Here is a 115,343-nt window from a genome sequence, read left to right on the forward strand (position 1 = left end):
CTGCCGGATGAACATATCCGTATCGAAGCGGAGAAGTGTCTCTTCTGCGGGAAGTGCGAGCATAACTGCCCGGTGGGTGCCATTACGCTGGACCGGAAGAATCGGACCTGGACCATAGACCGGGAGAAGTGCATCACCTGCGGTGTCTGCGCCGATGGCTGCCCGGCCCACTGCCTTACCCTGGCGGATGTCTGGGAAGCGGGAGAAAAGAAAGAATCTCCTTCCACGTACCAGGGGAAAGTCCTGCGTCGTTCTCCGCATAGACCGGCTGGGGTAAAGGTGGCTGAGGTGGCTCAGATGGCTCCGGTGACTGAGGGGAAGGCAGCGGTGCAGAAGTCAGACAGCGCCGCGGTAAAGAAAGAGATTCCCGGTTCAAAGGGGGCAGAAGGTTCTTTGAACAGCACTGCGGCTCAGACTGCAAAAGCGTCTCCTGCGGTGGACCTGCCGGACAGCCATATTCGGATCGAAGCAGAGAAGTGCCTGTTCTGCGGGAAGTGCGAGCACAACTGTCCGGTGGGCGCTATTACGCTGGACCGGAAGAACCGGACCTGGACCATAGATCGGGAGAAGTGCATCACCTGCGGCGTCTGCGCCGATGGCTGCCCAGCCCACTGCCTCACCCTGGCAGATGCCTGGGAAGCGGGAGAAAAGAAAGAAACTCCTGCCACGTACCATGGAAGAGTCCTGCGCCGTCCGCCGCATAGACCGGCTGGGGTAAAGGTGGCTGAGGTGGCTAAGGGGACTGAGGGGAAGGCAGCGGCGCAGAAGTCAGATAGCGCCGCAGTAAAGAAAGAGGTTCCCGGTTCAAAGGGTGCAGAAGGTTCTTTGGATAGCACTGCGGCTCAGGCTGCACAATCGTCTCCTGCGGTGGACCTGCCGGATGAACATATCCGGATCGAGGCGGAGAAGTGTCTCTTCTGCGGGAAGTGCGAGCACAACTGCCCGGTGGGCGCCATTACGCTGGACCGGAAGAACCGGACCTGGACTATCGACCGGGAGAAGTGCATCACCTGCGGCGTCTGCGCCGACGGCTGCCCGGCCCACTGCCTTACCCTGGCAGATGCCTGGGAAGCGGGAGAAAAGAAAGAATCTCTTGCCACATACCAGGGGAAAGTCCTGCGCCGTCCTCCGAGAAGGCCAGCGGCTCCAAAGGTGACGGAAAGTTCTGAAGTGGCCAAGGCGGCTAAAGGAAAGGCAGTGGCGCACAGGTCAGATGGCACTGAAGAAGTTCCGGGGAAGGATGGTTCCCATGCATGAGTACCCGGTGACGTTGGAGATTGTACGGATTGCCGAGAATACGGCCCGGGAAAAGGGGGGCCTTGTCAAGGCCATCCACCTGGTGGTGGGGGAGGATTCCGGATTCATCGGGGAGTCCATACAGATGTATTTTGACGTGATTTCCGAGGGCACCCTCTGTGAGGGGGCCCTCCTCACCATTAAAGATATAAAGCCGAAAATGAAGTGCGACCGCTGCGGCCGCCTTTTTGAAAGGAAACGGTTTTCCTTTACCTGTCCCTACTGCGGCGGTGACGGATCGCCTACGGAAGTGGGAAAGGAATTTTATATAGAATCAATTGATCTGGAGGTTTCATAAATGCACATGGTCAAAGCGGGGGTCATGGAAGATATCTATGCCCATAACAATCACATTGCGGAACACGTAAGAGATTACCTGATGAAACGGGATGTATACACCATCAACGTCATGGGGGCACCGGGCACGGGGAAGACCACATCCCTGGAACATCTCATGAAACACATGAAGTCCAAGGTCTACGTCATCGAAGGGGACATTGAGTCCGACATCGATACGGAGCGGCTTCGCAAAGAGCATGTGACGGCGGCCCAGATCAATACCTTCGGCGCCTGCCACCTGGATGCGCCGCTGGTACATAATGCGGTGCATACCATGGATTTCCAGGAAGGGGGTATCCTCTTCATTGAAAATGTGGGGAACCTGGTATGCCCGGCGGAGCTGAATATCGGGGAAAATATCAAAATGCTCATCGTCAGCGTGGCCGATGGCAGCGACAAGCCCTACAAGTATCCCCTGGCCTTTGAAAAGGCGGATATCATTCTCCTCAATAAAATCGACCTCATGCCTTACCTTGATTTCGACGAGGATTTCTTCATGAAAGGCCTCCGGCACCTGAACAAGCACGCCCCGGTGTTCAAGGTGAGCGGCAAGACGGGAGAAGGATACAAAGAAGCAGCTGAGTGGATTGAAAGCGCCGCAGGAAAAGCCTGAAAATCAGGGCCTGCAACCCCTGGCAATGGCCTTTGGCCAGGGCTCTGCCCTGCGGACAAGGTGGTGACTTCGTCAGGGCAAAGGCTGCCGCCTGGGCTTAAGGAAAAAATTATATAATCCGCGGCGCTATATAATTTTATGCGCCGTACCTTGAGCCCTGGGAAGGCCATAGCCTTGCCGCAAGGCAGCGCCATGCCACGCATAGCCCCGGCCGCAGGCCGCTGCCTTGGCTGAGGCCTATTCACATGTCTGGCCTCTCAGCTGACCATCATTATCATCAGGAGGTGCCTTATGTCAGACCTTGTCACATTTCGTCTTACCGTCACCGGACGGGTGCAGGGGGTGGGATTCCGTCCCTTTGTCTGCCGGATGGCGAAGGCCCTCTCCCTTACGGGATGGGTGAAAAACTGGGGCGGCATCGTGGAAATCAGGGCTTCCGGAAGAAGGGAAGCCCTTTTTGCACTGGAAAAGGGTCTCAAAGAAGCGCCGTATCCCATTTTTGTGGAGTCCATCCGGGAAGATGAGGTGCCCTATACCGCCTTTGACGGCTTTTCCGCCATCGAAAGCGGGGGCCATGCGGTGGAGCCCCTGTTTCCGGCGGACATCGGTATCTGCCCCACCTGCAGGAAAGAGCTCTATGACCGCAGGGACCGGCACTACCGGTATCCTTTCATTTCCTGCCCCGCCTGCGGGCCCAGGTACACCATCATCCACCGCCTTCCCTATGACCGGGAAAATACCACTATGGATGGCTTCCCCCTGTGTCCGGACTGCGAGAGGGAATACCATGACGAGAATGACCGCCGCTGCCACGGGGAGACCATCAGCTGCCCCGCCTGCGGGCCCCTCCTCACGGCGGACCTGAAGGACGGCCATCCCCTTTCCGGGGAGGAGGCCATGGAAAGGGCGGTATCCCTGGTGAAAGAGGGAAATATCATTATGGTGAAATCCATGGGCGGCTTTCACCTGGTGTGCCGGGGGGATCTGGCCAATGCGGTTATCCGGCTGCGGCAGCTGAAGCATCGGGAAGGAAAGCCCTTTGCCCTCATGGTCCATTCCCTGGAGGAGGCAGAAAAACTCTGCAGTCTCACGGAGGAAGACCGGCGCCTCCTGACATCCCCGGCCTGTCCCATCGTGCTTTGCCGGCCGAAGGAGGCACCCCTTCCTTCTGTGGCAGAAGGGGTGCCCCGGCTGGGGCTCTTTCTCCCTTCCAACGGGTTCTACGATATCCTTACGGAGGAGGTGGCGGCACCCCTCATCGTGACCAGCGCCAATATTTCCAAAGAGCCGGTCCTCTATAAAGACGAGGAAGCCCATGCATGGTTCCAGAGCCACCGGGTGTCCGGCTTTTTTACGAATAACCGGGACATCCTCCGCCCCGCCGATGACAGCGTCATGAAGGCGGAAGGAAACCATGTGGACCTGGTGCGCAGGACCCGGGGATTCCTGCCGGAGCCGGTGATCCGAAACGGCCCGGAGGGACAGGTGCTGGCCATGGGGGCGGACATGGAGCCTTCTTTCTGCCTTACCGGCGGCGGCCGCCTGTATCCCGGGGAACTGCCCTGCGACTTTCTCTACGGCTCCTCCAAAGAAACCTTCCTCCATATGGAGGAAGACTGGGAGCATATGCTCGGCATCCATCCGGAGAAGATTCTCTGCGACCTCCATCCCATGTATGAATCGGCTTTCATGGCGGAAGAAATGGCGGGGGACCGGGGCATTCCCTGTATTTCCGTGCAGCACCACCATGCCCATGCGCTCTCGGTGATGGCGGAACATGGGCTTTCCGGGAAAGCGGCGGCCTTTGTCTTTGACGGCACCGGCTGCGGCACGGACTATTCCATCTGGGGCGGGGAGATTCTTCTTCTCGAAGGGACGGACATGAAACGGGCAGGGCACCTGGATGGAATCCCCATGATTGGCGGGGACCTGTCCATGGCCCAGGCCTGGAAGAGCGCCTTCTGCAGCCTCGTGGCCAGCGGGGAAACGTCCGACGATCCCCGGTTTCCGGTGGTGGAAAATGCGGTGCACCAGGGCATGAACTGCGTCAATAATTCCTCCATGGGCCGTCTCTTTGACAGCGCCTCCGCCATTCTCCACCTGAAGGAAGAGAACCGGTACAAGGGAGAATGTGCCATGGCCCTGGAAAGGGCGGCGGAAGAAGCCCTGATGGAAGGACGGAAGCCGCTTCCCCTTCATCTCACCCTGGATGATCATGACGGACAGCTCATCTGGGACAGGGCGGACCTCATCCATGGCCTGGTGGCGACGGATGGTAAAATAAAAGAAGGAGCCCTGGGCTTTCACCGGGCCATAGTGGAAATGGTGGTGAAAAGCGCAGAGCTTTTAGGAGTGGAGCAGGTCATCCTGACGGGAGGCTGCTTCCACAACAGTATTTTATGGAATGAAACGCAAAATGCTTTGGAAAAGAAGCATTTCAAAGTCTATGGCAATGAAAAGGTCCCCTGCGGTGACGGGGGGATTTCCCTGGGGCAGGCCTGGTATGGCCTTCTCAAGGGGTGAGGAGGAACTATGTGTGTAGCCTATCCGGGCCGGGTGGTCAGCATTTCCGGCACCCATGGCATGGTGGATTTTTCAGGCACCCAGGTGCCGGTGAACCTGGCCATGGTGCCCGTGAAAATCGGGGACTACGTCCTTGTCCATGCGGGCATGGCCATCCAGATCGTGGAAAAGAAGGAAGCCAGGGACTGGATTTCCCTGTTTAAAGAAATCGAGGAGACCGAAAAGGAATGATAGAAAAAGAACTGGCCCGGTACCTCTCGTCCTACGACGGGCCGCCGCTCCGGCTCATGGAGGTCTGCGGCACCCATACGTCTTCCCTGTATCGAACCGGCATCCGGCAGATGCTGTCACCGAAGATTACCTTGCTCTCCGGCCCCGGCTGTCCGGTGTGCGTGACGCCGACGGCTTACATCGATAAACTGGTATCCTATGCCATGACGGATGGATACAAAGTCCTGGCCTTCGGGGACCTCCTGTCGGTGCCGGGAAGCCGGATGTCCCTTGCCGGTGCCCGGGACCGGGGAGGGCACGTGGATTTCCTGTACAATCCGGAAGATGCCTTCGCCCTGGCCGAAAAGGACAGGAACACCACCTTCATCCTGGGAGCTGTGGGATTTGAAACCACCGCCCCCATATGGGCCGATATGATCCATCGGTGCTTCGAAGAAAAAATCCCCAATATCCGCTTCCTCACGGCCCTGAAGACCATGCCGGAGGCCATGAAGATTCTCTCCGGCACCGGCCGCATCGACGGCTTCCTCTGCCCCGGCCATGTGGCGGTCATTACGGGGGCCCGGCCATTCCGGCGGCTGGCGGAAGAATGCGGGGAAACCATGGTGATCGGCGGCTTCACGGCGTCCCTGCTCCTGGGAGCCCTGTCCCGGCTGGTACTGGAGGCTTCCCAAAAGAAAAGGGGCCTCTGGAACGAATACCCCCAGGTGGTAACGGAAGAGGGCAATGAAAGGGCAAAAGCCCTGCTGTCGGAGGTCTTCACACCGGGAGATGCGGTGTGGCGGGGCATCGGAACCATTCCCGGTTCGGGCCTCTATATTTCTGAAAAATATAAATCCCTGGATGCCGGCAGCCAGGGCCTCACGGAAGACAAGATGCCTCCCGGCTGCCGCTGCGGTGAGGTGCTTACGGGCACCGTGACACCGGAAGAATGTCCCTGCTTTGGGAAAGCCTGCACCCCGGACCATCCGGTGGGGGCCTGCATGGTATCTTCCGAAGGGACCTGTTCCATTACCTATCGGGGAGGCTGACATGAAAATTGAACTGCGCCATGGATCCGGCGGCGAAGAAACGGGCCGCCTCATCCATGGAATTTTTGAAAAATACTTTTCCAATCCCATCCTGGACCGCATGGAGGATGGGGCGGTGCTGCCGGTGATGGAAGGACATCCGGTCTTCACCTCCGACTCCTTTGTGGTGGAGCCCCTGTTTTTTCCGGGCGGCGATATCGGCCGCCTTTCCATCTGCGGCACCGTAAATGATCTCGCCTCCATGGGGGCAAGGCCCCTGTATCTCACGGCCTCCTTCATCCTGGAAACGGGGCTCGATACGGAAATACTGGAAAAGGTGGTTTCCTCCATGGCCGCCACTGCCAAAGAAGCGGGGGTCTCTATCGTAGCGGGAGATACAAAGGTCATCGAAGGAAAGGGAGGTCTCTATATCAATACCGCCGGTATCGGAGAGAGAAGGAAGGACCTTTCCATTTCCGCCTCCGCCATGGAAGCGGGAGATGCGGTGCTTCTCACCGGTACCATGGGCGACCACCACGCCACCATCCTGACAGAACGGCTTCACATGAAGACGGACCTTCAAAGCGACTGCGCCCCCCTGAACGGGCTGGTACAGCGCCTCCTTTCCGCAGGCCTTACCATCCATACCATCCGGGATATCACCCGGGGCGGCCTGGCCACGGTGGCGGGAGAGCTGGCCGCTTCCTCCGGAAAGGCCATGGACCTCTGGGAAGAAAAAATCCCGGTGTCCCCGGAAGTGAAAGGACTGGCGGGCATCCTGGGACTGGATCCGCTCACCATGGGAAATGAAGGGAAAATGATCATCGTCCTTCCGGAAAAAGAAGCGGACCGAGCCCTTTCCCTCCTCCATGAAGATTCCCATGGAAAGAACGCCGCCATGGCAGGGACCATCAGAGAAGGAACCGGCGTCACCCTCATCACCTCCTTCGGCGGAAGGAGAAGGCTCCTGCCGCTCAGGGGAGAAGGACTGCCGAGAATTTGCTGAGGGGTGATGGGAAGAACCCGGTAGAGTCATCAGCATGGGGCTTCTGGCTCCTGGCTGCTGGCTTTCAGGAAAGCTGGCCTGCCTACGGCACGATTAACCGAGGTAAATATAGGGTAGGGAGCGCCGCAGGCGAATCGGTTTTTCTAGCAGCTAGAAGCTAAAAGCTGGCAGCTCCATGCTGATGACTCTACCCATCAGCATGCACACCATGCCCTTGGCAGTAGAGCGTTACCCCTTAGCTGCTTAAAAAATCCCGGGAAAATGATTCCTCATTTTCCCGGGATTTTTTTATCTCATTACCAGCCGTGGCGGTAATCGAAGACACCGTCCGGAATCTCTCCCTTTTCCAGCTCCGTCAGCGATTCATCGAGGATGGTGAAGGCTTTGTGGAGATTTTCGGAAGAAATATTGAGAGGCGGCTGTACCCGGAGCAGGTTCTCGCCCAGGGTGATGATGATGAGCCCCTTCTCGTAGGAACGGAAGCAGACTTTGAAGGTACCGTCACCGTCGGGGACCGCATTTCCCTTCCCATCTTTCTTCACGATGCCGATGGCCCAGGACATGCCCCGGCCCCGGTAGAAAGCCACCCGGTCCGGGTGCTTTTTCTTCAGGGTCTCCATTTCTTCTTTGATCTGGGTGCAGTTCCGCTGGTAGATGGACTGGAACTCCTCGGTCTGATAGTAGTCGAAGGCCGCATTGCCCGCCGCACAGGCGATGGCATTGCCGCCCAGGGTGAAGAGGTGGGCCGGTGCGGGGAGGCAGTCCATGATTTCCGCCCGGGCCATGAAGGCGCCAAGGGTGAGGCCGGCGCCGATGGACTTGCCCATGATGATGCCGTCGGGGATAATGCCGGGATAATTTTCGATGGCAAAGAAATGGCCGGCCCGCCAGAAGCCCTGCTGCACTTCTTCATCGATGAAGAGGATGCCGTGCTTCTTGCAGAGGTCATAGAGCTTTTTGAGGAAAATCGGATGGGCCGGAAGGATGCCTGCATCCCCCTGGATGGCTTCAATCACCACCGCCGCCACTTCTTCCGCCGGCATGTAGGTGCGGAAAGCGGTCTCGATATCTTTGGTGGCTTCTTTTTCTACGATTTCATCGGGCACATCTTCTCCGTAAAAGGGGAAATGGTAGATTTCCGGAAGGAAGGGTCCCATCTTCGCATGCATCCGGGTGGTGCAGGTGGTCATGGAGCAGGAACCGTAGGTATTTCCATGGTACCCGTTGATGAAGGTGATGATCTTCGTGCGGCCTGTGTAGGCCCGGGCAAATTTTACGGCCGCATCGTTGCCGTCGGAGCCGCAGTTGCCGAAGGCAATCTTCGCCTTCACGCCGCCGGGATATACAGAAGTCAGCTTTTCCGCATAGGAAATCATGGGTTCATTGTAGGAATAGGCAGCGGTGTACTGGGTGCACTTTTTGAGCTGCGCCTCAATGGCCTTTGTGAGGATGGGGTTCGAACTCCCCAGGTTCAGGGAAGAAGCACTGGTAAGAAAATCAATATATTCATTGCCGTCCACATCCTTCAGGATCTCCCCCTTACCGCTTTCCACGGCAAAGGGATAATAGGACAGGTGCTGGCAGGGAGCTACCACTTTTTCATCCCTGGCTACAAGGGCTAAACTTTTGTCTACTTTTTTCTGGATTTTGTACATAGTCTCCTCCGTACCAAATAAAAAACGAACAGAAAGAATCTCTCTGCCCACCGGAAAATGCCGCTTCAACAGAAAACAGCCGCAACCGGCAGCGCTCTGCAAAAGGGTTCTCCGCAAACCACTGTTATTGACAGTGTATAAAGAGCCGAGGTTATTGTCAAGTTGGCATAGGAAATCCGGTTGCTTTTATAGAAAAAGAAAAGAGTTGGGGAAGGGAAAACCTGCTGCAGGCAGACAGGTTTCCATAAACCTCAACTCTATTTTCTTACATACCCACAGTTTCGTCTAAAGGTTCCTGACAGAAGAGCTTCATGGCCCCTTCTGCCATTTTACCGCCCTCGTGGGCCGCACCATCGACCACTTTCAGCTGCCAGCGGAAAGGAACGCCCAATTCGGCAGCCCGGGCTTCGCAGAAGTGGAAGTAATTGTTACACCGCTCCATGCGGTTCTGCCCCTGGGCATCGGCTTCCGGCGTATCCCGGAATGGCTTTTCCCGGGAAATATCATTTCCGCCCATAAGCATAATGACCGGCCGGGAGAAAGCGCGTGCCAGGTCCCGGTCAGAGAGTGGAACCCCTTTGATACCGTAGGGATAGCATACCGTATCGTCGGGCATGGTGAACCAGCCGGAGTTGGCGCAGATAATGGCATCTACCGCAGGATGGCTGGCGAAGAGGGAATACCGGTGCATGAGCTGTCCTCCGGCGGAGTGGCCGAAAAGGAGGACCTTCCCCTTTGCCCTTGTGCGGCGTCGTACAGCAGCCACCACATGGTCGATGGCATCGAATGTCCAATCCTTCCGGGGCTGGATGTGCCCCTCTTCCCCTTCGGCGTCGGAAATGTTTCCTTCCTGGTACCACCGGGCGCCGGGGTATTTCTTCGTAGAAAATTCAGGGCAGGCGATGAGCATGTTGTATTTGACTGCCAGCTCTTCCAGATGCTTTTCAAACCGATCCGCCTTCCGGGTGTATCCGGGAAAAGCAATAAATACGGGCTGGTCCTCTGTCCAGGTGGCAGGACGGTAGTAGTAAACAGGAATGGCGTCTTTGCATGTCCCGCTCCGCTCTTCCAGAAAATAGGAACTTTCTCCTACGGGAAGGGACAGGTCCTCCTTTTTCCGGGGGAAAAGATAGGCAGTTACAGCGCCGATTGCCAAAGCGGCCAGGGCTTTTGAAAGTTTACCCAAATTAAAAATCTCCTTCGTGCAATGTGGAGGCACCGCCCCACGGGATGGGGAAGAAAGTCTGTTTCTTCCCTCCAATTGAAACATTATACCATGGTCCGGTAAAAAAGAAAGATGGAGATAATCGGTTGCACACAGGAACAGCGGAGAAAGCAGGACTTTTCTTCTCTTGCATCCCTTTTTCATCAGCCGTATAATAACGCCATCGGTACTTATGATTTCGAACAAAAGGAGCCATATATGAAGAGTACTTTTTTTCCACACTTTACCATAGGCGTCGATGCCTATGACGCCATTCCCTCCATCTGCGGCGACTATGGACATACGGCAGTCATTATTGGCGGCAATAAGTCCCGGGCTGCTGCGGAGCCCCTCATCCGTAAAGCCTGCGAAGGGCATATAGATATTTTGGGATCCTTCCTCTACGGTGATGATGCCACATTTGAAAATGCGGAAGCCTTGACGAAGATTCCGGAAATCCGGAAGGCGGACATGATTTTTGCTGTCGGCGGCGGACGGGCTACGGATACGTCCAAATGGGCCAGCCATCTCCTGAAAAAGCCGATTTTCACATTCCCCACCCTGGCATCGAACTGTGCTTCCGTGACGGCAGTATGCATCATGTACAACCCGGACCACAGCTTCAAGGGCTCCATTTACCGGGACCGCAATGCATACCACACGTTCATCAATACCGATGTCATTGCCCATTCTCCCAGGGAATATTTCTGGGCCGGCCTGGGTGATGCCCTGGCGAAGCAGTATGAAGTGCCTTTTTCTGCCCGGGGCATGGACCTTACCTGGGTCCAGCAGACGGGAGTCCGGAATGCCCAGAACGTAGCAGCGGGCATCCTGAAATACGGCAAGAAGGCCCTGGAAGCGGTGGACCGGCAGGAAGTGAATGAAGCCCTGGAACCGGCTATTCTTTCCATTATCGTAGCCCCCGGCATGGCCTCTGTGTGCATTGAAGACGACCTGGACTCCAGCCTGGCCCATGCCATCTACAACAGCCATACGAGAACGCCCCATAAGGGAACCCATCTTCACGGCGCCGTAGTGAACTACGGTCTCCAGGTCATGCTTACCATGGATGGCCAGCTGGAAGAGCGGGATAAGATTTATAACTTTGCGAAATCTATCGACCTGCCCCATTGTCTGGCGGATATCGGTATCGACCCGGCTCACCCGGATGAACTGGTGCAGAACTGCCTGCACACGAAGGATATGCGGGTAAAGCCCTATGACATTACCTTCGACATGGTATACAAGGCCATGATGGACCTGGAAAAACTGAATAAAGCCTGAGAGTCCAGGCACGTTAAAACCCCTTCACCGGATGGCAGCCGGTGAAGGGGTTCCTATTTTTGGAGTTTCGGAATAGTCTAGTCACAGGTACATCATGTATGTATCTGTGAGGAGGTGCACGGGAAAACCCGGCAGAGTCCGGAAAGGAGGAAACATTCCTCGCCCTGCGGCTGCTGCACCGGCAGCCCGGTATACAGGAAGGCATGGACCTGCTGAATTTGTCCGATTCACAGAAACACTGACCTCATGCGGGATAAGGAAACCGATGCCACACTCTGCAAAAGCTGGTCCTTCCACTTTCTTTATCCCTGGGCCCGCTACGTTCGGACCGTCCGGAATCGGAAACCGGAAAAAGGCTTTTTCCTTACCTTCTGTTAAAGGGACTCCGCCATCAAAACCCTGTAACAGTGAAACGGTTTTTTAAGCGGCAGGTTTCATGGATGCTTTTTCGAACGACCTCCCCTCCAGCCTGCGCTTGGCAGGGCGTCCGAAAATTGTCCGGGAAACCTCACAATCGAAATACTCGGAGGAAATACCTCATTAGCTTCTTTTTCCAATGCAGACTCTGGGGACCGGCTCCTTCAGATACCGGACAACGACACCGGCAGACAAACAGTCAGGCCCATCGCCACAGAAGGGAAAAGAAACTGCGTCACAGCATGGGAACACATACTCATTCACCATAACCTGTCTTTATTATACATCATTTGGACAGAAATTAAAGCCAATTGTTATCTATTTTGAAAAGGAAGGGTAAAAAATGCGGCTCCTGCGGGAGGAATGGGGCTATTGAAAAATTCTTTATCAGGTCATAAAAGAATGAAAATGTACTCAAATGGGCTGTTCAACCATAGGGCTATGGTTGGTAGGGAAGAGGGGAGTAAGGAGTGAACGTGGGGCGTAAAGGTTATATAGCGCCGCGGATAATACATTTAGCGCGAAACCGCTGGTCAAATCTGAATCGGACAGATTGTCGGATGGCAGGGGAGGAAACGGTGGGAGTAACTTTAACGAGAGCCCTCTCCGCCCTTCGGGCACCTCCCCCATAGATGGGGGAGGTCAATAATTGTGCGGCGGAGCCGTAAGGCGATGGAGGTTAGCTGATGGAAACGCCGCAGGCTGATCCTGTCTGACTTCTGACTGTCTGACCATCTGACTTCTAAAAGCAGGATAGAGAAAAACCCGGCATTCCCGAAAGCAAGAAAGATTTCTCCACTCGTCGAAGCTGTAGCGGTTGTTAACGGCAGAGTCATCTATCATGATCACACCGGTCGAAATGACAGGGACTGGTAAGGATATATTCTCAATATCGTTTTCTGAAAAGTGATGTCTATCCTCTCTCGTCATCTCGAGCGGTGGCAGGCGCCGGAATGGCGTAAAATATAAAAATCGAAAGTGAGAGAGAGTCGAGAGATCTCTCGGATAAAGGTCTCTAACGGTCTTACAACACCGACAATGGCTGCAAGCCCGGCATTCCCGAAAGCAAGAAAGATTTCTCCACTCGTCGAAGCTGTAGCGGTTGTTAACGGCAGAGTCATCTATCATGATCACACCGGTCGAAATGACAGGGACTGGTAAGGATATATTCTCAATATCGTTTTCTGAAAAGTGATGTCTATCCTCTCTCGTCATCTCGAGCGGTGGCAGGCGCCGGAATGGCGTAAAATATAAAAATCGAAAGTGAGAGAGAGTCGAGAGATCTCTCGGATAAAGGTCTCTAACGGTCTTACAACACCGACAATGGCTGCAAGCCCGGCATTCCAAAAAGCAAGAAAGATTTCTCGACTCCTCGAAGCTGTAGCGGTTCTTAATGGCAGAGTCATCTATCATGATCACACCGGTCGAAATGACGGGGACTGGTAAGGATATATTCTCAATATCGTTTTCTGAAAAGTGATGTCTATCCTCTCTCGTCATCTCGAGCGGTGGCAGGCGCCGGAATGGCGTAAAATATAAAAATCGAAAGTGAGAGAGAGTCGAGAGATCTCTCGGATAAAGGTCTCTAACGGTCTTACAACACCGACAATGGCTGCAAGCCCGGCATTCCAAAAAGCAAGAAAGATTTCTCGACTCCTCGAAGCTGTAGCGATTTTTGCATGTGGTGTCATCACGACGTTTGCCATCGCTCGAAATGACGGTCGGGTTTGGGAGTCAATTGATTTGGTGGCGCCGTAAGGCTACGGAGGTTAGCTGATGGAAACCCCACAGGCTGATTCAGCCTGACGTCTGACCATCTGACTGTCTGATGTCTCGCTTGCAGCAAAGCCGGTATTGGCCTGGGCCTGGCCCCTGAATCTCTTTCACCGGAACTGCCTCCGGAAGGCCTCCAGGTTTTCCGGGCTGCCGTAGATGGCGAAGGTGATGGTGTCGAAGAAACGGCGGTAGTTCTTTTCCACCAGGGCTTCGTAGAATTCATGGGCCACATCCTGGGGGTCATGGCGGAAGACGCCGCAGCCCCAGGCGCCCAGGGTGATGGTGTGGCAGCCGCTGGCGGCGAAAAGGGCGAGGAGCCGGAGAATCCGTCTCTCCATGATGCCATGAATGAGGGCAGGGGGCTCTTGCGCAGCGGGGCCTCGAAGGTCCACGGCGGACGCGGTGATGACAGAGGTTACCTTCGGCGGGCCAAAGAGGGCGTAGTCTTTTTCAGCGCTTTGGCGGAAGATTTCAACCCGGGGAGAGAAGACCATGGATTCGGAGCCGTAGATGCTTCTCTCCCTGTTGTTTTTTTCATAGAAGGGGGCGGCCATGGGACCGGTGAGGGAGGCGTAGAGGGTACTTTCCCGGCACAGGGCTTCTTCCTGGGATGAGGCGCCGTAGAGGTAGCCGCCGCCGGGAGTGAAGGCGTTCGCAAAGTTCAGGACTCCCTCCCCGGCGTGGTCCATGGTGTCCCCTTCCACCAGGACAATGCGGCCCGGCCGACGGGACCGGGTCTGTTCTATTTTCCCGGCCAGCCGGTCCAGCTCTTCGGGAGAAAAGCACCGGGCTTCCTGAAGCCGGGGAAGGGGAGAGAGGGAGAAGGTCCTGCCCCCTGCTTCATAGGTTCCTTTTTCCATGAGTTTTCTGTTTTCTTCGGCTGCCTGCCTGTTTCGTTCTATCCGGTCCATAGGAAAAGCCTCCTTTTCTGCTTTCATCATACGGCAGAAAAGGAGGCTTCTCAATGGTTTTTATTCGATCCAGCCCTTCAGTTTTTCCAGCAGCTTCCGGCAGGCCACGTCAGAAGCATGGTAGGCTTCTTCAAAGGTGGCACCGCCATAGGGATTCGCAATGCCCCCTTCGTAGCCGGCCTGGGCGGAGAGAAGGGAAATCTTATTGTCCACGTCGCCGCCCATGGTATTGAAGAGCCGGGGGTCCTGGGGATTGTCCATGAGGAAAATGTAGTTATACTGGTCGTAGGTTCCCCACTCCAGGGGCAGTGCTTCCTTCGGAGTGGAAGGGATGCCGTGGGCCGCCAGCACCTTCTGCCCTTCTTCACAGAGGGGTCCGCCCTTTTTTTCCAGTCTTGCGGAGGAAACGTAGATCCGGTCCTCCAGTCCCGCTTCTTTGATGAGCTGTTTCATAATGAATTCTGCCATCGGCGGTTCACCGCTTCCGGTGTGGGCTAAGAAAAGAAGTTTAATCATCAGGGTCCCTCCTCGGTTTAAATTTGGATTTGTCCTTATTATACCCTATTTCAGTAAAAGATAGGTAAAAGGGATAGCCCAATGAATTCGTCAGTTCCGATAAAGGGTACCGGCTTGCCTCCGGAAGTGGAGCGGCCCGGTGAAGCGGTTCTGCAGGAATCTGTAATCCGGACAGGGACAGAAGATTTTCGATTTTTATTAAAATAAAGAATCTTAGTGTAAAATGTTTCTCGGTAGAGGATTTCTCCCCTGCTGGATAGAAAAGGGAAGAGTCCCCTTTGATGGAAATGTTATAATTTCCTTGCAACAAATCAAAAGAAAGGACTCTTCCCAATGAGCATTTTATCAGAGAATATCGAACTTTTCAAACCTTTTATTCAGGAGGAAATTCTCAAGAGTATCAAGGACTCCAAGGATTCACTGGCCATGGAGCAGGTTCTCTGGCACCTCTTCACGGAACTCTTTGGCCTTCTTGTGGCGACGGCCTTCGAAATGATCGATGGCGAGCTGTATGAGAGGGTCTACAAGCCTCAGGGGTGGCGGATTTCCCGGCGGGATTCCAGAACCATATACTGCCTGTTTGGTCCTGTCACCTACAAGCGGAGGCGGCTGGAGATGGCCGGAAAGCAGGGATTTTACCCATTAGATAAGAAATTTGGATTTCTGCCTTCCCGTCACTATAGCATGGGAGTGATTCTGCGCATTGCCCAGGCTGCCCAGGTTACCCAGTTCCGTAATGTGAGCCATATCGTGAAAACTCTGACCCAGACGGATATTTCACATCAGACAGTTTCAAATCTCAGCCGCACTGCCGCCCAAATGGTTAGAAAATACGAAGCAGCAGATGCAGCCATGGAGCAGGCCGAGAAGAGAGTACCGGAGGACGGGCTGCTGGCTATTGAGGGCGATGGGATTGTAATGAAGCAGCAGGCGGACCCCGTCACCGATACCAAAGGCGGCCAGAACATAGAACTTCACCGAATCCAGGTCTATGAGGGCGTCGAGAAGAATGGAAAACGTTCGAGACTGACAGGGTACCACTGCTTCTCTGGAACGGATAGGAAAAGGCTGTTTGAACTCGTCAAGGTGTGGGTGCATGGCCGGTACAATCTGAGCGAGATTACAGTACTTTCCAACGGGGATGGCGGAGCAGGATATAATTTCGATGACTTCGACAATATTGTCGAGGGATGCAAGACACATTACCATTTCCGGGACAGATACCATGTGAATGAGAAAGTGCGGACCCGCCTCAGCTTCTGCCCACGTGGATTCATCGATAAATTCGTGCTTGAACTGAATAAGAGCAGAAATGTCATCACAGATATGAAGCCATATCTGGATACGGCTGCCAGCTACGCAGAAACAGAAGAACAGGCCGAGCAGGTACGGAGACTGGCAGACTATCTGAGCCGCAACGCCGACTATATCCCGGGCATCCGGGAGCGCGGAATCCGAACCGATATCCACCTGGGGGCAGCTGAAAGCGACCACCGACGCTATAGCTACCGTCTGAAAAAGCAGGGGCGCAGCTGGTGCAGGATAGGTATGGATTCAATAGGCACGCTGATTACTGCTACCCAGAATGACACTTTGGAAAAAGCCCTGATTTACTGTGCTGCAGGCAAAGCCTACAAGAAGATGGACCGGCAGATGCATAAGGCGGTCGTAGCAGCCGTAAAAACGAACCGCAAAGCCGCCAGGGACGCTAAATGGCACAGGAACGCACGGAATTACCGTCCCGGGTGCCTGGAAGGCCGTATAGGCGTATACGGAGCGACTTCAACTCCGATGGGCCAGCTTGCTAAAGCGATACAGATTTATTGAGAAAGCAGAGGCTGGGAAACCTGATAACATCGACTGTCAAATAAAGTACCGAGAAAACCTTGACACATACATAAAGAATTTCCCCTGTTGACAGGAGATTTCCGGCAGGCGTATAATCACATCAACTTCCAAAGAGAAAAGCCCTGGAAGGGAAATAGTAGTTTTTGCGGTCGGAGCAAAGAGAGCCGTGGATGGTGTGATGCGGTGTCCGGCGGAAGATGAAGTCGTCCCTGAGGTTCAGTGCCTAATTTATTTCGTGCTGAATATATCCAAAGCCCTGGAAGGGAAAGAGTAATTTTCTTCTGACAGATCATAGAGAGCCGGCGCATGGTGAAAGTCGGTATCTTCGGGAAAATGAAAATCATCCCTGAGGTTCAGTACTGAAATAATGGTAAGTGCTGACGTTTGTCCTGCGTTAACGGGAACGCGTATGTTGGTACGTTGACGAGTGTCTGTGGCAGTAATGGCACAGGAACAAGGGTGGTAACGCGGAATTTCTATCCGTCCCTCATTTTAAATAATGGGGGACGGATTTTTTTATTCCATTCCGGGTGACAGGAGCTTGAGAGGTAAGGAAGAAGAAAGGGGAAAAACAGATGAGAAGTGACATTGTAAAAAAGGGAGCGACCCGCTCCGCACATCGTACCCTGTTCCATGCTATGGGGTATTCCAACGAGGATCTGGCAAAGCCGATGATCGGCATTGTCAATTCGTTCAATGAAATCGTACCGGGCCACATGCACCTTCGGGAAATCGCGGAAGCCGTGAAACTGGGCGTCGCCGCTGCCGGTGGCACACCGGTGGAATTCCCGGCCATCGCCATCTGCGATGGCATCGCCATGGGCCACATGGGTATGAAGTATCCCCTGGCCAGCCGGGAACTGATCTGTGACTCCATCGAAGCCATGGCCAATGCCCACGCCTTTGACGGGCTCGTACTCATTCCGAACTGCGACAAAATTGTGCCGGGCATGCTCATGGCGGCAGGCCGCCTGAATATCCCGGCGGTGGTTGTCAGCGGCGGCCCCATGCTGGCGGGCCGGTGGAAGGGAAAGAACATTTCCGTAAGCACCATGTTCGAAGCGGCAGGAAAATTCGAGGCCGGTGAACTGTCGGCGGAGGAAATGGAACAGATGGAATTCCATGCCTGCCCGGGCTGCGGCTCCTGTGCCGGTCTCTTCACCGCCAATACCATGAATTCCCTCACCGAAGTGCTGGGCATGGGACTACCCGGAAACGGCACCATTCCGGCGGCCTACTTCGGACGGCGCCGGATGCTGGCGAAGAAAGCGGGCGAGGTGATCCTGGACCTGGTACGGCGGGATATCAAACCGAGGGACATTATGACCCTCGATGCCTTCAAGAACGCCATTGCCGTGGACATGGCCATCGGCGGCTCCACAAACACCGTGCTCCACCTGCCGGCCATCGCCCATGAAGCGGGGCTGGATCTGCCGCTGGACCTGTTCGATGAAATCAGCCGCAGGGCCCGGTACATCACGAAGATGAGCCCCGGCGGCACCTACCACATGCAGGACCTGGACGAAGCCGGCGGCATTTCTGCCATCATGAAGGAGCTCACGAAGCTGGGCCTCATCCATACGGACTGCCTCACCGTCACCGGCACCATCGGAGAGCGCATTGAACATGCGGAAATCGAAAACCATGAGGTTATCCATTCCGTGGACAATGCCTACATGAATAAAGGGGGCATTGCCATCCTGAAAGGAAACCTGGCACCCCATGGAGCGGTCATCAAGGAAAGCGCCGTGGACCCGGACCTTCTGGTCTACGAAGGCACGGCAAAATGCTTTGACTCCGAAGAAAGCGCCATCAAAGCCATTACAGGCGGAAAGATCCACGAAGGAGACGTGGTGGTCATCCGCTACGAAGGACCGAAAGGGGGCCCGGGGATGCGGGAAATGCTGAACCCCACCGCTGTCATTACCGGTATGGGCCTGAAGGTGGCGCTCCTCACGGACGGCCGGTTCTCCGGAGCCAGCCGGGGTGCCTGCATCGGCCACATTTCCCCGGAAGCCATGGAAGGCGGCCCCATCGGTCTCATCCATGACGGAGACCGGATTTCCATCGACATCCCCCAGCGGAAACTGGAACTTCTCGTGAGCGATGAGGAACTGGAAAAACGGAGAAAAGAATGGAAACAGCCGGAGCCAAAGGTAAAGACCGGCTACCTGTCCCGCTATGCCCGTCTCGTAACCAGCGCCAACACCGGGGCTGTATTGAAATAAAGGAGGAAATCCCATGAAAAAGTTATGTGCCATGATCGGCAAGTATTTCGGCATCATCGCCATCGTTTTCCTGATTCTCGGCTTCACCATGCCGGAAAATTTCAAATGGGTATTGAGTAAAGTAGGCGGCATTTCCGTCCTCACCTTCCTCCTGGGCGTTGTCATGTTCGGCATGGGCACCACCCTGTCGGTGAAGGATTTCGTCCTTGTCTTCAAACGGCCCCGGGACGTATTCCTTGGCGCTGTGGCCCAGTTCTTCATCATGCCGTTCCTGGCATTTTCCCTGGCCACTATTTTCCAGCTGGACCCGGCCCTCACCGCTGGCGTTATCCTCGTAGGTACCTGCCCTGGCGGCACGTCCTCCAACGTCATCACCTTCATGAGTAAGGGCGATGTGGCACTTTCCGTCACCATGACCAGTGTGTCCACGGTGCTTTCCCCGATCCTGACACCTGCCATTACGTACCTCCTCATCGGCACGAAGATTGCCTTTGACCCGGTGGGCATGTTCCTCTCCATCGTCCAGATCGTGATCGTTCCGATCTGCCTGGGCGTGGCAGTGAAGACATTCCTGCCGAAACTGGCCGCAGCGGCTACGGACTATACCCCCGCCATTTCCTCCATCGCCATTTCCCTCATCATCGCCGGCGTTATCGGTGCCAGCAAGAATGCCATCGTTGCAAACTTCGGCATCATCCTTCTCGTTGTCATCCTCCACAACTGCCTGGGCTATGCCCTGGGATTTGCCGTAGCCCGTCTTACCGGACTTTCCTGGAAGAAGGCCGTGGCCCTCTCCATCGAAGTGGGCATGCAGAACTCCGGCCTCGCCGTAGGCCTGGCAAAAGCCCATTTCGCAGCGATGCCGGCAGCCACCGTTCCGGGAGCTATCTTCTCCGCATGGCATAATATTTCCGGCGCCATGCTGGCATGGCTCTACGTAAACGTGCTGAACCCCCGTTTCGATCCGGAACTTCGGAAAGAAATGGAAGCTCTCCACGCACCGGCTAAAGAACTGGCCTGAGAAAGCTAAGCGGTTCGCCCCATCTGCCAACAAAAAGCACTGCCCCTTTGGACAGTGCTTTTCTCTTACCCTTTTTCTCCGGCAGGACTACAATAGAAGGAGAAAGAAGGGATACCATGTTTGGATTATCGCCGGTGAAAGAAGTGGTGGTGGGGCAGTTCCTTTTGAGTCTGGGCGCCCTGTTTTATACAGGCTGGTGGCTCACGGCCTTCCGGCCCGATGCCAGAAGCGGAGGGGCTCTCTCGGCCCTGCTTTTCCTGCTGCTGGCAATATTTGGGCTCTCGGGCGTGGGATTTTCTGCCCACGGGGTCCATGAGCTGCCGCTTCCCTCTTCCTGGATAGGGACAGGCATGATTTTTATCGCTGCGGCGGCAGCCTATTTTCTGCTGCTGGCGGGATCTTTGAAACTTTTCGGACGGAAACCGACCACCGAGCTCCTTCTCATCGTCTGCTGGGCAGTGCTGGAAATCCTGGTGCTGGGAGTGCTCCACGAAGGGGGACTGCTCCTCCACGGAAGTTACGGAGCTGCCTGGGTTTTCGTGGCCGCTGCATCGGTCCTCGCCTTTGCAGCCTACATGGTGTACTACCGCATGGATGACCACACGGCCTATGTAACAGGAGCCATTCCCCTCCTGGTGGACGGGGCAGTGACACTGTACATAGGGTGCGTGGCTGTGATGGCTGGGAAGTAAGTGTGCGTGCGAATCGGGGGGGGGAAAAAAGACGGAAGAGCAGGTAGTGGGAAGTTAGGAGTGAGGAGTGAGGAGTGAATGTGGCGGCGCACAAATTGGGAAGCGCCGCCAATTTTTATATATCAGGCACTTGCTTACCGGTATACTCAATAGGTGAGATTACCCATCCAGCAAGCAGCCTTGGAGATGGAGGTCCTGCATAGGACCTCCAAGTTTGGCCTGAAATACAAAAGGCGCTTAGCCTGCCCATAAAAGCGCCTTCCTCTTAGGCCAAACGGCCCGCGCCAAAGGCGAGGTGCATGCGGCAGAGCCGCTGATGGCAGGGAGAGGGCGGTGGGGGCCACTTCGGCGGGAGCCCCCTCCGGCACCTGCGGTGCCACCTCCCCCATAGATGGGGGAGGCCAATAATTTGCGGTGGAACCGCTGTAACTCAACTCTCAACTTCCAAATCTAACCCAAAACATGCAGGCCCTTAGAGAAGGGCCGCGCCAAAGGCGCAGGATGGATGCGGCGGAGCCGCTGGATACCATACCTGTGCCGCCATATCATTTTGACGCGGCACACCCCCCTCGGGCGAAGCCCGTTACCCTTGAGCTGCTTTGCCGAAGGCATTACCCCTCAGCCACCTTTTATACGCATGGGGCGCCAGGCATCCCGGTCAGTTTATCCAATATCCCCCGGCACCCTTTCACCACGTCATCGTAAGTTTTCTCGTAGTCATTGGTAAACCAGGGGTCTGCCACGTCCCTCTTTTCTCCGGCCCAGGAGAGGAGAAGGGATATTTTTTTATCCGGATCCTGGTGGGTGAGGTAAGCCAGGTCGTGGAGGTTTTCCTGGTCCATGGCGATGATGTAGTCCGCCCTTTCATAGTCTTCCCCGGTGATGAGGGAAGCCTTTCTTTTCGGGTGGGGAATATGGTGGGCGTCCAGGGTCCTCTTCGCGGGAGGGTACATGTCCTCCCCAATTTCCTCGGTGGTGGCGGCCCGGGAGGAAATGGAGAACCGGGAAGAAAGCCCCTTTTGGCGGACCATTTCTTTCAGCACCATCTCCGCCATGGGAGAACGGCAGATATTGCCGTGGCAGACAAAAACTATGGTAATCGGCATCGCTTGTCCTCCTTTACCAGAAAACGGCATAACTCGGCGGTCTTCCGTAGTAAAAATCGCAGTAAAAACGGGGTAGTATACTACTCTTGCTTTTGTAAATCAATCTGCGCATTAATCTTATCTATCATCTTAACAATCCGTTTTTGCTCATTAACTGGAGGAATTGGGATAAGTACATTGTTTATATTTGACACTGCCAATCCTGGTTGTGCAGTTGCCGTAGCATATTGGTTCAGGTTAAGGGCCCTTAAGAAGTACCCACTCCACGTTACATTCGTATTCGCAAAATGCTCCACCACTACGGCATGTTCTGTTGCGTAGAATTTTCCTTCAGCGAAGTTGATATTCCCGCACAATGCACCTTGACGACCTATCAATGCATATTCTCCACATCTGTTATAGTCATCTACATATCCTCGAATTCCATTTCCGCCGAAGCAAGGGTATTTATGGATATCTGTCTTTTTACTAAAAATCTGTGAGGCTTTTTTATTTTTCCCTGCTTGCAAATTAAATACAACTCCGATTCGTGCCCATTCCCAGCTCTCAGGAATCTTGAACGGAATCTCATCCTCTGTGATGGCAGGCAGCTTTTTCTGCTTCTTGATCTTCCCTTCCTGGATGAGCTTCTGCTTCTCTGCCGCAATTTTCTCCAGCAGTACGCTGGCCGGTTCATCGGAAGGATCCTGGGGCACCAGCTTGCCCTGGACCGCTAAATCGAGAATCTTCTTGTCGAGGGCAGAAAGATTGTTAGCGTATCGAGACTGAAGATCGTCAATCTTATCAAGCAGTATAAATGCATTAGAAATCTCATTAACTATTCGGTTTTGCTCTTCACGCGGAGGGAATGGAAATGCAATATTAATCAAGTTTAGCTTGCTTATTCTGAAACGCGTAACGCCTCTTCCCAAATTTTGTACCCTTCTTTGAAAACCAGATGAGTTCAACGCATACAACACGTAATCCAAATTGTAAAATTCTTCATTGGGAGCGACCCAGCAGACATCAACTGCTGTGATTAATTTCCCATCAATATTTGGGATTATGCAGGATTTCATTTTATCAATGACTAGCCTATTAATAAGAAGGTATCCGGGATAGATTTGTTTTCCGCCAAGCTCATCAAATTTCTTGTCAGTCAGATACTTATATTTTTTTGTAATAAATTTGCAGTCGCCAATGCATCCCAACTGTAAAAGCTTCACTGGACCATCATCAACCATGTCTTTCTTTAATACCCAGTTTCCATCATTTAAGGTATCAGTAGTGGTTATACTTTCTAGTGTTGTCCAAGCCCAATTATTCGGGATGCTATTCCATTTTTCACCCAATTCAATGCGCCGTTGTTGTGGTTTGCCAAGGCTAGCGATTATTTTTTGCAATTCATCTTTTGCATTTTCCGTGTTATTTTGCGTTGTTAGATGCCCTGTTATGGCAGAATCAATCACTTTTTGTCTTAAGGCCTGCGTATCAATCATTCCTCGATACCCCCAAGCATTGTCTTGAGCTTTGCCACCGCGTCCTGAATGCCATTGGCTTCTTCCTGCATTTCATCGAGGATTTCTCCTACAGTCCGGGTGTCTTTCTCTTCCAGGTTGATCCACTTGAAGTCCAGGGTATCCGCCTTGGCTACTTCTTCCTCGCTGAAGCAGCGCCAGCGGCCATTGGGATTTTCTTTGGAATAGGTCTGCCTCCGGTCCTGCCGGTGCCCCGAACAGTAGCAGGTAACGAAGTCCTCCAGGTCAGACCGCTTCAGGGGATTCTGCACCTGGGTGTGGTGGATGCCGGTCCGATAGTCGTAGACCCAGATTTCCTTTGTGGGTTCCCCTTTATCAAAGAAGAGGACATTGGTCTTTACGCCATTTGCATAAAAGATGCCGGTGGGCAGCCGGAGAATCGTATGGAGGTTGAAGTCCTTCAGCAGCTTTTCCCTGACCTTCCGTGTGGCTCCATCGCCGGTAAGGACACTGTCCGGAAGGACCACGCCCACCCGTCCGCCTGTTTTTACAATGGACATGATGTGCTGCAGGAAGTTCACCTGGTTATCGCTTGTCTCTATAAATTCCGGCCGGTTGGCAGATACGTCCACGCTTCCCTGGGGGCGGGTGCCAAAGGGGGGATTGGTGAGAATCACATCATACATGGTATCTGAGGTATCGATCAGGGAATCCTTGTACTCGATGGGGCTGGACTTGATGCCGATGTCGTGGAGGTACAGGTTCATGGAGGCCAGCGTCACCACAAGGGCCGTGTTGTCTGCCCCGTGAAGGGCATGCTCCTTCAGGAATTTCTGCTTCTCCATATCCCTGCTCTGGGTTCGCATGTGCTCATAGGCGGCCAGCAGGAATCCGGCGGTTCCGCAGCAGGGGTCTGCCACGGTCTCCGTAATTTTGGGGTCCACCACATCCACGATGGCGGAAATCAGGGCTCTTGGGGTGAAGTACTGGCCGGCGCCGCTCTTTTTATCTTGCCCATTTTTCTCCAGGATCTTCTCGTAGATGGCGCCCTTCACGTCGCCTTCCATCATGTACCAGTTCTCTTCATTCACCATGTCCATGACCTTTTTGAGCATCACCGGCCGGTCGATCTTATTGGTGGCGCCGGTAAAGATGGTGCCCATGATGCCATCCTGCTCGGATAGTTCCTGCAGGATTTCTTCATATTTATCTACCAGGTCCTTACCACTGAGGCTCACAAGGTCTTTCCACCGGCAGCCATCGGGGACCGTACTTGTCAGTCCCAGCTCTTCCTTTTCTTCGTCCATTTTCAGGAAAAGGATATAGGTCAGCTGGGTGACGTAATCGGTGAAGCCTACGCCTGCTGCGGAAAGGACATTTGCAATGTCCCATACTTTTTTTAATAGAGTGGATTCGCTCTTCTGTTCTGCCATTTCTTTATGCCGCCTTCAATATAAATTTCGCCAATGTATTCATTTCTTCTTTCAGCACCGATGGGCCAAACTGTTTGACCCCTTCCCGCCAAAGGTCCGTATTCACTTCGTTCAGTTCTCCCATGGAGATGGCTCCGTCGCGGATGACATAATCCGCAATCTGCCTCATTACCTTCATCTGGTCAGCTGTCAGGGTTCTCTGGTGCTGCCCGTAATACAGGTTCAGCCGCTGGCTGTAGCCTTTCATCATGCCCGTCAGCTTCGGAGTCTTTTTATAGGCGTATCTTACGATCTGGATCAGATCCGTAAGAACGCCGGCATTCTCTTTATCATCGGGGTCATCCACGTTTCCGGCGGTATCCAGCAGCCGGTAGTTCTTCCAGATCTGCTTTATCCTGAACTGTGGATTCTCCATGAGAAGCCGGTCACGGAGCTCGATGAGCATGGAATGGGTGATTTGGGTATCTTCCGCATTGTAAATGATGCGAAGTGCTTCCAGGCTGTCCTTATGATCGTCCAGGTACTTTTCAAAATTCCGGATATAGGTTCTTGCGGACTCTTTCGAGAATCCGGAATAAAGGACCCTGTCAGAATCATCGGTGGTTACCACATAGCCCTTCTGCAGTTCCAGCAGTTTTCTTCGGGCCTCCAGGTCCATGATAAATGGAGTAATCAGATTCATCCGCGCTGTGTTTGCGTTCGATGGTCCCAGGTAGGGAGGAAGGCTCTGTGTGGACAGGGCGGTATTGATCTTTTCTGCCAGGCTTCGGGGGTCATATCCGAATTGGTGGATAAATTCTTCCAGATGTCTCCTGAAGAGGGGATGATTCTCATACCGGTTGCTGATGGTGGCGCAGTAATCCCGGAGGAGGACCAGGTTCTCATCGCTCACTTCATTATGGGCCAGGTGCTCCAGCACCTGTTCCAGGTTCAGGAATTTTTTCTTCCCGCCTGGGGCGGGCTTTGGAATATACTTCTCATGTTCTGTCACGCCAACGGCGTCAACAATATAAAAGCAGTCTTTCCCATCTGCATTGGGGGTTACTTCTTTCAGCTTGTCATCACTGATGGTCCGGCAGCCTCTCCCCTTCATCTGTGTATAAAGGGTATCTGACCGGACGTCCTTCATAAACATGACCACTTCCAGCGGTTTCACATCGGTCCCTGTTGCCACAAGGGTCACCGTGACGGCAATCCGGAATTCTTTGTCTGTCCGCAGTGCACGGATCAGGGCATTGGAGTCCCCGGAAGAATAGGTGATCTTCTGTACAAATCTCTCCGGCACTCCCTTTGGAAATTTCTCAGCGAAAACTTCCTTTGCCATGGCTACGATCTGCCCGGCATGGTAGTCATTCTTTGCGAAAATCAAAGTCTTGGGGATGTACTCCCACCGGGGCTCTCTCGAGGGGTAGAGATCATTATAAATGGCATCTCTATAGGCAGCCAGGACCGTCCTGATCTGGTCCACATTTACGATGGACCGGTCCAGGTTTTCAGAGCCATATTCTACGGTATGGTCCGCGATATAGGAATCCTGTTTCCCTTTGGCTCTTGCGGTTTCCCGGATTTCCTTTCCCTTTTGGATCTGACCGCCGTGTTCCGTCACCTGGGTGCTGATCCGGTAAATCCTGGCAGGCACGTTGACGCCATCGACAACGGAGTCATCGTAGGTGTACTGTTCAATGATATTATTATTGAAAAAGCTGTAGGCCTCCGGCGTTGGTGTGGCAGTAAGCCCCAAAATAACTGCATCTTTGAAATAATCGAGGACCGCCTTCCATTTGCCGTAAATGGATCGGTGGCACTCATCTACGATGATGAATTGGAAATGATCCGGCTTCAGTTTCAGGTCATTTCCCAGGTCGATTTTCTCTTCAGCTGTCTTTTCCTCATCCGCTGTATACTGCTCGTCTTCCTGGTCTTCATTTCCATCGGTCAGTGTCTGGCCGGTCAATAGGGCAAACAGCTTCTGGATCGTCGATATGCAGATGTCCCCATTGGCATCTGCCTCATGACGCAGCCGCCGGATCTCATACAGATTGCTCATGGGCTGGTTCTTTTCCGTCCGGTCAAAGAGGCTGAATTCAGATTCCGTCTGCCTTGCCAGATTATTGCGGTCTACGAGGAACAGGATTCTCCGGGTATCGGTGTAGTTTAATAAACGGTAAGAAGCAAGGCAGGCAAGATAGGTCTTTCCGGAACCGGTGGCGAGGACGGCCAGATTCTTTTTCCGGCCTGCACGAAGGGAATCCTCTAAGGCTTCCTCTGCCTTGAACTGGCAGTCCCGGAGTCCCTTCCTCTCAATCCGGGGAAGTGCTCCGTACGGTGACTTCTGTCCGGTCAGCCGGAGCATCTTCTTGGGGGAGTGCATCTCGGAAAGTTCTACGTAGTCACTATCCGGATCCAGTAAATTTTTGAAGAGTATCTTCTTCCCGTTGGCAAGATACACAAGGGGAATCAGATCCCGGGTCCATAGTCCATACCAGCTTTGGGGATGGGTGCAATACCCTTCCGCCTGGGCTGCCACATCCTCTCCCAGCTCATTTTCTTCTCGCTTCGCTTCAATGACCGCAATGGCCTTGTTGTCTATAAAAAGGAGGTAGTCGCTTTCCGTATTTCCCTGCATCAGCCCTTCACGGACAGCAAGAGCATGGCCGGGAATATACTCATCTCTGGACACAACATCCCAACCTGCACGATTCAGCTGTTTATCAATTTTCAGTCTTGCCTTCTGTTCCGGCAATAAGTTATTATCTGTCTCCATATGCACTGTGCCTCCTGTTTAAGGACACAATTATCCAATATATATCCAGTGTAGCAGAAATGGCGCTTCTTTTCATGGAAAAGTCAATGAATTACAGAAAACAGCTGCATGGGATGGCGGCGGCAATGGCTGCGTCATGGTATTACAATAGGCCCGGTCACCGGATTTCCTGATCCGGTGACCGGGCCTATTGGGCAGTACGGAGGAAGAAAAATTGGCGCAGGGGGGAAATCAGCTGCATCTTCTACAAGCGCCCTGCATCACCTGTCATGGCCCCCGGTCCGCCGGTTATAGAAAGCTACGATGAGGCGGGCCAGGTAGGGGAAGACGCCCATGATGAAGAGGACCCGGGTGAGCTGGTAGGCGGTCATGGTGCCGGCATCGGCGCCGACGACGAGGGCGGCAATCCCCATTTCTGACAGGCCGCCGGGGGCGGTGGAGAGGAAGGCCGTGGCGAGGTCGATGCCTGTGAACCGGGAGATGAAAAAGCCCAGGGCCATGGAAACAGCGAGGACGAGCAGTACGCCGAAGAGAAGGATAGGACCCATGCCGTGGTAGCTTTTGATCTTCTGGAGGTCAATGCAGCTGCCGATGTAGGCACCTACGAAGAGCTGGGCAGTATCCAGCCAGAAGGGCGGCACCACGGGAGCCGTGCCGCCGGACCAGACCAGGTAGGCTCCGGTGCCGATGACTGGCCCCAGGAGGGTCGGCGTGGGCAGGTGGAGTTTCTTCCCTAGAAATGCACTGGCAATCGCAATGGCTGCAAATTTCAGGACCGTTTCCGTCGGTACATCCTGCGCAGCCGCGGCGGCTGCTGCAGCGGCCGATCCGCCGCCGGAAATGACGTTGATAGTGAGGAAGGGGATGACGAAGACCACGGAGAGCATCCGTAGGGTCTGCATGATGGTGACAGCCGTGAGGTCCGTATCCTTCATTTCTGCGGCCAGGATGACCATCTGGGAGAGCCCTCCCGGCACACAGCCCAGAAGGCAGCTGGTGAAATTGATGGTGGTATGGCGGAACATAAGCCACGCCGTAAGGACTCCGGCGCCCACGGTAATCAGGGTGGCGGCAATCATGAGCGGGAACTGGGCCAGGATGGCATGGACCGTGCCAATGGTGACCGCCCGGCCCATACCGCTGCTCGAGATGACGATAAAAGGTTAGAGGCATTCAGCAGGAAACGTTATTTCTGCTATCTACTCAACACCGCTCCCGCCATTTCGAGAAGTGTCACTGATCAGAAAACGATCTTATGCCTGCGGCAAATCACCGGGTCCCCTGGGAATGGCGGGCTAAGGGAGTGGTGATGGGAGAATCGCTATGTTCATACCCCGGGCTCTCCGGAGAGAAAATTTCCTGGGCCGGGAAGAAGAGGAAGGGAAGGAAGTCGTAGAGGTCCTTTTCCTTCATCTGGAGGTGGCCCTGTTTTGCCAAAGCTCCGGTGTAGTCGCCGCCCGGATGGAGGGCCGGCTTCTTTATAGGGAGCACAGTGACCGTATAGGTGGCATTGGAATCCTTCTTCTGCAGTACCAGGTCCAGGGGCTCATCCCCGTAGTCCAGCATGTACTGGGCTTCCAGGTTTTTCCCGTTCTCCAGGTCATAGCCATTGATGGAGAGGAGCCGGTTGCTGTGACCGACGGCAGAAAGCTCCGGATGGGCTGCGGTGTCTATGGTATCTATGGTGATGGGGGACTTGTTGGGGCCGCCGTTCAGGGTAAGGCCGTAATCGCAGTGGTCCACCAGGTCCCGGTAGGCCTTGGCGGCAGCAAAGATGCCTACATTGATTTCCACATCCTCCGGCTGCCTTGCCCAGCTCAGGTCGGCCCAGGTCCCTTTGCCGGGAATTTCTGCAAAGTCAACGAGGCAGAACCCCTTAGCCATGGCTTCATCGCAGATCATGAGAGGCATATTTTCCGGAAGGCAGTAGAAGGTGGGTCCCTTCCGGTAGAGGTAGGAGTCACCGGGCTCTTCCGGCTGGTTCAGGTAGTAAGCCATAGCCTGCCGCAGTCTTTTGGCATCTACGCCGGGATAAAAGACGCTGTACGAGGGTCCATAAGTGGGATCCGGTTTGGAAACAGGGGCAGTTTCCTGGCTTTGATTTTCTATAAAATCAGCCAGGTCTTTGGCTGGTACCTTCCGGCGGTCTATTTTATTTCCCTTTTGGTTGTCCAACAGGAGGGTCTGTGAATGGCTGCCTTTGTGGGCGAGAATTTCAGAGGGGTTGATTTTGAACCAAAAACTCCGCCCATTGCCGGGCATCGGGGTCAGGGGCACCTCGGTTTTATCGAAAAGGAAAGATGCTTTGACTACAGTCCCTTCGTCAGAAATCCGGAGGACCCAGTCATCACGGCCGCCCTCTTTGTCATGGATCACATCGGCATACCCCGCTGCCACTACACCGCTTCCCACGTAGCGGATGATGGTATGCCGCTTCATGTCCATGGTCCTTCCCTCCTGGATGATGGTCCCTTCCTTCGGATGGGTATCCCAGGAAATGGCCTTCGCAGGGGCAAGGGAACATGTGGCCAGCAGTGCCGTCAGCAGGATGGGAACAAATTTCATCATAGCAGGGCTCCTTATGAAATAGATTGCATGGAATCGGTCTTTCTTCCATCATAACAGAAAACGGACTCTCCTGTATGGTATGATGTAGGAAATATGCGGTCCCGGAGGACTGGAAATGGGGGAATATGATGAAAATCAGCAAAAAGGTGTTAACATCCCTTGTCATTACCCTTTTATCGACATCGGTGACGCTGGCGGCGTCTCCGGACCGGCAGGAGGCCCTGGGCCCGGATGGCTCCGCTCACCGGCCGGTGCAGGCAAGGCACCGGAAAACGGTAATACCGGTATATCGGCAGGGCACACTGCAGTCTACGCAGTATGGCATGGTCCGGGGCACTCGGGATGGAGAGACCCTCGCATGGAAGGGAATCCCCTACGGGAGGGCGGAGCGATGGAAAGCGCCGGAGGATCCTCTTCCCTGGCAGGGAATCCGGAATGCGGAAAAATCGGGCCCCCCTGCCTTCCAGCAGACACCACTGGGATATGGAGGGACCGAGGACTGCCTCAATCTGGACATAGTCCGTCCGGATACGGCAGAAACGAACTTGCCCGTATTCTTCTTCATCCATGGTGGCAATAACCAGTCCGGCGATTCCAGGCAGGTGCGGCTGCAGAAACTGGCGGTAAAGGAAAATGTGCTGGCAGTGAGCATCAATTTCCGGCTGGGAGCCCTCGGGTTTAATCCTCTCCCCGCCCTGAAGCATGGCAGCGCTGAAGAAAATTCCGGGAACTATACGCTCCTCGATATCCTGCAGGCCCTGGACTGGACGAAGGACAATATCCGAAGTTTCGGCGGAGATCCGGATAACATTACGGTGGCCGGATTTTCCTCCGGCGGACGGGATGTGATGGCTCTCCTTATTTCTCCGGCGGCAAAAGGGCTGTTCCAAAGGGCCATTTCCTTCAGCGGCGGCATGACGACTTCCGATACCGCAGATTCCCAGAAAATTTTTGCCCGCCATCTGGCGCCCTATGTGGTGGCCGATGGGATCTGTTCTTCGGAAAGGGAGGCAGAAGACTGGCTCCTTAAGGATTCGCCGGAAGTGGCTCATTACCTCAGGGGACTCTCCGCCCCTCGCCTGGCCGGTGCTTTTGGCCATGCCTTCATCCGGATGGAGGCGTTTCCCCATCTTTACAGGGATGGAGTGGTGCTGCCGAAGGAAGGATTCCAGACTGCATCGTACAACCGGGTGCCGCTTCTCATGTTCACGGGTACCGGTGAATTTTCCCTCTACGCCCGGAGCGATCCCTATTTCAGCAAATCTGTATCGGACGGGACTGTTTTCACAGATCCGAAGAAAAAGGCGGAATTTCTCTTTGCCCGGAACTATGGCAGCCATATGTATGAACTGTTCAATGATGAGGTATCAGCTGCCCGGATGAGTCCCCACTATGGCAAGGCGCCCATCTACACCATGGTAATCGGTTACGGCGAAAACCCGGCGCTGGTAGGTGAGAAGGAAGCTCTCCTTTCCGGTTCGGTCCATGGCATCTGGATTCCCTTCGTCACCGGCTATGCCGATGCCACAACGAAGGACTTCCCCAAAGGGTCCTTCGATAATCCCGGCGCCCTGGCACTGGCGGATACCATACAGGGGTACATCGGAAATTTCATGAGAACCGGAAATCCGAATGGAAAGAACCTGCCCCTCTGGAAAAAATGGTCGCCCGCTCCCCATGGGCCCACGGAGCTTGTGGTGGATGCAGACAGGACAGAAGCCCGGTATACCCAGACCTATGGGCACGGGACCTATGAAACCATCCTGAAGGATATGAAAGCAGACCAGACCCTGGACGCCAAAGAAAAAGAATACCTCATCCGCCACGTCCTGAATGGCCGCTGGTTCAGCGAAGTGTTGGAACGGAAGCAGCTGCATCACGGAGGTGGTAGAAGATAGATGTGAGAAAAGGTGGCTAAAGTGGCTGAAGGGAAGGAGGCGGCGCACAAATCAGATAGCGCCGCTTTTTTGATTATCCGCACTCGTCATTTCGACCGGTGTGAGCATGCATAATGATTCTACCGTTAAGAAGCGCTACAGCTTCGATGAGTGGAGAAATCTTCCTCGGGTTCGGGAATACGGGGTTTTCCTATACTTACCACAGGAGTTGTAGAAACGTCAGAGTCATTTTTCTCGGAGATCTCTCGGCTCTTTCTCACATACGATTTTTACAGTTTTTCACATTTCTGCGCTGTACACCGCTCGAGATGACGAGTTAAGGGAAGAGACATTACTATAAAAACGGAAACAGATAGCTGGCTCTATCCGAGACTCGTCATTTCGACCGGTGGGAAACGTCGTGATGAGATTACCCGCAGGAGTCGCTAAAGCATAGAGGAGTGGAGAAATCTTTCTGGCAGATGGGAATACAGGGCCATTCACAAGTGAAGAGAGAAGAGTAAAGAGGGAAAGAGCAAGCCTTCTGCGGCGAAGCCGCTGGATCTCAACTCTCAACTCTAACAACCTGCATTTTCCCGGGACGTTTGGGCCCATGACCATACTATATAATCGAGAGGTGGAAAGGCCGGAAGAAATTCTCCCGGATCCGGAGGCGCATATCCATGGAACCGGAAGAAGGGAAAAGGACTTCTTCATATGATTCTGCCTCTCCAGCGCGCTGAAAAATAAATACAGTGAAGAGAGAAGAGAAAAGAGGGAAGAGAAGGTCCGGCGGCTCTGCCGCCAGTAGACCTCTTCACTCTTCACCCTTCACTCTTCCCTGCTAAACAAGTCTCCTGATGAAAACCACCAGAAATCATGAGCGGCAGCCGTTCACCACACCTCCCCGGAAGCACGGGAACCCCCCACGGGATCCTCCCGGCCCATCCGGAAAGGACGGTGTCCCAAGTCCTACCATGCAGCGGCAGGGAAGAGTCAGGAAAAAGAAAGAGTTGAGATTTGAGGTAAGAGAGTTAAGAATCCACCAGTCTTCGGGCTGATGGTAAACTTAGAGTCTCTATACCGCAAATCTCAACTTTTTACTTGGTCAAACAGTTGGCTGATGAATGTGTCAGTAGACCGGGCTCAGTGGGTTGGCCTGACCGGTGGAAACTTGCTTTTGCTTTGCGGCGCAGCCGCGGGACCTCAATTCTCTTCCCTCAAATCTCAATTCTGCTTTTCTGCTCTTTACAGCGTCTTCATGAGCCCCGACAGGCCCTCTTTCTTATAGATTTCCTTATAGGGCTCCGACTCCTGCCGGATGAGGCCATCCAGTTCCTGCATGCCCAGAAGTTCCACCGGTGCCTTGTCATCGGTCAGAATGCGGCCGCCGGGATGGTAGATGGCGGCACTGCCTGCAATCCGGGTAAGGAGGTTGTGTAGCTGGGGGTCCTTCACGGCGCTGAGGTTTCCTGCCAGGTGTTCTTTCATATCTTTGTCTCCCGCAAAAAGCTCCCTGTTCGTATTGCCGGGGACATCGACGGTCATGACCTCCGGGAATACGGAGGCCGCGGTATCGGAGAGCCAGTCCGCAATGCCCCCTTCCCGGGTGCCGTGCATGTTCAGGTTCACCACCATCACACCGCCCGGTTTCAGATGGCCTTTCACACTTTGGAAGAATTCCACCGATGACATCTGGAAGGGGATGGTAATGTCCTGGTAGGCGTCTACCATGATGACGTCATATTTCTTGTCTGTTTCATTCAGATAGGCCCGTCCATCATATTCGGTGACCGGTACTTCCGGGGGAAGCTGGAAGTACTCATGGGCCAGGGCCGTAATCTTCCGGTCGATTTCCACGCCCTCCACCTTTGTCCCCGGCAGGTACCGCAGGAGCTGCCGAGCATAGGTGCCGGAACCCATCCCCAGAATCAGCACATCCTGGGGATTTTCTTTATCTGTTCCTGTAAGAAATGGCGCCGCCAAAGCGTAATCGTAGTACATGCCGGTGAGGTTATCTGTCTTTTCCAGTACCGACTGGACACCGAAGAGAACATTGGTGGAAAGGATGGTGCGGCTCGGGCTGTCCTGGACCCGGAGATAATTGTATACCGACTCCCCTTCGTAGAGGAGGCCGTCCTTGGATTCCCAGAAAGCGAAGTCCGTCTTGTACCCCAGGGGGCAGGCAATGAGGAAAATGATGGCCGGAAGGCCGAGGCAGCGAAGGACCTTTCCTGTTCCGAGGCTGATGAAATAGATGGCAGAGAGCAGGAGGAGGATCCCTGAGAAAGCAAGGAAAGTCACGTTCGTCCCCACCGCCGGAATGGTGACAAAGGTGGGGAGGAAGGTGCCGATAATGCTGCCGATGGTATTCATGGCGCCCAGGGTGCCTACGATTTTCCCATTATCCGAGAGGGAATCCATGGTGTACTTGGCCAGGGACGGGGTCACGGTGCCCAGAAGGAACAGGGGGAACACAAAGAGGAGAAGGCAGGTGGCAAAAGCGGCAATAATGAGGTAATCTGCGTTCACAGAAAAAATAATGGCCGCGGAAATACCGACAATGGCGTATTTTCCCAGAAACGGGATGAGGCAGAGCCAGATGGCGGCAATGAGAATCCGCCAGTAGAGCCTGTCGGGATTCGGATTCCTGTCCGCCGCCCATCCCCCGTAAACGTTGCCTCCGGCCATGGCAATCATGATCATGCCGATGATGATGGTCCACACAATCTGGGACGAGGAAAAATAGGGGGAAATGAGGCGCTGGGCACCGATTTCCACGGCCATCACCGCCATGCCCGCAAAAAATTCGGTGAGATACAGGTACAGCCGGCTCTGCAGGATCCGCCGGCTGCCGGGGGCAGTGGATGTATGGCTGTTTGCGATGTTCAAGATAAGACCTCCTGTATGGGTGATGGCTGCGGCTTTCAGCCGGGGCTCTGCCTGACGGCAAGGCTATGTCCTGGCGGCCAGGGCTAAGGCTGCGCCTGGGCTCAAGGAAGAAATATGGATCCAGGTTTGCGGATGAAGACCGTTCTTTTTCTAACAATTACACTACTTTTTGAAATTGTATCATAGAACCGGCGATGGCGAGCGGTATTTACAGAAAAATGACAAAAAAAGAACCCCATAGCTTAATGCTGATGGGGCCTTAACGCTCAACGCTATTTCTTGTAACACCGTCATAGTCAAATATCTGAGAGATCTCTCGACTCTTCCAAACATACTATTCTTACAGTTTTTCATACTCCGGCGCTAGACACCGCTCGAGATGACGGGGAGAGGAAAGTGTCACTTATCAGAAAATGCTATTTGAGAGATACATCCCTACCGAATATCGTCATTTCGACCGGTGTGATCATGCCGGGTGACTTAGGCACTAAGAATCGCTGCAGCTGCGATGAGTGGAGAAATCTTTCTTGAGCTCGGGAATGCAGGGCTGTTCAACACCCCTCAGCCGCTTTGCGGCAAATGCACCCCCTCAGCCTTCGGCAGCTCCCCCGGAGGGGGAGCCAAGTATCTGCGGCGCAGCCGCAGGACCTCAATTCTCAAACCTCAAATCTCAATTCTGCTTTTTACAGCGCACTGAACATGGGAATGAAATCCATGCACAGGGTGCAGACGATGGTGACTACGATGACGGTGATAATGGAAAGGCGGATGCCGTAGCTGATCTGGGCGCCGGCGGAAAGGCCATAGCCGATAGGAATGGCACGGGTGGATACCGGAAGGATATAGGCGCAGTTGGCGGCGGCAATGGTGCCGAGGATATAGGGAATCGGATTCAGTCCCAGGGACTGGGCGATGCCGGTGATCACGGGGATGGAAATGGAGGCGGAGGCGGTGTTGCTGGAAAGTTCGGACAGGAACACCGCGAAGATGCAGCCGATGGCCATGACCGCGATGCCGGGGGTGAGGTTCATGGAAGCGATGATGGAAGACAGGGTCTCAATGGCGCCGGTTTCGATGACCATGCGCCCCAATGCCAGACCGCTGGCGAAGAGGGCAATCATGCCCCACATGACGTGGCTTTCTGCATATTTCCAGGTGAGCATGGGTTTATGGTTTTCATCTTTCAGGAAGAACATGAGCATTCCCATGAAGAGGAATACGTAGGCCGGTTTCATGGCAGGCAGGAGCGCTGCAAAGAGGGGACGGACAAAGGCGAGGATGGTGGCGGCAGCAAAGACCACGAGGCCGATTTTCTCGCCCTGCTTCATGGGTCCGAAGGCTTTGTACATGTCCTGGAAGTAGCCCTTCGTACCGGGAAGGGCCTTCACGGGGGTGTGCATGCAGAAGAGGAAGGCGAGGTTCACGATGGATACGATGGCCAGAATCGGCAGGAACCGGATGACCCAGTCCAGGTACATGAATTCGTGGCCCGTGAGCTGTTCGATGTAGGAAATGGCTACCAGGTTCGCCGAGGAACCGATAGGGGAGCCGAATCCGCCGATGCCGCTGCCCCAGCCAATGGCCAGGAGGATGGGAATGGCGGTTTTACTGGTGCTGATATCCTTCTCCCCTACGAAGTGGAGCATGGCTACGGCGATGGGGCAGAAGATGGCTGCCACCACCACGTTTGGCAGGAATATGGACAGCACTGTGGACGCCATGAACCATACGAAAATCTGGTTCTTCATGGACGTGCCGATGGAGCAGAGAGCCCGTACGGAAATCCGCTTATCCAGGCCCGTGGTGGTCCAGGTAAGGCAGATGAGGTCGGACCCCAGGAGGAGGACTGCGATTTCAGAAAAATACTGGCTGATTACGTGACCCATGGGGATCAGGTTAAAAAGGGAATTGACAATAATAGGGATAAAGGCGGTGACGTAAATGGATACGGGCCGGAATATCCACCACAGCGCCATCCATAGGGCTGTGGCCAGGGCCAGGGCGGCGGTCAGGGAAAAGGTGCCTGACAGGAGCCAGGCGGCCAGGGCGAAGGCCACGGGGCCGCTTGCAAGTTCCACATTCTGTTTCATACAACCACACTTCTTTCCATAGAATTGTAAAGGAAGCGTCGGACCCGGGACAGTCGGGTTTTATTCTTACATCTTTATTGCCCCTCTGCCATTCTTTCAACCGGCGCCGGTTGATATTTTTCGCATCGCATAAAGATCTGAGAATAAGATCTGACAGCCACGGAATCGGTGCTTCCTTTCGAGAAAGGAAATGGAAGGCCATTTCCCTTTCCTATTGCTACAAATCTATTATAACCCCTGTTCCATTCATTGAAAAACCGTCATTTCTTGTATATAATACAGGGGAATTACTGTATCAGCGATTGGCTGCAATACCATTTCTGTGAATGACTTTATTCGCACAATGCATGTCCCCTTGGAGATATCAGACAGGACCAGTTACTTCAGCCACCGAGTTCCTTTTCTCTGTATTCCCGAACGCAAGAATGATTTCTCCACCCATCGAAGCTGTAGCGATTCTTAGCTGCAGAGCTATCCGGCATGCTGCTGCCAATCGAAATGACGGGTGCGGTAGAAAAATCAAAAGGCGGCGCTATACAATTTGTGCGCCGCACATCCACTCCTCACTCCTCACTCCTCACTCCTCACTCCTCACTCCTCACTTATTTCTGATTAATTTTCTGCCCTTTTCTCGGGGGGCTTACATCGGCACACAGGAGGTCCTATGAATTTCTTATCCATGAAATATTTTCTCACCCTGGCGGAAGAAAAGAATTTCACCCGGGCAGCGGAGAGACTCCATATTACCCAGCAGACTCTGTCCGCCCATATCGGGGGACTGGAAAAAGAAGTGGGGACGAAGCTTTTCGTCCGCCATGTGCCACTGGAGCTCACGGACAGCGGTGCCGTATTTCTCCGGTATGCCCGGATTTTCTTCCGGAATGAGCTGGCCCTGAAGCGGGAGCTGTCCGACGTGTCAGGGCAGTATAAAGGGACCCTTCGTATCGGTATTGCCCCCTGCCGGGGCCGGGTGGAACTGCCAAAGGTTATCGCTTCTTTCCGGGATGCCTATCCCCACGTAAGAATCGGACTCCATGAAATGGCGAACGGCGATATCTGGAATGCCCTGAAACATGATGAAATCGATGTGGCCATGGCCCGGCTGGAAGGGGAACTGCCGGGGATTGCCCACCGTCCCTGGATGGAAGAGGAAATCGTGCTCCTCGTTTCAAAGGACCTGGCAAAGGACCTGTGGGGAGAAGAGGCAGGGCGGATTTTTATGCCCGAAGGGCAGCGGAAACGGGGACTTTCCCTCCATTTTGCAGACTGCCCCTTCCTCCTGAACAGTGAAGAAGATATTGCGGGAGCCCTGGCAAGAAAGCTGTTCCGGGATGCCGGCTTCTCTCCCTGGATTGCCGTGGATTCAGAAAATATGGAGACCCTCCTGGACCTTTGCCTTATGGGAAAGGGTGCCTATTTCTGCCCGAAAAACCTGGTGAAGGCCCTTCTGACGCCGGAAAACAGGAAAAAGCTCTATGTCCTGGAATTCCAGGATGGGAAGTATGGCCTATCCTTCGGCTTCCTGAAAAGCAGCCACCGCTGGAAGATTATCGAGAAATGGATGGATGCGGTGCTGCAAGCCCGTGAGTAGGATTTGGTGTGGAACTCCTTATCCTTATACGGCAGCCTGTAGAATCGCCTTTCCGGGGATTTGAAATTGCGTAATAAAAACCCACCTCCGCTGATGCGGGGGTGGGTTTCTGTATTACAGGTCCAGGTTTGTGACTTCCTTGGCATGTTCTTCGATGAACTTACGGCGAGGTTCTACCTTGTCTCCCATGAGGATGGTGAAGAGCCGGTCCGCCTCAATAGCGTCGGTGAGCTCTACTTTCAGCATGACCCGCTGTTCCGGGTTCATGGTGGTGTCCCAGAGCTGTTCCGGGTCCATTTCGCCGAGCCCTTTGTAGCGCTGGATCACGCAGCCGTCACGGCCGATTTCATCGAGCATCCGATTCTGTTCATCATCGTCGTAGGTGTAGTATTTCTGCCGGCCCTTGCGGATCTGGTAAAGCGGCGGCTGGGCAATGTATACGTGGCCTTCGGTGATGAGGGGCTTCATGTACCGGTAGAAGAATGTGAGGAGCAGGGTACGGATATGGGCGCCGTCCACGTCGGCATCGGTCATGATGATGATCTTATAGTAACGGAGCTTTGTGATATCGAAGTCCTCGCCTACGCCGGTGCCAAAGGCGGTAATCATGGTGCGGATGGCATCGGAATTCAGTACCCGGTCCAGCCGCGCCTTTTCTACATTCAGGATTTTGCCGCGGAGGGGCAGGATGGCCTGGTAACGGCGGTCACGGCCGGACTTGGCGGAGCCGCCGGCGGAGTCCCCTTCGACGATATAGATTTCCGTGAGCTTCGGGTCCCGCTCCGTGCAGTCTGCCAGTTTCCCCGGCAGGCTGGACACTTCCAGGGCGTTTTTCCGGCGGGTCAGTTCCCGGGCACGCCGAGCGGCTTCCCGGGCCCGGCTGGCGGTGATGCCCTTTTCTACGATGGCCCGGGCTTCCTGGGGATGTTCTTCCAGGTAGGTCTTCAGACCTTCCGATACGATGGAGTCTACGATACTCTTGACTTCCAGGTTCCCCAGTTTTGTCTTTGTCTGCCCTTCAAACTGGGGATTCGGTACTTTGACGGAAATGACACAGGTTAGGCCTTCCCGCACATCATCGCCGGAAAGGTTGTCTTCGTTCTGCTTCAGGATGCCATTCTTCCGGGCATAGTCGTTGAGTACCCGGGTGAGGGCGGTGCGGAAGCCGGCCAGATGCATGCCCCCTTCCACGGTATTGATATCGTTGACGAAGGTGTACATGTTTTCACTGTATCCGGTCTGGTACTGCATGGCAATATCCACGATGACCCGGTCCTTTTCCCCTTCAAAGGAGATGACCGCCGGATCCACCAGGTCCTTCCCTTCGTTCAGGAACTGTACGAATTCCGTAATGCCGCCGGCATAGTGGAAAACGTCCTGGTGGGTGGCGCCGTCCCGGTTATCGGTGAGGGTAATGGTGAGGCCCTTGTTCAGGAAAGCCAGTTCCCGCATGCGGATTTTCAGGGTTTCATAGTCGAAGTCAATGCCTTCCTTGAAAATCTGGATATCCGGCTTGAAGGTGACGGAGGTACCGGTTTCGTTGGTTTCCCCGTAGGTTCTCATGTGTTCTGTCACATCGCCCCGGGACAGTTTCATTTCATGGAAATGGCCTTCCCTTTTGACGGTTACCGTCATCCATTCGGACAGGGCGTTTACCACGGAAATACCGACGCCGTGGAGGCCGCCGGAAATGGGGTACCCATCGCCGCCGAATTTGCCGCCTGCATGGAGGACGGTGAGAACCACTTCCATGGCGGGCTTGCCGGTCTCGTGCATGCCGGTAGGAATACCGCGGCCGTTATCGGTGACTGTGCAGCTGCCGTCATCGTTCAGGGTCACTTCGATATGGGTGCAGTAGCCGGCCAGGGCTTCGTCGATACTGTTGTCCACCACTTCATAGACCAGGTGGTGGAGCCCCCGGGCGGAAGTGGAGCCGATATACATGCCCGGGCGGAGCCGGACTGCTTCCAGCCCTTCCAGCACCCGTATATCCTTGGCGCCATAGTCGCTCTTGCCGTTTTCTTCTGCGTGGCGGGCCTGGATTTCATGAATTTCTTCAGACATAAAACACTCCTTGACAAAAAATGCAGCGGCCATTGAATCAGTGCTTCCTGAATTGGTCCACTGCCTTTATATACTTTATATTATATAGTTATTATAGCATAAACGGGGGATTTCTGCAGGAAATGGGAGCGGCGCGATTGAACAACAATACGGGGCTTACCCGTATTCCCGAAGATTGACGCGTGTATCCTTTTGTGATGCAGTAGGACGGCACTGCCGAGACTGATGGCAGTATTTATACTGGCGTCGAAAGGCGCCGTACCTCGCCAGCGGGCACGGTCAGCCAGCCAATAGGTAGGCCCTTTTATGGGCAGGCTAATGGCCAACTTTGGCTGACTTGGAGGTCCTATGCAGGACCTCCACAGTACTATATAACTCCCCGTGCCGTCAGGCACTTAACCTGTCCGGAAGGCGTCAGCCAATCCCGGACAGAACCCTTGGGGCCCAGGGCCAAAGGCCTGGCGGCCCCATCAACCCTCGCGCGCGAAAGACCACGGTCGGCCGACTAAATGGAAGGCCCTTTTATGGGCAGGCTAAGGGCCAACTTTGGCCGACTTGCACATCCTATGCAGGATGTGCACATCAACCTTCGGGAATACAGCTTAGCGCCGTTTTGCGTCTGCCTCCAATTTCATAAGATATGGTACAATAAACAGATAGGCATATTCCATTTTTTCAGGGAAAGGAACTCTATGAAAAAATTATTATTTATCCTTATCATACTGGGCGCAGCCGTTTACTGGGGCATGTCCCAGGGCGACGACCTGAGCCGGCAGGCGAAGGCTTCCCATGGCGGCGCCATCGCTTCCCGTGAGATCAAGCCGGCGAAGGAGGAAAAGGGCGTGGTATCTGAAATCAAAGAGACCGTGGCCACTTTGATTTCCGGTATGTCTTCCACCCCTACGGCCCAGGGCACCGTGGAAAAGACGGACAGGGCCGCTCCTTCCTCTGTGGTGAAGGAAAAGGCGGAAGCCGGCACCCTTCGGGAGAAGTGGGATGACGTGGCCCATTTCAAAGAGGCTCTGGAGTCCCGGGTGCACCGGGAAAAGTTTGTGCCCTATGACAAAATACCGGATCTTTTGAAAAAGGGCATTATCGCCACGGAAGACCGGCGGTACTATGACCACGGGGCGGTGGATGTCATCGGCGTGGCCCGGGCGCTGATTACGAACTCCATAGCTGGCGAAACACTGGAAGGGGGAAGCACCATCGCCCAGCAGACGGTGAAGAACATTTTCCTTTCCAACGAACGGACCATGACAAGGAAGGCGGAGGAGCTGGCCCTGGCGGTGCAGCTGGAACGGAATTATTCCAAGGAAGAAATCCTGGAGCTTTACCTGAACACCATTTATTTCGGCCACGGCGCCTATGGCGTAGGGGAAGCCAGCCGGGTGTACTTCGGGAAAGCGCCGAAGGACCTGGATCTCTCCCAGTGCGCCATGCTGGCGGGCCTGCCACAGGCGCCTTCTGCCTATGATCCTATTGCCCATCCCCAGGAAGGGGCCAAACGGATGACTACGGTACTGGCCCTCATGGCCCAGGAAGGGTATATTACGCCGGAACAGGCAGCCACCGCAGCCCTTCATCTGTGGCTGAAGTAGGGATTGTTTATCCGGCAGGGGGAAGCAGTCTTTCCAACGGTCCCGGTGGCGAGTATAATATAAAGATACGTAACAGATTGCTTCAGGCATTTTCTATGCATAATGCCCATATCGTTTTGAAACAGGGAGTTTTTTATGGATTCAATGGTTTTTATTGTGATTGCCGTCATCGTGACGACCATCGGATTTCTTATCGGTTACCAGATGATTCGCATGCAGAAAAATGTGGCCCGTATTGTGGACCAGATTATTGATCACCATAAGGGGGACCGCAGTTTCCGGGATAAGGAATTCCTCAATTATTTCCGGGCCAATGGGAATATCTGGCTTTCCGCCATGGATGACAAGTTCCGGAAGATGCTGAATATGCAGAAATACACAGCCATGGCTGCCATTGTGGTGGCGGTGGTGATCATTGCCCTTTCCCTTGTGGAGAACGTGTATCCCCTGGCTGCTTATCCGGTAATCCTCATCGTTTTCCTTGGGAAAAATCTCATGGACTTCAAGAGCGTTGCCGGTGACGACAAGACGAACAGCAAAAATGCGGTGGCCTATTACAGGAAAGCCTTCCCCAATGACAGCATGGCGAAGAACAGCGGCGAAGGGAAAACGGCGGACAAACTGGCAGGCTGGTTTATGATCGCCAAGAGGACCGCCATCCGTACCGGCAAGCTGGGCACAGGAAAGGCTTCTGCCCCATCGGAAGAAGCACCCCGCCCGTCCCGGGCTATCCGTCGGGGAAGCCCCGGCAGGACGGCCATGAGAAGAAGGGGCCGGAGATAATAGGCAATCAAAAGAGCTTTGGAAAGTAAACCGCTTTCCAGAGCTCTTTTTGCGCTTGTTTGTATATGGTGATTCAAGGGGGTGGCTGAGGGGTAACGCCTTCGGCGAAGTGGCTCAGGTGGCTGAGGGGGTGGTGCGGCGCACAAATTATATAGCGCCGCGAAGTATATTTGCCTGTTCCGTGACTCCGCCACATCCATCCTGCGCCTTTGGCGCGGCCCTTCTCCAAGGGCCTGCATGATTGGAAAAAATCTCACCTGTTATGTTTTCCGGTAAACACGTGCCCCCTTAGAGAAGGGGGCAGCCCGAAGGGCAGGGGATGGATTCGCCTCGTAGAGGCGAGACTTGCGTCGCAGGTGGTTCTCCCCATTACTCATCAATCTATCATGCGTCTTTAGTTCGATCTGTTTGGCTTAACATGAAAAAAGAGCTTTGGAAAGTGAATCGCTTTCCAAAGCTCTTTCTATATGTATTGATTCAAATCAAAGGGTGGCTAAGGGGGTGGTGCGGTGCACAAAATATATAGCGCCGCGAATTATAATATTTTGCGGCTGCGCCGTTAAATAATAAATCGTGCCGCTGTATGAATTGTTGCGGCACACCAACCCCTCGGCCGCAGGCCGTTACCCTTTAGCCACCTTGTCCGCAGGACATTACCCTTCAGTCACCTTTTACCAGCCCTGGCCGAAGGTCATTGCCCGTTCCTTATGATCTGCCAAACTTCTTCCTCACATGGTCCCGGGGCACCTGCTCTTCGCCCATCCGCTTCAGGGTCTCTGCATTTTTGGAAGCCGTAAGGACGTAGAGGAAGTCCTCTGCCCGGAGCTTGATATCCGGGTCCGGTATCATGCTTTCGCCCCGCCGCTTCAGGTCAATCACCACGGTCTGCTTCATGGGAGGCAGTTCCGAGATTTTCCGGCCTTCCAGGATGGAGCCGCTTCCTACGGGCACTTCGATAATATTTCTTTCCTCTTCACAGGATTTATCAGGCTTTGAAGCCAGCGATTTTTCCAGGAGCGCATCATAAATCGGTTCGCCTTTGAGAAGCTCCGCTGTAATATAGGCCACGGCAGACCCGAGGGCCAGGGCCATGAGGTGGCCGAAATCACCGGTCATCTCCAGAATGAGCAGGGTGCCGGTGATGGGGGAGCGGACACTGGCGGCGAAAAGGGACACCATACCGATGATGATGATATTGGGCGTAAAGACTTCATTGATCAGATCCAGGGAAACCAGCACACTGGCCTCCACGGAACCCAGGAGGGCGCCGGTAACGAGAAGGGGCAGGAAGAAGCCCCCCGGCACGCCGCAGCCGTAGCTGATGAGGGTAAATATATACTTCGCTCCCAGGAGAACGAGGAGGAACCACAGGCTGTAATGATTGGCAGCCAGCTGGTCCACCAGCTTATTGCCTCCACCCAGGACCTGGGGAAGAATAAATCCGAGCATACCCGAAACGAGGAGGGCAAAGAGAATCTTATAATACTGGCTTTTGAAAATCGGGAGGTTATAAAAACTGCCAATATGAAGAAGCCCATAGTTAAAGACAATGCCCGCAAAACCGGCGGAAATGGCGATGAGCACCACCAGCCCCAGATGCTCTGTGGGCATGGGGACCAGATTGATGAAATGGAAGCTGGTGCTGTTGCCAAAGAAGAACCGGGTCACAATGGTGGCGGTAATGGCACTGGTCATAGTAGGCAGGAGCACGGCGCCGGAAAAATTGCGGTGCAGCTCTTCCAGGGCAAACATCATGCCCGCCAGGGGCGCATTGAAGGCGGCTGCCAGCCCGGCGCTGGCGCCGCTGGTAATGAGATACCGCTCTTCCATCCTCGTTCGTCCCAGGAAACGGGACAGGCCCTGGGCCGCTACGGCACCGATCTGTATGGAAGGACCTTCCCGGCCCAGGGAGAGCCCGGCGCCGATGCCCAGGGCACCGGCCAGGATCTTTACCCACAGGATGCGGAACCATTTCATCTTGTAGAGGCCCAGAATCACCCCTTTGACCTGGGGAATGCCGGAGCCCGACGCCATGGGAGCATATCGGCACATGGCATACATGGCGGCTGCCGTAACGGCCAGCGCCAGAACCCAGCCTGCCAGGGGCAGAAGGTTTTTCCCTTCCAGTGCAGGGATAAGAAAGGCATTATACACAAAGATGCGGATGTCTTCCGCCTTCCCCAGAAGGAACCGGAAAAGGCTGATGGCAAGGCCGCCCAATATGCCCACAAAGATACCTTCTATGAACAGGCGGAGCCGGAATTTGTGCCAGTTGTCCAAAGCCACGTAGGTACGGAACAGCTGCCGGTTGAATGACTGGGAAGAGGGCTCTTCTTTTTTCATAGGAACCTCCTTTGCCGGCGGATTACAAGATGGGTTTCCATTATTTCCCGTGAACATCCGGAATTACAGGTCCACCTGGTATGTGAGGACTGCATCGATGGCGGAAACCGCGTTTTCCCAGGTGGTAATGGTATCCTTCATCTCATGTTCATAGAATTCGTCATCAATGTATTTCAGGTTGATCTTTACATTGATAATGGATGCATGGATGCAGGCGATGGCACTCTGGGCAGCCATGATGGAATCGCTCAGGGCATTCTTGTTTCCTTTAAGAAGCAGGTTCGTGAAGCTGGGGAGCAGGTCGCTCATGGTCTGGGCCATCTGCTGGGGTGCCTCGATGGCTTTCTTGAAAGCTTCTACCTGCTTTACCTGCCGTTCTTCCAGGGGAAGATGGCGGATGGCCCGGAGTGTATCCATGAGGTCCAGGAAGTTCTGGGCGTCTTCATCCATAAGGTCCAGGAAGATGGAGCGGGCCATATTGAAGAGGCCGGCATATTCTTTAGCCTTATCATGAAATTCAGCATAGGCCTTATTGGATGCCGTCAGTTGGCAGACCATTTCGGCCAGCGCACAGGCCTGGGCTCCCAGGAGGCCGGCCGCAGCGCCGCCGCCGGGGGCAGCAGACTTGCTCCCTAAATCATCCAGAAATTCATCAATTGTTCTTTGGCGGAAAGCTTTCTTTTCCATACAAATCACCTCAGTGGTATAGGATTCCATTCATGCCGGCAGGGCATATAATGGTTTTAATTATTATTATACCCTAGCAGTGCAGGAAGTGTCATGGGAAATTGGAATATTTCAGTATTGCGAGCTGTTGGGGTTGGCGGTTAGCATGCTTGCGTGTAGAGTTACTCACACGGGGCTGCTAGCTTTTAGCTCTTAGCTCCTAGGAAAGCTGATTCGCCTGCGGCGCTTTCAACATTTCCCATCAGCTATCCTCAGCCCCGTGGGCAGCTCCTTCCCAAGGAAGGAGCCTCCTGCAGAGTCAATTGCACGTTTTATGGCTAGAGTCGTTAGGATTCCAACTGCGGCAAAGCCGCCAATGCACGCCAACCTCCCCTCTTTAGAGGGGAGGGGGACCGCTTGCGGTGGAGGGGTGTCATTGGAAGCGCCGCAGGCGGATCAGCCTTCCTAGCTGCTAGCCGCTAGAAGCCAGGAGCTCCATGCGAGTGACTCTATCCGTAAGCATGCCAACCGCCAAGCCCCAACAGCTCGACAAACTGCAATTGGCTATGGCCTGTTTTAACCGAAACTCCCATCTGCCTGAAAATCTTTAAAATCCCATTTGACTCGTTCCTCTATCTGTGATATACTAATCAACGTCATATGACGAGGTCATATGACGCCTATATGTGGCGGGTGTGGTGAAGCGGCTAACACGGCGGATTGTGGCTCCGTTACGCGTGGGTTCGAGCCCCACCACTCGCCCCATTTTTTTTACCCTGAATTCCATATGGGGGTATCGCCAAGCGGTAAGGCAACGGACTTTGACTCCGTTATCGGTGGTCCGACTCCACCTACCCCTGCCAGAGAAATAACCTGCAGCTCCTTAGGGACTGCAGGCTTTTTGTTGTGGATAGGCCTTTGGAAACAGAGTTGAGATTTGAGATTTGGGCTCTCGCGGCCTCGCCGCCAGGTGACATCTGGCAATCCCATTATTTCGACCGGTGGCAGGGAAACTGGATTCACAGGGAGCCGCAGGCGACTGTAAACATAAGAATAGTATGTGAGCGAGAGGCGAGAAATCTTTCTGAAAAATGACTGTGACGGGTATTACAATCGCTATTATTCTGCTGAAAGCCCTGTATTTCCGAATGCAAGAAAGATTTCTCGACTCATCGAAGCTGTATCAGTTCTTACATATGGAGTCACAGGGCATGCTGCCACCGCTCGAAATGACGAGAGAGGGAGTGGAGAAATTTTTTTCGTGTTCGGGAATATCAGACTTTCCTCTATCTGTGATAGCGTTGGAACACCGTCAGAGGCATTTATCCAGGAGATCTCTCGACTCCTTCTCACATATTATTTTTACAGATGCCTATACTCAGGCGCTAACCACCGCTCGAGATGACGGGGGAAGGGGAGTCACTGGGATGAATATGGTATTGCGAAAAGGTGAAGATTCCCTCTTCCCTTCGGGAGTATACAGGCCCTATGACTCTACTGCCTGGCACTCCTGAAGCATAGGGAAGTAAAGAAAATATATAATTTCCACGGCACTATAGGAATTGTGTGCCGTCCATTCACTCGTTACCCCTCATTTCTTCGAGCCCCTTCAGCTGCTTGCTGCAAGTCAAAATATAAATAATAGAAATGATTTATGATAATCATGAATTAAATTCTATAGTTCAATTTGCGCATTCTGCGGTATGTATTATTTATTTCTACCATGCATTGTGCTAGAATAAAACTATCAAGCAATGTGGTGTTTCTTTCACCGGCATGAAAGGAATGTTCTGCAGTTTCGGAATGGAAGGGCCGAAGGAACAGGAATGGATGCGGTGAAAATCTACGACCCTTTTCAGGGCAGTGAGAGGAGTTCAGGTATTTCATGACTACATTTCAATTCTATCTAGCCGTCATTATCTTCTGCCTTACCTATGTGGCAATCATGTCTGAAAAATTCCCGAGAACCATTTGCGCTCTGGTTGGCGGCGGCGCAATGATCTATGGCGGGTACGTCACCCAGACAGAGGCCTTTACCCGGTTCATTGACTGGAACACCCTTGGCCTTCTGGCAGGCATGATGATTCTGATTTCCGTGGTTAAGAAGTCCGGTTTCTTCCGTGTCCTCGCCTTATGGGCCATGAAGAAATCCAAGGGGTCACCAAGGGAGTTGCTGGTGCTTCTCTCCTGCGTCACTGCCGTTGGTGCTTCCCTCATCGATTCGGTTACCGCAGCGCTCCTCATTGCTCCGATGACCATTTCCCTCTGCCGTATGCTGAAGATTTCCCCGGTACCGGTCCTGGTTTCTGAAATCCTCATGTGCAACGTCGGTGGTACGGCCCTCATGATCGGCAACCCGCCAAACGTTATGATCGGTTCTGCTACCCATCTGGATTTCAACGATTTCCTCATTAACCTGGCGCCGGTAGTTGTCATTACCATCGTGGCTACCCTCATCGGTATCCTCTTCATCTTCCGGAAAGAACTGCCCCATGGACACCTTCCGAAGGAACAGATCGATGCCATTGATATCATGTCCGCCGTAGAAGATAAGATGATCTTCAAACGGTCCCTGATTGTGCTGGGCCTCACCATCGTAGGCTTCGTTCTCCATTCCCGTTTCGGACTCCAGTCCGCAACCATTGCCATGACCGGCGGCGTCGTTGCCATGCTGGCCTGCCATATTAACCCGGAAGATGCCATGAAGGAAGTGGATCTGGATACCCTGTTCTTCTTCATGGGCCTGTTCATCCTGGTCGGCGGCATGGAAAATGCCGGCGTCATCACGGCTATCGCTTCCTGGGGTGTGGCTCTGGCAAACGGGGACAACCACCTCATTACCTACATGATTCTGTGGCTCTCCGGTATTGCTTCCGCATTCATTGATAACATTCCCTTCACCGCTACCATGATTCCTCTGATCAAGGATATGCAGGCTCTCATGAACCTGCCCCATGCAGACTACATGTGGTGGGCCCTGGCTACCGGTGCCTGCTTCGGCGGCAACGGTACCATGATCGGTGCTTCTCCTAACGTCATCATGGTGGCTATTGCAGCTAAGGAAGGTCACAATATTTCCTTCGGCACCTTCATGAAATGGTGCTTCCCGCTGATGATCATGTCCCTGATTGTAACCAGCATTTACATCGAAGTCCGTTACTTCATGCTGGGCGGCATGTAATTTATGATATTTCTTCCCATGTAGAAACCCACAGTAAAAGAGCCTGCCGGCGGGCAGGCTTTTTTGCTGCCTCTTTGGCCATCTGTCTGATGGCTAAAAAATGATTAACAGGATCCGCAGCAGACAGGAAGAGCGAAAACAGGGCCTTTCGTATATAATAGAAAGGAATTGTCTGTATCACTGAAGGAGGAACCTGATGGCCGATTATAAAGAATGGTATGAAAAAGTATCTGCTCCCTTTGAGGGAAACCCGAAGCGGGTGAAACTGCTCAATCTCCTGAACCATGGGCTGGTGGTTCTCATGTATCTGGCCTATCCTATTCTGCTGCTTTGGACTTACCGTGAGCAGGGGGACCTTTTCTCCCCGGTGCTCATGAAGCTGGTCCTTGTGCCGGGAATCTCTTTTATCCTGGTTTCCCTGGTACGGAAAGGAATCAACCGGAAGAGGCCCTATGAGGCCTGGGATATCCATCCACTTATAGCTAAGGACAAGAAGGGGGAATCCATGCCCAGCCGCCATGTGTTCTCGGAGGCCGTCATTTCCATGGCCTGGCTCTATGTTTTTCCACCGTTAGGAATTCTTTTACTGGCAGTCAGCCTCCTGGGGGCAGCCATCCGCGTGGCAGGGGGAGTCCATTATCCGACGGATGTGGCCGCAGGATATGCGATAGGCGTATTGGCGGGACTGGTACTGTGGATGGTGTAAGGAAAAGAGGCGGCGGAGTGAGAAGTGGGGGCGGCGCATCAGGATCATAGGACGCCGCGGATTATGTATTTGGCGGATAAGCGGCTGAGCCATTTTCCACCACTGGCGGTGGAAGCTTGCGGCTTCGCCGGTGGATATAAAATCGTGCCGCCCTGTTATTTTAAGCGGCATGCCACTACTCCTCCTGCTTTTTTCCGGTCATTTTTCCCTTTCTGTACGGCGAAATGGGGAATTCCTTATTTTCCGTTTGACAAGAAAAACGATGTGGTTTAAAATAGACAAAAATAGATTTAAATGTGTCGATGATACCACGCCCGTATCATCAGCCCAGAAATCTATATCGTCTGTGTCATACAAGATATATTCAGAAAAGGGGTTTGTTATGGATTTTCAACCGAGTTATAAAGAGTTTGCTACCATTTTTAAGGCGCTGTCCGATGAGACCCGCCTTCGGGTGGTGGATATGCTGTCCTGCCGTGAAATGTCAGCCTGTGATATTCTGTCCAATTTCACCCTGTCCCAGTCCACGCTCTCCTATCACATGAAGATCCTCATTGAAGCGAAGGTGGTCAATGCCCGGAGGGAAGGACTCTGGACCAAGTATTCCATCAACGATGATACCTTCAACCGGATCATGGAATTCATTCCGGAACTCTACAAAATGAAGGACAAGTGTGTGTGCGAACAGATCAAGTACGTGAAAACGCCGCCTGCCCAGAATGGCAAGGATGAGTTCGGAAACTGAGGAACGCAATAAAAAAACGCCGAAAGGCGTTTTTTTATTGCATTCTTCTGATATCAGGCGGTATGGATAGGATCGGGCATCGAACCGGAAGCCGGAAGGTTTACCTGCTGAGGGAGCCTTCGGCCAATTCTTAATGGTTGAAATGACTCTCTGCTTCGATAATCCGATATACCAGTTCCCCCGCATCGTAGAGGTCCTGTTCCTTCAGGTTTTCCTTATTGGTATGGAAGTCGGCCATACCTACGCCTACGAGGACAGAGGGGAAACCTTTGGTGCCGAACCAGTTGGCATCACTGCCACCGCCGGAAGGAGCGGCCTTCATGGTAAAACCGGCGGCATCACAGGCACTTTTAAACAGACGGAGTACCGGGTCCGACTCTTTGACGGTGAAGGCATCATAGGCCTTTTCTTTTTTGATTTCCAGATGGCCCTCCGGGAATTTTTCTGCAGCCTTCCGGAAGGAATCTTCCATGGCGGCCACTACCTTTTCCAGCTTTTCCTTGCTCCGGCTCCTTGCTTCTCCGTGGACAGCACAGTAATCGGGGACAATGTTTACTGCCGTGCCACCCTCGATGGTGCCCAGGTTGCAGGTGGTTTCCTCATCAATCCGCCCATTTGGGGAGCCCGCAATGCCCAGGGCTGCCATGGCAATGGCGCTGGTTCCCTTTTCCGGGCACATGCCCGCATGGGCGGCCACACCGTGGCAGATAAAGTCTACCGTATATTCCGAGGGTCCTGCAATGAAGACGGACCCCGCCGGGCCATCGGCGTCCAGGGTGTAACCGAAGTCAATATCCTTTGCGTATTCCTCTTCCAGGTTCCGGGAACCGAAAAGGCCGATTTCTTCCTGCACCGTGAAGATGACCGTGATTTTTCCATGGGGAATGTAGGATTCTTTCATGAGGTGGAGCCCTTCCAGAATGGCCGTGACGCCAGCCTTGTCATCGCCGCCGAGGATGGTGTTCCCTTTGGAACGGAAGACGCCGTTTTCCAGGACGGGCTCAATGTTTTTGCAGCATTCCACGCAGTCCATGTGTCCCGTCAGGGCGATGGAAGGCAGGCCCTCCGCATTGCCATTGAATGTGGCAATCAGGTTTCCTGAGCTGCCCCCGTTAATGGAGCCTCCGTTGTCTTCCACAATCCGGGAAGCCCCCAGCTTTCGGAGCTCCTGCTTCAGGTAGTCGCAGACCTGGCGCTCTCCCTTGCTGGGGGCATATATTTTTACGAGGTCCGTGAACGTTTTTTTCATTCTTTCTTTATTGACCATAAAAGACACCTCTTTCTTCATTTTATACTCCTATTATAGTGTAGGAGCGGTAGAGAGTCTAATGGGATATGGCATCGCGGGTAAAGCTGCCGATCCGGCGCTTCCCTGCCTCTTTATATAAAACCGCAGGCGCTTCATCGCTTGACGGGGATTCCTTTATTTCCTATGATGAAGAAAAGGAGGTGGACCATGAGACGATGGATTATGCATGTGGACATGGATGCTTTTTTTGCGTCCGTGGAGCAGCGGGACCATCCGGAACTCAGGGGAAAGCCGGTCATCGTGGGAGGACAGGGAAAGCGGGGCGTCGTGGCTACGGCGTCCTATGAAGCCCGCCGCTTTGGTGTCCATTCAGCCATGCCCGGATCCAAAGCCAGGGAGCTCTGCCCCCAGGGCATATTCCTGCCGCCCCGTTTTGATGCTTACAAAGAGGCATCGGATCGAATCCATGAAATCATGCTTCACTATGCCGATACCTATGAACCTATTTCCCTGGATGAAGCGTTTCTTGATATTTCCGGTATGGGTACCCATTTTCCCACGCTGGGGGCCATAGGAAGGGCCATTAAGGCGGAAATTTACCAAAAAACAGCCCTCGTAGCATCTGTGGGTATCGGACCCAACAAATTCCTGGCAAAAATGGCCAGCGACATGGATAAGCCCGACGGCCTTTTTATTATTCCCTATGGGAAGGAAAAGGAAATCCTGGCGCCCCTGCCGGTTCGTCGGCTGTGGGGCGTGGGGAAGGTGACGGAAGCAAAGCTTCTGGAAGCGGGCTTTCGGACCATTGGAGATATCCAAAAGGCCCAGGCGGCAGACCTTTCGTTCCTTGGCAATCAGGGGGCCCTGCTGAAGCGGCTCTCCTTCGGCCTCGATGACCGCCCGGTGGTGGGAACAAGGGAAATCAAATCCATCGGCGATGAATCTACCTATGAAAAGGATATTACCGATCCCGCCGTGATGGAACGGGAAATCGCAATTCACAGCGACGTGGTGGCCCAGAGGCTCCGCCGTCACGGGCTTATCGCCAGGACCATTTCCCTGAAAATCCGCTTTGCCTCCTTCCGCACGGTGACCCGGTCCCTGTCATTGGAAGAAGGTACGAGCCTCCAGGAAGATATCGACCGGAGTGCCCGATCCCTTTTGAAAAAGGTGCCCCTCCAGGAGGGAGTCCGGCTCATCGGTGTCACCGCTTCCAACCTGGGACCTCCTATATACATGGATTCCCTCTTCTCCGATGAACGGGAAAAGAGAAACCGTGCAGCGAAAGCCATGGATGAGATCCAGGCCCGGTTCGGGAAAAAGGCCCTGCAGAAAGGATTCTGGCTGGAGGAGAAGAAATAGGCGCTGCCGGGCAGTGACGCGAAGTAATTAGGAATTAGGAATTAGGAATGGAGGTGCGGCGCACAAATTATATAGCGCCGCAAATTATATATAACCCTAATCATGCAGCCCCTTGGAGAAGGGGCGCGCCAAAGGCGGAGGATGGATGCAGTGTAAAGGTACGTGACTGAATGAGAGAATTTAATGTGTCCTCTATATCAGAGGAATTCACCTGATTCGCAGCTTCTGCCCCTGCGGGGCATCCATCCCCTGGCCTTTGGCCTGCCCCCTTCTCCAAGGGGGCACGTGTTTAGGGGTAGTCTCATCGAAATGACGGAAATTGATGAGTGGGAATTCAGCGGCGAAGCCGCCGGATAAGAAATCGTGCCGCTCTATCATTTCAGGCGGCACACCTTCCCCTCGGGCGAAGCCTGTTACCCTTGAGCCACATTGGCCAAAGGCCATTTCCCCTCAGCCACCTTTCATCGGTCATGTTCGAAGGAGGTGGCTTTTTTGACAGATTACGAATTCGATAGTATCATATAGAAGTCTGTTTATGTAATAGTCTTGTTCATATGAGGAGGAACAGCTATGAAATCATTGGTACTCTGGTCCAGCCGTACGGGAAATACGAAGGCCCTGGCGGAAGCAATTTATGATGCCCTTCCGGGTGAAAAGGAAATCGGAGAAGAGGGAAGAATCTCCGATTTTTCCGGGTATGATATGATTTTTGTGGGATTCTGGGCATTCCGCAGGGGCGCCGACATGGTGGCAAGGAGGACCCTCTCTTCCATCCACGGTAAAAAAGTGGCCATTTTTGGCACCGCCGGTACTTACCCTGATTCTCCGGCAGCCCATGATTATCTGGAAAATGCGGCAGCCCTCCTGCCGGATGACAGCACCTGTGCTGGTACTTTTATCTGCCAGGGCCGGGTCCATTCATTCCACGTGGGGAAAAGAAATGAACATGCACAGAAAGTGCATCCCATGACACCGGAACGGCTGGCCCGCCTCCAGGAAGCAGAAAAGCATCCTGACGAGGAAGATTTCAAAAAGGCTGGGGCCTGGGCACTGGAAATAGTGAACAAGCTGTAAGATATAAGGCGATTACTGCAGAAGACGGGCAGAAGGGATTCCCCTTCTGCTGTCTTTATTTTTACCGCACAGCGGAGAAAGGAGAGCCTGTGAAAGGACAGATGACGGCGGGAATCCTCGCTTCCATACTGGCGGCCCTTCTCTTTACGGCCATGGATGTGAGTGCCAAGGCTCTCGGCCATCTGGGGATGGGGGAGATTACCTTTATCCGGGGACTGGCAGGGCTCCTTTTCATTCCCCTCATTGCCAGGGGAGAAGGGATGCCCCTGTTCTCAGGAAAAGACAGGGGGCTCCTCCATCTCCGGGGGCTTATGGGAGCCTTCGGCATCCTTCTTTTCTTCTACAGCCTCCCGGGCCTGACGCTGGGAGATGCAGAGATCCTGGTCCAGCTCTCTGCTTTCTTCATGTGTATCCTGTCACCCATTTTCCTGAAGACCAGGCTTCCGGGGAAAGTGATCATCTGGCTCTTTGTCATTGCCGCCGGGGCGGCCATTGTCCTCCGCATCTGGAATTTCCAGGCCTTCAACGGCTATGCGGTGCTGGGGGTCATTTCTTCCTTCTGCAGCGCCTGCGCTTACACCTGCATCGGGAAACTCACGGAAAAAGGGGGCCATTCCGGGGCGGAGCTCGTTTTCTACTTCCAGGTCTACTCCATGGCAGGCGGCGCACTGCTCATGACAGGCCATATGGTGATGCCCCTGGGAGGGGACTGGGCATGGATTCTCCTGCTCTCCTTCTCCGCCCTCTTTGCCCAGGTGGCCCTCACCTGGGGATGTACCCACATACCGCCGGTGATTGTGACCTTTGCCATGTATACGGGTCTCCTTTTCCATATCCTGGCAGGCTGGGCCCTGTGGGGAGAAAAGCTGACTGTATACTCCTGGATCGGCGGGGCCGTCATCGTCCTGGGCAGTGTTATGCTTCTCTGGGAGACGAGAGGGAAGGATGCAAGCGGCTGAGAAGTAACTCCTTAATGCTTTGGGCAAAGGGGCTGAAAAAGTGAGGAGTGAGGAGTTAGGAGTGAAGGTGTGCCGCTTAAAATTATAGGGCGGCACGATTTTTTATTCAGCAGCTTTGCCGCATCCATCCTCCGCCTTTGGCGCGCTCCTTCTCTAAGGGGCTGCATGTGTAAGGATAGTGGAGACTCCAGACTCCAGACATCAGACGGTCAGAATCTAGATAGGATTAGCGGCATAGCAGCCAAATATATAATCTGCGGCGCTCTATGAATTGTGCGCCGCCACATCCACTCCTCACTCCTCACTCCTCACTCCTCACTCCTCACTCCTCACTCCTCACTCCTCACTCCTCACTCCTCACTCCTCACTCCTCACTCCTCATTCCTAACTCCTAGCTAATAGCCGGAGGCTTTTACGTGAGCGTGTGCACGAAAGCTATTCACCACTATTTTGTCAAGGAAATTTCATTGACAGGCTTTGCGGACTTGGATATAATTATTCTGTTATGGTGTGCGAAAAATGGCACTGCCAGCATGTAAGGAGGTGTTATACATGGCAAAAATGACATTCCAGCCGAACAATCACTGGAGAAAACAGACCCACGGATTCCGCGCTCGTATGAAGACAAAAGCAGGCCGCATTGTTCTGAAGAGAAGAAGAGCAAAGGGCAGAAAGGTATTAAGTGCCTGATTCAGAGGAAAAGGAAAGGGCGGATTTCAGTCTTCCCCGCTCTTCCCGTATACGACAGAACAGGGATTACCGAAGAATTTATCGCCAGGGAAAGCGATTCAGCAATCGGGCAGGACTTTTTTACCTGGTGAAATCCAGGAAGAGTGATGTCCGTATCGGCTTTGTGGCGACGAAGAAGATTGGTCATGCCTTTGCCCGGAACCGGGCGAAACGGCTGATGAAGGAGGTTTACCGCCTCCATCGGCATGAACTTTCTCCTCACCATGAAGCAGTCCTGCTGGCCAGCCCCTTTCTGACAGGGGCAAGCTACAGGGAAGCGGAAAAAGCGATACTGGCGTTATGGCGGAAGGCCGGGATACTGGAGCAGTAATATGAAAACTGTACTCATCGGAATGATCCGTTTTTACAGGTCATTCATTTCCCCTTTAAAGCCGCCGTGCTGCCGGTTTACACCGACCTGCAGCGAGTACGCCCTGCAGGCGATAGAAAAATATGGTGCCCTCAAAGGCAGCTGGCTCGCAGTAAAGCGGATTATCCGTTGCAATCCATTTTGCAAAGGCGGCTATGATCCCTTACCGTGATGTGGCTGCTTTTTTGATTCTTCACAAGGAAGCACTGACCGGTGTCACTGAGCCGGTGCTTTTTTTTACAAAGGAAACGGCATTTCCGATTTCCTGGCTACTACGGCAGTATTTCCGTATCCATAACATCATGTACCCATGGCGGCCTGTCCGCCTTGTCCCAAAACTCACCGGCGCCTTGAAATGCAGAGGCCCGTATTGGACGGTTGAAATGAAGACCGTGTAAGGAGTAACAATGAGTGATTTTCAGATTCCCCTTTTGAGCAATCTGGTGGGATTCCTGGCAGACATTATGCGCGTGTGCCTGGAATATGCCTACAAACTGACCGATGACCTGGGGTTCCCAAGCTACGGGATCGCCATCATCGTACTGACCATTATCATTAAGACCGCGCTGCTTCCGCTGGCTGTGAAACAGATCAAATCCATGAAGGCCATGCAGGAAATCCAGCCCCTCATGCAGCAGATCCAGAAAAAGTACAAGAATGACCCGAAGAAGCTTCGGGAAGAGATGAGCAAGCTCTACAAGGAACACGGAGCCAATCCGGCCTCCGGCTGCCTGCCCCTCCTGATCCAGATGCCATTCCTGGTGTCCATTTACTATGCCCTCCAGGGATTCCCCTATGATCCGGCCCATGAAAGTTTCCTGTGGCTGGAAAGTCTGGCTGTACCGGACAGCACCTATATCCTGCCTATCCTTTCCGCCGCATCCACATTCATTATTTCCTGGCAGACAACGCCGAAAGACGCACCGGGGAACCAGAAGACCATGCTCATCGTGATGCCGCTCATGATTGGCTGGATGTCCCTCAATTTCCCAAGCGGCCTTGTCATTTACTGGATTGTGGTGAACCTGTACCAGCTCGTACAGCAGACCATCATGTTCCGTGAGGAAATGGTGGACCGCTTCAAAGGCGGCGCTCCCAAGAAAGGCGTAGTCACCGTCCATGGCGACGTGCAGCAGGAAAACCTGAAGACCACCAAAAAGAAAAAGGTCATCCGTAAGAGGATTATCAAGAAAGTGGTCAAGAAGAAAGATAACGCTGAAACAGCGGAGAAAAAAGAAAATAAAGAAGAATCTGCAGACAAAGCTCCTGCTTCTCCTGAAAAGAAAGAAGAAAAGCAGGAGAACCCTGTAAAAAAGGCAGATGCTCCTGAAAAAGAAGGGGCTTCCAGAAAAGCACCTTCTGATACAAAAGAAAGTAAAGATTCCGGGGAGGCTGAAGAAACAAAATGAAAACAGTGAGAATCACAGCAAAGACTATTGATGCAGCCGTAGAAGAAGGTCTGAAACAGCTGGGCATCAGCCGCGAAGAAGCTGTCGTTCATGTTGTGGAACAGCCATCCAGCGGCCTGTTCGGCCTGATTCACAAAAAGCTGGCGGTGGTAGATATTTCCGCCCCCGATGAAGAACCGGCCAAAGAGGAAGAAAAAACACCGGAAACTCCTGCGGAAGAAGAAAAAACGGTGGAAGAACCGAAGGCAGCACCGGAAGAAAAGCCGGCGGAAGAGCCAAAACAGGAAGAACCGAAACCGGAAGAATCCAAAGCCGCAGAAGAAAAACCGGAAGAACCGGCCGCCGCTCCGGAAGAAAAGGGCAGAAGAAAATCGGAAGATTTCGTCTTCAATCCGGAAGAACAGGAAAAGACGGCGGAAGAAGCCAGAAAGTTCCTGGAAAGCGTCTTCCATGGCATGCACCTCGATGTGACCATGGAACGGATGATGAACGAAGAACGGATCCTCTTCAACCTGCACGGTGAGGGCCTTGGTATTCTCATCGGCAAGCATGGACAGACCCTGGATGCCCTCCAGTACCTGACAAACCTGGCAGCCGGCAAGGAATTCCACCATCACTATTTCGTCCTCCTGGACGTGGAAAACTACAGGGAACGCCGTAAGGATACCCTGGAAGCCCTGGCCAGGAGACTGGCGGCCAAGGTAAAACGGACGGGCGAAGAAGTCCGCCTGGAACCCATGGCAGCCGGCGAACGGCGGATCATCCACCTGGCTCTCCAGGACGACGGCGCCGTGACTACGGAAAGTGAAGGCGAAGCACCGCACCGCTATGTGGTCATTAAACTGAAGGAATGATATTGCTGCTAAAAGCCCCTTGAACTCATTCAAGGGGCTTTTGACTTGGGAAAAGTGAGAAGTGAGGAGTGGTGGTGTGCCGCTTCAAATTATAGAGCGGCACGATTTATGGTATTCGGCGGCTTCGCCGCTAAACACATCTTTCCTGATCCCCGTCCGCTTGAACGGAGCGAGCATGCAAAGTAACTCTAACTCTAAGAATTGCTACATTTGCCATGAATGGAGAAATTTTTCTCCGAATCTGGAATACAGGGCTTTTCTATCTTCGTACTGGGGGGGTAACATCGTCATAGCCATATATCTGGAAGATTTCTCGACTTTTTCTTACATACTATTTCTTACGAGAATTATCATCCTGGCGCTTACCACCACTAGTGACTTGTCTCAAGCATATTTGGGTTAATCCCTCATGATAATTTTTGCAAAGTTCCGTATGTGAGCCCTCGATAAGTCATTTCGAGCGGTGGCAAGGGAACTGGATTCGTAAGGAGCCGCAGGCGACTGAGAATCCAGTGACACGCTTCCCCACGGGTGGCAACATGATAGATGACTATGCAGCTTAGAATCGCTACAGCTGCGATGAGCCCCCAAATCTCTCAGATATTTGGGAATACAGGAATTTTCAACTGTTGCTGGCGCTGTAAGACCGACAGGGTCATATATCTGGGAGATCTCTCGACTCTTTCTCACATTCGATTTTTATATTTTTCGTCATTACGACGCTTACCACCGCTCGAGATGTGCGTGTCTTGCAGAGGACATGCAAGGCAGGCGTACATTGGCGCTTTTACTGCACAATAAAACGCCTTCCTTTTGCCGCCTGCCCGGTCGAGTTGGGGATAGAGTTTATTGCATTTAATGCCGGTAACCGGTAGGATACCCAAAGGTTGATACGCTCGGGTCAACATCAATCATTAACCCCAATATGCTTGAGATGACACACTAGAAATGATAAAGGTTGGTAAAATAATCCCGGAAATATATAAATTCCGCGGCGCCCTATAATTTTGATGCGCCGCACCACCACTCCTAACTCCTAACTCCTAACTCCTAACTCCTAACTCCTAACTCTTCCCTAATCAATTTTCCGTCTATACCCTCATAGCCAGATTCCTGTATCTCTACAATATACATGATATAATAAAAATGATACACAGAAGAGGAAGGAGGAAACGCCGTGGGGCCCTCAGACATTTTAAAACAGTATTTCGGCTATGATTCGTTCCGGCCGAAGCAGAAAGAAGTGATTGATGCCATCTGCCGGGGAGAAGATGTGATGGCCATCATGCCCACCGGCGCCGGGAAGTCCATCTGCTTCCAGATTCCGGCCCTCCTTTTTCCCTATGGTACGGTTATTATTTCTCCCCTGATTTCCCTCATGAAGGACCAGGTGGAGGCTCTCCTGGAACAGGGAATCCCTGCTTCCTATGTGAACAGCACCATCCCCTATGAAGAGTCCATCGAGCGGCTCCGGAATCTGTACCGGGGCAGGATCAAGCTGCTCTACATGGCTCCGGAGAAGCTGGAACCCTCCTATTTTACCCAGTGCCTGGCCCAGGTGCCCCTGTCCATGGTGGTCATCGATGAGGCCCACTGCGTGTCCCAGTGGGGCCATGATTTCCGTCCGTCCTACCGGAAAATCAAGACATTCATCGACAGCCTGCCCCGCCGTCCGGTGGTGACTGCCTTTACGGCCACCGCCACGCCGGTGGTGGAAGCGGACATGAAGAAAAGTCTGGGGCTGGAGAGGGCCCGGGTATTCCGTACGGGGCTGGATCGGCCGAATTTGTCGTTCCGGGTCATCGAATCGGCGGGAAAGGAAGATTTCATCCTCCGGTATGTGAAAAGTCACAAGAAGGAAAGCGGCATCATTTACTGTGCCACCCGCAAAGCGGTGGAAAAGGTGTACGACATGCTGCTCCGGCGGGGCATCAGCGCCGGCCGCTACCATGCAGGCATGGATGATGAGGATCGACGAAAGGCGCAGGAGGATTTTTCCTTTGATAATGTGAACGTCATGGTGGCCACCAATGCCTTCGGTATGGGCATCGACAAGAGCAATGTGCGCTACGTTATCCATTACCAGATGCCAAAGAGCCTGGAAGCCTATTACCAGGAAGCCGGCCGAGCCGGAAGGGATGGGTCCAGGGCAGAGTGCATCCTTCTCTACAGCGGCCGGGATGTGAGCATCCAGCGGTATCTCATCGAGCAGGGAAACCAGGACGAGGACCAGAAGAGGATGGATTACCACCGGCTCAATGCCATGGTGGATTACTGCCAGACCACCTCCTGTCTCCGCAATTTCATCCTTGCCTACTTCGGGGAGCATGTGAAAGAGCCTTGCGGCCACTGCGGCAATTGTGAAAGCGGGAAGGGGAAGGTGGATGTCACCGATACGGCGTCCCTCATTTTCCGGACCGTGTCCCTGCTTCGTGAACGGTTTGGCGCCCAGGTGGTGGCCGATGTACTCCATGGCAGCCATTCCCAGATGATTCTGGACAGGAAACTGGAGGATACGCCGACCTACGGTAAATTATCCTTTGTGAAAGTGAAGCACATCAAAAGTGCCCTGAATAATTACATCGCCGACGGGTATCTCCGGCGGGAGGGAGAACCCTATGCGGTCCTGAAGCTGACGGATCGGGCCCGGGCGGTGCTGGCAGGGCAGGAAAAGGTCATGGGTCTTGCCTTTGGCGCCGACGATGTCATGGCCGATGCGGCGGTGGAAAGAAAACTGGAAAGGAATCCCATACGGAAGGGGGGCCTCTTCGAAAAACTGCGGAAACTTCGGACATCCATTGCCAGGGAGGAATCGGTGCCGCCGTTCGTTGTATTTTCCGATACCACCCTGGAAGATATGGTCCTTCTCCATCCATTGACCATGGAAGACATGGCAAAAGTCCGTGGGGTCGGTTCCTTTAAACTGCAGAAGTACGCTCCCCGATTCCTGGAAGCACTGAGGGAGGATACGGGTGAACCGGAGGCGGAAGAGGAAAAGGACGCAGCCGATTCCGATGAAAGCTTACTGGCGGCCCTGAAGGACCTGAGAAGGTCCATGGCTGGAGAGCTCCATAAGGCGCCAAAGTCCATATTCACCGATGAGGTGCTCTCATCCATGGCCCTCCAGCGTCCTTCCAGCATAGAGGAACTGAAGCAGATCCGGGGAATCGGAAGTAAAAAGGCGTCGGCCTATGGCATGCCGTTCCTCCGTCTCATACAGGGAGAAACGGCGTCCCATCCTTCCCTGCCGGAGAATGTAGATGAAAGTGCCCGGCTCCTGTTCCTGGGAAAGGTGAGGGACCGGCTGGCCCGCAGGGCCGGCGTCCTTCCGGCGGAAATCCTTTCCGATGGAAGTCTCCATGACCTGGCGGAGGGGGATCTGTCCCCCCTGGAAAAGCTGGAGGAAGGACGGGCCCGAGAATTCCGAAAGGCCATGGATACCTATGCGAAGATTGCGGGAAATTGAGCTGGCCTGGCTGGATATCCTTTTCAGATCTTCAGGTTGGCAATGATTACCATAATAAATGAATTCAACTAAGGAGGACCCTATGAGTCTTGCAGATACAGAATATCTGGGAATTGTGAAAAATATCCTGGAAAAGGGGGCGCTGGGCCAGAATCGGACCGGCATGCCTGCCTATAAGCTGCCCCACCAGATCATGCAGTTTGACCTGGAAAAGGAATTTCCTATCCTCACCACGAAGTTCGTGGCCTTTAAGACGGCGGTGAAAGAAATCCTCTGGATCTGGCAGAAACAGTCCAACGATGTGCGGCTCCTGCAGAAATGGAACTGCCATATCTGGGATGAATGGATGCGGGAGGATGGAACCATCGGAAAGGCTTACGGCTACCAGCTGGCCAAGTACCACCAGGTGGATAACCTTTTAAAGACATTGAAGGAAGATCCCCAGAGCCGGCGCATGGTGGTGGACCTCTGGAATGCGGGGGACCTGCCGGACATGGCGCTCTATCCCTGCGCCTTCCTGACCATGTGGGATGTGTCGGAAGACGGCCGCCTGAACTGCATGCTTGTACAGCGGAGTGGGGACATGGGCCTCGGTGTGCCGTTCAATATGGCCCAGTATGCGGCGCTGATCTGCATGATTGCCCAGGTGAGCGGTCTCCGCCCGGGGCTTTTTACCCATGTCATCAATAATGCCCATATTTATGAAAACCATGTGGAAGCCCTGAAGAAACAGCTGGCCCGGCTGCCGGAGGCTTACGAAGCACCGAAGCTCGTACTGAATCCGGATATCAAAAATTTCTATGACTTCCAGCCGGAAGATATTGTCCTTGAAAATTACAGGCACCACGACAAGATTTCCATGGAGGTGTCGGTATGAGCCTTTCCATCATCGTGGCCCGGGCAGAAAACGGGGTTATCGGGAAAGATAATGGCCTCATCTGGCACCTGTCCGATGACCTGAAGCGGTTCAAAGCCCTCACCATGGGCCATCCCATCGTCATGGGCAGGAAAACATTTGAAAGTCTGCCGAAGGTTCTTCCCGGCCGTGTCCATTACGTACTTACAGGGAATAAAGACTACAGGGCTCCGGAAGGGGTGCTTCTCTTCCATGATGTGAAGAGCCTTTTATCTGCCCTGCCGGAGGGGGAGAATTTCGTTATCGGCGGAGAGCACATGTATCGGACCCTCTTTCCCTATGCAGATACCCTGTATATTACGGAAGTCAGGAAATCCTATGAGGGCGATGCCTTTTTCCCGGATTTCGACGAAAAAGAATGGCACCTGGCCAGCAGGAAAGCAGGAGAAGGTCCGATTCCCCATGATTTCTGCGTATATAAGAGAATCAAGTAAAGAAGGTAGAGCTTATGAGATTTGCAGTTCGATATTACAGCCGCGGCGGTTCCACGGAAAAGGTGGCAAAAGCCATTGCTCGGGAAGTGGGGGAACGGGCAGAAACGACGGATAAGGGTCTGGAAAAGAGGGTGGATATCCTTTTCATCGGCAGCGGCGTCTATAAAGGCCATATTGATGGTCATGTGAAATCCTTTATCCAATCTCTGGATCCATCGAAAGTAGGAAAGGCGGCTTTCTTCAGCACCGCCATGCTTTCCGGCGGTAAGAGCGATGAAGAGGTAAGACGGCTCTTGGAAGAAAAGGGAATCACCATGGATACGAGGACGTTCCACTGCCATGGAAAATTCCTCTTCTTCCACAGAGGCCATCCGGACCGGAAGGACCTGGTGGATGCGGAAATCTTTGCCAAGAAGATAGGGAAATTATAAAGAATGGGCCCTGTCCTCCGGCTAAGGCGCTGCCTGCGGCAAGGCAGCAGCCTGATGGCCAGGGCTGAGGCTTCGCATGGGCTCAGGGAAAAGATGATTTAGAAGGCCCAAGTCCGGTCGAGTCCCCGTGCTCTCATGATACTTTCCCGGTGTGTTCGCTGCCGCAACCGTTCTTCCTTCCTGAATTTTCATCTTTCATTTTATTGCGCCATTTCAGGCGCTTTTTTTATTGCCCTTATTTCCATGGCTTTCAATACTTCCTGTAAGTCTATCTGATTTATCATATATGGTATACCGAGCATATCGAAATAAGTATATGTAATTTAATAAATAATATATGCCGACTTTAAATTTTAATAAATCCTATTATTAGAAAAATCCGAATTAAAGAAAGCATGCCATATAATAATAATACGGGTTACCATTAAATATTATTTTGGATTATTGACTAATTATGTGCGGCGGAATTATTATAAGACCGTAATGATGAGCCTGTGAGTATCCAATGAAAGGAAATGGGGTGAAATACATGATGCCTCTTATTTTTGCAAAAGAAGGCGATACCGTGACGATCCGCCGCATTTCCGGGAAAGACGATATCCGGCAGCATCTGGCGGAACTGGGATTTGTGGTGGATACACCGGTACTCATTGTCAGCCATATGTCGGGAAACCTGATTGTCCAGGTGAAAGGGAGCCGGGTGGCTTTGGACCGGTCTATGGCACAGAAAATATATTTCTAAAGGAGAGAGAATCCGAATGAAAACTTTGAAGGATGTACCGGTCGGCGCAACTGCCAGGGTAAAGAGAATCCATGGAGAAGGGGCCCTTCGCCGCCGCATCATGGATATGGGGATTACAAAGGGCGTAGATGTTTACGTCCGCAAGGTGGCACCCCTGGGAGATCCGGTGGAACTGACCATCCGGGGCTACGAACTGTCTATCCGCAAGAATGAAGCGGAAGCCATCGAAGTGGAAGAATGAATCATGGACTGATGATTCACAAGGAAAAGATAGGACACCAATAGAAAGGAGCAGCAGGAATGTCTATCAGAATTGCCCTTGCAGGCAACCCGAATTGCGGTAAAACAACATTATTTAATGAACTGACCGGCAGCTCCCAATACGTGGGCAACTGGCCGGGCGTCACAGTAGAAAAGAAGGATGGGATTTTAAAGAAGCATCCCGATGTCATTATCCAGGACCTTCCGGGGATTTATTCCCTTTCTCCCTATACGCTGGAAGAAAAGGTGGCCCGGAATTACCTGGTCAATGAACAGCCCGATGCCATCCTGAACATTATCGATGGTACGAACCTGGAAAGAAACCTCTATCTTTCTACCCAGCTCATCGAAATCGGCCTGCCTGTAGTGATGGCGGTGAACATGATGGACCTGGTCAAGAAGAACGGGGATACCATCGATGTGAAGAAGATGGGCGAAGAACTGGGATGCGAAGTGGTAGAAATCTCCGCACTCCAAGGGAAGGGTTGTATGGAAGCTGCCGAGAAAGCAGTGGCGGCGGCCAAAGAAAAGCGGAAGGTCCGCCTGCCTTCTGTATTCACCGGCAGCGTGGAACATGCCATTGCCCATATTGAAGAAACCATTGCGCCGAAGGTGGAAGACCGGTTCCTCCGCTGGTACGCTATCAAGGTCTTTGAACGGGACGAAGAAGCTACGGCAGCGCTCCAGCTGGACCCCAAGACCCTGAGCCACCTGGAAGGACACATCAAAGACTGCGAAGATGAACTGGATGACGATGCGGAATCCATCATCATCAACCAGCGCTATGAATATATTGCTAAAATCATCAGCTCCGTGCTGAAGAAGAAGCACGCCGGCCACACTATGACGGTATCCGATAAGATTGACCGGGTAGTCACAAACCGGGTGCTGGCACTTCCGATTTTCTTCCTCATTATGACGGTGGTTTACTTCATTTCCTGCTCCATTATCGGCGGACCGGTGACGGACTGGGTGAATGATGATTTCTTTGGCGGCATCGTCACCGATGCGGCGTCTGATTTTCTGGAAGCCATTGAAGCGCCGGACTGGCTGGAAAGCCTTCTCGTTGATGGTATCATCGGCGGCGTAGGTACGGTCCTGGGCTTCGTACCCCAGATTCTTTCTATTTTCTTCTTCCTTTCCGTCCTGGAAGACTCCGGCTACATGGCCCGGGTAGCCTTCATTATGGACCGTATTTTCCGGAAATTCGGCCTTTCCGGTAAGTCCTTCATTCCGATTCTCGTAGGCAGCGGCTGCGGCGTGCCGGCAGTCATGGCGACCAGGACCATTGAAGACCAGCGGGACCGGCGGATGACCATTATGCTCTGCACATTTATCCCCTGCTCGGCCAAGGCCGTCATTATTGCCATGATTACGTCCACCTTCTTCCCGGACTCCGTCCTCATGGCGCCGTCCATGTATTTCCTGGGCATCGCGGTCATTGTGCTCGCCGGCATTGCCTTGAAGAAGACGTCCGTATTTGCCGGTGACCCGGCCCCCTTTGTCATGGAACTTCCTGCGTACCATGTACCGTCCCTGAAGGGTGTGCTTATCCACATGTGGGAAAGAGCCCGGGGCTTCATCATCAAAGCGGGCACCATTATTTTTGCCGTATGCGTTATCATCTGGTTCTTCTCTTCCTTCAACATTACCATGGACATGGTGGATGATATCGAAGATTCCATGCTTGCCGGTTTCGGCCACCTGATTTCCTGGATCTTCGCACCTCTCGGTCTCGGTGACTGGAAAGGCGCAGTAGCCGTCATTTCCGCTGAAATGGCAAAGGAAGATGCCATCGGTACCCTGGCTGTGCTGAATGGCGTAGCCAAGGATGCGGAAGATGAAGCTGTGATGGCCGGCATCTCCGGCATGTTTACCCCTATTGCTGCATTCTCCTACATGATCCTGAACCTCTTCGACCCGCCATGCATCGTGGCCATGGCCACCATTGCCCGTGAAATGGGAGATAAGAAATGGGCGGGTCTGGCCATTGGCTTCCAGGTGATCCTGGGATATTCCCTGGCCTTCATTGCCTACAACCTTGGCGGCTGGCTGTTCTATGGATTTGCATTCGGCATTTCCCAGGTATTGGCCATTATCCTCTGCCTTATCGGGCTGTACTTTATCTGCCGCCCGGCACCAAAGGCGAAGGAGGATATCGTGGAAGGGGCCGGAGCCAGGGCCTGAAAGATATCAGGTCAATAATTCCGAATGATTTCTGTTCTGTCTGAAAGGAGGACTTCCTGTGAGTATAGGAACCTATGCTGTTCTTGCTGTGATTGCTATTCTTTTTATTCTGGCCTGCCGGCATATTTACCGGGTCACCCTGGGCGGCGGAAGCTGCTGCGGTGGCGGAGACGGTGAATGCCCTGCCTGCCGGGCAAGAAAGATGAAACTGCACGGCGGACTGAAGGAACAGTAAAGTCCAAAGGAGGAGCTCTTCGGAGCTCCTCCTTTTATATTTTGAGTAAGAACGCGATATTTCAGTTTGTCGAGCTGGTGGACGGCGCTGATGGGTAGAGCCATTCGTGCAGGGCTTCTAGCTGTTAGCTCCTGGCTGCTAGGAAGGCTCAACAGCCTACGGCACGAATGGCAGGTGGAAACATTGGACGGAAAGCGCCGCAGGCGGATCAGCTTCCCTAGCAGCTAGCCGCTAGAAGCTAGCTGCCCCGTGCGAGTGAATCTATACGCCAGCACCGAATACCAACAGCGGGGCAAACCGCAATTTGATTATGTGACAGATATTGAAAATCTACTCCAAGCCAAAAGGAGTGCCCCTAAAAAGGGGTACTCCTTTTCCTGTAGATTGCTTTGCTTTTGCGCCTTACTTACCTACACAGAACCGTTCGAAGATGGTATTGATCAATTCATTGTCCACAGTTTCTCCCGTGATTTCACCCATCCGGTTCCAGGCTTCCACCAGGTCCACCGTGATACAGTCCGCCGGCATACCGGCAGAAAGGGACTCCTGGGCCCGGTGCACCGCTTCCAGCGCTTTTTTGACCAGGTCCACGTGCCGGAGATTTGTGAGGAAGAGCTCCCTTCCCGCATCCCGGTCCTGGTGTTCCGTGAGGCGGCGCAGGGCTTCTTCCAGTTCTTCCATGCCGCTGCCGTAGCGGGCGGAAATGGGGACCACCGGGATAGGGCCGGCGGCTTCATGGATTTCTTCCTCCCCGATTTCCTGGGGCAGGTCGTATTTATTGAGGATCACCATGGCTTTGCGGCCCTTCAGATTTTTGAGAAGAGTCTTATCTTCCTCGGAAAGGGGCCGGGAGCCGTCGATGACAGCCAGTACAAGGTCCGCTTTTGCCATGGATTCCTTAGCCCGTTCGATGCCGATTTTCTCCACCTTGTTATCGGTCTCCCGAAGGCCGGCGGTGTCCATGAGCACCAGGGGCACCCCTCCGATTTTGATGGATTCCTCGATGGTGTCCCTGGTGGTACCGGGAATGTCGGTGACAATGGCCCGGTCTTCCTGGAGAAGCGCGTTGAGAAGGCTCGACTTCCCTGCATTTGGCCGCCCCACGATGGCGGTGCGGAGGCCTTCTTTGATGATGCGGCCCTCTTCAGACCGCTTGAGGAGGGAGGACAGGGATTTCTCGATGGCCGCAAGGCCTTCCCCGATTTCTTCGTTTGTCAGGTCCTCCAGGTCCTCTTCCGGATAGTCGATGGTCACTTCCAGTTTTGTGATGAGGTCCGTCAGTTCATCCCGGCTCTTTTTCACGAACCGGGAGAGGGCTCCGGAAAGGTGGCTTTCTGCCTGGGACAGGGCGGCGGAGCCCTTTGCTTCGATGATGTCCATCACCGCCTCCGCCTGGGACAGGTCGAGGCGCCCATTGAGAAAGGCCCGCTTCGTGAATTCCCCGCGGCTGGCAAGGACCGCCCCGTTTTCCAGGGCCAGTTCCAGTGTTTCCCGGAGGGCTTCCATGGAACCGTGAATCTGGATTTCCACCACATCTTCCCCGGTGTAGGAATGGGGAGCCTTCATGTAAACGGCCAGCCCTTCATCTACCTTCCTTTTGCACCGGTGGACATGGCCGAAGTACATCATGTAGGGAACTGCGTCCTTCATGGATTCCAACTTTTTGGTAGTAAACAGGCGGTCCGCCACATCACAGGCGGAAAGGCCGCTGATGCGGACGATGCCGATGCCGCCCTCTCCGGGAGCCGTGGCAATGGCCGCTATGGTTGTTTCTTCGTACATAGATTTCTCCTTGGATTACATATTGAAATTTATTTATATTGTAACAGAAACGGGAAGAAATGCAAAAACAGATAAACTCCCTGTTTTCTCTTTTAATGGGCCTGTCAAGCATTTTTGAAAATGTCCCGAGAATTGTCATTTAATAGCCCCGCAATAGTGGGGCTATTTTGAGTGGTTAGGCCAGTATGTTACTAAAATATGTTACGCGATGCAAGTTCTTCTGGATCTTGTCTGGAATGATGCGGTCTTGTAAGGACGTAATGACGGAAAGATGCCTGCTTCCATGGGTGACTCATCGGTGGAATCCAGTGTTTCTGAGGCTTTGGTTTGGTATAGTCAGCATCAAGCTCAGGAGATTTCTTCTGGCGCAAAGGGATGGCTTCCAGCGCGTAGATACTGGTATCGTTAACACTGCAGTAGAGTTCGCCGTTGAAAGCCCGTATGACTAGTACTTTGGTTCCGCTGGCATAATGCACCTGATGGCCTTCTGAATCAAGCATACGATAGTACTGACGCTGGAAACGGATGCAGTGGCCTCTGTCTACCGTACGGCCTGTAAGTACAGCCAGTATCAGGTTGATCCTCTCATCTGACGGTTGCGTCACAAAAGCTGATTTGGTACTATTGGGGGGAAGTGCAAACTTCGCATTGAATTCTTTTAGGTAGGACTTGAGGAATTCATTGGCGTCTGCAATAGTCGTGATGCCTGCCTGTCTCAGCTCAATCGGCAGGCGCGACTGCAGCGTCTCATTGAGCCGCTCAACCCGGCCTTTGGCCTGTGGTACGCTGCTTGACTCAAGGTGTATCCCCAGTTGCCTGCAAGCGTAACCGAACTGCGTATAGGTATCCTCGTCGATGGACGGGGATCCTTTTTGTTTGTAAATGAACACAGTGCGTTTATCCGTGAAGATTTCCACAGGGATTCCGTAATCTTTGAGAGTCTGCCAGAGGACATGGTAATAGCCGTTCAGGGTCTCCTGGGTGTCAAAATAGCCGCCAGTCACGATGCCAGTAGCATCATCAATGAAGAGGTGGAGATGCCAGATCTTCCCGGGGACCCATTCATATGGAGTGGCATCACCCTGCAGCTGTTCCCCAAAGTAAGCATGCCGTGGACGCCGGCTGTGGGCATCTTCAGCAGCCACAAGATTGACTTGTATTTCCATCTGCTTTTTTCTGGATTTCGTGTTGCTTTTCATTGCTTCCAATTTCCTCCTGATCCGTTTTCTTTTGGCCCGTGTAGCCTTAGGAGAGAGAATAAAGGCTGCCTCAAGAATGGAGGCTACAGAGGAAACGGAGACATGGATATTCTCATGTCTGTCCAGAAGTTCGGTAAAGTGGGTAAAATTGGCGCCATAGTACTCATTCTGGTAAAGAGCCACAATTTTTTCTCTGAGTGAGGCTGGAAGTGTTGTTACGGGTTGTCTACCCCTGTTCCCGTGGACAAATGCTGCTTTACCTTCCTGACGATAGCGCAGGATTAACCGGTTCACGGTGCGGACAGTGCACCCCAGCCGGACTGCTGCTGCAAGCTTGTTGCCATCTGGATGAGCAACAAGAGATTTGATTGTTTCATATTTGAACTGCTCGTCCATCGTTAATTCAACCTTTCTGATAAAAATTCCTCCCATCACTTGCGTTAAGATTGTGATGAGATTATACCATGACTGGGACATTTTCATTTGTGGTTACTTGAGACAATATCACTTGTGGTTCATAACTCCCTGTTTTCTCTTTTAATGGGCCCTTTCAAAGGGCACCCTTTTTTTATATAATAACAATATTGGATTAGTAAAATGGATAAGTGTTCCATAGAGGTACAACAACAGAAAGAAGGATACCATGTATCTCATTGATACCTATGATGTAATCGTGGTGGGAGCCGGCCATGCAGGCTGTGAGGCAGCCCTGGCGGCGGCCCGGCTGGGCTGCAAGACCCTGCTCACCACCATTTCCCTGGAAAATGTGGCCATGATGCCCTGCAACCCTGCCATCGGGGGACCGGGCAAGAGCCACCTTGTAAAGGAAATCGATGCCCTGGGCGGGGAAATGGGGATTGCCGCCGATAAGACGGCCATCCAGATGCGTATGCTGAACCTGGGCAAAGGACCGGCGGTGTATGCCCTCCGCGCCCAGTCCGACAAGAACGCCTACCACCGCTATATGAAGCAGGTGGTGGAAAATACGGATGGCCTGGACCTGAAACAGGTACAGGTGATGGATATTATTGTGGAAGATGGAAAATGCGTGGGCATTACTACGGAGCTCCATGAAGAATACCGGGCAAAAGCGGTGATTCTCTGTACCGGCACGTACCTGGACAGTGAAATCATCATCGGAGATACCATGTATTCCGGCGGCCCCAATGGCATGCGGCCTTCTGTAGGGCTTTCGGAGAACCTGAAGAAGCATGGACTTACGATCCTCCGCTTCAAGACCGGCACCCCGAGCCGCGTGGACATCAGGAGCCTCCATCTGGACCATATGAAGCTGGAACAGGGGGACCCGGAGAACCATGCCTTCTCCTTCATGGATGAACGGGCGGACCGGAACCAGCGGAACTGCTGGCTCACCTATACCAATGAAACCACCCACAAGATTATCCGGGACAATCTCATGCGGGCTCCAAAGTATGCAGGCCTCATCCACGGCGTGGGCGCCCGGTACTGCCCGTCCATCGAGGATAAGGTGGTCCGGTTCCCGGACAAGAAGCGGCACCAGCTCTTCATCGAACCGGAAGGACTGGATACGAATGAAATGTATGTGCAGGGCATGTCCACATCCATGCCTATTGATGTGCAGTATGCCTTCCTCAAGACCATTCCGGGCCTGGAGGACGTGAAGGTCATGCGCCCGGCCTACGCCATCGAGTATGACCTTTTGGACCCCCTGCAGCTCTATCCCACACTGGAAGTAAAGAAACTGCCGGGCCTCTATTCCGCCGGCCAGTCCAACGGTACATCGGGCTACGAAGAAGCGGCGGCCCAGGGCCTTATGGCCGGCATCAATGCGGCCCTTAAAATCAAGGGAAAGGAGCCCTTCATCCTGGGACGCCATGAAGCCTATACGGGGGCTCTCATCGACGATCTCGTCACGAAGGGGACAAACGAACCGTACCGTATGATGACGAGCCGCAGTGAATACCGGCTCATTCTCCGGCAGGACAATGCGGACCTCCGGCTCACCCAGAAGGGCTATGATATCGGCCTCGTCACGGAAGAACGGTACCAGCACTTCCTGGAACGGAAGCGGAACTTCGAGGAAGCCATGAAGTACATCCGCACGAAACGGTTTACGCCAAAGGCGGAAGTGAATAAGGCCCTGGAAGATATGGGCTCCGCTCCCCTCACCACGGGTATGGGAGCCGATAAAATCCTGAAACGGCCGGAAATGACCTATCGGAAGATGGTGGAATTTCTGGGGTGCCCGGAATTTGACCCTGAAGCGGTGGAGGAGATGGAAATCACCGTGAAGTACGAAGGCTACATTGCCCGGCAGGAAGCAGCGGTCCGGAAGGCAGCCCGCATGGAAAGCGAGAAAATGCCGAAGGATATGGACTACCTCCATCTGGACGGGATTTCCATCGAAGCCCGGCAGAAGCTGGACAAAATCCGGCCCCTGTCCCTTGGCCAGGCTTCCCGTATCTCCGGCGTCTCTCCGGCGGATATGTCGGTACTCATGGTTTACCTGAAGCGGTATAAGGGAAAGTAAAAGGGCCATGGTCGGGCGGTGACTTTGCAATGGTGCGGCGAAGCCACTGAAGGCCCAGGGAAGCACTGATTAAATCGTGGTCGGATTTCATTCTTGGATTTTTATGCAATGCGAGGAATAATTCGACGCAAATAGCGAGCTATTTAAGGAGAGTTATGACGAAGCAGTGCATAAAAATCCTTATGAAATCTGACTCTGCGAATTAATCAGCGCTTCCCTGGGTCTAGATCTAGGTCTAGATCTGGGGCAACAGGCCTTCGGCCCTTGCTGCCTCAATTTCATTCTCATTGATTAAGCCCCGCATCAGGGAAATTTATGCGGGCAGTAAACATCATTTTTTATAAGAAGTGTAGAAAGGGAAAATCTATGACAGCCTTGGAAATGATGAAAGCTTTGGGCCTTGCGGCAGACGAGGAAGCCGCAGGGAAACTGACGGAGTACAATGCCATGGTGATTGCCATGAGCAAAAAAGTAAATCTTACAGGAATCAAGGACGTGGAGGAGAGCCTGGTAAAAAACGTCTTTGATTCCCTCACCGTGTACGATGAAAAATATTTTCCCAAAGGCGGCCGGGTCCTGGACCTGGGCACCGGTGCCGGCTTTCCGGGAGTGCCCCTGGCTGTTCTCCGGCCGGACATGCAGTTCATCCTTGTAGATTCCATACAGAAGAAGCTGAATTTCATTGAAGAAGCCTGCAAAAACCTGGGTATCGGCAATGTGAAATGTCTCCATATCCGGGCGGAAGAAGGGGGACGGCGGCGGAAGACCCGGGAGGCCTTCGATGTGGTCACAGCCCGGGCGGTGAAGGCCATGCCCATTATTTCGGAATGGGCCCTGCCCTTTGTGAAGGTAGGCGGCATTTTTGCAGCTATGAAGGGACCCGGAGCCGATGAAGAGATGAAAACTGCCGGTAAAATCCTCCGTGAGCTCCATGGCGAGCTGGCGGAGAAAAAGGAACTGGCCCTTCCCGGCGGGGATCGGCGCTGTATCCTTTACATCCGCAAGACGGCCCCCTGTCCGAAGAATTATCCCAGGAAAGTGGGCATTGCAGAAAAGAAACCCATACTGGGGGAATAATCCCGATATTTCCTGAAAAAGAGTGCCCCAAGGCACTCTTTTTCACTGCCCATTGCCTCTGGACGGATGGCTCTGTGCCGGTCCATTCGGATTTGTGGTGACACCATCCTCCTTCCTTGCTATGGCTGGTATATTCCTGTATACTATAAAAAGTGACCAAGGGTTGAAAATTAATTTTTCCTGGCAAAATGTACAAATAAGGTTGGAGGACAGGCATGGCATTAACGAAAAAAGCGGAACGGACGAAGGCAAAGCTTTTGGAATCAGCTAAAAAGCTGATTAGTGAAAAGGGCTTTGACCGGGTATCCGTGGAAGATATTACCAGGGACAGCGGCGTGGCAAAGGGAACTTTCTATCACTACTTCAAATGCAAGGAAGACGTGATTATGGAGCTTTCCTTCCAGTCCAGCCGGGTCATTATAGACAAATCCGTCCATCTGGAGGGAACCGTGGTGGACCGGTGCTGCTTCTTTATCATGAACATGTATCGGGATGCCCGGTGGGCCGGCGTACGCCTGGTGCGCCAGTGGATCCGGGAATGCATCGAATCGGAAACAGGAGATGCCAAGGTCAAGGAATGCCTGGAGGATTTTCATTCGTCCCTGCTGACGATTCTTACCATACACCGGGGAGAGGGTTCCGGAGAACTGGTACAGGATGCACCGGTGGATACGCTGGTGAAACTGCTGATCGGACACATATTCGGTACGCTTACCGTGTGGTGCATGGTCAACGGAGTCTGGCAGATGGATGATGAAACGGGGGAGAAGTATACCCGTATCGATATCGGCAACCTGCTGAAGCCCTACCTGATTCCCTGATTTTCTGAAGGCGGCATGATCTGCTGCCTTGTGTTGAAATAAAAGCGGTTTTTATCAGGAGGATATCCGATTCACCTGACGTGGGTGATCACGAAATCGGCTGTCGGAAATCCTGTAAAGAAAGTGAGGTTATGAAGTGAAAGAAGTCAAACCTTCCAAGCGGCCTATACTGGCCTATTATGTGATTATCTTTCTTGTGATTATTTTCTTTAATTCCCTTATCATGCCGGCCTTCCGGAGCAATGAGGTGAAGACCGTGGATTATTCCACCTTCATCACCATGACTGAAGACCAGCAGATTGACAAGGTCCAGGTGGAGCAGGACCAGATCCTCTTCACGAAGAAGGGAGAAAAGGATACCTACAAGACGGCACCCATGAACGATCCCCAGCTGGTGGACCGGCTCCATAAGTCCGGCGCCGACTTCACGGCGAAGATTTCTACGCCCATGAATCCGCTCCTTGATTTCGCACTGACCTGGATCCTGCCGATCCTGATTTTCATCGGCATCGGCCAGTATATGAACAAGAAGTTCATGAAGAACATGGGCGGTCCTGATGCCATGCAGTTCGGTCTGGGAAAGTCCCATGCCAAGATTTTTGTAAAGCCCACGGATGGCATCAAGTTCTCCGATGTGGCCGGGGAAGATGAAGCGAAGGACAGCCTGAAAGAAGTGGTATCCTATCTCCATGATCCTACAAGGTACAAGGAAATCGGCGCGAAGATGCCAAAGGGTATCCTTCTCGTGGGGCCCCCAGGCACCGGCAAAACCATGCTGGCCAAAGCAGTGGCGGGGGAATCGGGAGTTCCTTTCTTCTCCATTTCGGGCTCCGAATTCGTAGAAATGTTTGTGGGCATGGGTGCTGCCAAGGTCCGTGACCTGTTCAAGCAGGCGAAGGAAAAGGCACCATGCATCGTATTTATCGATGAAATCGATGCTATCGGCAAGAAGCGCGGCGGCGCAGCTATCGGCGGCAACGATGAACGGGAACAGACCCTGAACCAGCTCCTTACGGAAATGGATGGGTTTGAAGACAATACGGGGGTCATCATCCTGGCGGCCACGAACCGTCCGGAATCCCTGGACCCCGCCCTTACCCGGCCGGGCCGTTTTGACCGGCAGGTGCCGGTTGGCCTTCCTGACCTCCAGGGCCGCGAGGCAATCCTCAAGGTCCATGCCAGCAAGATCAAGCATGCACCGAATATTGATTTCAATAAGGTGGCCCGCATGGCTTCCGGCGCCTCCGGCGCCGAGCTGGCCAATATCGTCAACGAAGCAGCCCTCCGGGCTGTCCGGGACCATCGGAAATTCGCCACCGAAGAGGATATGGAAGCGTCCATTGAAGTGGTCATTGCGGGGTATGAAAAGAAGCATGCCATCCTTTCCGATAAGGAACGGTGCGTGGTTTCGTACCACGAAATCGGCCATGCCCTGGTGGCAGCTCTCCAAAGCCATTCTGCCCCGGTGCAGAAAATCACCATCATCCCGAGAACCAGCGGCGCCCTGGGTTACACCATGCAGGTGGATACAGGAAACCATTACATCATGACGAAGGAAGAACTGGAAAACCAGATCGCCACACTGACCGGCGGCCGGGCAGCAGAAGAAGTGGTATTCCACACTTCCTCCTCCGGTGCTTCCAATGATATCGAGAAGGCCACGAAACTGGCCCGGGCTATGATTACCCGGTTCGGCATGAGCGATGAATTCGGCATGGTAGCCATGGAAACGGTGACGAACCAGTACCTGGGCGGCGATACCACCCTGGCCTGCTCTCCGGAAACCGCAGCCCGCATTGACCGGGCTGTGTCCGACCTCATCAAGAAGGAACACGAGAAGGCTGTAAAGCTCCTGGAGGAAAACCGTCCGAAGCTCGATGCCCTGGCGAAGTACCTCTATGAAAAAGAAACGATTACGGGCGAAGAGTTCATGCATATCCTGGAAACCGGCAAAGTGCCGGAAACACCGAAGGCTCCCGAAGCTCCGACTATGGATCTGAACCTGGAAAAGTAACGGGTTTTGCGTAATTTTAAAAGGAGTACCCCTCCACATGGAAGGGTACTCTTTTTGGATGCAACGAAAAGATGCAAAATCCGATTTACCGCAGTCCCTTTTTATGATACTATATTCATATAAATCGAAATAGAATAACTTTATTAAAGGAGGTATTCCTATGGCATTGGCAATTGGTGAAAAAGCACCGGATTTTACACTTCCTTCTGACGGAGGCAAGGACATTTCCCTTCATGACTATGAAGGACAGAAGGTGATCCTTTATTTCTACCCCAAGGACAATACGTCCGGGTGTACGTTGGAGGCGAAGGCTTTCCGGGACCATCTGGCGGATTTCAAGAAATTGGGGTATGTGGTCCTGGGGGTGAGCCGGGATTCCATTAAGAAACACTGCAATTTCCGGGACAAGAATGAACTGAATTTCCCGCTCCTCTCCGATGAAGAGGAAAAGGTGGTGAATCTTTACGGTGTACTGAAGGAAAAGAGCATGTACGGAAGGAAGTACATGGGCATCGAACGGTCCACTTTCATCATCGATGAGAAGGGAAACCTGGTGAAGGAGTACAGAAAGGTGAAAGCAGCGTCCCACGTGAATGACCTGCTGAAGGATCTGGCGGAATAATAGAATATAGAAAAGCCGTGAACTATAGGGAATCATAGCTCACGGCTTTTATTTGCAATTAATTTGTGCGAGTTGGGATGGATTCATTCTGTCCGGTAATCATAGCACCTGCCCTGGGGAACAGGGATCTCGAATAAAGGGGATAGCCCCGCCTCGAAGAGGTGGAATTTACAAATCAGATGAATGCTGATGACATAGAGGGCAAATTTATGCGTTTCCCTATCCAGAGGTCTTGCTGGAAATATATAATTTGCGGCGCTTCCATATTTTATGCGCCGCCACCACCACTCCTCACTCCTAACTCCTCATTCCTAATTAATGGCATGAGAGTTGATACTAAGGTTTGGAATACAGCTTGATACCGGCTATATTTCTTCCAGCGCCTCTATTCCCAGCACAAGGGCGGCATTGCGGCTTTCCTTTCCCCAGTGCCTCTGGTCGTGGGACAGGGAAGAGAGGGTATCGGCGGTGAACATGATTTCTGCAAATTCTCTTTTCCGGAACCTTGCACAGGCGGCGAGGGCGCTGGCTTCCATATCCACCAGTTTGCAGCCTTCGGCTTTTCTTTTCTCCACCTTCTCCCTGGTTTCCCGGAAGAAGCCATCGCTGGTCCAGGTGGTGGCGGCGTGGAAGGGGAGTCCCTTTTTTTCAAAGTACCTTTTAAGCTTGGTCAGGGGTCCTTTGTCCAGGTCTATAAACCGGGAGGGGGCCATGTAGTGGTAGGAGGTGCCTTCGTCCCGGAGGGCCCTTTCGATGGGGAAGAAGCAGTTCTCCGGAAGATCTATCAGGGATCCGCAGCAGCCGATGGCCAGTACCTTTTGGGTGCCATAGGCAAAGAGCCGGTCCTCTATGAGCACCGCCGATGCAGCGCCGGCGGGAGCCTGCACGAGGAGGAGGGACTCCTGGTTTCCCGGTATTTCATAGAGGGGAAATTTCTTCGTAAGTGACAGGAAAGAGCCGATGACTTTCCCGCCCCGGCTTTCAGCAAAGGCGGCTATCCGCTTTTCCCCCAGAAAAGCCATGAGGCACCGGGGAGGAAGGTGAAGGGAAAGGTGCTCGAAATCCGGGGAAATGAGACCTTCTTCGCTGCTGAATTCAGTGAGAGGAATGCTGGTAATCATGGGGTGACTCCTTTCTGCGGGAAACGTTAGGTTAGAAGCTTGTAACTTTGATCATATTCAGGGAAGTGGGGACTATCTGTTTACTACCCTTCCAGATGGTACGGCGAACCGGGGCAGGGCTGCTTATCCGGGACTTGGATGCCATGGGCTGTGAGGACCTGCCGGAGCAGGGCGGGACGGTCGGAAATGATGCCATCCACCCCTTTATCAAGTTCCTTTTCCATGTCCTCTTTCGTATTGATGGTCCAGGACACCACCTTCATGGAGAGGCTGTGGGCACGGTTTACGTCGGCAGCGGTGATTTCCTTAAAGCAGGGAGAAAGAATATCCGCCCCTGCGGCATGGGCCGCTTCAATGACGGAGTTTCCGCAGTCTGCAAGGCGGATGCCTCCCAGCCAGGGGGACGGTTCTTTCCGGTCCAGCCACAGGGTGTCGCCGTCAATGCCCCAGGAGGGCTGCTGCTGGTAGAGGGCAGACGTGCGGATAGAAGGATCCAGCCGTTTCATGAGAATGAGGGTAGTCCAGTCGAAGGACTGGAGAATCACCCGGCTCTCCATGTGGTATTTCCTGACTATCCGGTAAAATTCATGGACAAACCGCTCGGGGTCTGCGTTATTTCTATAGTAGGGGCTCTCGGGGTTCGGATAAGACTTGGTTTCTATATTGAACTCTATGGTCCTGTTCCCGGTAGATTCGACGAGCCGGAACAGTTCCTCCAGCGTAGGAATGGTGGCATCATGGGACACCTGGGTGCCGTGTTCCCGGGCATAGGTCGTGCCGGGACGGAGGTGGCCCACATTGAACTGCTGGATTTCCCCGATGGTCATGGTGCGGAGGTCATACTCCCTGCCTCCCACCGGGCGGCCTTCGCGGTCCGTGGTGATATCCGGGTTCAGCCAGGGATTGTGGCTCATGACGATGCCGTCTTTCGCCAGCTGCATGTCGCATTCAATGGTGGCGGCGCCGATTTCCAGGGCGTAGAGGTAGGAATAGAGTGTATTTTCCGGACGGGCATCCCTCCCGCCCCGGTGGGCTTCGAAGTCAAACATACTGGTCTCCTTTCGTAAGGATATATGAACCGCTTTTGGGAGCTGATGGATAGAGACACTTGAGTGGGGGCTTCTGGCTGCCAGGTTCTAGCATTTAGAAAAAATGAACCGCCTGGGGCATGAAATTGGGGCTGGAGGCGCCGCAGGCTGGACAGCTTTCCTGGGAGCTAACAGCCAGGAGATGGAAGCCCCTCCTGATGACTCTACCCGTTATCATGCCGAACTGCGGCCCCATCAATCTTCATCCATGCTGTCCAGCAGGATGTATACATTCTCATTATCATACTCGATCTGCTCGGACCAGCGGGTGACGGAGCGGATGAGATCTCCTGTGCGGGCGTATTCCAGGAGGATGAAGGCTATGGCCTCTTCGGCGTACTGGGCCATGGCCAGGGGATCATAGGCTTCGCATTCATCCAGCTGCCGGTAGAAAATGTACTGGTAAAGGTTGGTGAGGAATAGGCTCCCCGTGCTTTCTGCCAGCTGCCGGGCCTCAGGAAGAAGCGTATCCATATGATCTTTTATGAAAAAAAGGGATTCTGTCCATTCGGTATCAATGGGATTGGTCTCTTCCAGACGGGAAATCGCTTTTTCCACAAAGGGCGAAGTAAGGGAAAGGTCCGGGGCAGAAAGCCCTGCCTCTTCATCCAGATGAAGGAGGGTAAGAATCCGGTCAAAATGGAAAAAATCATCGGACTCGCTGCCTCGGAACGTGAGGGGCCCTTTTTCAGCAAGGAGCTGCTCCACCGTCTTTTCACAGGCCAGCCCTGTGCCGCAGAGCATGATTTCTTCCCCACGGTCCCCATCGTAGGGGAATTTGTAGAACCGGGGATGGTCGTGGCAGATCTGGCAGAGAAAATCGTTTCCCTTTTCCAGTACCAGCCGACAGAGTCCCTTTTCCGTGAGGAAATGGCAGTACCCCTTTTCATTCATCCGAAAGCAGGTGAGCCCTTCTTCGCCGGTCTTCATCCATTTTGTGAGCTCCTCGCCCAGGGGCCCCTGGGTGTTCCGGTATTTCTTCTCCGTTTCTTCGTCGATATCGATTTCCCATTTCTGGCAGCAGGTGTGGCGGCATTTGTCCGCCTTACATTGGAAATGGGGGAAAAAGGTGGGATATATTTTCAGCATGATAACTCCTTGTTGTGACAATGGCCTGCGTCCGGGACTGGAGAAAGGCGGCTGGGGGGAAACATGCCCGTCAGGCGAAGAGAAGGTGCGGCGGGAATAGTGTAGACTTCGGGCATCAGATACCGAAAAGAATCAGCGGCGGAGACGCGGTCCGGCTTCATAAGGCGGTGCCATATGATTTGTGTGCCGCCACTAATACTCATCACTTCTCACTCCAGACTTTTGAACCTGTTTTCCGTAAACATCTTCACAGTTCATGGCACTATACAAAAATCCCCCATCCCCGAAGGGGACAGGGGAGCATATGTTATTTGACTTCCTGGATAATGGGGAGAATCATGGGGCGCCGCTTGGTGCGGTCGTAGAAATACTTGCCCAATGAATCGCGGATCTGGGTTTTAATGGCATTCCATTCGGTCACATTGCCGGCCTCGCAGCGGTCAAGAACCGACTCGATGCGGTCTTTGGCTTCCGTGAGGAGGGCTTCGCTGTCGCGGACATAGACGAACCCGCGGGAAACGATATCCGGGCCAGCCAGGACCTGGTTGCTTCCCTTTTCCAGAGCAATGACTACGATGACCACCCCATCCTGGGCGAGCTGCTGGCGGTCGCGGATGACGATATTTCCTACATCTCCTACGCCGAGGCCATCGACGAAGACAGGACCGGCCTGTACTTTGCCATTGATTTTGCCGCTGCGGTTCGTGAATTCAAAGACCGAACCGTTTTCCCCAATGAGGATATTCTGTTTCTTCACGCCCAGGCTTTCTGCCAGTTCCGCATGGCTGCAGAGCATCCGGTATTCACCGTGCACCGGGATGAAGAACTTCGGCTGTACCAGGGAAAGCATGGTCTTCAGGTCTTCCTGGGAGCCGTGGCCGGATACGTGGACCCGGGTAGTCTCGCTGGTGACTACGTGGGCACCGAGACGCATGAGGCTGTCGATGGTGCGGCCTACGCTTGTCTCGTTGCCGGGAATGGGGGAAGCAGAGATGATGACCGTGTCTCCCGCGTGAATCTGGACCTGCCGGTGGCTGCCGTCAGCCATGCGGGACAGCCCTGCCATCGGTTCCCCCTGGCTGCCGGTGGTAAGAATGCAGAGGCGGTCGTCCCGATACCGGTTGATTTCTTCCGGCTCGATGAATGTGCCTTCCGGTGCTTTCAGGTAGCCCATTTCCAGGGCGATACCCACCACGTTTACCATGGACCGGCCGAATACGCAGACCTTCCGCTTGAAAGCAACAGCCGCATCTACGGCCATCTGGATACGGGAAACGTTGGATGCAAAGGTGGCCAGGATGATGCGGCCCCGGGCATCGGCATAGGCTTCGAGAAGGGACTTGCGCACCACCGCTTCCGAGGGAGTATACCCCGGGCGCTGGGCATTCGTGGAATCGGCGCAGAGTACGAGGACTCCCCGGTGTCCCAGTTCAGCGAGCTTGTACATATCCGTCAGTTCCCCGTCCACCGGAGAGTGGTCGAACTTGAAGTCCCCGGTGTGGACGATGGTGCCGATGGGGGTGCGGAGATAAATGCCGCAGGAATCGGGAATGGAATGGCACACATGGAAGAAACCGAACTTGAATGAACCGGCTTTGAATTCATCCCCCGATTTCACCACGTGAATGTCAGCATTGGTAATATGGGCTTCCTTCAGCTTGCCTTCGATGAGCCCGCAGGTGAGGCGGGTTGCGTAGACCGGCGCGGAAACTTCCCGTAACAGATAAGAAAGGGAGCCGATGTGATCTTCGTGACCATGGGTGATCAGGATGGCTTTGATCTTATCCTTATTCTCAATTAAATAACTGAAATCGGGGATAACGATATCGATCCCCAGCATGTCTTCTTCCGGGAAGGCCATGCCTGCATCAATTACGATAATTTCGTCGCCGTAACGGAAGACAGTCATGTTCTTTCCGATTTCCCCCAGTCCGCCCAGGGGAATGATCTGTAATCTAGCTTTTGCCAAGATTAAAATCCTCCTATTTAATTTTTATAAAATAAAAATGTATCCCCACATAAAACTACATGCAGCATACATATAAACATATCAATTAAAAAGCCGTTCCATAGTCGCTTTTTCTATTATATCACAAGGAGGAAGCTCTGTGGCAGAAAGATAGATTTAAGAATTGGCTGAAGGAAGTTGGGGCTTCGCGGCTTTGCCGCTGAAGATACAGCCGCCAGTCATCCGCCGTAGGCCAAAGGCTTTCTGACAGCTGGAAGGTGGAAACCGGCACACCTGCGCCAATGACTCTACCCATATACCTGCTGAAACCCTGAAAGAGGGAGGTACGGAAATCATTCTGCCCCGATATTCCCCAATATATGGTACAATAATATATCTACTATTATATGTGTAAAAGGAGTAATCGCATGGATCATAGAATTTCCGGAAATAACCACGCCGTGGTGCTGGCTGGCATGTGTACGGCCCTGGCGGTGGTGCTTTCCCTCCTGGGCTTTTACATGCCCCTCTTGTCTACGGTGGTATTTCTTCTCATTCCCCTTCCCATTGCCTATCTGGGCATGAAGGAAGGCGTGAAATGGTCTGTGGTAGTCACCACGGGGGTGCTCATCCTGGATTCCACATTCTTTGGCGTGGTGTCCGCCGCTTTCGTGTGTGCCATCTTTGGCCTCCTGGGCGTGGTCATGGGAATCTGTTACCGATATAAGGTTTCTGCGGCGAAGACCCTTTTTGCCGGTGCCGCGGTGGTACTGGCAGCCCTGGTGGCTGAGGGCATTGCGGCCCTTTACCTCCTGGGAATTCCGTCCCTCCTTTTCGGCGGGGAAGGCATGGCCCAGATGAAGGACAGCATGCTGGAAGTGCTTCCTTCTTTCTACAGCGGGGAAGCCTTGGACCAGGCGAAGGAAAAGGTGGAATTCCTCATGGATGCCATGGAGAAATCGGTGCCCTATACGCTGGTGGCAGTTTCCGTATTCTATTCCTGGGCTTCCATGACCCTGGGATCCCATATTTTCAAGAAAATGGGGATCAGCGACATTCCCCACCTGCCGCCCTTTGAACGGTGGGAATTCCCCAAGGGAACCATCCTCCTGTACCTCGTGGTCCTGGGCTGCCAGTATTTCTTCAAGGACCAGGAGCAGGTGTCCTATGTGGCCTATAACCTGGGCACCCTCTGCGTTACCATTTTCTGGCTCCAGGGACTGGCGGTGGTGTGGTGGCTGCCCCATCGGTACCCCATGATGAAGCCCCTTCGGCTTTTCATCATGATTCTTTCTGCCTTTATCGGCTTTGTCCAGATGTTTGTGGTCTTCCTGGGCATTGCGGACATGGCGGTGGACTATCGGAAAAAAAGGAATTATCAGTAAGGAAAGTGGCGGAAGTGGCTGTTGGAGAACAGCGGGAAGCTATCGGCCAATCGTGTGAATGGTTCGTAAGGGCTGCAGGTGGGGCTTCGCCCAATCAGGTTTTCGCCGCAGGCGTTACCCTTCAGTCACCTTCTGACAGCTTTGGGGAAGCTCCTCATGAATGGCTGGCAATCCTTCATTATATTTGCATTCATTCTTTATTTCGGTTAGGATTAAGGGTGACCGGATGAATTGTTCCGGTGGCACGAAGCGATAGTTTGGAAACTGGATTTTTTAGAAATCGAGGTTTACAGAGGGTAAAATGCTCAGTGACATTTGGGTGTACAAGAAAACGTCCCGAATCATGCTGGCCCTGCTTCTGGCAGCGGTGGTAATGCTGGCTACCCAGAACTGGCAGCTGGGGCTCCTTCTCTTTATCGTCGTGGCAGGCTGCATCGTATACATCAAGCGCTGCGACTATTACCAGGAAAAGAAGCTGCTCCGGTATCTGGATGACCTGTCTGCCGGTGTATCTGCAGGCACGGTGTATGCGGTGAAGAACCTTCCCGTAGGCATTGCCATGATGGACGAGAAGAAGGAACTGGTCTGGGCCAATAACGTATTCCGTGGATGGATCGGGAAGGATGCCCAGGAGGGCGTACGGTTCCAGAACCTGGTGACAGGACAGAAAATTTCAAAGATCTGGGGGAAGACCGGCTGGTTTGACTGTCATGCAGGAGGCACGTTCTTCCGGGTATTCCACAAGTTCATCGATGTGGATATCGGTGGCGGTACCCAGTCACCGTTCATGGTTTTCTATTTCATGGACAGAACCGATGTGGAAGTGGCGGTTCGGGAATGTACGGAAGCTCGGCCGGTATTCGGCATCATCCGCATCGATAATGTATCGGAAGTAACCGCCGATATGACGGATATGGAAAAATCGGCTCTCCTGTCTGATGTGACGGAAAAAGTGCTGTCCTATTTCAGCAGCAGGGATGGATTTATCAAGCAGTATTCCACCACCGATTTTGTGACCTGCATAACCCAGAAAGCCCTGACAGAGCTCATGGAAAGCAATTTCGATATTCTGGACCAGGTCAGGGCCATCCATACGGTGAACCGCATCCCCGTGACCTTGTCCATCGGCGTCGTGCAGAGCGAGGAAAACTTTGCCAAGCAGTTCGAAGAGGCCCAGGTCTCTTTGGACCTGGCTTTGGGCCGGGGCGGTGACCAGGCCATTGTCCGCGTCGGCAAGGATGTGAAGGCCTTTGGCGGTAAATCGCCTACCGCCGTGAGCTCCACCCGGGTCAGGGTCCGTGTCGTTGCCCAGGCTCTGAAGGAAATCATCGATGGCGCCGATATGGTGCTCATTATGGGCCATGCCCACGAGGACTTCGATGCCCTGGGGGCTGCGGTGGGGGTGTCCCATTTGGCTCGGGCATCCCATAAGGAAACACATATCGTCCTGTCGAAAGAACGGGATACCTGCAAAAAGATGGTGGAAGCCATTGAAAAGAGCGGTCAGGCCGAAGGACTGCTGCTGGATGAAGGGGATGCGAAGGGCCTCATCACTGACAAGACGGTGGTGGTCATCGTGGATACCCACATACCGGAGCTGGTGGCGGCACCGGAGGTGCTGAAGAGGGCCAAGAAGAAAGTGGTCATCGACCATCATCGGAGAGCCAGCACCATGATTTCCTCGCCCCTGCTCACTTACATGGAGCCGTCTGCTTCCTCGGCGTCGGAACTGGTTTCCGAACTGGTTCAGTATTACGGCGGCGATGAGGAAATGAATGAACTGGAGGCGTCCTGCCTCTATGCGGGCATCGTGGTGGATACGAAAAATTTCGCCGTCCAGACGAGCGTCCGCACCTTCGATGCGGCCAGCTTCCTGCGCCGCTGCGGCGCCGATACGAGGCTGGTGCACCGGCTGTTTGAAGAAGATATCAGCAGCATCCGTACCAAGGCGGAAATCCTGGCGGATATGAAACTGGTGGATGGCACCATCGCCATTGCCGCCTGTCCGGAACATGTGGAGGAATCCCAGATCCTGGCAGGCCAGGTGGCCGATTACCTTGTGACCATCAAGGAAATCCGGGCCAGCTTCCTGTTCTACTATACCGACAAGGGCCTGTGCCTCTCGGCACGGTCCGATGGGTCCATCAATGTGCAGGTGGTCATGGAAGCCCTGGGCGGCGGCGGCCACATTACCGTAGCCGGTGCCCAGCTCGGTAAGGAAGGAAAACGGGAGGAAGCAGAAAAGACAATCATTGCGGAAGTCCGCAAACAAATAAAGGAGGAGAAAGAATGAAAGTCGTACTCTTACAGGATGTCAAAAAAATGGGAAAAAAGGGAGACGTTGTGGAAGTCTCCGACGGCTATGGCCGTAACGTACTGATCCGCAAAGGGCTGGGTGTGGAAGGAACGAAGGGAAACCTGAATACCGCAGCCCAGCGGCAGGAATCCAAGGTATTCAAAGACAAAGTGGCTGCCGATGAAGCGGTCATCATGGCTTCCCAACTGAAAAAGGTGAAAGTGGTCATCAAAGTCCAGTGCGGGGAAGACGGAAAGATTTTCGGATCCGTCACCGGCAAAGACATCAGCGAAGCTTTAGAGAAACAGTATAAATTCAAACTGGAAAAGAAAAATATCCGCCTGAAGAGCCCCATCAAGACCCTTGGCGAATACGATGTGGAAGTCTGGGTACACCAGCAGGTGACCAGCACCATCCACGTTTCCGTAGTAGCGGAATAAAAAAATCCCCATGGCAGAAGCCATGGGATTTTTTTATAGGAACCGGCAGGACCGGATGATTGAGTGAAGAAACGACAAGAAGTGAGAAGTTAGGAGTGAGAAGTTAGGAGTGAGGAGTTAGGAGTGGATGTGGCGGCGCATCAATTCATATAGCGCCGCAGTATTATATGCATGCCACTACTTCATCGTTTATCTTATAACTCTATCGGTAATTTTGGGCCGGCCCTGATATTTTATAAAATCTCGTGCCGCTATATAATTTGACGCGGCACACCACCACTCCTCACTCCTCACTTCTCACTCCTAACTTTTTCACCATTCAACAATCTTGCCATTGATTTAAAATACCCACATTTCTCCTATCACAGACAGTCCTTCCCGTTTATGGTATAATAAAACCGTAAATTGCGCATATATATGGCGTACAGAATACTTTCCCAAGAGAACTATGTGGGAATTCCGAACAGGAAGGAAGAATGAAACATGGCAACAGCAATGGTAATCGGTGCCCAGTGGGGCGATGAAGGTAAAGGCAAGATCGTGGATTATCTCGCCGCAAAGGCAGACGTGGTTGTCCGCTCCCAGGGGGGTAATAACGCAGGCCACACCGTAGTCACCGGCGGCAAGGCTTACCCGCTCCGCCTCATGCCCAGCGGCATCATGTATCCCGGCACCATCTGCATCATCGGCACCGGTGTCGTGGTGGATCCCAAGAGCCTTCTGGAAGAAATGAAACGGCTGGAAGACCAGGGAATCGATGCAAGGCACCTCCAGATTTCCACCAGGGCCCAGGTGGTATTCCCTTACCACATCCGGCTCGATGAAGCAGAAGAAGCCCGTAAAGGCAGCCACAAGATCGGCACCACGAAGAATGGCATCGGACCCTGCTATGCAGATAAGATCAACCGTATCGGCATCCGCATGTGCGACCTCATGGACAAGGAAACCTTTGCTGAAAAACTGAAATACAATGTGGCCCAGAAAAATATGCTCCTGGAAAAACTCTACGGCATGGAAGGCTTCGACTATGAAACCATGTTGGACGATTATCTGGGATATGCAGAAAAACTCCGCCCCTATGTGACCGATACAAACTACACCGTGCAGACCCTGGTACGGGAAGGCAAGAATGTCCTCTTCGAAGGCGCCCAGGCTTCCATGCTGGACTGCGATAACGGTACATATCCATTCGTTACTTCTTCCCATCCTACTGCCGGCGGTGCCTGCATCGGTGCCGGCATCGGACCCCATATGATGCAGAACATTTTCGGCGTGGTGAAAGCATACAGCACCCGCGTAGGCCAGGGCCCGTTCCCCACGGAACTCCTGGACGAAACGGGAGACTACATCCGGAATACGGCCCATGAATTCGGCACCGTCACCGGCCGTCCCCGCCGTGTGGGCTGGCTTGATACCCGGGCCGTCCGCTATGCTGCTGCCCTGAACTCCTTCGATTACCTGGCCATTACCCGCCTCGATATCCTGGACGACATGGAAGAAATCAAAGTCTGCACAGGCTATGAATACGAAGGCAAAGAAGTGAAAGAATATCCGGCGGACCTGAAGTTCCTGGAAAAGATCACCCCCGTATACAAGACATTCAAAGGCTGGAAACAGAAGATTTCCGGTATCCGCAGCTACGACGAACTTCCGCCGCTCTGCAGGGAATACCTGGAAGGCATCTCCAAACTCATCGGCGTGCCCATCGGAATTGTATCCGTAGGTCCGAGCCGTGAACAGACCATCGTCCTGAAAGACGTATTCTGATAACCATACAAAATCCCCGGAAATGGGAAACCATTTCCGGGGATTTTTTGATGGGAAATTGCGCTGCAACGATTCGACTATTTCCTTGCCACTACGCCAACGGCCAGGATAATGAGCACCATACCCAGGAGCTGCCAGAAGCCAAAGAGAAGATTAAACAGGAAGAAGGAAAAAATAATGGAGGAAAAAGGCTCCAATGCCGAAATGATGCTGGCCTCTGCCGGCTGGATGTAGGCTACGCTTCCCAGATAAAGGACGAAGGAGCAGATGGTACCAAATATGACCACGTACACAAAGGCCATGATTGTATCTGCATCCACGGAACCGGTGAAGGGTGTGAGGAAGGCGATGGGCATCATGCAGAGGGAGGCGGTAAACATGCCCCAGCCCACCACCTCCGGGGCTCCGTATTTCTTGATAATCCTCACGGGCTCCACGGTGTACAGGGCACAGGCCAGGGCGCTGACGAGGCCCCAGAAAAGGGCTTTTTCCGATATGGCCAGGGAATGGAAATTGCCGCCGGTGGCGATGAGAGCAGTACCGGCCACTGCAAAAAGGGTGCAGAAGATTTCCTTTCCCCGGGGCAGCCGTTTCTCGGAAATACAGCACCAGAAGATGATGAGGATGGGCATGAGGTATTCCAGGATGGTGGCGGTGGGGGCATTGCTGTATCGGATGGAAGCAAAGTAGCAGTACTGGGTGCCCAGCATGCCGAAGGCGCCAAAAATGAGGAGCGTGAGCCTGTCCTTTTTATCTTTCCAGATGGAAAAGATATTTCCCTTCATCAGCTGGGCGATGAGCACCAGCAGGATTCCCGCAGAAAGGAGACGGAAGAACGTAAGCCATTCCGGTGAAATTCCCCGGTTAATGAGAAGAAACTGTCCCGCAATGCCGCTGGATCCCCAGAGAATAGACCCAAGAGATGCGAAAAGGATCCCTTTTTTCCTGTCAGCAGTCATGAAAAAACCTCCTTATGACAATAAGGTATCATAAGGAGGCAGGATATGCCAATTGCAGTTTGCCCTGCTGATGGGGCGGCGCTGATGGATAGAGTCAAACGCGTGAGAGCTTCTAGCTGTTAGCTGCTAGCTTCCAGGAAAGCTGGCCAGCCTGCGGCGCTTCCCACCCGGTCTTTCCATCAGTCATTTGTGCCGTAGGCTGTAGAGCCTTTCGAGAAGCTAGAGGCTAAAAGCTGGGGAAGCGCTGATTCATTCGTAGAGTCAGATTTCATAATGAGGTGCCCTATGGATAACGAATTAAAACCCGGTCTCTATGAGCAAGTGATCAGCGAGGGGCTGGCACGCCTGCTTCAGGCGCTTCCGGAAGGCCGAAAGGATGAAGCCGCCATCGATACCGCCGAGGCCGCGATGATTCTCACGCAATACCTCGCCGCTTTTCTCCACAGGTCTCTTACTGCCATTGGCGAGCAGGAGGCGGCGCAGCCACTCGCCGCACAAATCGCCTTCGCGAATGAGCTCATCCGCTTTGTCCAGGGGAAACTGCCGCTCCCGCCCGGCGAAGCCGGCAGTCAGCCGCGTGCGGGGGATGACCTCATCGACGCAGCAGGAAAGCAGCTTCTGGGCATCACGCGCCAAAATGATCTTCTCCTCAAAAAGAAGGAGCATATGATGCGCCCCTCGACCTCTCTCGTCGAAACCTTGCTTTTCACCGGTGCGCGCCAGGAGCCGTCCATGTTCACGGAGCTCAAAAAGGAAATCGCCACCTCCGACCGCCTCGATCTTCTCGTTTCCTTTATCAAGTGGGGCGGGCTCATTCTCATCCTGCCCGAGCTGCAGGCCTTCACCGAGCGCGGCGGGCAGCTGAGAGTCATCGCGACCTCCTACATGGGTGCTACCGACGTCAAGGCGATTGACGCACTCGCAAGGCTGAAAGGCGCCCAAATCAAAATTTCCTACCATACCAAAAGCACGCGCCTCCATGCCAAGGCCTACATCTTTCATCGCGATACCGGCTTTGACACCGCCTACATCGGCTCCTCGAATCTCTCCAACCCTGCGCTCTCCAGCGGTCTGGAATGGAACGTGAAAATCACGAATCATACTGCCCCCGCCACGATGAAGAAGGTCAACGCCACCTTTGATACCTACTGGCAGTCACCGGATTTCGAGCGCTACTCCCCGGATCAGTATGCGCGGCTCGCCGCCGCCATCGATGCCGAGCGCCACCCCGCTTCCGTTCATGAGTCCCCTGCCGCCTACCAGTTCATCATCCGCCCCTTTGCCTATCAGCGCGCGCTTCTCGAGGAAATCGCGGCCGAACGGCAGCTGCGCGGCAATTATCGAAACCTCATCGTGGCCGCCACAGGCACCGGAAAAACTGTTTTGTCTGCCTTCGACTATCAGCGGTTCCGCCAAGCGCACCCCGGCGAGGCCTGCCGCCTTCTTTTCGTCGCCCATCGAGAGGAAATCCTCGCGCAGAGCCTCGCCTGCTTTCGCAGCATTCTCCGCGACCAAAACTTCGGTACGCTCTTCGTCGGCAGCCACAGGACAACGGCCGCGGATGATACTGCGCACCTCTTCCTCTCGGTGCAAACCTTCCATGCACAAAAATGGTGGGAGCAGACGACGCCGGATGCCTACGACTACATCATCGTCGACGAGGTCCATCACGCCGCTGCCGACACCTATCAAAAGCTTTTCACCTACTATCAGCCCAAAATCCTGCTCGGCCTGACGGCGACGCCGGAGCGCATGGACGGCCAGGACATTCTCCGCTATTTCGGCGGCCATCCCACGGCAGAGCTGCGCCTCTTTGAAGCCATCGAGCGCGGCATGCTCGTCCCGTTCCATTATTTCGGCGTCACCGATACGGTCGACCTCTCCGAGCTGACCTGGTCAAATGGCGGCTACCTCACGAGCGAGCTCAACCAGGTCTATGTCCTTTCGCACGAAAAGGCCAGAAAGCGCGTGGAAAACATCCTCGTGAACCTCGAAAAATATACCACAAGCCTGAGCGACATCCATGGTGTCGGCTTCTGCGTCTCTCAGGAGCATGCCGCCTTCATGGCGAAATGCTTCACAGACCGGGGCCTGCCCTCGCGCGCCCTGACCTCGCACTCCTCCGAGGAGGAACGGCGCACGGCCAAAAACGATCTCACGCAGGGGAGGCTTCGCTTCCTCTTCGTTGTCGACCTCTACAACGAGGGCGTCGACATCCCCGCCATCGATACGATTCTTTTCCTGCGCCCCACGGCCTCCCTCACCATCTTCCTGCAGCAGCTCGGCCGCGGCCTCCGTCTCTCCCCCGGCAAGGCGTATCTGACCGTCCTTGACTTCATCGGCCAGGCGCATCACAAATACCGCTTTGAGGAAAAGTTCTCCGCGCTGCTCCGTCATACCAAGCATTCCACCCGCGAGGAAATCGAGCAGGGCTTCCCCAGCATGCCGCGCGGCTGCTTCGTCGAGCTCGAACGACAGGCGCAGAAATACGTTTTGGATAACATTCGCGCCCAGCTCGTCAACAAAAGCTACCTGCTCGCCCAGCTGGAGGATTTCGGCAAAACCGGCACGCCCCTGTCGCTTGACGCCTTTCTCTCCTTTGCCAGACTGCCGCTCACGAAAATCTACAAGGCCGGCATGAAGGAAGGCTTCGCACGCCTTGCCGTGCTCGCCGGTCTGCGCCCCGACTTTGAGGAGCCGGACGAGCAGCTGCTCACGCGCGCGCTGCCGCGCTTCGCGGCCATCGATGATGCCGAATGGATTCAGTTCCTCCTTTCCCTTCTGCCGCATCTATCTTCCCTCCCTGCCCGGGACTACACCCCCATCGAGGAAAAATGGCTGCAAATGCTTTACTTCACCATCTGGAACGACAGTCTTGAGGAGCGTACCGCTCAGCAGACCATCCGCGAACGGCTTGCCGCCCTCAGCAAGGACCGCAGCCTCATCGAGGAAATCTGCGGCCTGCTGCGCTGCCGCCTTGCGCATCTCAAGGGCGTCAGCCTGGAAAATCGCCTGCCCTTCCCCTGCCCGCTGCGCGTGCATGCCCAGTACTCGCGCGATCAAATCTGCGCGGCGCTCGATATTCTGAAGCCGTCCACGATACGTCAGGGCGTCTATCAGGTCAAGGAGAAGAACTGCGACATCTTCCTCGTCACGCTCAACAAAAGTGAAAAGGACTACTCGCCCTCCACGCTCTACGCTGACTACTCCATCAACGACCATCTGTTCCACTGGGAATCGCAGAGCACGACCTCCGATACCTCTCCCACCGCAGAGCGTTATTTTCATCATCGCGAAAATCATCACTTTATCCTGCTCTTCGTACGAGAATACAAAAAGAACGCGCTCGGCAGCGCGCCCTATGTCTTTCTCGGCACGGCAAACCACGTCCGCCATGCGGGCTCCCACCCCGTCCGCATCATCTGGAGGCTCGACGTCCCCATCCCGGCAGAATTCCTCCAGGTGACGAACCAGCTCGTTTCCGATTGAGGCCCAGCCCGATGCGATAAGCGGCAGGCGGGGAAACGCCCAGCCTCCCCCCGGCAGGCTTGCACGCCATGATAATGCGTAAAATTGTTAAGGAAGGCATTGCCGCTGAAATTCCGTATCGGTGGATAGCACCGGAGCGCGGCATAAGGAAGCCTCATCTAAAAATCATGACAATCCTATGCGCGCAGTTCTGCGCCTCGTGGTTGATTTCATCGCAAAATGATGATAGAATCAAATGCAAGCAGGTCAATATCGCAATGCTATTTATATGAAAAATGCGGAGATGCTTGTGATGCTCCTGCGGACGTGATGGAGCGCCGACGCCCCGACGGGGATTCATCGCCGCAGGGCGCAGGGTTCCGTCTCTTTCATCCGCACCAGGCAGGATCGCTAACGGCATCGTCTGCAGACGGTGCCGTTTCTTTTTGCACGCTGGCATTGCGCCATAGGACGAGGGAGGGAGATTCCTTTGCACGTTCCTTTTACCGGACGGCAGTTTTCATCATTTCAGGTCATCGGGCTGAGCTTTCTCGCGCTCATCGCGGTCGGGACGCTGCTGCTCATGCTTCCCTGCGCCACGCAGAGCGGCAGGAGCGCACCTTTTCTGACAGCGCTTTTCACGACGGTATCGGCAAGTTGCGTCACGGGACTCACGGTCGAGAACACTGCGCTCTATTGGTCGCCGTTCGGCCAGCTCGTGCTTCTGGGGCTCATCCAGATCGGCGGCCTCGGCGTCGTGACGATGGCGGTGGCGGTGACGGTCGCCTCGGGGCGCAAGGTCGGCTTCATGCAGCGCAGCACGATGCAGGAGGCCGTGGCGGCACCGCAGCTCGGCGGCATCGTGCTGCAGCTGCGGTTCATCCTGATCTTTACTTTTGGCTGCGAGCTTCTCGGGGCGCTCTTGCTGCTGCCGGTGTTCGCGCGGGATTACGGCTGGCTGGAGGGGAGCTGGCTCGCGCTCTTCCATGCGGTCTCGGCGTTCTGCAACGCGGGCTTTGATCTCCTCGGGGAGCGCGCGGGCGGCTCGTTCATGGCGTACGCGGCGGACCCGCTCGTGAATCTCGTCATCACCGCGCTCATCCTCGCGGGCGGCCTCGGCTTCATCACCTGGGGGGATCTGCGCCTGCATGGCCGCCATCTCGGCCGCTGCCGCCTGCAGACGAAGATCATCCTCCTCATGACCGCCGTGCTCGTCATCGTGCCGACGGCGATTTTCTACCTGCTGGAGTTTCCCGAGCTGCAGGGGGCGGCGCGGTTCTGGGCCTCGCTTTTCCAGGCGGTGACGCCGCGCACGGCGGGGTTCAATACCGTCGATATCGAGACGATGAGCGATACGGGGCGGCTGCTACTCGTCGTGCTCATGTTCACGGGCGGCGCGCCGGGATCGACGGCGGGCGGCATCAAGACGACGACGCTCTTCGTGCTGCTAGCGACGATGATCTCCTCGCTGCGCCTAAAAAAGGATGTGGAGCTCACGCATCTCGGGCGCCGCATATCCCTCGAAACCGTGCGGCGTGCGCTGACGATCTTCCTCGTGTATCTCGTGCTGCTGTTTTCGGTGACGGTCTTTATCTCTTATCATGACGGCGTGCCGCTCATGGATGCGATGTTCGAGACGGCCTCGGCGCTCGGCACGGTCGGTCTCTCGATCGGGCTCACGGAGCATCTGAGCCCCGTCTCGCAGCTTTTGCTCTGCGGGCTCATGTACTTCGGGCGCATGGGCGCGCTCACACTGATTTATGCCGTACACACGCGGCGCGAGACAGTGCCGCGCCGTCTTCCGGAAAGTTCAATTACCGTTGGTTGAGGTGATCCTATGAAAAAGTCAGTCCTGATTATCGGCCTCGGGCGCTATGGCCGCTACGTCGCGAAAAAGATGAACGAGCTCGGCCATGAGATTCTCGCCGTCGACAAGGATGAGGAAAAGGTGAATCTCGCGCTCCCCTTCGTGACGAATGCGCTCGTCGCGGACACGACGGACCCGCGCTTCCTCGAATCGCTCGGCGTGCGCGATTTCGATCTCTGCCTCGTCGCCATCGGTGACGATTTCCAGAGCTCGCTCGAAACGACACTGCGCCTCAAGGAGCTCGGTGCGCAATACGTCGTCTCACGTGCCTCACGCGGCATCCATGAGAAATTCCTGCTGCGCAACGGTGCCGATGAGGTCGTCTATCCGGAAAAGCAGATGGCGAACTGGACAGCCATCCGCTACGGCTACGACCATATCCTTGATTATTTCCAGCTCAGCAACGATTATGCGATTTATGAACTGCCGATGCCGGAGGCATGGGCCGGACATACGATCGGCGAGCTCGACATCCGCCGCCGTTATCATGTCAACGTGCTCGGCATCAAGGAAAAAGGTCATCTGAATGTGGAAATCACCCCCGCGACACAATGCACTGCAGGAGATACGGTGCTCGTGGTCGGACACCGCAAGGATTTGACAAAGTTTTTCCATATTTGAGCCAGGAAGCAAGAACCTCCGGTTCAGAAATCCCTTCACCATAAAAATAGGGTAAGTGAAATTTGAGGTTGAAAAGGGCCTTATCCGACCATTTCCCAATATCGGGGTTCTGGTTGAATGAGGTTCTTTTTCTTATGTCGCAAAATATCCCGTTTGGTTGAAAACATAGAAAATCACAACTCTATATTTTGCTCAAAATCTGGTTGAAATAGTTTTCTTGTTATAGTATCATCATAATATGAGGTTATTTCTCAAATTCTGGTTGAAAAGACAAGGAGACCACTTAATGGAACAGGAACGGTTTAATTACGAAGCAGAAATCTGGAACGTGGCCGATTATCTGAGGGACGTGATCCAGAGAAAAGACTATAACCGTGTGGTGCTCCCATTCTCCCTCCTCCGCAGACTGGAATGTGCTTTGGAGCCAACCAGGGTCGCCGTCTGCAAGGCTCTGGAAGACCATGAGAAGGAATGGGGACGGGAAAGCGAAAACTATTGTACGTATTCTAAAAAGCTTTTCTACAACGTCACAAACTTCCGTCTGAACAACCTGGGCGCTACGGATACCTACGAGGCCCTGATGTCTTATATCGACGGATTCAGCCCGAATGCTCGTGAAATCATGAAGCGGTTCAAGATGTAGGCAATACCCTTCCGGCGCCGTCAGGCTCTTGCCAGGACGACGCAGATGAGGCCGGCCACGAAAAAGAAAATATACGCCGGCAGCCGGTAGTCGGTGTAGAAGGAATCTTCCTCCCGTTCCACTTCCTCATAGGGCCGGGCGTGCATGCCTTCATAATAGCTTTCCGGGATGAGGCCCTTGTAGAAGTCCGCCAGATACTGGGCGTAGTCCAGGGTTTCCTTTGAGAAAAACCAGAAAACCGGCGTATACAGGGGGACTTCGTCTTTTCCGGACAGGTAGGACAGGACTTCCGTGGTAAAGCTCTTCAGGGCGGCATCGGGGCTGTCCGTATCCCGTTCCGCCTTTTCTGCCATTTTATTGAATCGGTCGTGAAGGGCTTCAATCTTTTCCTGTGAATAGAGGGTATCCAGATGGTCCGGCAGGAGAGATATATCTCCCACCCCGCGGCCGGGGTCCGCTTCTTTTCTTATGAATTCAGGAAAGGTCTCATCGATTTTGTCAAAACCGGTATAGAGGCTGAGAAGGGGCGGATAATCCCGGGCATAGGCTTTCAGGACGAACCGGGCGATATAGAGCCGGAAAACGGCGTAGTCTGCCAGAAACCGGCACCAGTGGGGCCGCTCCCGGTCATGCATGATGATACTCTTTTTCTTCAGGAAAAGCCGGAAAATCATGTGGAGCCCATAGCTTCCCTGGGGCTTGGCCATATAGGAAAAGAAAGCCCGCTGGGCAGCGGTAATTCCCATATTGACCAGGTAATTATCCATATCCACAGCGGACCACTCCCTTCTTTTACTATTTCCCTGTGTCCCCATTGTACTCTAGCCATTCTCTTTTGGGTAGCCCGGGGCAGGGGATTTTCTTCTCTACAGGGCGATGAGACAGTAGAGGGCCAGGCCGGTGAGGAAGGCGAGAAGGGAAGAATCCGCCAGTTCCTCAGCGCCGGAAGCAAAGGAAAACACCGGCGTCAGGGTATCGGCGCACCGGGTAATTTCCCTTGGCGTGAAACGGCAAAGCTTTTCATGAAGGAAAGAGAGGTAGCCCTGGATTTCCCTGAGAAGAAGGGAAATCCGGTCTTCAGACAGATGAATTTTTCTCTCCTTTGCGATGGCCCGGAGAAATGAAGCGGTATCCTGGTCTCCCTGTAAAGTCCGGAAGAAATGGAAACGCCGGTCCACGGACTCCCGGTCCGGATACCGGGCGAGGCTTCCTGCGGATAGGAAGGAGCCATTGAGCTGCCGACGGAGCGAAAGGGCATGGAGGGTCTCCGGAAGGTGGGACAGGCTCTCTTCCATCCCTTCCACCAACGCCCCAAGGCATCCGAACCCGCTTCTGAACGCATGGATCTCCTGTTCCGCCAGATACAGGCGGAGCAGCACATAGTCCCAGAAAAAATCATCCGACGGCGGTGGGCTTTCGTGCAGGAAACCGCCGGATTCGCAAAGAATGGGATAGAGGTCACTCCCCTTTGCGGGAGAAGTGAATGACCGGAGGGCCTCCTCTACCAGGGAGGCCCCTTCATACTGGAGATACTCTCTATTGTTCATTTTCCTTTCCTCCTGTCAGGGAACACAGGATATGTTTGTGACTTTCTTGCATATCATTATAAAGGAAAATCATGCATAAAATATAATAGAAAATATTTATTATAGTATAAAGATTATATGCTGCATCTTACAGGCCGTAAAATGCATCTTGAAGGAGGTATTCCTCCTCATATTCAGTATAGAAGGAAACAAGTAATAATAAAAATAGTGAATAATCATAAAACATATAAATGGATTTAATAAGTGAAAGAGAGGAGTGAGAAGTGGAGGTGGCGCGCCATGGATGGTGCGCCGCATACCCATTCCTGACTGATTGCCGGGAACTTTGGCATCGAATGGACACTCCACCAGCACCGGCTTTCCCATCTTGCCTTTATGTTCTCTTTCGTGTAGCATAGGACATAAGAGACAGGACATCAGTCATACAGGGAGGAAAACCATGGATACGCTGGAAAAAAAGAAGGTTTCCATCTTCCTGCAGGGAGGAGAGGAAGGATTCACCATCCATTCCGATGGAACCGAAGAGGAGACAAGATATATCCTTTTGGCGGCAGCCTGTTATCTGACAGGTATTCCTGCCCATCATGTAAAGGACGCGGAGACTTTCCTGACTGTCCTTGGACAGGAATATGAGGAAGAGGAAAATGGGATCCGGTGCCACTGAAATGGTGGGAGAACAGGAAAGGAAACGATATGAAGCGGAAAGAAGCATTAATCAATGTAGAAGCCCTGGATGATGGACAGGTGGACATCCGGATCAACGAAGAACAGTATTCCCAGATCATGGCTTCCCTGTCCCAGGGCCTGTGCGGCGCCTTTGATGTGGCCGGGGAACATGATGACGTCGTATTCCGTACCATCCGTGCCATGGTGGAGGAAGACCGGAGGCGGCATTGGGCAGAGGAAGACCCCATGCCCCCGCTGCAGTAAGGAAAGGAAATCATTGTGGAAGAGTGGCAGGTAACAAAAAAAGAAGCAGGCCTCAGGCTGGACCGGTTCCTTCAGGAAAAGAAGGGCTGGCCCCGTTCTTTTTTTATGAAAGCCCTGAGGATGAATAAAATCAAGGTGAACCGGAAAAAGGAGGATCCCTCCTATCGCCTTTCCGAAGGGGACCGGGTCACTTCTTTTGTGCTGGAAGAAAGGAAGAAAAAACTCCCGCCGGTGGATATCCTGTATGAGGATGACCGCATCCTGGCGGTGAATAAGCCCTCCGGCCTCCTGTCCCTGGACGTGACGGGAAAAGAAAGGGATACCCTCCTTGACCGGGTGAATGCCATGCTGGCAGGGAGAGGGGAAAGAGCTGCCTATCCGGTGCACCGCATCGATTTCAATACCTCCGGCATCCTGCTTTTTGCCAAAGACGAGGAGGCAGGCCATATCCTGGACCGCATGATCCAGGAACGGAAAGTGAAGAAATCTTATCTCTGCGTAGTACGGGGAAGCCTCCAGCCACCGGCAGGACGGCTGGAAAATTATATTTTCAAGGACGCACGGAAAAACCGGGTCTATGTAACGGAGGAGCCTGTCAAAGGCGCCAGGACCGCCATCACCGACTATGAAACGAAAGCAGTAGGTTCTGGCCTGTCCCTGGTGGAATGCCGTCTCCTCACCGGCCGGACCCACCAGATCCGGAGCCAGATGGCCCACGCCGGCCATCCGCTCCTGGGAGATGACAAATACGGGTCCAAGGAATGGAACCGGAAAATGGGGGAGCGGCGGCAGCTGCTCTGCTCTTTCCGGGTCACCTTTGCTTTCGGCGAAGAGGCCGGTTCCCTGTCCTACCTGTCCGGAAAAACCGTTACCATGGACGAAATTCCCTTTGTAGACCGCTATTTTAAAGGATTTGCCTGGTAAAAAATCGGCCTGCAGAAAGCAGGAGCCCGGGATAATGTGATGGGATCGGGAGTAAGGCTTTTATTGCGGGAGAAAGGAGAAAGTAGAGAGACTGTGTGATGGACCTCCGCCGGGTTTTCCAGAATACCTGTCACCCCGATTCATTCTATATTTCACTGGAAAATCAGTGAAATTCGGTATAAAATAGAAATATTATTACCATAAAGTACGGAGGCCCCTCTTTTCTCATGAATGGCGGGACTTTAGCCTGCTTTGCAAAAAGGAGTCACTTCAATGGAAAACCGCGACAGTTTCAAATCCCGCCTGGGGTTCCTGCTCGTCAGTGCAGGATGTGCCATCGGCATAGGTAATGTATGGAAATTTCCCTACATTACCGGCGAATACGGGGGCGCCGTATTTGTATTGTTTTATCTCTGCTTCCTTCTCCTCATGGGGATTCCCGTCATGACCATGGAACTGGCCGTAGGCCGGGGCAGCCGCAAGAGTGCGGTGCAGGCCTATAAGGCACTGGAAAAGCCCGGCAGCCACTGGCATATCCATGGCTGGTTCTGCATCGCCGGCTGCTATCTCCTCATGATGTACTACACCACCGTCTCCGGCTGGATGCTGGGGTATTTCTGGAAATTCCTGACCGGCACGTTCCAGGGTATCACCCAGGATGCCATTCCCGGCGTATTTACCGCCATGCTGGGGAACCCCTGGGAAATGGGCATCTTCATGGCCCTCACCGTGGTTCTCGGTTTCCTGGTCTGCGGACTGGGCCTCCATAACGGGGTGGAACGGATTACGAAGGTCATGATGGCCTGCCTCCTTATCCTTATCGTGGTGCTGGCGCTCCACAGCCTTTTCCTGAAAGGAGGAGAACCGGGACTGGAATTCTACCTCCTCCCTGACTGGAACCGGGCCGTGGAAGCGGGCATCGGCAATGTGGCAGCGGCAGCTATGAACCAGGCCTTCTTCACACTGTCCCTGGGGATTGCAGCCCTTGAAATTTTCGGCAGCTACATGACCGATGACTTCACCCTCACCGGCGAGGCTGTCCGTATTACGGCGCTGGATACCTTCGTGGCCCTCCTGTCGGGACTCATCATTTTCCCTGCCTGCTTTGCCTACAACGTGCATCCGGACCAGGGACCGTCCCTGATCTTCATTACCCTGCCGAAGATTTTCACCGACATGACTGCCGGCCGTCTCTGGGGTACCCTGTTCTTCATCTTCATGACCTTCGCCTCTTTCTCCACGGTAACTGCGGTCTTTGAAAACCTCATTGCCTGCGCCATGGATAACTTCGGCTGGAGCCGCAGGAAATCGGTACTCATCAACCTGGTGGCGGTATTCCTCCTTTCCATCCCCTGCGTCCTGGGGTACAATGTCCTCTCCGGTGTCCATTTCATCGGAAACAGGGACGTGCTGGACAGCGAAGATTTCCTGGTGAGCAACATTCTCCTCCCCGGCGGTGCCCTGGTGTACCTCCTGTTCTGCGTCACGAAATTCGGCTGGGGCTTTGACCATTACATTGCAGAAGTGAATAAGGGAAGCGGCCTGAAGATGCCCCTCTGGATTAAGCCATATCTGCAGTTCATCCTGCCCTTCCTCATTCTTGTAATACTGATTCGCGGCCTTATGTGAGAACTATCCTGTACCTTTATATTTTGTAAGAGTGAAGCCGTAGGTTTCACTCTTTTTTTGGTGCGCCCAGCATGGGCGTATTCTCAAGGGTGAAAGTCCCAAGACTACCCGACAGCGGGAAGGTCATAGCTGAACACCAAGGGTGTCCATCGTGAGGTGGAATCTGAAGGAAGGTGCAGGCAAATCTCCGGTCCGATGTACAAGAACCACATAAGGCTAATACAGGGTGGATAAGGTTGCCAAACAAACTGAAGTCCCATAGCTGTACGGAATCCTGTAGAGTAGATGTGGCGGATAGATGGAGAGAAAGAATACGTTCTTACCTGGGGAGGTCTCACGGACACAGCAGAATAAGGCTGTATTTACTGGGCTGTGCTGTGGTTGAAATAAGATTTGCCGTGAGAAGTCAGCAGAGGCCATAGTACCAGATGGCTCATGGGCATCTGGGAAGGGCCGAACTTTAGGAGATGTTAGTCAATGAAAGTAACCAACCATGGGCTTAAAGGCAGACAACTTCAGAAAGAAGACTACTGGCAGAAAGCAGCTGCGGAACAGCAAGGATATGCCGGAGTGCCCATCCATGTGAGGATTGCTGAAAACAACAACATCATCGCAGACTTGCATAAGCAGGAATGCGAAAACTAAGGAACCGCCGTATACCGAACGGTACGTACGGTGGTGTGAGAGGTCGGCGGGCCGATGCCCGCCTCCTACTCGATCGCTATTTATAAAATACAGGACATAATGTGCAAAAGGATATATCCCTACACCCTATTAGGCTATCATTATTTCACGAAATGCCTTGACTTTCTATGTATAAAGGTATACTATAAACTTGCTGATACGAAAAGAGTGTACAAGAATTTCGCTTCTTACATTTCTTATCTTCATACCTTAAGGAGGGCTATGATGGACGCAAGAGAGAATGCTTATGTTTTATGGTTTGATGAACTGCACCGGAAAGATGTAGCTCTGGTTGGGGGAAAATCTTCTTCCCTTGGTGAACTGACCACTTCCACCGGGGTTCCTGTTCCCTATGGCTATGCAACCACTGCCCATGCTTACCGTTACTTCATGGAAACCACAGGACAGAACAAAAAGATTCATGAACTGCTCCAGGATCTGAAGGATGTAGAAGATTCCGTAGAACTTCATGAAGTCTGCACAAAGATTCGTGAAAGCATTGTATCTGCTGAAATGCCGGCTGACCTGGCCAAGGCTATCGGTGATGCTTATGATGAACTGGCTAAGAAAGTCAATGAAAAGGATCCCTATGTGGCTGTCCGTTCTTCCGCTACCGCAGAAGACCTGCCGGATGCTTCCTTTGCAGGCCAGCAGGATACCTACCTCAATGTCACCGGCCGTGACATGGTCATCCGCAAAGTGAAGGAATGCTACGCATCCACATTCACCGACCGCGCTGTTTACTACAGAGCCAAGAAACATTTCGACCATGAAAATGTAGCTCTTTCTGCGGCTGTACAGATGATGGCTGACTCCAAGGTAGCTGGCGTCATGTTTACGGTGAATATTGCCAACGGCGATGATTCCTGCGTCATGATCGAAGGATCCTGGGGCCTTGGGGAATACGTGGTACAGGGTACCGTCACCCCGGATAACTTCATCGTCAATAAAGCGGACCTCACCATTAAGTCCCGCATTATCAATGAAAAGTCCATCGAACTGGTCCGCAAGCCCGGCGGCGATGTAGAAGAAAGAAAGGTACCGGAAGACCGCGCCAAGGCACAGGCTCTCACCGATGACCAGGTCGTAAAGCTCGCCTCCTACGCAAAGGCCATTGAAAAACATTATGGCTGCTACATGGATATGGAATGGGCCGTAGACCACCAGGACCGCATCTGGATTCTCCAGGCCCGTCCGGAAACTGTATGGTCCAAGAAGAATAAAGAAAAGAAAGCAGGTAATGAAGAAGTGAAAATGACAACCGATCATAAAGTACTGGTCAAAGGACTTCCGGCATCCCCGGGAATGGCAGCAGGCAAGTGCCACGTAATTACAGATCCGAAGGACATCGATGAATTCAAGGACGGCGAAGTCCTCGTCACCACCATGACTTCCCCGGACTGGGTACCGGCTATGAAGAAAGCCGTTGCCATTGTCACCGATGCCGGCGGCATGACCTGCCATGCATCCATCGTTTCCCGTGAACTGGGCATCCCCTGCGTTGTCGGCACGAAGAGCCGCAGCGTGGAAGCCACCAAGGTACTGAAGACCGGCCAGGACATCACCATCGATGCCCAGAACGGTATCGTCTATGAAGGTATCGTAGAAGACCTGGTGAAGAAGAATGAACCCGCTGCTGCCGCTGGCGCTGCAGGTGCCACCGTCGTGGCTGCTGAATACTTTGCACCCACCGGCACCGGTGTCATGATGAACCTCGGCGATCCGGACCTGGCTGATAAATATGCAAGCCTTCCCTGCGACGGCATCGGTCTCATGAGAGAAGAATTCATCTGGACCACATTCATCCATGAACATCCGCTGTACCTCATCGAACAGGGCAAACCGGAAAAGGTTATCGACATGCTGGCAGAAGGTATTTCCAAAGTATGCCGTGCCCTGGCTCCACGGCCTGTAGTACTCCGCTTCTCCGATTTCAAGAGCGGTGAATACAGAAACCTCAAGGGCGGCGACAAATATGAACCGGTAGAACCGGCAGACCTCCTCGGCTGGAGAGGCGCTTCCCGCTACTATGATCCGAAATACACCGCTGCATTCCGTCTCGAACTGAAGGCAGTAAAGAAGGTCCGTGAAGAATTCGGCCTGAAAAACCTGAACTGCATGATTCCGTTCTGCCGTACCGTAGCAGAAGCAGCGAAAGTAACTGCCATCATGAAAGAAGAAGGACTGGAAAGAGGCCCGGACTTCAAACTGTTCCTCATGGCTGAAATTCCGTCCAACATCATCCTGGCTGACCAGTTCAACCAGTACATCGATGGCTATTCCATCGGATCCAACGACTTGACCATGCTCATCCTTGGCTGCGACAGAAACAACGACACCGTTTCCGCACTCTTTGATGAAAGAAACCTGGCCATCAAGAGAGCCATCCGCCATCTGATTGCCACCGCCCATAAAGACGGCAAGACCGTATCCATCTGCGGCCAGGCACCGTCCGTATACCCGGACTTCACCGAATTTCTGGTAAAGAGCGGCATCGACTATGTATCCGTAAACCCGGATATGGTAAAGGCCACCAAGAGAAATGTAGCCCGCATTGAACAGAGACTCATGCTCGATGCAGCTACCGGCAGGGGACTGAAAGAAGTAGAAGACTACACCTGGTAACAGGGGGCTTCCTACAATTCTCCCGCTGCGAGAACAATTCCGGCATCCGGGGCTGCGAGAGCAGTCCCGTTTTGCCTTAATGAGGACAGATACCATGTTTTATTTCCTGTACCATGCCCTGCTGATTGCAAGAAAGGAGAAAAGATGCAGCTTACCAGCCGCCAGAAAGAAATCACCCGTATTGTCCGGGAAAACGGACCGATTACGGGGGAAATGATAGCAGAGCGACTTCACGTGACTCGAAGTGCCCTGCGCGGGGATTTGGCCGTCCTTCTCTCCGGAGAAGTCATTGCGGCAAGACGAAGACTGGGCTACTATTACCTGGGAGGCGGAGAGGATCCTGCAGCTGCGGAAATCCGGTCCTGTACGGCAGAGGACTGCATGTCCCGGCCTGTCCTTGTCAATGCGGATTCCAATGCCTATGATGCGGCAGTTCTTCTCTTTACCGAGGATATCGGTACCATTTTCGTAGGCAATGAAGATGATGTGCTGGGTGTGGTATCCCGTAAGGATCTTCTGAAAGCGGCCATGGGCAGGGAAGACCTGGCAAAGGTTCCTATTTCCATGGTCATGACGTCCCGGTCCAAAATGATTTATGCGGAACCCCAGGATGATATGGTATCCATTGCCCAGAAACTGATAGACTATGAAATTGACTGCCTTCCGGTAGGTACGTTTAAAGATGTGAATGGGGAAAAGAAATTCCAGCTGAAAGGCCGGATTTCCAAGACCAATATTACCCGCCTTTTCCTGGAACTGGGAAAGGGGAAGAGATAAGGAGGCAGGGCTTTGAAGAAAATTCCTGAAGTTTATGTTGTTTCCGATTCCCTTGGCGATACGGCGGAGAGCGTGGCCAAAGCCACCATCAGCCAGTTCGATGAAAATATCGATATCGTAAGGGTTCCTTTCATCCGCCATGCGGAACAGGTGGAGAAAGTGGTGGAAGAAGCCGCCGAACATCATGCGGTGGTCTGCCATACCCTGGTGAGCCCGGAACTCCGGCAGACCTTTGAAAAAATTGCGGAAGCAAAACACGTAAAGTATGTGGACATCCTGGGCCCCATGATGGACATGGTCGGTACCATCTCCACTACGAAACCCCGGATGAAGCCGGGCATCATCCATAAGCTGGATGAAGAATACTTCAAGAAAGTGGAAGCCATCGAATTCGCAGTAAAGTACGACGATGGGAAGAACCCTGCCGGTTTCCTGAAAGCCGACGTGGTGCTGATCGGCGTATCCCGTACATCGAAGACCCCTCTTTCCATGTACATGGCCCACAAGAAATATAAAGTGGCCAACCTGCCCCTGGTGCCGGAAGTACCGCTGCCGGAAGAAATCTTCCATGTGCCGCCGTACCGCATCATCGGTCTCATCATCGATCCCTACAAGCTGAATACCATCCGCGCAGAACGGATGAAGGCCCTGGGATTCTCCGGAGCCGCCAACTATACGGACATTGCCCGTATCCAGGATGAATTGACCTATGCCAAAGAAGTGATGCGGCAGCTCCATTGCCTGGTCATCGATGTGTCCAATAAGGCCATCGAAGAGACCGCCAGCCGTATCATGGCCATTATCCAGAGAAACAAGGAACTCTACGGAGATAAATACTGATAAACGGAAAGCAGGCCGAAGGGCCTGCTTTTTTTACAGACCGGTCCGGAGACTATTCGATATTTCAGTTTGCCCCGCTGTTGGGGCGACGCTGATGGGTAGAGTCAAACGCGTGAGAGCTTCTAGCTGTTAGCTGCTAGCTTCCAGGAAAGCTGGCTAGCCTACGGCACGAATGACTGACGGGAATACCGGGTGGAAGCGCCGCAGGCGGATCATCCTTCCTAACAGCTAGCAGCTAGAAGCTAGCAGCCCCGTGCCAGTGACTCTATCCGCAAGCATGCCAACCGCCAAACCCCAACAGCTCGATAAACCGTAATAGTTCTTTCCTTCCTGCCACTCTGCCGTATACCCGGGGCCATACTCTTCGGAAATCTGCAATTCCCTGTGGCGAAATCAGTAAAAATGTGGTATTATCTATCCGTACGTATTCGTACATGGGGCTTTGACCCCGCTTTGCGGGTGTAGTTCATCGGTAGAACGCCAGCTTCCCAAGGTGATACTCAACTGCAAAACAGTAAAATACAGACACGTGAAAAATCCCACCATCACTGCGATGGCGGGATTTATTTTTTATACAGGAATCTAAGACGTATAGTTTTACAACCTTACGGCAACCTTATTTATAAAAAAACCATTTTTTACCCCCTAAAACCTCCTCGGAGATACAGAATAGGATCCCCAAATGATGTCCGATACTTCTGTATTGGTGAAACCTGCAGAATGCTATATAATTGATAGAAAAGGAAGGTGAACTCGTATGCAGAAACGGATGCCCATCGGCGTGGATGATTTCCTCGAAGCTGCAGCCAATTATTATCTTGTAGATAAGACTGCTTTTATCAAAGACTTCCTGGACCATCATGCCCAGGTAACTCTGGTCACAAGACCCCGGCGATTTGGGAAAACGCTCACCATGAGCATGCTTGACTACTTCTTCTCTATAGAAAAAGGGAAGCAGACAAAAGAGCTTTTCCGGTCTTTGGCTATCGGTCATATCGATGGTAATTATATGAAATACCAGGGCACAAAACCGGTCATCTTCATGACGCTGAAAGGTGTGGAAAATGACACATGGCCTCTTCTGTTTGGTGCCTATAAATACTGCGTGCAGCGGGAATACCAGAAATACCGCAAGATTTACGAAAGTGGCCATTTAGCCGAAGAAGAAAAGCGTTACTTTGCCCGGATGCTCGATCTGACCGGTTCTGAAGAAGACTACCAGCAGAGCCTCTACAAACTTTCCAAGTTCCTGCATGATTATTACCATGTAAAGCCCATAATCCTGCTGGATGAATATGATGCACCCTTACAGTATGCCTACACCCACGGCTTTTACGATGAGGCCATTACATTCTTCCGCAGCTGGTTCAATAACGGACTCAAAAGCAACGAACACCTTGACTTTGCCCTCTTAACCGGCGTCCTGCGTCTAGCGAAGGAAAGTATCTTCAGCGGGCTCAATAACCTTGACGTCTGCACGGTCACCGGCAATAAATATGCAGAAACATTCGGTTTTACTGAAGATGATGTGGCTCACATGGCAGCGGATTTGGGACGGGAAAGCAAACTCCCCGAACTTAAACACTGGTATGATGGCTACCGGATCGGTAATCAATCTATTTACAACCCCTGGTCTGTCGTCTGTTATTTTGCCGGTGACTGCCATCCTATGCCCTACTGGGTCAATACATCTGCCAACGATATCCTTCACCGTCTTCTTCATCATGCCGATGTCCCCCGCATCGAAATGATCCACGACCTGCTGGAAGGTAAAACCGTACGGGTCACCCTGAATGAGAGCGTCATTTACAAGGATATTGCTAAAGACAGGAGCGCCCTCTTCACTATGCTCCTTACAACGGGCTACCTGACGATTGACGGCATTTCTCCTTCATCCTACAACCGCTTTTCCCTCCGCATTCCCAATGAAGAAGTGCGGCTCGTATATTCCACAGAAATCCTGAATCATCTGGCTGATGGCGTAAACCGCGATACTTTTGACACCCTTTTTGATGCTCTTCTGTATGGAGATGCAAGGGAATTTGAACAGTATCTACAGACCATCCTCCTTCATGTAGTCAGTGCTTTTGACACTGCCGGAAAAGAAGCCTTTTACCATGGCTTACTGCTGGGTATGACGGCCCTTTTCCTTGATAAGGACTATGAAATTCGATCCAATGAAGAAAGTGGATATGGGCGTTTCGACCTGGCTGTTTTTCCAAAGAAAGAGAACGCTGCCGGTGTTATTATGGAATTCAAAGTAGCAGAAAACGCAGAGCATCTCGAAAGCAAAGCTCAGGAAGCTTTAGAGCAGATTGAAGAGAAAAAATACGATACGATCTTTTCCGATAGAAATATCTCCAAAGTCTGGAAATACGGTATTTCCTTCTGCGGAAAACAGGTCAAAGTCCTGTCACTTTCACAATAACCAACATCCTTTAATTGAATGGGTAATGCCAATACTTAAGGAAGCGCTGATTAATTCGCAGAGTCAGATTTCATAAGGATTTTTATGCACTGCTTCGTCATAGCTCTCCTTAAATAGCTCGCTATTCGCATCGAGCTATTCCTCGCATTGCATAAAAATCCAAGGATGAAATCTGACAACGATTTAATCAGTGCTTCCTTAACTCCCACCATCATTTCGATGGCGGGAGTTTTTACGATTATAAGACTTTCTTTTCTATTATTTCTAAAGGAGAATATTCACAAAACCAGTGAATAAGGTAAAAAATGTCGAAGTAAAGGATGGTGGAAAGCCATTTACGCTGAATTGATTTTCCGAGAAGTTCGATAAATTCTGACAATTTCCCAGTAAGGTTGTAATTTTTCAAAAAAGTAAGGTTGCAGTCAATTCTGCAACCTTACGCAACCTTATTCCATAGAAAATGATGGTAAATTTTCGGAAATGATGAGAATTGTGAACCAAAGCAGGAATTTCCAACTTCTTATGGCAAAATCAATAAAAGTGTGGTATTATCTATCCGTACGTATTCGTACCTGGGGCTTTGACCCCGCTTTGCGGGTGTAGTTCATCGGTAGAACGCCAGCTTCCCAAGCTGGACAGGAGGGTTCGACTCCCTTCATCCGCTCCAGACTTTTTAAGGACCTGAAAAGGTCCTTTTTTGTTGGAAAAAGGGCTGCGTCTCCTGTCGCTGGTATGGCAGAAAGCCGGAGATTCCTGTGTAAAGTAGTATCTCTTTTTTTTGTAGCAAGCTATGCAAAAATAATATTACTTACCTCTATTAACAAATTTGGGGCAAAGTAATATGATATGGGATAGAAGCTGTATATACAGCAAATACTGAAAGGAGCAGATACTATGAAAAAATTAACAATGGCACTGGCCGGCGCAGCTATCGCACTGTCCTGCGTAGCAATCGGCGTACAGGCTGCTGAACCTACCGCAGCAGGAGATCCCGGAAGAGATTGGCGTATTGCCCTCTACAACGCTGAAAAGAAAGGCGCTCCGGACCAGGACCAGAGCATCCATCTGACCGCTGCTGAAAAGCAGGAAGTTGAATCCAACAAAGACGCAGTCCAGAAGGCTGATGTGAACGATGTTCACCAGCAGGGCCGCGACTGGAGAATTGCCCTGAAGAATGCAGGCAAATAATCAGCCCTTTCATCACGTATGAACAGGAATAAAAACCTTCGGACTCCCCTCCGGAGGTTTTTATATTGCCATTCTATTCCTGGCTTTGGGATGGACAGGACCTGCCCTTTTCAGTATGATTACAGATAGCCCCGGGCGGATACTGTCCGCTGCAGCGGGGCATTGAAAAGGGGGATATTCCTATGGATATAAAGTACTACGATATAGGGCTCAATCTCTTTTCCCGGTCCTTCCCGGATCCGGAAAAGATTATTTCCCAGGCCGAAGATGCGGGCATCCGCTGCATCCTCACCGGATCGGACCGGGAGGAAAATGAACAGGTCAATGATTTCGTGAAGACCCACGACCTCTATGGCACCGCCGGTATCCATCCCCATGCATCGGACGGGGCAGAGGACCGGGATGTGGAGAGGGTCCGGGAAATCATTGAGTCTAATCCCCGCATCGTGGCGGTGGGAGAGACGGGCCTTGACTATGACCATATGTATGCAAAGAAAGAAAACCAGCTCCATTTCTTTAAGAAACTCATTGATCTGGCAGAAGAACTCCATAAGCCCATGTTCCTCCACGAACGGGATGCGGCAGACGACTTTATCGCCTGCTTCAAGGGACATGAAGACCTGCCGCCCCTCTCCGTGGTCCACTGCTACACGGGGGACAAAGAAACGCTCCGGAAATTTCTGGACATGGGCTTCTACATCGGTATCACCGGCTGGATCTGTGATGAACGGAGGGGGGATTCCCTCCGGGATGCCGTATCCATCCTGCCCCTGGATCGGGTGCTGGTGGAAACTGACGCTCCCTACCTGACGCCCCGGGGATTCCACCTGCCTCGGACCAACGTGCCCCAGAACATTACCTACGTAGTGGAGACATTGGCCTCCTATATGCACGTAACCGCGGAAGAACTCCGCCTCCATGCCCTGGCAAATACGAAAAGACTTTTTCATATATAAGGATATATAGGTCTCCCTGGGCCGCAGCCCATTATGGTTCTGCCAACTTCCGGCCAGGGGGATTTTCCACTGATTCACATTGGCTCCGGCTTCAGGCCGGAGCCTTTTCATACCCTGATTCTACCTGCTATAATGGGGAGAATAGAAGTACTGAGCTATGCAAAGGAGCACCGCCATGACGAAAAGAAATGTACCTGTCAAACTGAATGAAGTCTACACCATCCCCATCCGGGACCTGGGCATCCATGGGGAAGGCATCGGTTCCGTCGATGACTTTACCGTATTTATCCCGGGGGCCCTTCCGGGAGAAATCGTGAAGGCCTCCATGGTGGTGGTGAAGAAATCCTATGCCCAGGGAAAGCTTATTTCCATCGAGCAGGCGTCCCCGCAAAGGACGGTGCCCGAATGTCCGGTCTACCATGCCTGTGGCGGCTGCCAGATTTCCCACCTCACCTATGAGGGACAGCTGGCGGTAAAAGAACGGCGGGTGCGGGACGTGATGACCCGGATCGGCGGCTTTACAGATGACATTGTGCTTCCCATCCTCGGTGCCGCCTACCCCTGGAACTACCGGAACAAGATGGCCCTTCCCGTGGCCCAGGCCACCGGCGGCCCCATCCTGGGCTACTACCGCCAGGGGAGCCACCAGGTGGTGCCCATCGACGGCTGCCTCATCCAGGAAGAAGAAAATAACCGGGTCCTCCGGTTCGTGGAAGGCTTCATGACCCGCCACCATGTGCGGGGGTACAACGAAAAATCCGGTAAAGGCACCATACGCCACATCATGGCCCGGGTGGGGGACAAAGGGGAAGTGATGGTGGTCATCGTTACCGCCACGGAAGTCCTTCCTTTCCATGAACTCTGGGTGGAGGAAATGAGGAAACTCCTGCCGGAGGTGGTATCTATCTATCACGACGTCCAGTCCGGACGGGGCAATGCCATCCTGGGACCTGTCATCCATCACCTTTGGGGAAAGAAGACCCTTACTGCCTCCCTCTGCGGCCTGTCCTTTGAAGTATCTCCCTTTTCCTTCTTCCAGGTCCATAAGGAACAGGCGGAGGTCCTCTATGACCGGGCCCTTACCTATGCCAATCTTTCCGGCGGCGAGACCGTCATCGACGCCTACTGCGGCACCGGCACCATTTCCCTGTGCCTGGCGAAGAAGGCGAAACGGGTCATCGGCATTGAAATCGTGAAAGAAGCCATCGAAGACGCAAAGAAGAATGCCGCCTTCAACCATATAGAAAATGCGGAATTCTACGCCGATGACGCAGGAAAACTGATGCCTTCGCTCTACGAAAAAGGGGAGCGCCCGGACGTGATCGTCATGGACCCCGTCCGCGCCGGCTGCAGCGAAGACGTACTGAAAGCAGCGGCTGCCATGGAACCGGCCCGTATGGTCTACGTCTCCTGCAACCCTGCTACCTTCGCCAGGGATGCGAAGATCCTCAATGCCCTGGGCTATGAGACAAAAGAAGTGCAGCCGGTGGACATGTTCCCCCAGACCATGCACGTGGAGACAGTGTCTTTATTGGTGAGAAAGGATAAATAATCCAATCCTGCGTAAAAATATGGAAAAGTGAAAAGTGAGGAGTGAGGAGTTAGGAGTGGAGGCGCGGCGCACAATTCATATAGCGCCGCATGATGAAACCTGACTGCGGCTTCACCGCTGGATAGGCTCACCGTAATGGTACAAAGCCCAAAGTGATATCCATCCTTAACATGCAGCCCCTTAGAGGAGGGGCGCGGCAAAGCCGCAGGATGGATTGGCGGGAATGAAAGGGGAGCTGGCTGAGTGGAGGTGCGGCGCACAATTTATATAGCGCCGCATGATGAAACCTGACTACGGATTCGTCGCTGGATAGGCTCACCGTAATGGTACAAAGCCCAAAGTGATATCCATCCTTAACATGCAGCCCCTTAGAGAAGGGGCGCGGCAAAGCCGCAGGATGGATTGGCGGGAATGAAAGGGGAGCTGGCTGAGTGGATGGTGAAGTTCATAACATCCCATTTTAGCAAAGCAGCGAAAAAATTCGTTGAAAAACATATGACAGCCAAGATTGTCCTGATTGATGGGAATATGCTGACCGGTTTAATGATCAGATATGGACTTGGAGTCAGTACTGTTTATAATTACGCAATTAAACGGGTAGACAGTGATTATTTCAATGACGATGAATAAAATGGCAGTGTCTATTACAGAAAAGAGGCGCTCCGGATATGGATGAATATACACCGCCGTTTCATATTACCGATAAGATTATCAATCTGGTAGCTGCTATCAGTGAACAGATTGGACGGATTAAGGTTTTATCCCATGGCAACATGAATCCTCACCTGAGAAAAGAAAACAGAATCAGGACCATTCATTCATCCCTTGCCATAGAGCACAATTCCCTGTCATTGGAACAGGTGACTGCCATTATTAATGGAAAGCGGATTTTGGGAAATCCCAATGAGATTCGCGAGGTCAAAAATGCTTATGAAGCCTACGAGTTGATGCTCTCCTTGAATCCTTATTCAGTGAAGGACCTGCTGAGAGCCCACAAGATCATGATGGCCGGACTGATTCCTAAAAATGGAAAATTCCGTTCTGGCAGCATAGGGGTGTTTGATGGAAATGTGGTCATCCATCTGGCGCCTCCTGCCGTATTTGTACCGGAAGAGATTCATAATCTTTTTGAATGGTATAGGGCATCCAACTTACATCCACTGATTCGCAGTGCTATATTCCACTATGAATTTGAATTTATCCATCCTTTTGCTGATGGAAATGGACGCATGGGGCGGATGTGGCACAGCCTTTTACTTGGTAAATGGAATGAGCTGTTTTATTGGCTCCCTATAGAAGACCTGATTCGCAAAAGGCAGAGAGAATATTATGATGCCCTTGGCCGGTCTGATCAGGAAGCGGACAGCAGAAGCTTTGTGGAACTGATGCTGAAAATCATATTGGATACGCTGGAAGAGACTTCTGTAGTCGGGCATATGGGAGAACCTGGGGATGAAAGTGCAGACCCCTATGTAGAGCGACTTTTGGCTGCCCTTGGAAGCAAGGAACTCTCGGCTGCAGAAATCATGGAACAGTTAGGACTTACTCATCGGCCGACATTCAGGAAGAATTACTTGAATCCTGCCCTTAAGCAAGGAAGGATTGAAATGACGATACCCGATAAGCCAAGAAGCCGGAATCAAAAATATCGCAAGAAATAACATGGTCGCTTAACTTGGTCGGTCCACCGACCAAGTTAAGCGACCAAGATCGTGGAATGCCCTGCGGGCGATGGGGAGGCGCACAAATGATAGAGCACCACAGGTGAATCAGTCCTCCTGGCCAATGGGAGCGACGGAAACCTGCTCGTCCATGGAGCCCTGTTTCTTCTGGTAGCGGCCATTACTTTCTGTCTCCTCCGACTTTTAAGGAGCAGGGGATGATGAGGAAGCACCGATTCTGGCGGCTGTAATCGTAAAAATCGTATGAGAGAGAGTCGAGAAATCTCCCGGGGAAATGACTATAACGGTGTTACAACGCTGACGCCAGTGTGAAAAGCGTGTATTCCCGAACGCAAGAAAGATTTCTCGACTCATCGTAGCTGTAGCGGCTTTGACAGTAGAGTCATAGAGTATGCTGCTACCGCTCGAAATGACGGGGAGTAGAGGGGGGGTCATTTTTCAGAAATACCGTTATCTTTCTGATGACTGTATCCCCTTTACGTCATTTCGAGCGGTGGTAAGCGCCGGATTATTGAAGAATAAAAGAATCGTATGTGAGAGAGAGTCGAGAGATCTCCGAGAAAGATGATTATGACGGTGTTACAACTCCTGAATCGAGAGAGAAAACCTGTATTCCCGTACACAAGAAAGATTTCTCGACTCATCGAAGCTGTAGCGGTTTTGACAGTAGAGTCATAAAGCATGCTGCCACCGCTCGAAATGACGTGGGAGGGAAGGGTCATCTTTCCGGAACGCCCTACTTGCGATGGTGACTCCACCCCTCCTTCGTCATCTCGAGCGGAGGTAAGCGCCGTAATGGCAATGATCATAAGAATAGAATGTGAGAGAGAGTCGAGAGATCTCCGAGAAAGATGATTATGACGGTGTTACAACTCCTGAATCGAGAGAGAAAACCTGTATTCCCGTACACAAGAAAGATTTCGGGGCTCATCGTAGCTGTAGCGGCTTTGACAGTGGAGACATAGAGCATGGTGCTGCCGCTCGAAATGACGGGGAGTAGAGGGAGTCATTTTTCAGAAATACCGTTATCTTTCTGATGACTATATCCCCTTTCCGTCATTTCGAGCGGAGGTAAGCGCCGGATTATTGAAGAATAAAAGAATCGTATGTGAGAGAGAGTCGAGAAATCTCCGAGAAAAATGCCTATGACGGTGTTACAACGCTGACGCCGGTGCGCAAAGTCCTGTATTCCCGTACGCAAGAAAGATTTCGGGGCTTATCGCAGCTGTAGCGGCTTTGACAGTAGAGACATAGAGCATGGTGCCACCGCTCGAAATGACGGGAGTGTGAAGTGGGGATTTGGCGGTGAAGCCGCTGTACAAAAATCGTGCCGCTATACGAATTGACGCGTCACATTCCTCCTCGGGTGCAGCCCGTTACCCTTGCACCACTTCTTACCATCCCTGGCTACCAGGCCTCAGCCAATGCCCTGTCTTACAAATCCACTATCCCACTAACTCACTTTATCCCCTTGCACTTACCAAAAGAATAGTATAAAATAATTTCATATTCATAAAGGCACAGATTCGAAGAGGAATCCCATGGCGGGGTTCCTCTTTTTTTATTCCATAAAAGGATTATCGCAAACCGGTTAGATATGAATTAAATCGTATAAAAATTCATTTTTCCCGTTGCGGCAGAATCAGCCTTTATAGTATGCTAGTCATAACTATATTTCCGGCCCTGGGGATATGGCGGGGGAGAGAGGGTAAGGCAGAGGAAACATGGAAACTCTTGCCAGAGTTAT

General features: G+C 53.1%; 87 protein-coding genes, 3 tRNA genes, 1 pseudogene and 1 other annotated feature (1 of these 92 only partly in view). Of the genes and pseudogenes, 66 read left to right on the forward strand and 25 right to left on the reverse strand.

From position 1 onward, the window contains the following. The 7 genes from ACFWUL_RS00240 to hypE all read left to right on the forward strand — a co-directional run. Positions 1 to 1,257: the 3' portion of a 4Fe-4S binding protein gene (locus ACFWUL_RS00240; protein ID WP_416177446.1), read on the forward strand. 768 nt of this gene lie to the left of the window's left edge; 1,257 of the gene's 2,025 nt are visible here — the last part of the coding sequence; the start codon falls outside the window, past its left edge; its stop codon occupies positions 1,255 to 1,257. Continuing rightward, positions 1,250 to 1,594: a hydrogenase maturation nickel metallochaperone HypA gene (locus ACFWUL_RS00245; RefSeq protein WP_297041377.1), complete on the forward strand. Its 345-nt coding sequence runs from the start codon at positions 1,250 to 1,252 to the stop codon at positions 1,592 to 1,594. The genes ACFWUL_RS00240 and ACFWUL_RS00245 overlap by 8 nt, the downstream gene beginning before the upstream one ends. Beyond that, a complete protein-coding gene (gene hypB / locus ACFWUL_RS00250) occupies positions 1,595 to 2,248 on the forward strand; it encodes a hydrogenase nickel incorporation protein HypB (protein ID WP_297023688.1) in 654 nt (217 codons plus the stop codon). It abuts the gene before it with no gap. Positions 2,249 to 2,539: 291 nt separating this feature from the next. Next, complete coding sequence (hypF, locus tag ACFWUL_RS00255) at positions 2,540 to 4,771, forward strand: carbamoyltransferase HypF (protein ID WP_416177447.1); 2,232 nt, start codon at positions 2,540 to 2,542, stop codon at positions 4,769 to 4,771. 9 nt (positions 4,772 to 4,780) lie between these two features. Further along, entirely contained in the window at positions 4,781 to 5,002 is a 222-nt protein-coding gene (locus tag ACFWUL_RS00260) for a HypC/HybG/HupF family hydrogenase formation chaperone (protein WP_297023692.1), read from the forward strand. Continuing rightward, the gene (hypD, locus tag ACFWUL_RS00265; protein ID WP_416177448.1) at positions 4,999 to 6,033 is read left to right on the forward strand and encodes a hydrogenase formation protein HypD; all 1,035 of its coding nucleotides are present in this window, start codon (positions 4,999 to 5,001) and stop codon (positions 6,031 to 6,033) included. The genes ACFWUL_RS00260 and hypD overlap by 4 nt, the downstream gene beginning before the upstream one ends. A gap of 1 nt (position 6,034) precedes the next feature. Next, a complete protein-coding gene (gene hypE / locus ACFWUL_RS00270) occupies positions 6,035 to 7,018 on the forward strand; it encodes a hydrogenase expression/formation protein HypE (RefSeq protein WP_297023698.1) in 984 nt (327 codons plus the stop codon). Positions 7,019 to 7,314: 296 nt separating this feature from the next. On the opposite strand, the gene ACFWUL_RS00275 is transcribed toward hypE, so the two are convergent. After that, positions 7,315 to 8,673 (reverse strand): aminotransferase class III-fold pyridoxal phosphate-dependent enzyme, encoded by a 1,359-nt coding sequence (locus tag ACFWUL_RS00275; RefSeq protein ID WP_297023701.1) that lies wholly within the window; start codon positions 8,671 to 8,673, stop codon positions 7,315 to 7,317. 265 nt (positions 8,674 to 8,938) lie between these two features. Then, on the reverse strand, positions 8,939 to 9,859 hold the full coding sequence (locus ACFWUL_RS00280; RefSeq protein ID WP_297023703.1) for an alpha/beta hydrolase domain-containing protein: 921 nt from the start codon (positions 9,857 to 9,859) through the stop codon (positions 8,939 to 8,941). A gap of 237 nt (positions 9,860 to 10,096) precedes the next feature. Between ACFWUL_RS00280 and ACFWUL_RS00285 the strand changes: the two genes are divergently transcribed. Next, positions 10,097 to 11,161: an iron-containing alcohol dehydrogenase family protein gene (locus tag ACFWUL_RS00285; protein ID WP_416177449.1), complete on the forward strand. Its 1,065-nt coding sequence runs from the start codon at positions 10,097 to 10,099 to the stop codon at positions 11,159 to 11,161. A gap of 2,300 nt (positions 11,162 to 13,461) precedes the next feature. On the opposite strand, the gene ACFWUL_RS00290 is transcribed toward ACFWUL_RS00285, so the two are convergent. Both ACFWUL_RS00290 and ACFWUL_RS00295 read right to left on the reverse strand, forming a co-directional pair. Then, a complete protein-coding gene (locus tag ACFWUL_RS00290) occupies positions 13,462 to 14,265 on the reverse strand; it encodes a TIGR02452 family protein (protein WP_416177450.1) in 804 nt (267 codons plus the stop codon). A gap of 60 nt (positions 14,266 to 14,325) precedes the next feature. Continuing rightward, on the reverse strand, positions 14,326 to 14,781 hold the full coding sequence (locus ACFWUL_RS00295) for a hypothetical protein (protein ID WP_297019091.1): 456 nt from the start codon (positions 14,779 to 14,781) through the stop codon (positions 14,326 to 14,328). A gap of 333 nt (positions 14,782 to 15,114) precedes the next feature. Between ACFWUL_RS00295 and ACFWUL_RS00300 the strand changes: the two genes are divergently transcribed. From ACFWUL_RS00300 to ACFWUL_RS00315, 4 genes are all read left to right on the forward strand, one after another. Next, positions 15,115 to 16,608, forward strand: a complete 1,494-nt coding sequence (locus ACFWUL_RS00300) for an ISLre2 family transposase (RefSeq protein ID WP_416176748.1) — start codon at positions 15,115 to 15,117, stop codon at positions 16,606 to 16,608. Between the two features lie 269 nt (positions 16,609 to 16,877). Continuing rightward, positions 16,878 to 17,120 (forward strand) — a binding site (T-box leader). A gap of 84 nt (positions 17,121 to 17,204) precedes the next feature. Further along, on the forward strand, positions 17,205 to 18,857 hold the full coding sequence (ilvD, locus tag ACFWUL_RS00305) for a dihydroxy-acid dehydratase (RefSeq protein ID WP_297019089.1): 1,653 nt from the start codon (positions 17,205 to 17,207) through the stop codon (positions 18,855 to 18,857). 13 nt (positions 18,858 to 18,870) lie between these two features. Then, positions 18,871 to 19,878: a bile acid:sodium symporter family protein gene (locus tag ACFWUL_RS00310; protein ID WP_416177451.1), complete on the forward strand. Its 1,008-nt coding sequence runs from the start codon at positions 18,871 to 18,873 to the stop codon at positions 19,876 to 19,878. Between the two features lie 116 nt (positions 19,879 to 19,994). Next, the gene (locus ACFWUL_RS00315) at positions 19,995 to 20,570 is read left to right on the forward strand and encodes a hypothetical protein (protein ID WP_416177452.1); all 576 of its coding nucleotides are present in this window, start codon (positions 19,995 to 19,997) and stop codon (positions 20,568 to 20,570) included. Between the two features lie 629 nt (positions 20,571 to 21,199). Here ACFWUL_RS00315 and ACFWUL_RS00320 read toward each other — a convergent pair. The 6 genes from ACFWUL_RS00320 to ACFWUL_RS00345 all read right to left on the reverse strand — a co-directional run bounded on the left by ACFWUL_RS00320 (position 21,200) and on the right by ACFWUL_RS00345 (position 29,898). Continuing rightward, the gene (locus tag ACFWUL_RS00320) at positions 21,200 to 21,676 is read right to left on the reverse strand and encodes a low molecular weight protein-tyrosine-phosphatase (protein WP_416177453.1); all 477 of its coding nucleotides are present in this window, start codon (positions 21,674 to 21,676) and stop codon (positions 21,200 to 21,202) included. An 80-nt stretch (positions 21,677 to 21,756) separates the two neighbouring features. Next, positions 21,757 to 23,154: a restriction endonuclease subunit S gene (locus ACFWUL_RS00325; protein ID WP_416177454.1), complete on the reverse strand. Its 1,398-nt coding sequence runs from the start codon at positions 23,152 to 23,154 to the stop codon at positions 21,757 to 21,759. Next, the gene (locus ACFWUL_RS00330) at positions 23,151 to 24,566 is read right to left on the reverse strand and encodes a type I restriction-modification system subunit M (RefSeq protein ID WP_416177455.1); all 1,416 of its coding nucleotides are present in this window, start codon (positions 24,564 to 24,566) and stop codon (positions 23,151 to 23,153) included. Before ACFWUL_RS00330 ends, ACFWUL_RS00325 begins: the two co-directional genes overlap by 4 nt. 4 nt (positions 24,567 to 24,570) lie before the next feature. Continuing rightward, a complete protein-coding gene (locus ACFWUL_RS00335) occupies positions 24,571 to 27,330 on the reverse strand; it encodes a DEAD/DEAH box helicase family protein (RefSeq protein WP_416177456.1) in 2,760 nt (919 codons plus the stop codon). Between the two features lie 260 nt (positions 27,331 to 27,590). Beyond that, positions 27,591 to 28,466, reverse strand: coding sequence for an AbrB family transcriptional regulator (locus ACFWUL_RS00340; protein ID WP_416177457.1), 876 nt, complete (start codon positions 28,464 to 28,466; stop codon positions 27,591 to 27,593). A 133-nt stretch (positions 28,467 to 28,599) separates the two neighbouring features. Next, a complete protein-coding gene (locus ACFWUL_RS00345; protein ID WP_416177458.1) occupies positions 28,600 to 29,898 on the reverse strand; it encodes a hypothetical protein in 1,299 nt (432 codons plus the stop codon). A gap of 128 nt (positions 29,899 to 30,026) precedes the next feature. Here ACFWUL_RS00345 and ACFWUL_RS00350 point away from each other — a divergent pair. Further along, positions 30,027 to 31,133 (forward strand): annotated as a pseudogene (locus tag ACFWUL_RS00350) (carboxylesterase family protein); the annotation flags it as partial. A gap of 1,890 nt (positions 31,134 to 33,023) precedes the next feature. On the opposite strand, the gene ACFWUL_RS00355 reads toward ACFWUL_RS00350, so the two are convergent. Both ACFWUL_RS00355 and ACFWUL_RS00360 read right to left on the reverse strand, forming a co-directional pair. Next, on the reverse strand, positions 33,024 to 34,667 hold the full coding sequence (locus ACFWUL_RS00355) for a spermidine synthase (RefSeq protein WP_416177459.1): 1,644 nt from the start codon (positions 34,665 to 34,667) through the stop codon (positions 33,024 to 33,026). Between the two features lie 683 nt (positions 34,668 to 35,350). Then, on the reverse strand, positions 35,351 to 36,757 hold the full coding sequence (locus tag ACFWUL_RS00360) for an SLC13 family permease (RefSeq protein ID WP_416177460.1): 1,407 nt from the start codon (positions 36,755 to 36,757) through the stop codon (positions 35,351 to 35,353). A gap of 664 nt (positions 36,758 to 37,421) precedes the next feature. Here ACFWUL_RS00360 and ACFWUL_RS00365 point away from each other — a divergent pair. Next, a complete protein-coding gene (locus tag ACFWUL_RS00365; protein WP_416177461.1) occupies positions 37,422 to 38,348 on the forward strand; it encodes a LysR substrate-binding domain-containing protein in 927 nt (308 codons plus the stop codon). Positions 38,349 to 38,462: 114 nt separating this feature from the next. On the opposite strand, the gene gyrB is transcribed toward ACFWUL_RS00365, so the two are convergent. Then, positions 38,463 to 40,412, reverse strand: a complete 1,950-nt coding sequence (gene gyrB, locus ACFWUL_RS00370; RefSeq protein ID WP_297021977.1) for a DNA topoisomerase (ATP-hydrolyzing) subunit B — start codon at positions 40,410 to 40,412, stop codon at positions 38,463 to 38,465. A 692-nt stretch (positions 40,413 to 41,104) separates the two neighbouring features. Between gyrB and ACFWUL_RS00375 the strand changes: the two genes are divergently transcribed. Both ACFWUL_RS00375 and ACFWUL_RS00380 read left to right on the forward strand, forming a co-directional pair. Continuing rightward, positions 41,105 to 42,013 carry a transglycosylase domain-containing protein gene (locus ACFWUL_RS00375; protein ID WP_416177462.1) on the forward strand — a complete coding sequence of 303 codons (909 nt, stop codon included), beginning with the start codon at positions 41,105 to 41,107 and terminating at the stop codon, positions 42,011 to 42,013. Between the two features lie 135 nt (positions 42,014 to 42,148). After that, on the forward strand, positions 42,149 to 42,796 hold the full coding sequence (locus tag ACFWUL_RS00380) for a hypothetical protein (RefSeq protein WP_297019075.1): 648 nt from the start codon (positions 42,149 to 42,151) through the stop codon (positions 42,794 to 42,796). A gap of 705 nt (positions 42,797 to 43,501) precedes the next feature. Here the strand turns inward: ACFWUL_RS00380 and ACFWUL_RS00385 are convergent. After that, a complete protein-coding gene (locus ACFWUL_RS00385; RefSeq protein WP_416177463.1) occupies positions 43,502 to 45,139 on the reverse strand; it encodes a ClC family H(+)/Cl(-) exchange transporter in 1,638 nt (545 codons plus the stop codon). Positions 45,140 to 45,202: 63 nt separating this feature from the next. After that, the gene (locus tag ACFWUL_RS00390; protein WP_297019296.1) at positions 45,203 to 45,826 is read right to left on the reverse strand and encodes a cyclodeaminase/cyclohydrolase family protein; all 624 of its coding nucleotides are present in this window, start codon (positions 45,824 to 45,826) and stop codon (positions 45,203 to 45,205) included. Between the two features lie 668 nt (positions 45,827 to 46,494). Here ACFWUL_RS00390 and ACFWUL_RS00395 point away from each other — a divergent pair. The 6 genes from ACFWUL_RS00395 to ACFWUL_RS00420 all read left to right on the forward strand — a co-directional run bounded on the left by ACFWUL_RS00395 (position 46,495) and on the right by ACFWUL_RS00420 (position 50,437). After that, positions 46,495 to 46,570: transfer RNA gene (locus ACFWUL_RS00395), tRNA-His, on the forward strand. Positions 46,571 to 46,594: 24 nt separating this feature from the next. Then, a tRNA-Gln gene (locus ACFWUL_RS00400) sits at positions 46,595 to 46,668 on the forward strand. A 1,022-nt stretch (positions 46,669 to 47,690) separates the two neighbouring features. Continuing rightward, positions 47,691 to 48,986, forward strand: coding sequence for an ArsB/NhaD family transporter (locus tag ACFWUL_RS00405; RefSeq protein WP_297022291.1), 1,296 nt, complete (start codon positions 47,691 to 47,693; stop codon positions 48,984 to 48,986). A gap of 196 nt (positions 48,987 to 49,182) precedes the next feature. Then, the gene (locus tag ACFWUL_RS00410) at positions 49,183 to 49,692 is read left to right on the forward strand and encodes a phosphatase PAP2 family protein (RefSeq protein WP_297022298.1); all 510 of its coding nucleotides are present in this window, start codon (positions 49,183 to 49,185) and stop codon (positions 49,690 to 49,692) included. Positions 49,693 to 49,755: 63 nt separating this feature from the next. Then, positions 49,756 to 49,965: a hypothetical protein gene (locus tag ACFWUL_RS00415; RefSeq protein ID WP_416177464.1), complete on the forward strand. Its 210-nt coding sequence runs from the start codon at positions 49,756 to 49,758 to the stop codon at positions 49,963 to 49,965. A gap of 109 nt (positions 49,966 to 50,074) precedes the next feature. Continuing rightward, positions 50,075 to 50,437 carry an ArsR/SmtB family transcription factor gene (locus tag ACFWUL_RS00420; protein ID WP_297022302.1) on the forward strand — a complete coding sequence of 121 codons (363 nt, stop codon included), beginning with the start codon at positions 50,075 to 50,077 and terminating at the stop codon, positions 50,435 to 50,437. A 130-nt stretch (positions 50,438 to 50,567) separates the two neighbouring features. Here ACFWUL_RS00420 and ACFWUL_RS00425 read toward each other — a convergent pair whose 3' ends face one another. Continuing rightward, the gene (locus ACFWUL_RS00425) at positions 50,568 to 51,725 is read right to left on the reverse strand and encodes a M20/M25/M40 family metallo-hydrolase (RefSeq protein ID WP_416177465.1); all 1,158 of its coding nucleotides are present in this window, start codon (positions 51,723 to 51,725) and stop codon (positions 50,568 to 50,570) included. A 168-nt stretch (positions 51,726 to 51,893) separates the two neighbouring features. Between ACFWUL_RS00425 and ACFWUL_RS00430 the strand changes: the two genes are divergently transcribed. The 16 genes from ACFWUL_RS00430 (at position 51,894) to ACFWUL_RS00505 (ending at position 67,115) form a co-directional block, all read left to right on the forward strand. Further along, positions 51,894 to 53,048, forward strand: coding sequence for a DNA polymerase IV (locus tag ACFWUL_RS00430; protein WP_416177466.1), 1,155 nt, complete (start codon positions 51,894 to 51,896; stop codon positions 53,046 to 53,048). A gap of 570 nt (positions 53,049 to 53,618) precedes the next feature. After that, a complete protein-coding gene (locus tag ACFWUL_RS00435; protein WP_416177467.1) occupies positions 53,619 to 54,122 on the forward strand; it encodes a flavodoxin family protein in 504 nt (167 codons plus the stop codon). 89 nt (positions 54,123 to 54,211) lie between these two features. Continuing rightward, the gene (locus ACFWUL_RS00440) at positions 54,212 to 55,081 is read left to right on the forward strand and encodes a DMT family transporter (protein ID WP_416177468.1); all 870 of its coding nucleotides are present in this window, start codon (positions 54,212 to 54,214) and stop codon (positions 55,079 to 55,081) included. Between the two features lie 552 nt (positions 55,082 to 55,633). Then, complete coding sequence (gene rpmH, locus ACFWUL_RS00445) at positions 55,634 to 55,771, forward strand: 50S ribosomal protein L34 (protein WP_008860520.1); 138 nt, start codon at positions 55,634 to 55,636, stop codon at positions 55,769 to 55,771. Beyond that, positions 55,764 to 56,141, forward strand: a complete 378-nt coding sequence (gene rnpA / locus ACFWUL_RS00450) for a ribonuclease P protein component (protein WP_297022316.1) — start codon at positions 55,764 to 55,766, stop codon at positions 56,139 to 56,141. The genes rpmH and rnpA overlap by 8 nt, the downstream gene beginning before the upstream one ends. A gap of 1 nt (position 56,142) precedes the next feature. Continuing rightward, positions 56,143 to 56,352, forward strand: a complete 210-nt coding sequence (gene yidD / locus ACFWUL_RS00455; protein WP_296096294.1) for a membrane protein insertion efficiency factor YidD — start codon at positions 56,143 to 56,145, stop codon at positions 56,350 to 56,352. A gap of 235 nt (positions 56,353 to 56,587) precedes the next feature. Then, entirely contained in the window at positions 56,588 to 57,589 is a 1,002-nt protein-coding gene (gene yidC / locus ACFWUL_RS00460; RefSeq protein WP_416177469.1) for a membrane protein insertase YidC, read from the forward strand. After that, a complete protein-coding gene (jag, locus tag ACFWUL_RS00465; RefSeq protein WP_416177470.1) occupies positions 57,586 to 58,443 on the forward strand; it encodes an RNA-binding cell elongation regulator Jag/EloR in 858 nt (285 codons plus the stop codon). The genes yidC and jag overlap by 4 nt, the downstream gene beginning before the upstream one ends. Before the next feature lie 1,177 nt (positions 58,444 to 59,620). Continuing rightward, positions 59,621 to 61,909, forward strand: a complete 2,289-nt coding sequence (recQ, locus tag ACFWUL_RS00470) for a DNA helicase RecQ (protein ID WP_416177471.1) — start codon at positions 59,621 to 59,623, stop codon at positions 61,907 to 61,909. A gap of 82 nt (positions 61,910 to 61,991) precedes the next feature. After that, a complete protein-coding gene (locus ACFWUL_RS00475; protein ID WP_416177472.1) occupies positions 61,992 to 62,786 on the forward strand; it encodes a thymidylate synthase in 795 nt (264 codons plus the stop codon). Continuing rightward, positions 62,783 to 63,259 (forward strand): dihydrofolate reductase, encoded by a 477-nt coding sequence (locus tag ACFWUL_RS00480; RefSeq protein WP_416177473.1) that lies wholly within the window; start codon positions 62,783 to 62,785, stop codon positions 63,257 to 63,259. The genes ACFWUL_RS00475 and ACFWUL_RS00480 overlap by 4 nt, the downstream gene beginning before the upstream one ends. A 14-nt stretch (positions 63,260 to 63,273) precedes the next feature. Beyond that, positions 63,274 to 63,690, forward strand: coding sequence for a flavodoxin family protein (locus tag ACFWUL_RS00485; protein ID WP_297022335.1), 417 nt, complete (start codon positions 63,274 to 63,276; stop codon positions 63,688 to 63,690). Positions 63,691 to 64,195: 505 nt separating this feature from the next. Next, positions 64,196 to 64,432 (forward strand): FeoA family protein, encoded by a 237-nt coding sequence (locus ACFWUL_RS00490; RefSeq protein WP_297022338.1) that lies wholly within the window; start codon positions 64,196 to 64,198, stop codon positions 64,430 to 64,432. Positions 64,433 to 64,448: 16 nt separating this feature from the next. Further along, complete coding sequence (locus tag ACFWUL_RS00495; protein WP_297022340.1) at positions 64,449 to 64,673, forward strand: FeoA family protein; 225 nt, start codon at positions 64,449 to 64,451, stop codon at positions 64,671 to 64,673. 59 nt (positions 64,674 to 64,732) lie between these two features. Then, positions 64,733 to 66,880, forward strand: a complete 2,148-nt coding sequence (feoB, locus tag ACFWUL_RS00500; RefSeq protein ID WP_416177474.1) for a ferrous iron transport protein B — start codon at positions 64,733 to 64,735, stop codon at positions 66,878 to 66,880. Positions 66,881 to 66,938: 58 nt separating this feature from the next. Beyond that, positions 66,939 to 67,115, forward strand: coding sequence for a hypothetical protein (locus ACFWUL_RS00505; RefSeq protein WP_297022345.1), 177 nt, complete (start codon positions 66,939 to 66,941; stop codon positions 67,113 to 67,115). Positions 67,116 to 67,517: 402 nt separating this feature from the next. Here ACFWUL_RS00505 and mnmE read toward each other — a convergent pair whose 3' ends face one another. Continuing rightward, positions 67,518 to 68,897, reverse strand: a complete 1,380-nt coding sequence (gene mnmE, locus ACFWUL_RS00510; RefSeq protein ID WP_297022348.1) for a tRNA uridine-5-carboxymethylaminomethyl(34) synthesis GTPase MnmE — start codon at positions 68,895 to 68,897, stop codon at positions 67,518 to 67,520. 191 nt (positions 68,898 to 69,088) lie between these two features. Then, positions 69,089 to 70,579: an ISNCY family transposase gene (locus ACFWUL_RS00515; protein ID WP_416176844.1), complete on the reverse strand. Its 1,491-nt coding sequence runs from the start codon at positions 70,577 to 70,579 to the stop codon at positions 69,089 to 69,091. Between the two features lie 160 nt (positions 70,580 to 70,739). On the opposite strand from ACFWUL_RS00515, the gene mnmG reads away from it, so the two are divergent. The 5 genes from mnmG (at position 70,740) to bcp (ending at position 77,142) form a co-directional block, all read left to right on the forward strand. Next, positions 70,740 to 72,608 carry a tRNA uridine-5-carboxymethylaminomethyl(34) synthesis enzyme MnmG gene (mnmG, locus tag ACFWUL_RS00520; protein ID WP_297022350.1) on the forward strand — a complete coding sequence of 623 codons (1,869 nt, stop codon included), beginning with the start codon at positions 70,740 to 70,742 and terminating at the stop codon, positions 72,606 to 72,608. 366 nt (positions 72,609 to 72,974) lie between these two features. Next, complete coding sequence (gene rsmG / locus ACFWUL_RS00525; protein WP_416177475.1) at positions 72,975 to 73,685, forward strand: 16S rRNA (guanine(527)-N(7))-methyltransferase RsmG; 711 nt, start codon at positions 72,975 to 72,977, stop codon at positions 73,683 to 73,685. A 215-nt stretch (positions 73,686 to 73,900) separates the two neighbouring features. Further along, on the forward strand, positions 73,901 to 74,506 hold the full coding sequence (locus ACFWUL_RS00530) for a TetR/AcrR family transcriptional regulator (RefSeq protein WP_416177476.1): 606 nt from the start codon (positions 73,901 to 73,903) through the stop codon (positions 74,504 to 74,506). 136 nt (positions 74,507 to 74,642) lie between these two features. Next, on the forward strand, positions 74,643 to 76,520 hold the full coding sequence (ftsH, locus tag ACFWUL_RS00535; protein WP_416177477.1) for an ATP-dependent zinc metalloprotease FtsH: 1,878 nt from the start codon (positions 74,643 to 74,645) through the stop codon (positions 76,518 to 76,520). Positions 76,521 to 76,680: 160 nt separating this feature from the next. After that, positions 76,681 to 77,142: a thioredoxin-dependent thiol peroxidase gene (gene bcp, locus ACFWUL_RS00540; RefSeq protein ID WP_416177478.1), complete on the forward strand. Its 462-nt coding sequence runs from the start codon at positions 76,681 to 76,683 to the stop codon at positions 77,140 to 77,142. Between the two features lie 365 nt (positions 77,143 to 77,507). Here the strand turns inward: bcp and ACFWUL_RS00545 are convergent, their stop codons facing one another. From ACFWUL_RS00545 to ACFWUL_RS00560, 4 genes are all read right to left on the reverse strand, one after another. After that, on the reverse strand, positions 77,508 to 78,263 hold the full coding sequence (locus tag ACFWUL_RS00545; protein ID WP_416177479.1) for a nucleoside phosphorylase: 756 nt from the start codon (positions 78,261 to 78,263) through the stop codon (positions 77,508 to 77,510). An 83-nt stretch (positions 78,264 to 78,346) separates the two neighbouring features. Beyond that, a complete protein-coding gene (locus tag ACFWUL_RS00550; protein ID WP_416177480.1) occupies positions 78,347 to 79,312 on the reverse strand; it encodes a glycerophosphodiester phosphodiesterase family protein in 966 nt (321 codons plus the stop codon). A 234-nt stretch (positions 79,313 to 79,546) separates the two neighbouring features. Beyond that, complete coding sequence (gene fliB / locus ACFWUL_RS00555) at positions 79,547 to 80,440, reverse strand: flagellin lysine-N-methylase (protein WP_416177481.1); 894 nt, start codon at positions 80,438 to 80,440, stop codon at positions 79,547 to 79,549. Positions 80,441 to 80,747: 307 nt separating this feature from the next. After that, the gene (locus tag ACFWUL_RS00560) at positions 80,748 to 82,412 is read right to left on the reverse strand and encodes a ribonuclease J (RefSeq protein ID WP_416178100.1); all 1,665 of its coding nucleotides are present in this window, start codon (positions 82,410 to 82,412) and stop codon (positions 80,748 to 80,750) included. Between the two features lie 404 nt (positions 82,413 to 82,816). On the opposite strand from ACFWUL_RS00560, the gene ACFWUL_RS00565 reads away from it, so the two are divergent. The 4 genes from ACFWUL_RS00565 (at position 82,817) to ACFWUL_RS00580 (ending at position 88,276) form a co-directional block, all read left to right on the forward strand. Further along, positions 82,817 to 83,773 (forward strand): YybS family protein, encoded by a 957-nt coding sequence (locus ACFWUL_RS00565; protein WP_416177482.1) that lies wholly within the window; start codon positions 82,817 to 82,819, stop codon positions 83,771 to 83,773. A 301-nt stretch (positions 83,774 to 84,074) separates the two neighbouring features. After that, on the forward strand, positions 84,075 to 86,066 hold the full coding sequence (locus ACFWUL_RS00570; RefSeq protein WP_416177483.1) for a DHH family phosphoesterase: 1,992 nt from the start codon (positions 84,075 to 84,077) through the stop codon (positions 86,064 to 86,066). Then, the gene (gene rplI, locus ACFWUL_RS00575; protein ID WP_416177484.1) at positions 86,063 to 86,509 is read left to right on the forward strand and encodes a 50S ribosomal protein L9; all 447 of its coding nucleotides are present in this window, start codon (positions 86,063 to 86,065) and stop codon (positions 86,507 to 86,509) included. Before ACFWUL_RS00570 ends, rplI begins: the two co-directional genes overlap by 4 nt. Positions 86,510 to 86,992: 483 nt before the next feature. Then, entirely contained in the window at positions 86,993 to 88,276 is a 1,284-nt protein-coding gene (locus tag ACFWUL_RS00580) for an adenylosuccinate synthase (protein WP_416177485.1), read from the forward strand. Positions 88,277 to 88,353: 77 nt separating this feature from the next. Here ACFWUL_RS00580 and ACFWUL_RS00585 read toward each other — a convergent pair whose 3' ends face one another. Continuing rightward, positions 88,354 to 89,235, reverse strand: coding sequence for a DMT family transporter (locus ACFWUL_RS00585; RefSeq protein WP_416177486.1), 882 nt, complete (start codon positions 89,233 to 89,235; stop codon positions 88,354 to 88,356). Positions 89,236 to 89,520: 285 nt separating this feature from the next. Here ACFWUL_RS00585 and ACFWUL_RS00590 point away from each other — a divergent pair, with 285 nt between their 5' ends. The 4 genes from ACFWUL_RS00590 to ACFWUL_RS00605 all read left to right on the forward strand — a co-directional run bounded on the left by ACFWUL_RS00590 (position 89,521) and on the right by ACFWUL_RS00605 (position 95,834). Then, a complete protein-coding gene (locus ACFWUL_RS00590) occupies positions 89,521 to 92,724 on the forward strand; it encodes a DUF3427 domain-containing protein (protein ID WP_416177487.1) in 3,204 nt (1,067 codons plus the stop codon). Between the two features lie 469 nt (positions 92,725 to 93,193). Next, the gene (locus ACFWUL_RS00595; protein WP_416177488.1) at positions 93,194 to 94,531 is read left to right on the forward strand and encodes a TrkH family potassium uptake protein; all 1,338 of its coding nucleotides are present in this window, start codon (positions 93,194 to 93,196) and stop codon (positions 94,529 to 94,531) included. A gap of 9 nt (positions 94,532 to 94,540) precedes the next feature. Further along, a complete protein-coding gene (locus ACFWUL_RS00600) occupies positions 94,541 to 95,191 on the forward strand; it encodes a potassium channel family protein (RefSeq protein ID WP_416177489.1) in 651 nt (216 codons plus the stop codon). 286 nt (positions 95,192 to 95,477) lie between these two features. Next, positions 95,478 to 95,834 (forward strand): type I restriction-modification system subunit M N-terminal domain-containing protein, encoded by a 357-nt coding sequence (locus tag ACFWUL_RS00605; RefSeq protein WP_416177490.1) that lies wholly within the window; start codon positions 95,478 to 95,480, stop codon positions 95,832 to 95,834. 20 nt (positions 95,835 to 95,854) lie between these two features. Here ACFWUL_RS00605 and ACFWUL_RS00610 read toward each other — a convergent pair whose 3' ends face one another. Both ACFWUL_RS00610 and ACFWUL_RS00615 read right to left on the reverse strand, forming a co-directional pair. Next, positions 95,855 to 96,607 carry a hypothetical protein gene (locus ACFWUL_RS00610; protein WP_416177491.1) on the reverse strand — a complete coding sequence of 251 codons (753 nt, stop codon included), beginning with the start codon at positions 96,605 to 96,607 and terminating at the stop codon, positions 95,855 to 95,857. Between the two features lie 93 nt (positions 96,608 to 96,700). Beyond that, on the reverse strand, positions 96,701 to 97,381 hold the full coding sequence (locus ACFWUL_RS00615; protein WP_416177492.1) for a hypothetical protein: 681 nt from the start codon (positions 97,379 to 97,381) through the stop codon (positions 96,701 to 96,703). A 439-nt stretch (positions 97,382 to 97,820) separates the two neighbouring features. Here ACFWUL_RS00615 and ACFWUL_RS00620 point away from each other — a divergent pair, with 439 nt between their 5' ends. The 15 genes from ACFWUL_RS00620 (at position 97,821) to ACFWUL_RS00690 (ending at position 113,575) form a co-directional block, all read left to right on the forward strand. Further along, the gene (locus tag ACFWUL_RS00620; RefSeq protein ID WP_297022385.1) at positions 97,821 to 98,045 is read left to right on the forward strand and encodes a hypothetical protein; all 225 of its coding nucleotides are present in this window, start codon (positions 97,821 to 97,823) and stop codon (positions 98,043 to 98,045) included. 29 nt (positions 98,046 to 98,074) lie between these two features. Next, positions 98,075 to 98,311, forward strand: a complete 237-nt coding sequence (locus ACFWUL_RS00625; RefSeq protein WP_297022388.1) for a hypothetical protein — start codon at positions 98,075 to 98,077, stop codon at positions 98,309 to 98,311. A 15-nt stretch (positions 98,312 to 98,326) separates the two neighbouring features. After that, positions 98,327 to 99,235: an RluA family pseudouridine synthase gene (locus tag ACFWUL_RS00630; protein ID WP_416177493.1), complete on the forward strand. Its 909-nt coding sequence runs from the start codon at positions 98,327 to 98,329 to the stop codon at positions 99,233 to 99,235. 273 nt (positions 99,236 to 99,508) lie between these two features. Beyond that, positions 99,509 to 100,864, forward strand: a complete 1,356-nt coding sequence (locus tag ACFWUL_RS00635) for a sodium-dependent transporter (protein ID WP_416177494.1) — start codon at positions 99,509 to 99,511, stop codon at positions 100,862 to 100,864. Positions 100,865 to 101,341: 477 nt separating this feature from the next. Next, complete coding sequence (locus ACFWUL_RS00640) at positions 101,342 to 101,509, forward strand: hypothetical protein (RefSeq protein ID WP_297041640.1); 168 nt, start codon at positions 101,342 to 101,344, stop codon at positions 101,507 to 101,509. 264 nt (positions 101,510 to 101,773) lie between these two features. Continuing rightward, positions 101,774 to 104,173, forward strand: coding sequence for a phosphoenolpyruvate synthase (gene ppsA, locus ACFWUL_RS00645; RefSeq protein WP_297022402.1), 2,400 nt, complete (start codon positions 101,774 to 101,776; stop codon positions 104,171 to 104,173). Between the two features lie 144 nt (positions 104,174 to 104,317). Further along, positions 104,318 to 104,950 (forward strand): helix-turn-helix transcriptional regulator, encoded by a 633-nt coding sequence (locus tag ACFWUL_RS00650; protein ID WP_297022394.1) that lies wholly within the window; start codon positions 104,318 to 104,320, stop codon positions 104,948 to 104,950. 12 nt (positions 104,951 to 104,962) lie between these two features. After that, positions 104,963 to 105,790: a pyruvate, water dikinase regulatory protein gene (locus tag ACFWUL_RS00655; protein ID WP_297022395.1), complete on the forward strand. Its 828-nt coding sequence runs from the start codon at positions 104,963 to 104,965 to the stop codon at positions 105,788 to 105,790. A gap of 757 nt (positions 105,791 to 106,547) precedes the next feature. Then, positions 106,548 to 108,218: an AAA family ATPase gene (locus ACFWUL_RS00660; protein WP_297022397.1), complete on the forward strand. Its 1,671-nt coding sequence runs from the start codon at positions 106,548 to 106,550 to the stop codon at positions 108,216 to 108,218. 593 nt (positions 108,219 to 108,811) lie between these two features. Continuing rightward, positions 108,812 to 108,885: transfer RNA gene (locus ACFWUL_RS00665), tRNA-Gly, on the forward strand. Between the two features lie 227 nt (positions 108,886 to 109,112). Next, complete coding sequence (locus tag ACFWUL_RS00670) at positions 109,113 to 109,406, forward strand: hypothetical protein (RefSeq protein WP_297021849.1); 294 nt, start codon at positions 109,113 to 109,115, stop codon at positions 109,404 to 109,406. Between the two features lie 182 nt (positions 109,407 to 109,588). Continuing rightward, positions 109,589 to 110,362 (forward strand): TatD family hydrolase, encoded by a 774-nt coding sequence (locus ACFWUL_RS00675; RefSeq protein ID WP_416177495.1) that lies wholly within the window; start codon positions 109,589 to 109,591, stop codon positions 110,360 to 110,362. A gap of 175 nt (positions 110,363 to 110,537) precedes the next feature. Then, positions 110,538 to 111,914: a 23S rRNA (uracil(1939)-C(5))-methyltransferase RlmD gene (gene rlmD, locus ACFWUL_RS00680; protein ID WP_416177496.1), complete on the forward strand. Its 1,377-nt coding sequence runs from the start codon at positions 110,538 to 110,540 to the stop codon at positions 111,912 to 111,914. Between the two features lie 411 nt (positions 111,915 to 112,325). Further along, positions 112,326 to 112,544, forward strand: a complete 219-nt coding sequence (locus tag ACFWUL_RS00685) for a restriction endonuclease (protein WP_416177497.1) — start codon at positions 112,326 to 112,328, stop codon at positions 112,542 to 112,544. Positions 112,545 to 112,804: 260 nt separating this feature from the next. Further along, positions 112,805 to 113,575, forward strand: a complete 771-nt coding sequence (locus ACFWUL_RS00690) for a Fic family protein (protein ID WP_416177498.1) — start codon at positions 112,805 to 112,807, stop codon at positions 113,573 to 113,575. Positions 113,576 to 115,343: the final 1,768 nt, after the last annotated feature.

Origin of the sequence: Dialister sp. (genome assembly GCF_047832375.1) — a bacterium.
Classification (GTDB): Bacteria; Bacillota; Negativicutes; order Veillonellales; family Dialisteraceae; genus Dialister.

What these genes read in the sequence shown, in the direction of transcription:
- ACFWUL_RS00245 (WP_297041377.1), top strand. Translation starts at nt 1,250, where the DNA reads ATGCATGAGTACCCGGTGACGTTGGAGATTGTACGGATTGCCGAGAAT.
- hypB (WP_297023688.1), top strand. Translation starts at nt 1,595, where the DNA reads ATGCACATGGTCAAAGCGGGGGTCATGGAAGATATCTATGCCCATAAC.
- hypF (WP_416177447.1), top strand. Translation starts at nt 2,540, where the DNA reads ATGTCAGACCTTGTCACATTTCGTCTTACCGTCACCGGACGGGTGCAG.
- ACFWUL_RS00260 (WP_297023692.1), top strand. Translation starts at nt 4,781, where the DNA reads ATGTGTGTAGCCTATCCGGGCCGGGTGGTCAGCATTTCCGGCACCCAT.
- hypD (WP_416177448.1), top strand. Translation starts at nt 4,999, where the DNA reads ATGATAGAAAAAGAACTGGCCCGGTACCTCTCGTCCTACGACGGGCCG.
- hypE (WP_297023698.1), top strand. Translation starts at nt 6,035, where the DNA reads ATGAAAATTGAACTGCGCCATGGATCCGGCGGCGAAGAAACGGGCCGC.
- ACFWUL_RS00275 (WP_297023701.1), bottom strand. Translation starts at nt 8,673, where the DNA reads ATGTACAAAATCCAGAAAAAAGTAGACAAAAGTTTAGCCCTTGTAGCC.
- ACFWUL_RS00285 (WP_416177449.1), top strand. Translation starts at nt 10,097, where the DNA reads ATGAAGAGTACTTTTTTTCCACACTTTACCATAGGCGTCGATGCCTAT.
- ACFWUL_RS00290 (WP_416177450.1), bottom strand. Translation starts at nt 14,265, where the DNA reads ATGGACCGGATAGAACGAAACAGGCAGGCAGCCGAAGAAAACAGAAAA.
- ACFWUL_RS00295 (WP_297019091.1), bottom strand. Translation starts at nt 14,781, where the DNA reads ATGATTAAACTTCTTTTCTTAGCCCACACCGGAAGCGGTGAACCGCCG.
- ACFWUL_RS00300 (WP_416176748.1), top strand. Translation starts at nt 15,115, where the DNA reads ATGAGCATTTTATCAGAGAATATCGAACTTTTCAAACCTTTTATTCAG.
- ilvD (WP_297019089.1), top strand. Translation starts at nt 17,205, where the DNA reads ATGAGAAGTGACATTGTAAAAAAGGGAGCGACCCGCTCCGCACATCGT.
- ACFWUL_RS00310 (WP_416177451.1), top strand. Translation starts at nt 18,871, where the DNA reads ATGAAAAAGTTATGTGCCATGATCGGCAAGTATTTCGGCATCATCGCC.
- ACFWUL_RS00315 (WP_416177452.1), top strand. Translation starts at nt 19,995, where the DNA reads ATGTTTGGATTATCGCCGGTGAAAGAAGTGGTGGTGGGGCAGTTCCTT.
- ACFWUL_RS00320 (WP_416177453.1), bottom strand. Translation starts at nt 21,676, where the DNA reads ATGCCGATTACCATAGTTTTTGTCTGCCACGGCAATATCTGCCGTTCT.
- ACFWUL_RS00325 (WP_416177454.1), bottom strand. Translation starts at nt 23,154, where the DNA reads ATGATTGATACGCAGGCCTTAAGACAAAAAGTGATTGATTCTGCCATA.
- ACFWUL_RS00330 (WP_416177455.1), bottom strand. Translation starts at nt 24,566, where the DNA reads ATGGCAGAACAGAAGAGCGAATCCACTCTATTAAAAAAAGTATGGGAC.
- ACFWUL_RS00335 (WP_416177456.1), bottom strand. Translation starts at nt 27,330, where the DNA reads ATGGAGACAGATAATAACTTATTGCCGGAACAGAAGGCAAGACTGAAA.
- ACFWUL_RS00340 (WP_416177457.1), bottom strand. Translation starts at nt 28,466, where the DNA reads ATGGGCCGGGCGGTCACCATTGGCACGGTCCATGCCATCCTGGCCCAG.
- ACFWUL_RS00345 (WP_416177458.1), bottom strand. Translation starts at nt 29,898, where the DNA reads ATGATGAAATTTGTTCCCATCCTGCTGACGGCACTGCTGGCCACATGT.
- ACFWUL_RS00360 (WP_416177460.1), bottom strand. Translation starts at nt 36,757, where the DNA reads ATGAAACAGAATGTGGAACTTGCAAGCGGCCCCGTGGCCTTCGCCCTG.
- ACFWUL_RS00365 (WP_416177461.1), top strand. Translation starts at nt 37,422, where the DNA reads ATGAATTTCTTATCCATGAAATATTTTCTCACCCTGGCGGAAGAAAAG.
- gyrB (WP_297021977.1), bottom strand. Translation starts at nt 40,412, where the DNA reads ATGTCTGAAGAAATTCATGAAATCCAGGCCCGCCACGCAGAAGAAAAC.
- ACFWUL_RS00375 (WP_416177462.1), top strand. Translation starts at nt 41,105, where the DNA reads ATGAAAAAATTATTATTTATCCTTATCATACTGGGCGCAGCCGTTTAC.
- ACFWUL_RS00380 (WP_297019075.1), top strand. Translation starts at nt 42,149, where the DNA reads ATGGATTCAATGGTTTTTATTGTGATTGCCGTCATCGTGACGACCATC.
- ACFWUL_RS00385 (WP_416177463.1), bottom strand. Translation starts at nt 45,139, where the DNA reads ATGAAAAAAGAAGAGCCCTCTTCCCAGTCATTCAACCGGCAGCTGTTC.
- ACFWUL_RS00390 (WP_297019296.1), bottom strand. Translation starts at nt 45,826, where the DNA reads ATGGAAAAGAAAGCTTTCCGCCAAAGAACAATTGATGAATTTCTGGAT.
- ACFWUL_RS00405 (WP_297022291.1), top strand. Translation starts at nt 47,691, where the DNA reads ATGACTACATTTCAATTCTATCTAGCCGTCATTATCTTCTGCCTTACC.
- ACFWUL_RS00410 (WP_297022298.1), top strand. Translation starts at nt 49,183, where the DNA reads ATGGCCGATTATAAAGAATGGTATGAAAAAGTATCTGCTCCCTTTGAG.
- ACFWUL_RS00415 (WP_416177464.1), top strand. Translation starts at nt 49,756, where the DNA reads ATGTATTTGGCGGATAAGCGGCTGAGCCATTTTCCACCACTGGCGGTG.
- ACFWUL_RS00420 (WP_297022302.1), top strand. Translation starts at nt 50,075, where the DNA reads ATGGATTTTCAACCGAGTTATAAAGAGTTTGCTACCATTTTTAAGGCG.
- ACFWUL_RS00425 (WP_416177465.1), bottom strand. Translation starts at nt 51,725, where the DNA reads ATGAAGAAAGAGGTGTCTTTTATGGTCAATAAAGAAAGAATGAAAAAA.
- ACFWUL_RS00430 (WP_416177466.1), top strand. Translation starts at nt 51,894, where the DNA reads ATGAGACGATGGATTATGCATGTGGACATGGATGCTTTTTTTGCGTCC.
- ACFWUL_RS00435 (WP_416177467.1), top strand. Translation starts at nt 53,619, where the DNA reads ATGAAATCATTGGTACTCTGGTCCAGCCGTACGGGAAATACGAAGGCC.
- rpmH (WP_008860520.1), top strand. Translation starts at nt 55,634, where the DNA reads ATGGCAAAAATGACATTCCAGCCGAACAATCACTGGAGAAAACAGACC.
- yidD (WP_296096294.1), top strand. Translation starts at nt 56,143, where the DNA reads ATGAAAACTGTACTCATCGGAATGATCCGTTTTTACAGGTCATTCATT.
- yidC (WP_416177469.1), top strand. Translation starts at nt 56,588, where the DNA reads ATGAGTGATTTTCAGATTCCCCTTTTGAGCAATCTGGTGGGATTCCTG.
- jag (WP_416177470.1), top strand. Translation starts at nt 57,586, where the DNA reads ATGAAAACAGTGAGAATCACAGCAAAGACTATTGATGCAGCCGTAGAA.
- ACFWUL_RS00475 (WP_416177472.1), top strand. Translation starts at nt 61,992, where the DNA reads ATGAGTCTTGCAGATACAGAATATCTGGGAATTGTGAAAAATATCCTG.
- ACFWUL_RS00480 (WP_416177473.1), top strand. Translation starts at nt 62,783, where the DNA reads ATGAGCCTTTCCATCATCGTGGCCCGGGCAGAAAACGGGGTTATCGGG.
- ACFWUL_RS00485 (WP_297022335.1), top strand. Translation starts at nt 63,274, where the DNA reads ATGAGATTTGCAGTTCGATATTACAGCCGCGGCGGTTCCACGGAAAAG.
- ACFWUL_RS00490 (WP_297022338.1), top strand. Translation starts at nt 64,196, where the DNA reads ATGAAAGGAAATGGGGTGAAATACATGATGCCTCTTATTTTTGCAAAA.
- ACFWUL_RS00495 (WP_297022340.1), top strand. Translation starts at nt 64,449, where the DNA reads ATGAAAACTTTGAAGGATGTACCGGTCGGCGCAACTGCCAGGGTAAAG.
- feoB (WP_416177474.1), top strand. Translation starts at nt 64,733, where the DNA reads ATGTCTATCAGAATTGCCCTTGCAGGCAACCCGAATTGCGGTAAAACA.
- mnmE (WP_297022348.1), bottom strand. Translation starts at nt 68,897, where the DNA reads ATGTACGAAGAAACAACCATAGCGGCCATTGCCACGGCTCCCGGAGAG.
- ACFWUL_RS00515 (WP_416176844.1), bottom strand. Translation starts at nt 70,579, where the DNA reads ATGAAAATGTCCCAGTCATGGTATAATCTCATCACAATCTTAACGCAA.
- mnmG (WP_297022350.1), top strand. Translation starts at nt 70,740, where the DNA reads ATGTATCTCATTGATACCTATGATGTAATCGTGGTGGGAGCCGGCCAT.
- rsmG (WP_416177475.1), top strand. Translation starts at nt 72,975, where the DNA reads ATGACAGCCTTGGAAATGATGAAAGCTTTGGGCCTTGCGGCAGACGAG.
- ACFWUL_RS00530 (WP_416177476.1), top strand. Translation starts at nt 73,901, where the DNA reads ATGGCATTAACGAAAAAAGCGGAACGGACGAAGGCAAAGCTTTTGGAA.
- bcp (WP_416177478.1), top strand. Translation starts at nt 76,681, where the DNA reads ATGGCATTGGCAATTGGTGAAAAAGCACCGGATTTTACACTTCCTTCT.
- ACFWUL_RS00545 (WP_416177479.1), bottom strand. Translation starts at nt 78,263, where the DNA reads ATGATTACCAGCATTCCTCTCACTGAATTCAGCAGCGAAGAAGGTCTC.
- ACFWUL_RS00550 (WP_416177480.1), bottom strand. Translation starts at nt 79,312, where the DNA reads ATGTTTGACTTCGAAGCCCACCGGGGCGGGAGGGATGCCCGTCCGGAA.
- fliB (WP_416177481.1), bottom strand. Translation starts at nt 80,440, where the DNA reads ATGCTGAAAATATATCCCACCTTTTTCCCCCATTTCCAATGTAAGGCG.
- ACFWUL_RS00565 (WP_416177482.1), top strand. Translation starts at nt 82,817, where the DNA reads ATGGATCATAGAATTTCCGGAAATAACCACGCCGTGGTGCTGGCTGGC.
- ACFWUL_RS00570 (WP_416177483.1), top strand. Translation starts at nt 84,075, where the DNA reads ATGCTCAGTGACATTTGGGTGTACAAGAAAACGTCCCGAATCATGCTG.
- rplI (WP_416177484.1), top strand. Translation starts at nt 86,063, where the DNA reads ATGAAAGTCGTACTCTTACAGGATGTCAAAAAAATGGGAAAAAAGGGA.
- ACFWUL_RS00580 (WP_416177485.1), top strand. Translation starts at nt 86,993, where the DNA reads ATGGCAACAGCAATGGTAATCGGTGCCCAGTGGGGCGATGAAGGTAAA.
- ACFWUL_RS00585 (WP_416177486.1), bottom strand. Translation starts at nt 89,235, where the DNA reads ATGACTGCTGACAGGAAAAAAGGGATCCTTTTCGCATCTCTTGGGTCT.
- ACFWUL_RS00590 (WP_416177487.1), top strand. Translation starts at nt 89,521, where the DNA reads ATGGATAACGAATTAAAACCCGGTCTCTATGAGCAAGTGATCAGCGAG.
- ACFWUL_RS00600 (WP_416177489.1), top strand. Translation starts at nt 94,541, where the DNA reads ATGAAAAAGTCAGTCCTGATTATCGGCCTCGGGCGCTATGGCCGCTAC.
- ACFWUL_RS00605 (WP_416177490.1), top strand. Translation starts at nt 95,478, where the DNA reads ATGGAACAGGAACGGTTTAATTACGAAGCAGAAATCTGGAACGTGGCC.
- ACFWUL_RS00615 (WP_416177492.1), bottom strand. Translation starts at nt 97,381, where the DNA reads ATGAACAATAGAGAGTATCTCCAGTATGAAGGGGCCTCCCTGGTAGAG.
- ACFWUL_RS00620 (WP_297022385.1), top strand. Translation starts at nt 97,821, where the DNA reads ATGGATACGCTGGAAAAAAAGAAGGTTTCCATCTTCCTGCAGGGAGGA.
- ACFWUL_RS00625 (WP_297022388.1), top strand. Translation starts at nt 98,075, where the DNA reads ATGAAGCGGAAAGAAGCATTAATCAATGTAGAAGCCCTGGATGATGGA.
- ACFWUL_RS00635 (WP_416177494.1), top strand. Translation starts at nt 99,509, where the DNA reads ATGGAAAACCGCGACAGTTTCAAATCCCGCCTGGGGTTCCTGCTCGTC.
- ACFWUL_RS00640 (WP_297041640.1), top strand. Translation starts at nt 101,342, where the DNA reads ATGAAAGTAACCAACCATGGGCTTAAAGGCAGACAACTTCAGAAAGAA.
- ppsA (WP_297022402.1), top strand. Translation starts at nt 101,774, where the DNA reads ATGGACGCAAGAGAGAATGCTTATGTTTTATGGTTTGATGAACTGCAC.
- ACFWUL_RS00650 (WP_297022394.1), top strand. Translation starts at nt 104,318, where the DNA reads ATGCAGCTTACCAGCCGCCAGAAAGAAATCACCCGTATTGTCCGGGAA.
- ACFWUL_RS00660 (WP_297022397.1), top strand. Translation starts at nt 106,548, where the DNA reads ATGCAGAAACGGATGCCCATCGGCGTGGATGATTTCCTCGAAGCTGCA.
- ACFWUL_RS00670 (WP_297021849.1), top strand. Translation starts at nt 109,113, where the DNA reads ATGAAAAAATTAACAATGGCACTGGCCGGCGCAGCTATCGCACTGTCC.
- ACFWUL_RS00675 (WP_416177495.1), top strand. Translation starts at nt 109,589, where the DNA reads ATGGATATAAAGTACTACGATATAGGGCTCAATCTCTTTTCCCGGTCC.
- rlmD (WP_416177496.1), top strand. Translation starts at nt 110,538, where the DNA reads ATGACGAAAAGAAATGTACCTGTCAAACTGAATGAAGTCTACACCATC.
- ACFWUL_RS00685 (WP_416177497.1), top strand. Translation starts at nt 112,326, where the DNA reads ATGAAAGGGGAGCTGGCTGAGTGGATGGTGAAGTTCATAACATCCCAT.